The sequence below is a fragment of the Ruminococcus sp. Marseille-P6503 genome, assembly GCF_900604945.1.
Taxonomy (GTDB): Bacteria; Bacillota; Clostridia; order Oscillospirales; family Ruminococcaceae; genus FB2012.
Genome location: NZ_UWPB01000002.1, coordinates 173,014 through 288,356, shown reverse-complemented (window position 1 = coordinate 288,356; position 115,343 = coordinate 173,014). Strand labels below are relative to the sequence as shown.

At 45.1% G+C, this 115,343-nt stretch carries 100 protein-coding genes, 4 tRNA genes and 1 pseudogene (2 of these 105 only partly in view); 59 read left to right on the top strand and 46 right to left on the bottom strand.

What is annotated here, in order from left to right:
• The 4 genes from EIH25_RS07395 to EIH25_RS07380 form a co-directional block, all read left to right on the top strand.
• On the top strand, positions 1 to 568 hold the 3' portion of the coding sequence (locus tag EIH25_RS07395; protein WP_124100221.1) for a hypothetical protein. 125 nt of this gene lie to the left of the window's left edge; 568 of the gene's 693 nt are visible here — the last part of the coding sequence; its start codon lies off the left edge, out of view; the stop codon is at positions 566 to 568.
• Between the two features lies 1 nt (position 569).
• Entirely contained in the window at positions 570 to 1,283 is a 714-nt protein-coding gene (locus EIH25_RS07390; RefSeq protein ID WP_124100219.1) for a hypothetical protein, read from the top strand.
• A gap of 1 nt (position 1,284) precedes the next feature.
• The gene (locus EIH25_RS07385) at positions 1,285 to 1,995 is read left to right on the top strand and encodes a hypothetical protein (protein ID WP_124100217.1); all 711 of its coding nucleotides are present in this window, start codon (positions 1,285 to 1,287) and stop codon (positions 1,993 to 1,995) included.
• A gap of 116 nt (positions 1,996 to 2,111) precedes the next feature.
• Entirely contained in the window at positions 2,112 to 3,365 is a 1,254-nt protein-coding gene (locus EIH25_RS07380; protein ID WP_124100215.1) for a glutamate-5-semialdehyde dehydrogenase, read from the top strand.
• A gap of 302 nt (positions 3,366 to 3,667) precedes the next feature.
• Here the strand turns inward: EIH25_RS07380 and EIH25_RS07375 are convergent.
• From EIH25_RS07375 to EIH25_RS07345, 7 genes are all read right to left on the bottom strand, one after another.
• Positions 3,668 to 4,806, bottom strand: a protein-coding gene (locus tag EIH25_RS07375) for an IS3 family transposase (RefSeq protein ID WP_124100213.1) whose coding sequence is annotated in 2 segments (ribosomal slippage) — positions 3,668 to 4,554 and positions 4,554 to 4,806 — 1,140 coding nt in all. Because the reading frame shifts where the segments join, the coding sequence is not laid out codon by codon here.
• Positions 4,807 to 4,896: 90 nt separating this feature from the next.
• The gene (locus EIH25_RS07370; RefSeq protein WP_124100211.1) at positions 4,897 to 5,910 is read right to left on the bottom strand and encodes an aldo/keto reductase; all 1,014 of its coding nucleotides are present in this window, start codon (positions 5,908 to 5,910) and stop codon (positions 4,897 to 4,899) included.
• Positions 5,911 to 5,940: 30 nt separating this feature from the next.
• A complete protein-coding gene (locus tag EIH25_RS07365) occupies positions 5,941 to 6,795 on the bottom strand; it encodes an aldo/keto reductase (protein ID WP_124100209.1) in 855 nt (284 codons plus the stop codon).
• A gap of 17 nt (positions 6,796 to 6,812) precedes the next feature.
• Positions 6,813 to 7,919, bottom strand: coding sequence for an aldo/keto reductase (locus tag EIH25_RS07360; protein WP_124100207.1), 1,107 nt, complete (start codon positions 7,917 to 7,919; stop codon positions 6,813 to 6,815).
• 17 nt (positions 7,920 to 7,936) lie between these two features.
• Positions 7,937 to 8,902, bottom strand: a complete 966-nt coding sequence (locus EIH25_RS07355) for an aldo/keto reductase (RefSeq protein ID WP_124100205.1) — start codon at positions 8,900 to 8,902, stop codon at positions 7,937 to 7,939.
• An 11-nt stretch (positions 8,903 to 8,913) separates the two neighbouring features.
• Positions 8,914 to 9,435 (bottom strand): flavodoxin, encoded by a 522-nt coding sequence (locus EIH25_RS07350; protein WP_124100203.1) that lies wholly within the window; start codon positions 9,433 to 9,435, stop codon positions 8,914 to 8,916.
• Positions 9,436 to 9,474: 39 nt separating this feature from the next.
• Positions 9,475 to 9,912, bottom strand: coding sequence for a nuclear transport factor 2 family protein (locus EIH25_RS07345; RefSeq protein WP_164489190.1), 438 nt, complete (start codon positions 9,910 to 9,912; stop codon positions 9,475 to 9,477).
• 68 nt (positions 9,913 to 9,980) lie between these two features.
• Here EIH25_RS07345 and EIH25_RS07340 point away from each other — a divergent pair, with 68 nt between their 5' ends.
• The 4 genes from EIH25_RS07340 (at position 9,981) to EIH25_RS12605 (ending at position 12,637) form a co-directional block, all read left to right on the top strand.
• Entirely contained in the window at positions 9,981 to 10,925 is a 945-nt protein-coding gene (locus EIH25_RS07340) for a LysR family transcriptional regulator (RefSeq protein ID WP_124100199.1), read from the top strand.
• An 88-nt stretch (positions 10,926 to 11,013) separates the two neighbouring features.
• Positions 11,014 to 11,634, top strand: a complete 621-nt coding sequence (locus tag EIH25_RS07335) for a hypothetical protein (RefSeq protein WP_124100197.1) — start codon at positions 11,014 to 11,016, stop codon at positions 11,632 to 11,634.
• 147 nt (positions 11,635 to 11,781) lie between these two features.
• Positions 11,782 to 12,279 carry a hypothetical protein gene (locus EIH25_RS07330; protein ID WP_124100195.1) on the top strand — a complete coding sequence of 166 codons (498 nt, stop codon included), beginning with the start codon at positions 11,782 to 11,784 and terminating at the stop codon, positions 12,277 to 12,279.
• Positions 12,280 to 12,424: 145 nt separating this feature from the next.
• Positions 12,425 to 12,637, top strand: coding sequence for a hypothetical protein (locus EIH25_RS12605; RefSeq protein ID WP_243113111.1), 213 nt, complete (start codon positions 12,425 to 12,427; stop codon positions 12,635 to 12,637).
• Between the two features lie 718 nt (positions 12,638 to 13,355).
• On the opposite strand, the gene EIH25_RS07320 is transcribed toward EIH25_RS12605, so the two are convergent.
• Positions 13,356 to 13,432, bottom strand: a tRNA-Pro gene (locus EIH25_RS07320).
• 299 nt (positions 13,433 to 13,731) lie between these two features.
• Between EIH25_RS07320 and EIH25_RS07315 the strand changes: the two genes are divergently transcribed.
• The 7 genes from EIH25_RS07315 to EIH25_RS07285 all read left to right on the top strand — a co-directional run bounded on the left by EIH25_RS07315 (position 13,732) and on the right by EIH25_RS07285 (position 24,435).
• Entirely contained in the window at positions 13,732 to 14,763 is a 1,032-nt protein-coding gene (locus EIH25_RS07315) for a zinc ribbon domain-containing protein (protein WP_124100193.1), read from the top strand.
• A 284-nt stretch (positions 14,764 to 15,047) separates the two neighbouring features.
• The gene (typA, locus tag EIH25_RS07310) at positions 15,048 to 16,865 is read left to right on the top strand and encodes a translational GTPase TypA (protein ID WP_124100191.1); all 1,818 of its coding nucleotides are present in this window, start codon (positions 15,048 to 15,050) and stop codon (positions 16,863 to 16,865) included.
• A 269-nt stretch (positions 16,866 to 17,134) separates the two neighbouring features.
• The gene (gene secA, locus EIH25_RS07305) at positions 17,135 to 19,867 is read left to right on the top strand and encodes a preprotein translocase subunit SecA (protein WP_124100189.1); all 2,733 of its coding nucleotides are present in this window, start codon (positions 17,135 to 17,137) and stop codon (positions 19,865 to 19,867) included.
• Between the two features lie 146 nt (positions 19,868 to 20,013).
• On the top strand, positions 20,014 to 21,276 hold the full coding sequence (locus tag EIH25_RS07300; protein ID WP_124100187.1) for a DUF1015 domain-containing protein: 1,263 nt from the start codon (positions 20,014 to 20,016) through the stop codon (positions 21,274 to 21,276).
• 50 nt (positions 21,277 to 21,326) lie between these two features.
• A complete protein-coding gene (locus EIH25_RS07295; RefSeq protein ID WP_124100185.1) occupies positions 21,327 to 22,496 on the top strand; it encodes an AGE family epimerase/isomerase in 1,170 nt (389 codons plus the stop codon).
• Positions 22,496 to 23,209, top strand: coding sequence for a histidinol-phosphatase (locus EIH25_RS07290; RefSeq protein WP_124100183.1), 714 nt, complete (start codon positions 22,496 to 22,498; stop codon positions 23,207 to 23,209). The genes EIH25_RS07295 and EIH25_RS07290 overlap by 1 nt, the downstream gene beginning before the upstream one ends.
• Positions 23,210 to 23,280: 71 nt before the next feature.
• On the top strand, positions 23,281 to 24,435 hold the full coding sequence (locus EIH25_RS07285; RefSeq protein WP_124100181.1) for a glycoside hydrolase family 5 protein: 1,155 nt from the start codon (positions 23,281 to 23,283) through the stop codon (positions 24,433 to 24,435).
• Between the two features lie 124 nt (positions 24,436 to 24,559).
• Here the strand turns inward: EIH25_RS07285 and EIH25_RS07280 are convergent, their stop codons facing one another.
• Complete coding sequence (locus EIH25_RS07280; RefSeq protein WP_124101290.1) at positions 24,560 to 26,074, bottom strand: 4Fe-4S dicluster domain-containing protein; 1,515 nt, start codon at positions 26,072 to 26,074, stop codon at positions 24,560 to 24,562.
• 420 nt (positions 26,075 to 26,494) lie between these two features.
• Between EIH25_RS07280 and pth the strand changes: the two genes are divergently transcribed.
• Together pth and mfd are read left to right on the top strand one after the other, a co-directional pair.
• Positions 26,495 to 27,121 carry an aminoacyl-tRNA hydrolase gene (gene pth / locus EIH25_RS07275; protein ID WP_124100178.1) on the top strand — a complete coding sequence of 209 codons (627 nt, stop codon included), beginning with the start codon at positions 26,495 to 26,497 and terminating at the stop codon, positions 27,119 to 27,121.
• 27 nt (positions 27,122 to 27,148) lie between these two features.
• Positions 27,149 to 30,604: a transcription-repair coupling factor gene (mfd, locus tag EIH25_RS07270; protein WP_124100176.1), complete on the top strand. Its 3,456-nt coding sequence runs from the start codon at positions 27,149 to 27,151 to the stop codon at positions 30,602 to 30,604.
• A gap of 168 nt (positions 30,605 to 30,772) precedes the next feature.
• Here mfd and EIH25_RS07265 read toward each other — a convergent pair whose 3' ends face one another.
• A complete protein-coding gene (locus tag EIH25_RS07265) occupies positions 30,773 to 31,693 on the bottom strand; it encodes a SufD family Fe-S cluster assembly protein (protein WP_124100174.1) in 921 nt (306 codons plus the stop codon).
• Positions 31,694 to 32,428: an ATP-binding cassette domain-containing protein gene (locus EIH25_RS07260; RefSeq protein WP_124100172.1), complete on the bottom strand. Its 735-nt coding sequence runs from the start codon at positions 32,426 to 32,428 to the stop codon at positions 31,694 to 31,696. It lies immediately after the preceding gene.
• 538 nt (positions 32,429 to 32,966) lie between these two features.
• Between EIH25_RS07260 and EIH25_RS07255 the strand changes: the two genes are divergently transcribed.
• Positions 32,967 to 33,974 carry a glycoside hydrolase family 130 protein gene (locus EIH25_RS07255; protein ID WP_124100170.1) on the top strand — a complete coding sequence of 336 codons (1,008 nt, stop codon included), beginning with the start codon at positions 32,967 to 32,969 and terminating at the stop codon, positions 33,972 to 33,974.
• Positions 33,975 to 34,031: 57 nt separating this feature from the next.
• Here the strand turns inward: EIH25_RS07255 and EIH25_RS07250 are convergent, their stop codons facing one another.
• Entirely contained in the window at positions 34,032 to 35,522 is a 1,491-nt protein-coding gene (locus tag EIH25_RS07250; RefSeq protein WP_124100168.1) for an O-antigen ligase family protein, read from the bottom strand.
• 284 nt (positions 35,523 to 35,806) lie between these two features.
• Between EIH25_RS07250 and EIH25_RS07245 the strand changes: the two genes are divergently transcribed.
• On the top strand, positions 35,807 to 37,006 hold the full coding sequence (locus EIH25_RS07245) for an IS110 family transposase (protein WP_124100166.1): 1,200 nt from the start codon (positions 35,807 to 35,809) through the stop codon (positions 37,004 to 37,006).
• Between the two features lie 189 nt (positions 37,007 to 37,195).
• Here EIH25_RS07245 and rny read toward each other — a convergent pair whose 3' ends face one another.
• A complete protein-coding gene (rny, locus tag EIH25_RS07240) occupies positions 37,196 to 38,761 on the bottom strand; it encodes a ribonuclease Y (RefSeq protein ID WP_124100165.1) in 1,566 nt (521 codons plus the stop codon).
• Positions 38,762 to 39,436: 675 nt separating this feature from the next.
• On the opposite strand from rny, the gene EIH25_RS07235 reads away from it, so the two are divergent.
• The 9 genes from EIH25_RS07235 to EIH25_RS07195 all read left to right on the top strand — a co-directional run bounded on the left by EIH25_RS07235 (position 39,437) and on the right by EIH25_RS07195 (position 48,757).
• The gene (locus EIH25_RS07235) at positions 39,437 to 39,757 is read left to right on the top strand and encodes a hypothetical protein (protein WP_124100163.1); all 321 of its coding nucleotides are present in this window, start codon (positions 39,437 to 39,439) and stop codon (positions 39,755 to 39,757) included.
• 22 nt (positions 39,758 to 39,779) lie between these two features.
• Positions 39,780 to 41,111, top strand: coding sequence for a triacylglycerol lipase (locus tag EIH25_RS07230; RefSeq protein ID WP_124100161.1), 1,332 nt, complete (start codon positions 39,780 to 39,782; stop codon positions 41,109 to 41,111).
• A gap of 3 nt (positions 41,112 to 41,114) precedes the next feature.
• A complete protein-coding gene (locus EIH25_RS07225; protein ID WP_124100159.1) occupies positions 41,115 to 41,909 on the top strand; it encodes a class I SAM-dependent methyltransferase in 795 nt (264 codons plus the stop codon).
• Between the two features lie 44 nt (positions 41,910 to 41,953).
• Positions 41,954 to 43,900, top strand: coding sequence for a threonine--tRNA ligase (gene thrS / locus EIH25_RS07220; RefSeq protein ID WP_124100157.1), 1,947 nt, complete (start codon positions 41,954 to 41,956; stop codon positions 43,898 to 43,900).
• Between the two features lie 105 nt (positions 43,901 to 44,005).
• Positions 44,006 to 44,617 carry a zinc dependent phospholipase C family protein gene (locus EIH25_RS07215; RefSeq protein ID WP_124100155.1) on the top strand — a complete coding sequence of 204 codons (612 nt, stop codon included), beginning with the start codon at positions 44,006 to 44,008 and terminating at the stop codon, positions 44,615 to 44,617.
• A 183-nt stretch (positions 44,618 to 44,800) separates the two neighbouring features.
• Positions 44,801 to 45,154: a type II toxin-antitoxin system PemK/MazF family toxin gene (locus EIH25_RS07210; RefSeq protein WP_124100153.1), complete on the top strand. Its 354-nt coding sequence runs from the start codon at positions 44,801 to 44,803 to the stop codon at positions 45,152 to 45,154.
• Positions 45,155 to 45,365: 211 nt separating this feature from the next.
• On the top strand, positions 45,366 to 46,079 hold the full coding sequence (locus EIH25_RS07205) for an amino acid ABC transporter permease (RefSeq protein ID WP_124100151.1): 714 nt from the start codon (positions 45,366 to 45,368) through the stop codon (positions 46,077 to 46,079).
• Between the two features lie 21 nt (positions 46,080 to 46,100).
• On the top strand, positions 46,101 to 46,868 hold the full coding sequence (locus EIH25_RS07200; protein ID WP_124100149.1) for an amino acid ABC transporter ATP-binding protein: 768 nt from the start codon (positions 46,101 to 46,103) through the stop codon (positions 46,866 to 46,868).
• Between the two features lie 269 nt (positions 46,869 to 47,137).
• Positions 47,138 to 48,757, top strand: coding sequence for a potassium/proton antiporter (locus EIH25_RS07195; RefSeq protein WP_124100147.1), 1,620 nt, complete (start codon positions 47,138 to 47,140; stop codon positions 48,755 to 48,757).
• A gap of 110 nt (positions 48,758 to 48,867) precedes the next feature.
• Here the strand turns inward: EIH25_RS07195 and EIH25_RS07190 are convergent, their stop codons facing one another.
• Both EIH25_RS07190 and EIH25_RS07185 read right to left on the bottom strand, forming a co-directional pair.
• Positions 48,868 to 49,395 carry a GtrA family protein gene (locus tag EIH25_RS07190; RefSeq protein WP_124100145.1) on the bottom strand — a complete coding sequence of 176 codons (528 nt, stop codon included), beginning with the start codon at positions 49,393 to 49,395 and terminating at the stop codon, positions 48,868 to 48,870.
• 207 nt (positions 49,396 to 49,602) lie between these two features.
• Positions 49,603 to 51,579, bottom strand: coding sequence for an LPXTG cell wall anchor domain-containing protein (locus EIH25_RS07185; protein WP_124100143.1), 1,977 nt, complete (start codon positions 51,577 to 51,579; stop codon positions 49,603 to 49,605).
• 273 nt (positions 51,580 to 51,852) lie between these two features.
• Between EIH25_RS07185 and glmU the strand changes: the two genes are divergently transcribed.
• Positions 51,853 to 53,286, top strand: a complete 1,434-nt coding sequence (gene glmU / locus EIH25_RS07180; protein ID WP_124100141.1) for a bifunctional UDP-N-acetylglucosamine diphosphorylase/glucosamine-1-phosphate N-acetyltransferase GlmU — start codon at positions 51,853 to 51,855, stop codon at positions 53,284 to 53,286.
• A 142-nt stretch (positions 53,287 to 53,428) separates the two neighbouring features.
• Here glmU and EIH25_RS07175 read toward each other — a convergent pair whose 3' ends face one another.
• The gene (locus EIH25_RS07175; RefSeq protein WP_124100139.1) at positions 53,429 to 55,234 is read right to left on the bottom strand and encodes a phosphoenolpyruvate carboxykinase (GTP); all 1,806 of its coding nucleotides are present in this window, start codon (positions 55,232 to 55,234) and stop codon (positions 53,429 to 53,431) included.
• Between the two features lie 562 nt (positions 55,235 to 55,796).
• Here EIH25_RS07175 and EIH25_RS07170 point away from each other — a divergent pair.
• Positions 55,797 to 56,324, top strand: a complete 528-nt coding sequence (locus EIH25_RS07170; protein WP_124100137.1) for a TIGR04002 family protein — start codon at positions 55,797 to 55,799, stop codon at positions 56,322 to 56,324.
• 86 nt (positions 56,325 to 56,410) lie between these two features.
• Here EIH25_RS07170 and EIH25_RS07165 read toward each other — a convergent pair whose 3' ends face one another.
• Complete coding sequence (locus EIH25_RS07165; RefSeq protein ID WP_164489189.1) at positions 56,411 to 57,943, bottom strand: LCP family protein; 1,533 nt, start codon at positions 57,941 to 57,943, stop codon at positions 56,411 to 56,413.
• A 420-nt stretch (positions 57,944 to 58,363) separates the two neighbouring features.
• Here EIH25_RS07165 and purB point away from each other — a divergent pair, with 420 nt between their 5' ends.
• From purB to EIH25_RS07150, 3 genes are all read left to right on the top strand, one after another.
• Positions 58,364 to 59,800, top strand: coding sequence for an adenylosuccinate lyase (gene purB, locus EIH25_RS07160; RefSeq protein ID WP_124100134.1), 1,437 nt, complete (start codon positions 58,364 to 58,366; stop codon positions 59,798 to 59,800).
• Between the two features lie 49 nt (positions 59,801 to 59,849).
• Positions 59,850 to 61,163 carry a DUF4026 domain-containing protein gene (locus EIH25_RS07155; protein WP_124100132.1) on the top strand — a complete coding sequence of 438 codons (1,314 nt, stop codon included), beginning with the start codon at positions 59,850 to 59,852 and terminating at the stop codon, positions 61,161 to 61,163.
• A 125-nt stretch (positions 61,164 to 61,288) separates the two neighbouring features.
• Complete coding sequence (locus tag EIH25_RS07150; protein WP_124100130.1) at positions 61,289 to 62,560, top strand: aminotransferase class I/II-fold pyridoxal phosphate-dependent enzyme; 1,272 nt, start codon at positions 61,289 to 61,291, stop codon at positions 62,558 to 62,560.
• Positions 62,561 to 62,649: 89 nt separating this feature from the next.
• Here the strand turns inward: EIH25_RS07150 and EIH25_RS07145 are convergent, their stop codons facing one another.
• The 3 genes from EIH25_RS07145 to EIH25_RS07135 all read right to left on the bottom strand — a co-directional run bounded on the left by EIH25_RS07145 (position 62,650) and on the right by EIH25_RS07135 (position 65,831).
• Positions 62,650 to 64,314: a glycosyl hydrolase gene (locus tag EIH25_RS07145; protein ID WP_124100128.1), complete on the bottom strand. Its 1,665-nt coding sequence runs from the start codon at positions 64,312 to 64,314 to the stop codon at positions 62,650 to 62,652.
• 185 nt (positions 64,315 to 64,499) lie between these two features.
• The gene (locus EIH25_RS07140; protein WP_124100126.1) at positions 64,500 to 64,943 is read right to left on the bottom strand and encodes a hypothetical protein; all 444 of its coding nucleotides are present in this window, start codon (positions 64,941 to 64,943) and stop codon (positions 64,500 to 64,502) included.
• A 42-nt stretch (positions 64,944 to 64,985) separates the two neighbouring features.
• Positions 64,986 to 65,831, bottom strand: a complete 846-nt coding sequence (locus tag EIH25_RS07135; RefSeq protein WP_279254442.1) for a glycosyltransferase — start codon at positions 65,829 to 65,831, stop codon at positions 64,986 to 64,988.
• A 348-nt stretch (positions 65,832 to 66,179) separates the two neighbouring features.
• Here EIH25_RS07135 and EIH25_RS07130 point away from each other — a divergent pair, with 348 nt between their 5' ends.
• The 3 genes from EIH25_RS07130 to EIH25_RS07120 all read left to right on the top strand — a co-directional run bounded on the left by EIH25_RS07130 (position 66,180) and on the right by EIH25_RS07120 (position 68,831).
• Positions 66,180 to 67,589: a sugar transferase gene (locus EIH25_RS07130; RefSeq protein WP_124100122.1), complete on the top strand. Its 1,410-nt coding sequence runs from the start codon at positions 66,180 to 66,182 to the stop codon at positions 67,587 to 67,589.
• Positions 67,590 to 67,736: 147 nt separating this feature from the next.
• Positions 67,737 to 68,288: a GNAT family N-acetyltransferase gene (locus EIH25_RS07125; protein WP_124100120.1), complete on the top strand. Its 552-nt coding sequence runs from the start codon at positions 67,737 to 67,739 to the stop codon at positions 68,286 to 68,288.
• 120 nt (positions 68,289 to 68,408) lie between these two features.
• Positions 68,409 to 68,831, top strand: a complete 423-nt coding sequence (locus EIH25_RS07120; RefSeq protein WP_124100118.1) for a GNAT family N-acetyltransferase — start codon at positions 68,409 to 68,411, stop codon at positions 68,829 to 68,831.
• 208 nt (positions 68,832 to 69,039) lie between these two features.
• Here the strand turns inward: EIH25_RS07120 and EIH25_RS07115 are convergent, their stop codons facing one another.
• Both EIH25_RS07115 and EIH25_RS07110 read right to left on the bottom strand, forming a co-directional pair.
• A complete protein-coding gene (locus EIH25_RS07115) occupies positions 69,040 to 69,612 on the bottom strand; it encodes a hypothetical protein (RefSeq protein ID WP_124100116.1) in 573 nt (190 codons plus the stop codon).
• 368 nt (positions 69,613 to 69,980) lie between these two features.
• On the bottom strand, positions 69,981 to 70,220 hold the full coding sequence (locus tag EIH25_RS07110) for a hypothetical protein (protein ID WP_124100114.1): 240 nt from the start codon (positions 70,218 to 70,220) through the stop codon (positions 69,981 to 69,983).
• A gap of 167 nt (positions 70,221 to 70,387) precedes the next feature.
• Here EIH25_RS07110 and EIH25_RS12430 point away from each other — a divergent pair, with 167 nt between their 5' ends.
• Positions 70,388 to 70,537 (top strand): hypothetical protein, encoded by a 150-nt coding sequence (locus EIH25_RS12430; RefSeq protein WP_164489188.1) that lies wholly within the window; start codon positions 70,388 to 70,390, stop codon positions 70,535 to 70,537.
• Positions 70,538 to 70,580: 43 nt separating this feature from the next.
• Here EIH25_RS12430 and EIH25_RS07105 read toward each other — a convergent pair whose 3' ends face one another.
• Both EIH25_RS07105 and dinB read right to left on the bottom strand, forming a co-directional pair.
• Complete coding sequence (locus EIH25_RS07105; RefSeq protein ID WP_124100112.1) at positions 70,581 to 70,820, bottom strand: hypothetical protein; 240 nt, start codon at positions 70,818 to 70,820, stop codon at positions 70,581 to 70,583.
• A 61-nt stretch (positions 70,821 to 70,881) separates the two neighbouring features.
• Positions 70,882 to 72,123: a DNA polymerase IV gene (dinB, locus tag EIH25_RS07100; protein WP_124100110.1), complete on the bottom strand. Its 1,242-nt coding sequence runs from the start codon at positions 72,121 to 72,123 to the stop codon at positions 70,882 to 70,884.
• A gap of 250 nt (positions 72,124 to 72,373) precedes the next feature.
• Here dinB and EIH25_RS07095 point away from each other — a divergent pair, with 250 nt between their 5' ends.
• From EIH25_RS07095 to EIH25_RS07065, 7 genes are read left to right on the top strand one after another with little or no spacing between them, the layout of a single operon-like run.
• Positions 72,374 to 72,988, top strand: a complete 615-nt coding sequence (locus EIH25_RS07095) for a TetR/AcrR family transcriptional regulator (protein ID WP_124100108.1) — start codon at positions 72,374 to 72,376, stop codon at positions 72,986 to 72,988.
• Positions 72,979 to 73,830: an aldo/keto reductase gene (locus EIH25_RS07090; protein ID WP_124100106.1), complete on the top strand. Its 852-nt coding sequence runs from the start codon at positions 72,979 to 72,981 to the stop codon at positions 73,828 to 73,830. Before EIH25_RS07095 ends, EIH25_RS07090 begins: the two co-directional genes overlap by 10 nt.
• 18 nt (positions 73,831 to 73,848) lie before the next feature.
• Positions 73,849 to 74,322: a flavodoxin gene (locus tag EIH25_RS07085; protein WP_124100104.1), complete on the top strand. Its 474-nt coding sequence runs from the start codon at positions 73,849 to 73,851 to the stop codon at positions 74,320 to 74,322.
• Positions 74,322 to 74,855, top strand: a complete 534-nt coding sequence (locus EIH25_RS07080) for a flavodoxin family protein (RefSeq protein WP_124100102.1) — start codon at positions 74,322 to 74,324, stop codon at positions 74,853 to 74,855. Before EIH25_RS07085 ends, EIH25_RS07080 begins: the two co-directional genes overlap by 1 nt.
• Before the next feature lie 15 nt (positions 74,856 to 74,870).
• Complete coding sequence (locus tag EIH25_RS12600; protein WP_124100100.1) at positions 74,871 to 75,911, top strand: flavodoxin; 1,041 nt, start codon at positions 74,871 to 74,873, stop codon at positions 75,909 to 75,911.
• Positions 75,912 to 75,927: 16 nt separating this feature from the next.
• Positions 75,928 to 76,932, top strand: a complete 1,005-nt coding sequence (locus tag EIH25_RS07070; protein ID WP_124100099.1) for an aldo/keto reductase — start codon at positions 75,928 to 75,930, stop codon at positions 76,930 to 76,932.
• Between the two features lie 21 nt (positions 76,933 to 76,953).
• Positions 76,954 to 78,126 (top strand): iron-containing alcohol dehydrogenase, encoded by a 1,173-nt coding sequence (locus EIH25_RS07065; protein ID WP_124100098.1) that lies wholly within the window; start codon positions 76,954 to 76,956, stop codon positions 78,124 to 78,126.
• 83 nt (positions 78,127 to 78,209) lie between these two features.
• Here EIH25_RS07065 and EIH25_RS07060 read toward each other — a convergent pair whose 3' ends face one another.
• From EIH25_RS07060 to EIH25_RS07030, 7 genes are all read right to left on the bottom strand, one after another.
• Complete coding sequence (locus tag EIH25_RS07060; RefSeq protein WP_124100096.1) at positions 78,210 to 78,575, bottom strand: hypothetical protein; 366 nt, start codon at positions 78,573 to 78,575, stop codon at positions 78,210 to 78,212.
• Positions 78,576 to 78,591: 16 nt separating this feature from the next.
• Positions 78,592 to 79,533, bottom strand: a complete 942-nt coding sequence (locus EIH25_RS07055; RefSeq protein WP_124100094.1) for a hypothetical protein — start codon at positions 79,531 to 79,533, stop codon at positions 78,592 to 78,594.
• Positions 79,520 to 80,587, bottom strand: coding sequence for a HAMP domain-containing sensor histidine kinase (locus EIH25_RS07050; RefSeq protein WP_124100092.1), 1,068 nt, complete (start codon positions 80,585 to 80,587; stop codon positions 79,520 to 79,522). Before EIH25_RS07050 ends, EIH25_RS07055 begins: the two co-directional genes overlap by 14 nt.
• Positions 80,584 to 81,255, bottom strand: coding sequence for a response regulator transcription factor (locus EIH25_RS07045; RefSeq protein ID WP_124100090.1), 672 nt, complete (start codon positions 81,253 to 81,255; stop codon positions 80,584 to 80,586). The genes EIH25_RS07050 and EIH25_RS07045 overlap by 4 nt, the downstream gene beginning before the upstream one ends.
• Positions 81,256 to 81,379: 124 nt before the next feature.
• Positions 81,380 to 81,625 carry a hypothetical protein gene (locus tag EIH25_RS07040; RefSeq protein ID WP_124100088.1) on the bottom strand — a complete coding sequence of 82 codons (246 nt, stop codon included), beginning with the start codon at positions 81,623 to 81,625 and terminating at the stop codon, positions 81,380 to 81,382.
• A 125-nt stretch (positions 81,626 to 81,750) separates the two neighbouring features.
• Entirely contained in the window at positions 81,751 to 82,122 is a 372-nt protein-coding gene (locus EIH25_RS07035) for a hypothetical protein (protein ID WP_124100086.1), read from the bottom strand.
• Between the two features lie 263 nt (positions 82,123 to 82,385).
• Positions 82,386 to 82,706 (bottom strand): SCP2 sterol-binding domain-containing protein, encoded by a 321-nt coding sequence (locus EIH25_RS07030; RefSeq protein WP_124100084.1) that lies wholly within the window; start codon positions 82,704 to 82,706, stop codon positions 82,386 to 82,388.
• Positions 82,707 to 83,074: 368 nt separating this feature from the next.
• Here EIH25_RS07030 and EIH25_RS07025 point away from each other — a divergent pair, with 368 nt between their 5' ends.
• From EIH25_RS07025 to EIH25_RS07005, 5 genes are all read left to right on the top strand, one after another.
• The gene (locus EIH25_RS07025) at positions 83,075 to 83,866 is read left to right on the top strand and encodes a hypothetical protein (RefSeq protein ID WP_124100081.1); all 792 of its coding nucleotides are present in this window, start codon (positions 83,075 to 83,077) and stop codon (positions 83,864 to 83,866) included.
• 81 nt (positions 83,867 to 83,947) lie between these two features.
• Positions 83,948 to 84,712 (top strand): protein-ADP-ribose hydrolase, encoded by a 765-nt coding sequence (locus EIH25_RS07020; RefSeq protein WP_124101289.1) that lies wholly within the window; start codon positions 83,948 to 83,950, stop codon positions 84,710 to 84,712.
• Positions 84,663 to 85,565 (top strand): Sir2 silent information regulator family NAD-dependent deacetylase, encoded by a 903-nt coding sequence (locus EIH25_RS07015; RefSeq protein ID WP_124100079.1) that lies wholly within the window; start codon positions 84,663 to 84,665, stop codon positions 85,563 to 85,565. The genes EIH25_RS07020 and EIH25_RS07015 overlap by 50 nt, the downstream gene beginning before the upstream one ends.
• A gap of 324 nt (positions 85,566 to 85,889) precedes the next feature.
• Positions 85,890 to 87,128, top strand: coding sequence for an ammonium transporter (locus EIH25_RS07010; RefSeq protein ID WP_124100077.1), 1,239 nt, complete (start codon positions 85,890 to 85,892; stop codon positions 87,126 to 87,128).
• A gap of 31 nt (positions 87,129 to 87,159) precedes the next feature.
• Entirely contained in the window at positions 87,160 to 87,546 is a 387-nt protein-coding gene (locus EIH25_RS07005; RefSeq protein WP_124100075.1) for a P-II family nitrogen regulator, read from the top strand.
• A 251-nt stretch (positions 87,547 to 87,797) separates the two neighbouring features.
• On the opposite strand, the gene EIH25_RS07000 is transcribed toward EIH25_RS07005, so the two are convergent.
• From EIH25_RS07000 to EIH25_RS06990, 3 genes are read right to left on the bottom strand one after another with little or no spacing between them, the layout of a single operon-like run.
• Positions 87,798 to 88,895 (bottom strand): serine hydrolase, encoded by a 1,098-nt coding sequence (locus tag EIH25_RS07000; RefSeq protein ID WP_124100073.1) that lies wholly within the window; start codon positions 88,893 to 88,895, stop codon positions 87,798 to 87,800.
• Positions 88,896 to 88,911: 16 nt separating this feature from the next.
• A complete protein-coding gene (locus EIH25_RS06995) occupies positions 88,912 to 89,376 on the bottom strand; it encodes a CBS domain-containing protein (protein ID WP_124100071.1) in 465 nt (154 codons plus the stop codon).
• Positions 89,377 to 89,398: 22 nt separating this feature from the next.
• On the bottom strand, positions 89,399 to 90,301 hold the full coding sequence (locus EIH25_RS06990; RefSeq protein WP_124100069.1) for a hypothetical protein: 903 nt from the start codon (positions 90,299 to 90,301) through the stop codon (positions 89,399 to 89,401).
• 375 nt (positions 90,302 to 90,676) lie between these two features.
• Here EIH25_RS06990 and EIH25_RS06985 point away from each other — a divergent pair, with 375 nt between their 5' ends.
• The 8 genes from EIH25_RS06985 (at position 90,677) to EIH25_RS06950 (ending at position 96,322) form a co-directional block, all read left to right on the top strand.
• Positions 90,677 to 92,170 (top strand): L,D-transpeptidase family protein, encoded by a 1,494-nt coding sequence (locus EIH25_RS06985; RefSeq protein ID WP_164489187.1) that lies wholly within the window; start codon positions 90,677 to 90,679, stop codon positions 92,168 to 92,170.
• A 191-nt stretch (positions 92,171 to 92,361) separates the two neighbouring features.
• Entirely contained in the window at positions 92,362 to 93,096 is a 735-nt protein-coding gene (locus EIH25_RS06980) for a DUF4367 domain-containing protein (RefSeq protein WP_124100065.1), read from the top strand.
• Between the two features lie 98 nt (positions 93,097 to 93,194).
• A complete protein-coding gene (locus EIH25_RS06975; protein WP_124100063.1) occupies positions 93,195 to 93,614 on the top strand; it encodes a hypothetical protein in 420 nt (139 codons plus the stop codon).
• Positions 93,615 to 93,767: 153 nt separating this feature from the next.
• Positions 93,768 to 93,992 carry a hypothetical protein gene (locus EIH25_RS06970; RefSeq protein WP_124100061.1) on the top strand — a complete coding sequence of 75 codons (225 nt, stop codon included), beginning with the start codon at positions 93,768 to 93,770 and terminating at the stop codon, positions 93,990 to 93,992.
• 373 nt (positions 93,993 to 94,365) lie between these two features.
• Positions 94,366 to 95,697, top strand: coding sequence for an MATE family efflux transporter (locus EIH25_RS06965; protein ID WP_124100059.1), 1,332 nt, complete (start codon positions 94,366 to 94,368; stop codon positions 95,695 to 95,697).
• A gap of 321 nt (positions 95,698 to 96,018) precedes the next feature.
• Positions 96,019 to 96,094 (top strand) — tRNA-Thr (locus EIH25_RS06960).
• 12 nt (positions 96,095 to 96,106) lie between these two features.
• A tRNA-Tyr gene (locus EIH25_RS06955) sits at positions 96,107 to 96,190 on the top strand.
• 56 nt (positions 96,191 to 96,246) lie between these two features.
• Positions 96,247 to 96,322 (top strand) — tRNA-Ala (locus tag EIH25_RS06950).
• Between the two features lie 471 nt (positions 96,323 to 96,793).
• On the opposite strand, the gene EIH25_RS06945 is transcribed toward EIH25_RS06950, so the two are convergent.
• The 4 genes from EIH25_RS06945 to EIH25_RS06930 all read right to left on the bottom strand — a co-directional run bounded on the left by EIH25_RS06945 (position 96,794) and on the right by EIH25_RS06930 (position 102,222).
• Positions 96,794 to 97,594, bottom strand: a complete 801-nt coding sequence (locus EIH25_RS06945) for a ZIP family metal transporter (protein ID WP_124100057.1) — start codon at positions 97,592 to 97,594, stop codon at positions 96,794 to 96,796.
• A gap of 492 nt (positions 97,595 to 98,086) precedes the next feature.
• On the bottom strand, positions 98,087 to 98,950 hold the full coding sequence (gene metF / locus EIH25_RS06940) for a methylenetetrahydrofolate reductase [NAD(P)H] (protein WP_124100055.1): 864 nt from the start codon (positions 98,948 to 98,950) through the stop codon (positions 98,087 to 98,089).
• On the bottom strand, positions 98,937 to 101,213 hold the full coding sequence (gene metE / locus EIH25_RS06935; RefSeq protein ID WP_124100053.1) for a 5-methyltetrahydropteroyltriglutamate--homocysteine S-methyltransferase: 2,277 nt from the start codon (positions 101,211 to 101,213) through the stop codon (positions 98,937 to 98,939). Before metE ends, metF begins: the two co-directional genes overlap by 14 nt.
• Positions 101,214 to 101,325: 112 nt before the next feature.
• Entirely contained in the window at positions 101,326 to 102,222 is an 897-nt protein-coding gene (locus tag EIH25_RS06930) for a LysR family transcriptional regulator (protein WP_124100051.1), read from the bottom strand.
• A 281-nt stretch (positions 102,223 to 102,503) separates the two neighbouring features.
• Here EIH25_RS06930 and EIH25_RS06925 point away from each other — a divergent pair, with 281 nt between their 5' ends.
• On the top strand, positions 102,504 to 103,703 hold the full coding sequence (locus tag EIH25_RS06925; RefSeq protein WP_124100049.1) for an IS110 family transposase: 1,200 nt from the start codon (positions 102,504 to 102,506) through the stop codon (positions 103,701 to 103,703).
• Between the two features lie 1,149 nt (positions 103,704 to 104,852).
• Here the strand turns inward: EIH25_RS06925 and EIH25_RS06920 are convergent.
• The 5 genes from EIH25_RS06920 to EIH25_RS06900 all read right to left on the bottom strand — a co-directional run bounded on the left by EIH25_RS06920 (position 104,853) and on the right by EIH25_RS06900 (position 108,321).
• On the bottom strand, positions 104,853 to 105,605 hold the full coding sequence (locus tag EIH25_RS06920) for a hypothetical protein (RefSeq protein WP_124100047.1): 753 nt from the start codon (positions 105,603 to 105,605) through the stop codon (positions 104,853 to 104,855).
• Positions 105,602 to 106,249: an ABC transporter ATP-binding protein gene (locus EIH25_RS06915; RefSeq protein ID WP_124100045.1), complete on the bottom strand. Its 648-nt coding sequence runs from the start codon at positions 106,247 to 106,249 to the stop codon at positions 105,602 to 105,604. Before EIH25_RS06915 ends, EIH25_RS06920 begins: the two co-directional genes overlap by 4 nt.
• 2 nt (positions 106,250 to 106,251) lie before the next feature.
• Positions 106,252 to 106,980: a hypothetical protein gene (locus EIH25_RS06910; protein WP_124100043.1), complete on the bottom strand. Its 729-nt coding sequence runs from the start codon at positions 106,978 to 106,980 to the stop codon at positions 106,252 to 106,254.
• 28 nt (positions 106,981 to 107,008) lie between these two features.
• A complete protein-coding gene (locus EIH25_RS06905) occupies positions 107,009 to 107,872 on the bottom strand; it encodes a hypothetical protein (protein ID WP_124100041.1) in 864 nt (287 codons plus the stop codon).
• A 68-nt stretch (positions 107,873 to 107,940) separates the two neighbouring features.
• Positions 107,941 to 108,321 carry a hypothetical protein gene (locus EIH25_RS06900; RefSeq protein ID WP_124100038.1) on the bottom strand — a complete coding sequence of 127 codons (381 nt, stop codon included), beginning with the start codon at positions 108,319 to 108,321 and terminating at the stop codon, positions 107,941 to 107,943.
• 917 nt (positions 108,322 to 109,238) lie between these two features.
• Between EIH25_RS06900 and EIH25_RS12595 the strand changes: the two are divergent.
• Positions 109,239 to 109,307, top strand: a pseudogene (locus tag EIH25_RS12595) (transcriptional regulator); the annotation flags it as partial.
• Positions 109,308 to 109,657: 350 nt separating this feature from the next.
• Here EIH25_RS12595 and EIH25_RS06890 read toward each other — a convergent pair.
• The 3 genes in view from EIH25_RS06890 to EIH25_RS06880 are tightly spaced (at most 39 nt apart) and all read right to left on the bottom strand, a layout consistent with a single transcriptional unit that may run on beyond the window.
• Positions 109,658 to 112,231 carry a TrlF family AAA-like ATPase gene (locus EIH25_RS06890; protein WP_124100036.1) on the bottom strand — a complete coding sequence of 858 codons (2,574 nt, stop codon included), beginning with the start codon at positions 112,229 to 112,231 and terminating at the stop codon, positions 109,658 to 109,660.
• A 39-nt stretch (positions 112,232 to 112,270) separates the two neighbouring features.
• Positions 112,271 to 114,283 carry an AlwI family type II restriction endonuclease gene (locus tag EIH25_RS06885; RefSeq protein WP_124100034.1) on the bottom strand — a complete coding sequence of 671 codons (2,013 nt, stop codon included), beginning with the start codon at positions 114,281 to 114,283 and terminating at the stop codon, positions 112,271 to 112,273.
• Positions 114,284 to 114,297: 14 nt separating this feature from the next.
• Positions 114,298 to 115,343: the 3' portion of a Dam family site-specific DNA-(adenine-N6)-methyltransferase gene (locus EIH25_RS06880; RefSeq protein ID WP_124100032.1), read on the bottom strand. It continues 850 nt past the right edge of the window; the window shows 1,046 of its 1,896 coding nt (coding positions 851-1,896); the start codon falls outside the window, past its right edge; its stop codon occupies positions 114,298 to 114,300.

The following is a 115,343-nucleotide window of genomic DNA, read 5'->3' as shown; positions in this document are numbered from 1 at the left end:
TTCCGAATCGGTATCGGAAAGTACGGAAAGCGATACTCAGAGCAAAACTGAGGTTCAGTCGGAAATAAATGAGTACGACGGAACATTTAACGAGGAAGTTTTTGATAAGATCGTCAGTAACGTTGTTATAGGCGATAAAACTTTTTCATTTCCATGCTCACTGGAGGATTTGGGTGAGGGTTTTTCTTTTTGGGATGATCTCATGATGTATGAGGAAGAAACTGAACTTAGAAGCAGTGTTCTGCTATATGAAGGAGAATCTTTGGCTACGGTAACAATGCATTGTGCAGCAGACGATAATGATTATAGTGATAATGATATTATTTGTATAAGTTTTACTGCGAGTGATTTCAAAAGGCAGACAACAATAGATAACATTTCAATAGGCGGAATAACCTTTGATAGTACTGAAGAAGAAATACTTCAAATGTTTGGTGAACCAATAGATAAGTATGAAGATTCTGATGATTTTGAATTATATATTTATTCTATTGATAATAAGCGAATGACCCTTTCTTTTAATAGCGGGAACCTAAATATTATAGAGTTTAAATTGGGAGGAAAATAAAATGGGGAAATTTACGGGTAAAACAGGATCACATATTATTCTAATGCTTTTACTAACAGTCTTTCCGCTTAGTTTGACCTCCTGCAAAAATTCTGAAAACACATTATCGACCGATAATGATAAAAGCCGAAGTACACAAAGCAGTATTTCCGAATCGGTATCGGAAAGTACAAATAGCGATACTGAGAGCAAAACTGAGGTTCAGTCGGAAATAAATGAGTACGACGGAACTTTCAATGAAGAGGTTTTTGATAAGATCGTCAGTAATGTTGTTATAGGCGATAAAACTTTTTCATTTCCATGCTCGCTGGAGGATTTGGGTGAGGGTTTTTCTTTTTGGGATGAAAGCATGATATATGAGGAGGAAACCGAACTTAGAAGCTGTGGATTGTTATATGACGGTAAATTGCTGGCTACGGTCACAATGCATTGTGCAGCAGACGACAATGATTATAGTGATAATGATATTATTTGTATAAGCTTTACTGCGAGTGCTTTCAAAAGGCAGGATACGATTGATAATATTTCAATAGGCGGAATAACCTTTGAGAGTACAGAAGCAGAAATAAATCAAATGTTTGGTGAACCGACAGACAATCATGAAGATTCAAGTCACTTTAGCTCATATTTATATTTAATTGATAAAAAGCGGCTGACTCTTTCTTTTAATTATGGGCATCTAAATATTATAGATCTTAATTTTGGAGGAAAATAAAATGGGGAAATTTACGGGTAAAACAGGATCACATATTATTCTAATGCTTTTACTAACAGTCTTTCCGCTTAGTTTGACCTCCTGCAAAAATTCTGAAAACACATTATCGACCGATAATGATAAAAGCCGAAGTACACAAAGCAGTATTTCCGAATCGGTATCGGAAAGTACGGAAAGCGATACTCAGAGAAAAACTGAGGTTCAGTCGGAAATAAATGAGTACGACGGAACATTTAACGAGGATGTTTTTGATAAGATCGTCAGTAACGTTGTTATAGGCGATAAAACTTTTTCATTTCCATGCTCGCTGGAGGATTTGGGTGAGGGTTTTTCTTATCAAAACGAAACAATGATAGTTGATGAAGAATCTGAACTCAGAAGCTGTGTTCTGCTATATGAAGGAGAGTCTTTGGCTACGGTAACAATGCATTGTGCGGTAGATGATAAAGATTATAGTGATAATAAGATAGGTTCAATAGGGTTTACATTTTTGAATGACGATTTACCAAAAGGAATAAGCTTGTCAGTTGGCAGTATTGAAATCAATGACTACAAGGAAAAGGTTATCCAATATTTCGGAGAGCCAATTGAAAAAGTCAATATGAATAATAAAAAGATAGAATATAAATATGAAATATCAGATACGAAACATCTGGAATTTGTAATTAATTCCGAAGGTCTGATAAAAAGAATTAGTTTTACATATTTTTAGGAGGAAAATAAAATGTCAATTAATATTGATACCGGTTTTGAAATTATATTAAAATTAGATAAGGACATGATACATATCAAGTAAAAATCAAATCTACCCTGAAAGGAGTAATATATATGAACTATATTGAAGAGCTTGGCGTTAAGGCAAAAGCCTGCAAAGGCGAGCTTGCAAACGCCTCAACGGGACAGAAGAACGACGCGCTGCTTGAGATCGCGCATATTCTGAGAAGGTGTATGCCGAAGATCATCGAAGCAAATAAGCTTGATCTTGAGAACGCGGTGCGCCGCAATATGACCACGTCGCTTCAGGACAGGCTCAGGCTGGACGAAAAGCGTATCGAGGGAATAGCCTGCGCCTGTGAAAAGCTGACTGCTCTCGAAGACCCGATAGGCGAGATAATAAGCGGCTCGGTCCGTCCCAACGGAATGAGGATAACAAAGGTAAGAGTGCCTATGGGCGTTGTGGGGATCATTTACGAGGCAAGGCCCAACGTTACGGTAGACGCCGCGGCTTTGTGCCTTAAAAGCGGAAACGCGGTTATCCTCCGCGGCGGCAAGGAAGCGTTCAACTCAAACAAAATACTTTGCGACCTTATGCGTCAGGCGGTTCAGACTGCCGGTTTTTCACCCGACATTATTCAGCTTGTGGAGAACACCGACAGAGCTATAGCTACTCAGATGATGCAGGCGAACGGCTATATCGACGTACTGATACCGAGGGGCGGCGCTCAGCTTATAAAGGCGGTAGTGCAGAACGCTACTGTTCCGGTAATTGAAACGGGTACGGGCAACTGCCACGTTTACGTTGACTCAACGGCTTCAGTTGATATGGCGGTAGATATTGTGGACAACGGCAAGACCCAGCGTCCGTCGGTATGCAACGCGGTGGAAACCTGTCTTGTTCACCGTGACATCGCGGAGGATTTCCTGCCTAAGCTTAAGGCAAGGCTTGACGAGCACAATGTGGAAATACGGGGCTGCGAGCTGACGAGAATGATACTTGGAGCGGAAAACGTTACTCCTGCCGACGAGGACGACTATGCCACGGAGTTCGGCGACTATATACTTGCGGTCAGGGTCGTTGACGGACTTGCCGACGCTCTGGAGCATATCGCGAAATATTCGACGGGTCATTCGGAATGCGTAGTGACCGAAAGCCTGTACGTTGCCGAGGAATTTCAGAGCCGTGTAGATTCCGCCTGCGTATATGTAAACTGCTCCACGCGCTTTACCGACGGTGAGGAGTTCGGCTTGGGCGCGGAGGTAGGCATATCAACCCAGAAGCTTCACGCCAGAGGTCCAATGGGCTTAAAGGAGCTTACCACCACAAAATTCCTTATCAACGGCAGCGGTCAGATAAGGTCTTAGTCCTGACGCAGCGACAGCTGCTTTCGCTTTTTATGCTCTTATAAACAAGAACGGATCGCTTTGATTATACAAAACCGTAATTGAAGCTCTTTGCGCTTGGGCTGAACAAGCGGGGAAATAGAGAAACGGAGAAATCACAAAGGAACAGTACGACCAATAGCGTTACCACTATCCGAAACTTGACGCCGCGCAGGCTTGAACGAAAGTGTCTTCACGGAAACTCAGCGGCGCAATGATTAAAGCGTTTAAAGGATAAACTGAAATAATTTCTGAACCAATGTCAATAAAGTGGACAAGAAAAATCAGAAAAAATTGGATTCAGCTTGAATAGGAGTCAAGCCGTTATTATGAGAATGAGGTCTTACCGAATTGTAAAAACCGTTAATGTATTGAAAAAGAGCAAGGTTTAAATCCTCAAGAGAAGAATAAGCCTTACGGTTAACCTCTTCCTTTTTCAAGTATTTGAAAAAGCATTCCATAACAGCATTATCATAAGGATGCCCCTTTGCCGAAAAGGACTGAATCATGTTCAGATTGTCCAGATGTCTGCGAAATTCAGAGGATGTGAATTGGCTCCCTCTGTCCGTGTGGAATATTATACCTATGGATTTACCTCTTGCGGCAACAGCCGCATTAACGGTATCTATCGCAAGTTTAGTATCAATTTTATTTGATAATTTGTATGCAATCACCTTCCTTGAAAACAGATCGAGAATTACGCATAAGTAATAAGATCTTCCCGCTGCTCTTATGTATGTAAAGTCGCATACCCACGCCTTGTTCGGAGCAGATTGATTGAAATTTTGAGACAAAATATTTTTGCATTCTCCATCGGAACCCGATTTTGCTTTGTGCTTAAATGGCTTAACAGCGCTCATTTTAGGTAAGTTCATACTCTTCATCAGACGGTACGCTCTGCCGGCGCTGATGTTTATGCGATAATCACGCTGAAGACAAATTTTCATTTTTTCAGCGCCAAAACGCTTTTTAGTTCTTGTATAAAGCTCAAGAATACATTTGCGTATATGGCGGTTTTCCTTTTCGCGGCTGCTTTCATGATGATTTATGTATTTGTAGTAAGTACTTCGGTTTACACCGAGAACACGGCAAAGTGTTGTGATTTTGTGTTCACCGGAAAGCAGCTTAACGGCTTTTAATCTTTGTCTGAGTGAGGCGTGAATATCGCAATGGCTTTTTTTAATATCAGATTTTCCTCCTCAAGCTGTGCGTTTCGTTTCTGAAGCTCCTTGATTTGCTTGGAGGTAAGAATAGTGTTATCGTCCATTTTGACCTCTGAATACTTCTTTATCCAGTTGGCTAAGGCGCTGTGCGATATTCCGTATTCCTGACTTATCTGAGAATAGGTTTTCCCTGATTGATATAAATTTACGATTGTTTGCTTGAATTCCTCTGTGTACTTCGGTTTGCTTTTTCCTGACATTTTTTATTCCTCCTACTTGTCTTTTATTTTGATGTTTTTATTATATCTTACTTGTCCACTTTTTTAGTATATATCCAGTTCAGTTCATAATCAGTAGTCTGCAAATCTCTCGTTGCGGTCAAGTGCAGTTAAACGATCCATTTCTTCCTGACTTAACTCAAAATCGAAAACCGAAAGATTTTCAAGGATATGGTCGGGATTGCTGGAGCCCGGAATTGCAATATTTCCAGCCTGCAGGTGCCAGCGGAGAATAATCTGCGCCGAGGTTTTATCGTGGGCCTCTGCAATGGAGACAACCGTTTCATCGTTAAAGAGAATCTGTGTCTGTCCTCTGCCACCGAGAGGGAACCAGCTTTCCAGAACCGTACCATACTGCTCCAGGTGTTCTTTCATCTGGGTACTCTGGTGGTAAAGGTGCGTTTCATTCTGCAAAAGGGCGGGAGTAATGGTGGTCGCATTCACCAGCCGGTCAAAGTCCTCCGGTGTGTAATAGTTTGATAATCCAATGGAGCGCAGTTTCCCATCCTCCACCGCGCGTTCCATTGCCTGATAAGCCTCCACGTCATTTTCCGGCTGGGAGTGGTGTAAGATCATCAGGTCAATATAGTCAAGTCCCAGGCGTTCCAGGGAGGCGTCAATCGCCGCATCTGCATTGTCATAATCGGCTGTCCACATCTTCGTGGTTACAAAAATTTCTTCTCTGGTGCAGATCCCTTCGTCAATCGCCCTTTGGATGGCCCGTCCCACAGCTTCCTCGTTGCCGTAAATACGGGCGGTGTCGATCAGACGGCCTCCATAGAGAAGGGCATGGTAGACTGAGTTTTCACATTCGCTGTCCGAAAGTTGAAAAGTACCAAGACCGATGATCGGCATCTCATATCCGCTGTTGAGCAGCACAGTTCCGGTTTCCAGATTAAACTGTGCGGTTTCATTGTTCGATGGTTCCTGCATACTATCTTCTGCACTGGTATCCGGTGTAGAAGATAGTGACGTTTCCGGTTGGGAAGTTTGCTCCTGAGAAGACTGGTTGCCTTCAAGTGCGCTGCAAGCTGTAAAGGAAAGCAGCAGCGCAAGTGCTGTGACGATAACAGTTAGTTTTTTCATGTGAGCACCTCATTTCTTTATTTTTATCTGTTAGTCCGCAGGCACAAACTGCCCCAAATGTGCCTCCTGCTCGGCAAGGCTCATGTTGAAGAATCGGACCCCTTTATCCAGTACGCGAATAGAATCCATTTCTTCCTCAGTCAGCTCAAAATCAAAGATGTCAAAGTTATCCCGGATATGCTCAGGGTTGGTGGATTTCGGGAAAATGATATTTCCTTCCTGAATATGCCACCGCAGGATAATCTGGACGTTGGTTTTTCCGTACTTTTTCCCCAGCTCGGTGAACACCGGCTCGTTGATCAGATTTTTATCACCGTGACCGATGGGATACCAGCTCTCAATCATCGTTCCATAAGGAGCAATGCGCTCTTTCAGTTTTTCCTGCGCATAATAGGGATGGCACTCCACCTGCAAAACGGCGGGTTTGATGTTGGCCGCCTGACAAAGCTCTTCCAGGCGCTCCGATTCAAAGTTAGAGATGCCGATGGATTTTACCTTGCCTTCCGCCACCGCCTTCTCCATATCCTTCCAAGCGCCGAGATAATCTCTAAACTGTTGGTGCAGAAGGAGCAGGTCGATATACTCCGTATCCAGACGGGCGAGCATTTTGTCGATAGCTGCCATTATCTTGCCTTCGCCGTATTCACTGGGCCACAGCTTGGTGGTGATCCAGATTTCCTCCCGCGGGATGCCGCTTTCCTTTACTGCTGCGCCAACGCTGCGCTCATTCTGATAAGCGTGGGCGGTGTCGATATGCCGGTAGCCCAATTTCAGCGCATCCAGAACCGCCTTTTTAGTCGGTTCCCCGTCCGGTACCATATACACGCCCATTCCAAACTGGGGGATTTTGTTTCCGTCATTCAAAGTGATATAAGTCTGTTTCATCGTAATTTCTCCTTTTCTTAAAAATGTGTAATCGTATCATTGGCCTCTTTCAGCATGGCAATCACGTCCTGCCCATTCGCCGCAGGCAGGCACTTCCCGCACTGGTCGCAGTCTGCGGCTTTCCCGGCAGAGCCGAGGTAGGGTTCATAATAGATACAGGTGTTGGATAAGCCTGCCATCTTCTTGTGATCGTTCAGCATCTGTGCGATTTTTACAAGCCCAATCTTCTTCGGACAGAGGGTTTCCGCCTCCGCAAAATCCTCCGGGCTATAGGCCATATCCTGACGCATCGCTTTAGCTACCTTGTTCACAGCTTCGCTTTCCTGTTCAGAGAACGGCTGAAACTGTTCCATATAGGAAATGTTATCCTGCATCTGCTCCATGTTGGACATCCCCGACAGCATCATAAACACATGATCCAGGCTGGCCGCAAAACGAATGGCCCATGATGCCGGGGAGAGGTTCGGGTCACAGGTTTTCAGAATATCCTCCAATTCCCCCGGAAGGTTCGCCAGCGCACCGCCCTTGACTGGCTCCATCACAACCACCAGCTTGCCGTGTTTTTTGCAGACCTCATAGCAGTCCTTTGCCGCCACATAGGGAGATTCCCAATCAAAATAGTTGAGCTGAAGCTGAACGTATTCCAACTCCGGGTGATCGGTCAATATCTGATCCAGCAATTCCGGGGAATCGTGGTAGGAAAAACCGATATGCCGGGCGCGGCCTTCCTGCTTTAGCTGAACCAGTGCATCCACCAGTTTCAGGGATTCGATTCTTTTATACATCTCCCCGTTGACCGCATGAAGCCAGTAATAATCCACATAGTCCGTCCCCAGCCGGTCAAGCTGTTCCTCAAAAATACGGAAAAAATGCTGCTGGCTCTCGATGAGAAACACAGGAGCTTTTGTGGTGATTGTAAAGCTGCTTCGCGGATAGCGGTCTACCAATACCTGTTTTAAGACTTTTTCGCTCTCGCCTCCGTGGTAGACATAGGAAGTATCGAAGTAAGTAAAACCCCGCTCCAAAAACAAATCCACCATTTCCGTAAGGTGTTCTATATCAATCTTCGCACTGTCTCCGTTCATCATTGGCAGGCGTATTGCCCCAAAGCCTAATTTTTTCATTACTAACCTTCCTCCTTTTATCTGGTAAATCCCCGGTGTCCATAGACCCTGCACTGGTTCAGGGATTCTTCCAGAGATTCAAATTCTTCTGTTGTCAGTTCCACCTGTGCGGCGTTCAGATTTTCAACGATACGATCCTTGTTTTTTGATCCCGGAATGGGAACCACATTCGGGTATTTATGGAGCATCCACGCCAGGGAAATCTGCGCACTGGTCGCGTCTTTCTGCTTTGCATACCGCCCAAGCAAGTCAACAATGGGCTGATTGGCGGCAATATTCTGGCGGCTTAACTGGGGAACCCAGTTGCGCACATCGTCATTCCGCTCAAACTTTGTATCTGTCGTAATCTTTCCCGATAAAAGCCCACTGGCAATAGGGGAAAAAGGCACCACGCCGATGTTATGCTCCATGCAGTAGGGAATGACAGCCTGCTCCATATCCCGCTCTACCATAGAGTAGATGTTCTGAATAGCGGAGAGAGGAGTAACCTGCTGCGCCCGGTCGATCACATCCACCTGGGACAGCCCCCATCCCCGGATCAGTTCTTCCTCCACGAGCCGTCCCATCGTTTCGGCCACTTCTTCAATCCGAACGCCGCCCGACGTCCGGTGCAGATAGTAAATATCCGTATAGTCTGTCTGCAAACGGTCTAAAGAACCTTCCAGATGTCTGCGGACTGCGCCATAGACGGAGCCTTCTCGCCGCACCTCTGCACTGCTTAGAAATAGTTTCGTTCCAATGACTACGTTTCCCCGGACATCATGGAGAGCCTTGCCTACAATCCGCTCATTGTGACCGATACCGGAAAGGTTCGGGCTGTAAATTTCTGCGGTATCAAAGAAAGTACATCCATACGCATAGGCATTTTGGATTGCTTCGATGCTGTACTGCTCCGATGGCATTTTTCCATAGCCGTGGGAGAACGCCATACAGCCCATGCCGACTTCTGATACGGTGATTTCACCTAATTTTCTTGTTTTCATACGGTTTTCTCTCAAATCTGCTGATTTCGTTTCAACCAGCGTTCCAGCTCCGGCTTTGCCACCTTTACCTTGCTGCCCGTCACAGCCAGCCCCTTTCCCATCTTCGCATCGGGGCAGAGCTTACGAATATCCGCTTCGCTGTGTCCCATACCGCTGCCTTCGTGGGTACAAATGGGAAGGATGGTCTTGCCGGAAAAGTCGAAGTGTTCCAGAAATGTCCAGACGACCATCGGCATAGTCCCCCAATAATTCGGGTAGGCCAGATAGATGGTGTCATAGCCATCCAGACTGTCGGGGAAAGTTTTCAAAGCAGGGCGGGCATTGGATTGCAAATCCCGTTTTGCTTCCTCGATGCAGGTCATATGATCCTCTGAGTAAGGCGTGACCGGCTCAATCTCAAACACATCCGCGCCAGTCAGCTCTTTTAAGGTCTGCACAAGAATCTTGGTATTGCCAATTTCCACACGGCGCATACTGCCGCCAAAATAATTCTCTCCCGCGCGGGAGAAGAATACAATCAGTTTATTCCCCATAGTTGGTTCCTCCTATTCGTTTTTCATAGGTCATAATCTTCACACCTGTGCCGGACGGCTTTCTGAATAGATAAAGACAGTGCGGCGTTTTTTCAGATACCATTTCCCATCTAACTTGACATAGTGATCGTTGTAGCGCACATAGTTGGTGGTAACGGTCTCCATGTCGTTCGAGAGCGTAGCTTCACAGTAGGACACGCCCTGTGCCTCATCTCCTGTGTATGAGATCAATGTCTGCTGCCCGTTGATGTGATACACCCGCTTGGCAGGGCCCACTGTATTGCGAAAGGCTTCCACAATAGCTTTTCGGCCTTTGATTTCGTTGACTTCTCCATCGGTGCCCATCTGAAATTCCAGAACGCCGTCCTCCAAAAACAGCTTGCCTTGACCGTCCACATCCTTCACATTTGCCAGGTTAGCGAATACGTCTGTCAGTTCCCGGATTTCCACCCTGTCTTGTAATTCTTTCATTTCCATCTGCGGTTCCTCCTTGTTTTTTGTTATCTTAATTATAGCCTCGCTGCTCTTGATTCGGAAGTTCAGATATGTTATCATTATATAAAGTCAAAACTTATTGCGAGGCGATTTTCATGTATAATCATCAGTTGGACACGTTCCTAACGGTTGCCGACTTGGGGAGTTTTGGAAAGGCTGCGGAAGCCCTCTATATTTCGGCTCCTGCCGTCATTCAGCAGGTTAATATTTTGGAGAATCGGTGCGGATTTAAGCTGTTTACCCGTTCCAATCAGGGCGTAAAGCTCACTCCGGCGGGGAAATCTCTTTATGAAGACGCAAAGACCATCATTAAGCTATCAGAGGATTCCCTGAATAAGGCGAAGCGGTTGGCAGACACTTCTGAAACTACGGTGCGAATCGCCACCTCTTTGCTTTTCAAGTGCAGGCTTCTGCCGGATATATGGGCGGCGATTAGTGAAGAATACCCGGAATTGAAAATAGAAATCCTGCCGATGGCCGATCATCAGAGCCGAAGCGATTCCTTTTCGGAGCTGGGAACAAAATACGATTTATGGGAAGGAATCTACTGCACAAAGGGCTGGAAAGGAATTTGCCAGTTTTTAGAATTAAAGCAGACTCCCATTTGCTGTGCGGTTGCGAAAAATCACCGTCTGGCAAAGGCAGACAGACTTTCGCTGCCGGATTTGAACGGGGAATATATTGTGATGCCATTAGAAGGATTGTCGTATGAGCTTGACAGCCTGCGAAAAGAGATCAAAGAAAGCTATCCAACGGTTCAGTTCGTGGATTCCTCCTACTATGGCGTCGATACCTTTACGTTGTGCGAGGTAAATCCGTATGTTCTGATTACCCAGGAGGTTTATAAGGATATTCACCCAAATCTGGTTACAATTCCGCTGGATACGCCCTATACCATGCCATACGGATTGATTTATGAGAACGAGCAAACTCCTGCAACAAAAAAATTTATTGCGGCGGCAAAGAAAATCTCAAGAAATTCTGTTAAGGTATAAAAAAGCCTTGCTTTTCCACCCGTGGTGTGTAAGCTGTGACTCACACGAGGCACAAGCCCAAGCAGAAAAATGAAAGGTGGAAATGATAATGAAAACAGGAAAAATCACAGCGAAACTGAGAGATGCGGTGCCGGTTTGCCTTATGGTAAACGGAGAGGAAGTCAAACGGTATAAGAACATCGAGCTGCCGGATATGCTCAAAGAGGTAGAAATGACCGATTTCCATTTCAACGTACACATGGACGGGAAGATCACCTTTGAAATCCATTATGAAGAAGGTGTATTGCCGGAGGTATTCCCGGAGGCCCGCACCAGAGTAAGCCGGGCGGCAAAAACCGCCGCCAAGGCTGCCATGCAGCAGCCCGCAGAGGACGAAGCGGCAGAGGCCATAGAAGCATCAGCAGTGGATGAACCGGAAGATAACCAGCCGATAGACGAGCCTCAGGCAGAGAATCCCGGTGAACCTACCACCGAGGAAACCGAGGCGGAAGGCATCGAGGCCGCTTACAATGTAACCGGAATCCGCCGCAAGGAGCTGGTGGTGGCGGTGGGTGACTTCATTGGAGCAAAACCGGAATACCTGCGAGCGCCGACATACGCTTTTGCAGTAGGAAGCTATAACATCGACAAAGAAGGAACCTTGACCGGCCCGGAGAATCCGGCGCTGATTGAAAGCCTGAAAGAACAAGGCTTCGTAGCAGCAGAATAAAGCATGAAGGCCCCGTTTCGGCGGGGCTTTTCCGTCCTCAAATAAAAGAAAAAGATATGTTTTAAGGTTTTTGAGCTTGCTTTTTGACCGGTGGTGTGTAAGCTGTCACTCACAGAAATAAAACATATCTTTGAGGAGGCCCACACCATGGCGAATTATCAGATTGAGATTGAACGTAACAATGTAACCCTCGCACAATTTCTACGGTATGTCCGGCAGCAATGCGAGAAGAAAGGCATCTATATGGAAATAGATCGTGATACCTTTGAGAAGCCTTTAACCGAGAGCAGTTACAGCTATTCCGTAATCAATGGAGAAAAGAAATGCCACTCCGCAGAATATCAGACGCGGACTTATTTCCGGCGTAAGCTGGCGAGCTATCAGACCACACAGGGATTTACAAGATATTATTACACGGATGAGCTGGAAGAATATAAAAAGACCGAGCTTTGCCGCTATGACTGGACGGAGAATGGGGATGACGCGCCATGCCGGGCGGAAATCTGCCGAACCTTCGCCTATGACTACCAGACCTATATCCTCAACCATGACGGCTCTATGTTTAATGAAATCTGCGAGTTTACCTTTGACGACGAGAAACGGGGACATGGATATTATTACCAAGTCAACCGTGATAGTGAGTAAAGAAAGTAGCTCCGCTTCGGCGGGGCTTTTTCGTCCTCAATTAAAAGAAAAGATATGTTTTATGGTTTTTGAGCTTGCTTTTTGACCGGTGGTGTGTAAGCTGTCACTCACAGAAATAAAACATATCTTTGAGGAGGACGCAATCATGCTGCAAATATCTGAAATCGTAAAGAAAACCGAGGAAATGTTCGACCTGTTCAACGAGCATTTTTATGATAATGAATTGACTCGCCCGGCAATCACCGTATCCCCGGACGGAGGGCGTGGGGCTTACGGCTGGTGTAGTATCAATGAAATCTGGAACGCCAGCGGTGAGAAATACCGGGAAATCAATCTTTGCGCTGAGTATCTTGACTGACCTATTTTCGAGCTGGCCGCTACGCTCTTACATGAAATGGCGCACCTCTATAATCTGGTTCATGGCATCCAAGACGTAAGCAACAACGGCTATTACCACAACCTGAAATTCAAAGCCACCGCCGAGGCCCATGGGTTGCACATTGAGAAGCACGACAAATACGGATGGACGGTAACGACGTTGGCCCCGGAGGCGGAGGCATGGATTAGAGAAACCTTGGGCGAGGATAAAATCAACGCCAGCCGCTTACCGGTGGAAGGCACTACTAAAGGCGGGAGCAAAAAATCTAAGAATTGCAGTATCAAATATGTCTGCCCCTGCTGCGGCACCATCATCCGGGCAACACGGGAGGTCAATGTAATCTGCGGGGATTGCGGAGAGCCTTTCGAGCGGGCATAAAATAAAGAAAGCGGGAGCCGCAAAGGTTCCCGCTAAATTGTTCTATATGGGATATGAGGCGCTGGCTGGTGGCGGGCACTTTTTAGCGTTTACACATTTCCTTATTTGTATAGGCCGGAGGGGGGGTGCAAAAATGAGCTTCCAAGCGCCTACCAAGCTGCCATACCAAGGTTAGGCCCGCTGGTGAGCTGTGTTGCCAAACTCACAGAAAACAGAAAAAGCCCGGAAAGGCCCATACTATCAGGCTTTCCGGGCATAGATACAAAAACAGCCCTCCAAATCGGAAGGCTGTTTTTGTATTAAAGTTTGTCCCTTAATATGGTCGGGGCGACAGGACTTGAACCTGCGGCATCTTGGTCCCAAACCAAGCACTCTACCAAACTGAGTTACGCCCCGTTCCTGACTAAAGCTATTTTGATTTTTTCAAATCATTAAACCTCTGCGATAAGACAGCTTTATAATTATATACTTTTTTTAATAAAAAGTCAAGTCTGAAATTGACTTTCTGCATTTTGCACAAATTAATATTGTATTAAGGCGGATTTGTATCGCCTAATGACGGCTTGTCTCCGATATAAGGTGAAAAATAAAAATGTTTGGTGAAAATTAAATGATATCCATTGCTTTTTTTCAGATTATATGCTATTATTATTGATAATTAATGTATTTACAGATGAAAGAAAGGATTGTTTGTCATGAAAACAAAAAAATGTCCTCATTGTCATGCGGAGATTTCTGAGGAAGCTATTCTCTGCAAATACTGTCATTCTCTTTTGATTGACGACGATACTGAAAACTCGGGTGCGGGCGTCGCTGACGCTGATCAGGAAAGCACCATAGTTTTTAACAAGCAGCAGCTTCAGCAGGACGACGACAGAACAAGAATTTTTTCTGCGGCTCAGGTGAACGATCAGTTAGGCGGCGGCACGTCTGCCGCGGGCGGACAGAACGTTATCTATGACGGATATGATCAGGACGAGCCGGAAGATTATTACGATGAGGAATATGAGGAAGAATATGAGGACGAGGACGAATACAGCGATTACGACGGAGAGATAGACCCTAGGAAGAAAACCCTAATGATCGCCGCCGTTATTGCGGTCGGCATACTTATTATAGTTATAGTGGCTGTTATCGTAGGCTATAAGATATTCGGCTTCTCCGGAAAGGACGATTCCTCAACGGATCTTGACGATATTGTTGTCAACGCAAATTCCTCTCAGAGCCAGAACGACGTTCAGGACGATAATCCGTCAATACAGCAGTCAGAAAGTCAGTCGGCCGTTGAACCGTCGTCTGAGGCGCAGCCGGCAGATCCTTCCGGCGACGCTTCAAATACCGGGGACGATTCGGACAATGCGGTATCTTCAGACGAGGATTCGTCTGTATCCGATTCTTCGGTAGCCGATTTTTCAAGCGCTTCTGATGATACCTCTTCCGTTTCAGATACCTCCTCCGCTGGTGACTCCTCCGCCGATGACAGTTCTTACGATATTTCCTCCGGAGCTTCTTCGCAAGCCGATACGTCGTCTGCCGCGGTCCCAACGGACGACGGCTCTATAATCGCGGCTATCACGCCTCAGATAAGCGGAACCATAGCGTCCTATGAATTCAGACAGGCCGACGCGAATTACAGGTACTACTATGTATATACCGAGGACAACCACGGCTACAGCATTGCCTTTAATATACATACAGGCGACGCGGTAATAGATATGAACTATTAAATCGACGCTTTTGAGCTTATATTCCCGCAGAATGCATATGTTTTTGCATTCTGCGGATTTTTGTCGTTATAATTCACAAAATGCGGAGCCGGTTTGAAATAAAATTATATTTGCATTAAATCGTCTGATGTGGTATAATATATGTTTGGAAATATGTAAACTCAATTTTTAAATCTGTCCTGACATACGCTTCCTGAGCAATTTCAGCAAACTGCGTTAAGGACAGATTATGGGCTGCCTTACAGCAAGCCGGAAAGCGCGGACAGCTCAGAGGGAGGATTTTTATGATAAGAGAAGATTTAAGAAACGTTGCGATCATTGCCCATGTCGATCACGGAAAAACTACTCTGGTTGATGAAATGCTCAAGCAGAGCGGAACCTTCAGGGATAATCAGACGGTTGACGAGAGAGTTATGGACTCTAACGATATTGAGAGGGAAAGAGGAATAACGATACTCGCCAAAAATACGTCTATTCGTTATAAGGACGTTAAGATCAACGTTATAGATACGCCCGGCCACGCCGATTTTGGAGGCGAGGTAGAGCGTGTGCTTAAAATGGTAAACGGAGTAATCCTGCTGGTGGACGCCGCTGAAGGACCTATGCCTCAGACCAGATTTGTTCTTCAGAAGGCTCTGGAGCTGGGTCATAAAATAATTGTGGTCATAAACAAGATAGACCGGCCCGACGCAAGGCTCAACGAGGTGGGCGATGAGGTGCTGGAGCTGCTTATGGATCTTGACGCCAGCGACGAGCAGCTTGACAGTCCTATTCTCTACTGCTCCGGACGCGACGGAACCGCCTCCTATCATCCCAATGAGCAGGGAGAAAATCTTATTCCTCTGCTTGACGAGATCCTCAGCTATATTCCCGCGCCGGAGGTTGAAATTGACGGCTCTATGCAGTATCTTGTTTCCGCGATCGACTACAACGACTATGTCGGACGTATCGCTGTAGGCCGTATCGAGCGTGGCGTTATGAGAGTAAATCAGGAGGTAAGCGTAGGCGACTTTCATCAGTCCAAAAAGGAATACAGGGGAAAGGTCGTTACGATGTATCAGATAGAGGGGCTTAACCGCGTACCCTGCGACGAGGCAAAGGCAGGAGACATCGTCTGTATAAGCGGAATTGAAAATATCACCATAGGAGATACGATTTGCGAATTCGGAAAATTTGAGGCGCTTCCCTTTGTAAAGATATCCGAGCCTACCGTTGAAATGACCTTCTCGGTAAACGATTCTCCCTTTGCCGGAAGAGAAGGCAAGTTTGTCACCTCGCGTCAGCTGAGGGACAGGCTTTTTAAGGAGCTTCTTAAGGACGTTTCCCTGAGGGTTTCCGAAACGGATTCCACCGACAGCTTCAAGGTAGCCGGAAGAGGAGAAATGCACCTGTCCATACTGATCGAGAATATGCGCCGCGAGGGCTACGAGCTTTCGGTTTCTACTCCTCATGTTTTATTTAAGGAGATAGACGGAAAGCTTAACGAGCCTATGGAAAGGCTTGTTATTGATGTGCCTGAAAACTGCGTCGGCTCTGTAATGGAAAAGCTTGGCTCAAGGAAAGGCGAGCTTACCCAGATGACTCCGGTGGGAAGCCGTATGAGAATTGAATTCCTTATCCCCGCGAGAGGTCTTTTCGGCTACAGAAGCGAATTTCTGACCGATACGAAGGGCGAAGGAATAATGAGCTCGGTGTTCCACAGCTATCAGCCCTATAAGGGAGATATTCCGAGAAGAAGCACCGGCTCGCTTGTCGCCTTTGAAACCGGCGAAGCGGTGACCTACGGACTTTATAACGCTCAGGAAAGAGGAGAGCTTTTTATTTCCGCCGGAACTCCGGTATACGAGGGAATGATCGTAGGAGCGTCGCCCAAGGCTGAGGATCTGGTAGTAAACGTATGCAAGAAAAAGCATCTTACCAATACCAGAGCCAGCGGAAGCGACGACGCTTTAAGGCTTATACCTCCCAGAAATCTCAGCCTGGAGGATTCGCTGGAATTTCTTGCGGACGACGAGCTGCTGGAAGTAACTCCGAAAAATATCCGTATCAGAAAAAGAACCCTCAGCAACAGTCTGAGGGCAAAGGAAAGAGCGAAAATGTAATCATGGCTTATCGGAGGACGAGCCGGAGGAAACCCAATGCCTCCGGCTCGCTTTTATTGGGGTATGTCCGGTTTATAGAATTTGTAAATTTCCCGTTTAAATGTGATCAAAACCAATTGACAAATCCTTTGTTATTTGATATAATATAAAATGTATTTTTGTATCCAGCCAAGGGCAGAAGCGTAACGCTTTACTGACGTGATATATTTGGGAACAAATTTCATATATATTTTTGCAGGACTGAAATTTTAAAAGGTGGAATGGAAGAAATGGGTTTAATTGAAGCAATATTCGGCAATTACTCTAAAAAAGAGCTGAAGAGAATAGAGCCTATAAAGAATAAGGTTCTTGAGCTTGAAGAAAAGTATCAGGCTATGTCTGATCATGAGCTGAGGGAGCAGACTCAGATCATGAAGGATAAGATCGCGGACGGACTGAGCTCGCTTGACGACGTTTTGCCGGACGCTCTCGCGGTGTGCCGTGAGGCGGCTTACAGGGTGCTGGGCAAAAAGCCGTTCCCTGTTCAGATAGTCGGCGCTATTATTCTTCACCAGGGCAGAATCGCCGAAATGAAAACAGGTGAAGGTAAAACTCTCGTAGCCTGTCTAGCGGCTTATGCAAACTCCCTTAACGGCCGCGGCGTTCACGTTGTTACGGTCAACGATTATTTGGCTAAGTTCCAGTCGGAGGAAATGGGAAAGGTCTTCAGATTTCTCGGACAGTCCATCGGCGTAGTGCTTTCGGGTATGGACAAGGAAGAAAAGCGCAAAGCATACAACGCGGATATTACATACGGAACAAACAACGAGTTCGGCTTTGACTATCTCCGCGACAACATGGTAATTTATAAAAAGGATAAGGTTCAGAGGGAGCACGCCTTTGCTATCGTGGACGAGGTGGACTCGATACTTATTGACGAGGCGAGAACTCCGCTTATTATATCCGGACAGGGTGACAAATCCACAGAGCTTTATACTCTTGCCGACCGCTTCGCCAAGACGCTCAAGCCCGTAACGGTAGTTGAAATGGACGACAAGGCGGATAACGACGCTCTCGACGGCGATTATATCATCGACGAAAAGGCAAGGACCGCCACTCTTACAAAGTCGGGCGTTAAGAAAGCGGAAAAGGCGTTTAACGTCATAAATCTTATGGACGCGGACAACATGACGCTGCTGCACCATATTAATCAGGCTATCAAGGCAAACGGTACTATGCGCAAGGATATCGACTATGTTGTCAAGGACGGAGAGGTTCTTATCGTAGACGAATTTACCGGGCGTATCATGATAGGACGCCGCTTCAACGACGGTCTGCATCAGGCTATCGAGGCAAAAGAGGGCGTAAAGGTAATGAGAGAGTCAAAGACTATCGCTACGATTACCTATCAGAACTATTTCCGTCTTTACTCCAAGCTTTCCGGTATGACCGGTACAGCTATTACCGAGGAGGACGAGTTCAGGGAGATCTATAAGCTGGACGTTATCGAGGTTCCTACAAACAAGCCTGTTATAAGAGTGGATCATCCCGACGTTGTTTATAAGACCGAAAAGGGAAAATTCAACGCCGTTATCGAGCAGATAATCGAATGTAATAAAAAGGGTCAGCCTGTGCTTGTAGGTACGGTTTCAATTGAAAAATCGGAATATCTGTCAAGGCTGCTGAAAAACAAGGGTATCAAGCACGAGGTCCTCAATGCGAAGTACCACGATAAGGAAGCTAAGATAGTGGCCCAGGCGGGTAAATACGGTGCCGTTACGATCGCTACCAACATGGCGGGAAGAGGAACCGATATCCTGCTGGGAGGAAACGCCGAATATCTTGCTACCGAGCAGCTTTATAAGCTGGATTATCCGGAAGAGGTAGTTGTGGAGGCGACTGGCTTCGCTGAAAGCGAGGACGAGCAGGTGCTTGAAGCAAGAGCAAAGTATAAGGAGCTTTACGCCAAATATTCCGACGAGGTTGCCGAAAAGGCTGAAAAGGTAAAGGAAGCCGGAGGTCTGTTCATTATCGGTACCGAAAGGCATGAGTCAAGACGTATCGACAATCAGCTCAGAGGACGTTCAGGACGTCAGGGAGATCCGGGAGAAAGCCTGTTTTTCCTGTCGCTTGAGGACGACCTTATGAGATTGTTCGGCGGCGACAGAATAAATTCCATGATGGAGGCTCTCAAGGTAGACGAGAATACTCCTATCCAGTCGAAAATGCTTGCCAGCGTTATCGAATCGTCGCAGAAGAAGATCGAGGGCAGAAACTTCAACATCAGAAAGAACGTTCTTAACTATGACGACGTAATGAACACACAGCGTGAGATCATTTACGGTCAGCGCCAGAAGGTGCTTGACGGCGAGGATATTCACGAGTATATCATCGGCATGATAAAGGAATATATAGATTCCACCGTAAATATGTATCTGCTTGACGACGAGGTTCACGACAACTGGAATCTCGAGGGACTGAGAGATCATCTTATGGGTCTGTTTACCGTTGACAGCGATTTCAGATACGACGCCGCTCAGCTTGACGAGATAACCAAAAAGGACATCTCCGAAATGCTCAGCGACCGCGCGGATAAGATATACGCGCGCCGTGAGGAGGATCTCGGCAAGGAGCTGCTGAGAGAGATCGAGAGAGTTGTTCTGCTTAAGGTGGTAGACACCAAGTGGATGGCTCATATCGACGATATGGAGGAGCTGAAGCGTGGTATCGGTCTGCGGTCTTACGGTCAGAAGAATCCTGTTGTTGAGTACCGTATGGAAGGCTTCGATATGTTCGACGCTATGATCGACGCTATCCGTGAGGATACCGTAAGAATGCTGTTTACCATTCAGGTCAGAAAAGCGGCGCCCGCTCCGAAAAGAGAACAGGTTCTGAACGAGGGACCTCAGCATTTCAATATGCAGAGGAAGTCAAGCAAGGTCGGTCCTAACGACCCGTGTCCCTGCGGAAGCGGCAAGAAATACAAGAAGTGCTGCGGAGCAGGTCAGAATACAAACGAATAAATAAGCTTCTGTCTTTACAGGGTACGCGTGCAGCTTTTATGCCGTACGCGCAGCAAGGACGGGAGATATTGGCAGGACGGCATTTGACCGTCCTGTTTTGGGATATAAGCAGCGAAAACGTTATCGAAAAAAGGAGCCTTACATATATGTCAACCGCGTTTAAAAAAGCAGATATTTTACTTCCGAAGAATACCGATATGTCAAAATGGGCGGTAGTAGCCTGCGACCAATACACCTCTCAGCCGGAATACTGGCTTGAAACGGAGAAGCTTGCCGCCGGTTCAAAATCCGCTCTCAATCTGATACTCCCGGAGGTTTATCTGGAAAGTCCCGACGTTGACAGGCGCATAGAAAAAATACATAATAATATGACCGGGTATCTTGAAACGGATACCTTTGAAGAATTTAAAAATTCTCTTATCTATATAGAGCGCACCCAGTCCGACGGAAAGGTAAGGGCGGGAATCGTCGGAGCTATCGACCTTGAAGAATACGACTATCGGAAGGGCTCGCGCTCTCAGGTAAGAGCGACGGAGGCTACGGTGATAGAGCGTATACCGCCGCGAGTAAAGGTGCGCGAGGGCGCGCGGATAGAGCTTCCTCACATTATGCTGCTGATAGACGACGCGGAAAAAGCGGTGATAGAGCCGTTGGCGGAAAAAACGGCAGGCATGAAAAAGCTTTATGACTTTACGCTTATGCAGAAGGGCGGAAGTATCAAGGGCTGGCTTATTGACGATAAAACCGCGGACAGTGTGCTTGCCGCGCTTGAAAAGCTTGCCGACCTTGATACGTTCAACAAAAAATACGGGGTCAGCGAGGATTCGTCTCTCGTTTACGCAATGGGCGACGGAAATCACTCTCTTGCTTCCGCCAAGGAGTTTTATGAGAGGCTGAAGGCTCAGAACCCCGATAAGGATATGTCCCGCAGCCCTGCAAGATACGCGCTTGCCGAAATAGTCGATCTTCACTCTCCCGCGCTGGAATTTGAGGCTATCCACAGGATCGTGACCGGCGTTGACGCGCAAAAGCTTGAGGAAAGGATAACCGAAGAGCTTGAGCTCAGCAGCGACAGGAGCGGTCAGAAAATAACGATAGTAAAAAACGGCGTTCATACAGAGAAGTATGTGCATAAGCCCCTTTCCAAGCTTGCGGTCGGAAGCCTTCAGACAGTGTTGGACAGACTGCTGCCCGAAACGGGAGGAAAGATCGATTATATTCACGGCGCCGACGTTGTAGACAGGCTTTCGATGAAAGAAGATACGATCGGCTTTATACTGCCGGATATGGCGAAATCAGAGCTTTTTCCTACGGTGGTCTGCGACGGGGCGCTGCCCAGAAAAACCTTTTCAATGGGTCACGCCGAGGATAAAAGATTTTATATTGAAGCAAGAAGGATAGCAGAATAGGCAAACCGGAGTAATATTTCTTAAAATAATAAGAATAAAGGAGTCAGAATATGATTATTTCAGAAGTAAGAAAAGAGCTTACGGAACATATTATTCCGTTCTGGGCAAATTTGAAGGACGAGGAAAACGGCGGCTTTTACGGCTATATGGGCTATGATCTGAGCCTTGACAAAAAAGCCGACAAGGGAGTTATTCTCCACTCGAGGATACTTTGGTTCTTTTCAAGCTGCTATATCGTTCTGAAGGACGAAAAATGCAGAGAGCTTGCGGACCATGCGTTTGAATACATTAAAGATCATTGTATAGACTATGACAACGGCGGCGTCTATTGGATGACAGGCTGTAAGGGCGAGCCGTCTGATACGATGAAGCATACCTATAATATTGCTTTTGCCGTTTACGCTTTGTCTGCCTATTACAATGCCGTCGGCGACAGATTTGCTCTCTGTCTTGCCTATAAGCTGTTTGACGATATTGAAACCAATACTCTTGACGATTACGGCTACAGAGAGGCGTTCACTACAGGCTGGAAGCTGATCCCCAACGACGCTCTTTCAGAAAACGGACTGATGGCTGACAAGACGATGAATACTGTTCTTCACCTTATAGAAGCCTATACCGAGCTTTACAAGGCTGACGGAAACGAAAAAGTAGGCGAAAGACTGCGTTTTCTGCTTTCACAGGTGTCGGAAAAGATCTTTGATCCTGATACCGGCGCATTGAAGGTGTTTTTCAACGAAAAGCTGGAGGTAATAGGAGATATACATTCCTACGGTCATGACATTGAAGCTTCCTGGCTTATTGATCTGGCGTGCGATACTCTTGGGGACGGGGAGCTGAAAGTGCAGTTTGCCGAAATGGATCTGAAAATTTCAAATAATATTCTGAATATAGCGATGGAGGGCGGAGCGCTCAACAACGAGCGCGAAAACGATAAGATCGACAGGAAGCGCGTATGGTGGGTTCAAGCCGAGTCTGTGGTCGGCTTTATAAACGCCTATCAGCACAGCGGCAACGAAGCTTTTCTTGAAGCTGCAAAGTCGGTCTGGGAATACATAAAGTCTGACATTATTGACAAACGTGAAGGCGGCGAATGGTACTCCGAGGTCTCCTTTGATCATAAGCCCCACGACTTTAAGGAAATCGTAGGTCCGTGGAAATGTCCTTATCACAACGGAAGGATGTGCCTTGAGGTAATTAAGAGAGGCGTTGATTTCTGATGAAAAAGCATTTGTGCGAGGCTCATCTGCACACCAGCGAAGGGAGCGCCTGCGCTTCTGTAAGCGGCGCGGAGCAGGCTGAGCGCTACAGGGCTCTCGGATATGATACGATTTTTGTGACGGATCATTTTTTCAACGGCAACAGCGCGGTTGACCGTTCCCTGCCTTGGGAGGAAAGGATAAACGCTTATTGCAGAGGCTTTGAAAACGCGCAGGCAAGAGGAAAAGAGATAGGACTTACTGTTCTTTTCGGAATTGAATACACCTATGGTAGCGCTGATTTTCTTACCTACGGAGTTGACAAGCGGTGGCTTGTTTCGCACCCCGAGCTTGAGGATAACGACTTTTTCAGATACGCCGCGCTTGTTCATGAGGCGGGAGGCTTTCTTGTACACGCTCATCCGTTCAGGCGTGCCGGATATCTGCGTGAAATAAGGCTTATCCCCGATTATACCGACGCTGTAGAGATAATAAATACTCACAACAAGGACGGGCTTTCCAATGAAAGAGCGAAATGGTACGCGCGGCAGTTTGATTTTTGCGTTACCGGCGGAACGGATAATCATGATGTTCCTGCCGGAGAATTCTGCGCCGTATGCACTGAAAAGAAAATTACGACCGTAAGCGATTATATCAGCGCGGTAAAAAACAGAAAGCTTACCCTTGAAACGATTCAGTTTGAAAGCGAAATGCAGACAGCAGAACATATCTGACAGAAGCTTTGCAATGGTGAAAACAGGGGGATTCCCCTTGATTATAAATAAAAGTTTGAAAGGAAAATTTTATGAAGCTGAAAAAAACACTCGCGATGATTATCGGCGCGGCAATCGCTGTTTCCTCCTTTGCCGCCTGCTCCGATAAGGACGGTGAAAAGGAGTCCGGAAGCGGTACATCACAGACGGAGGAAACACCCGAAGAGATCCGTGATATAACCTCATGGGATCTGGTAAAGGAAATGAAGACCGGCTGGAATCTAGGAAACACAATGGACGCCACGGGAGGAAGCGGAGTTGACGCAGAAACCTCATGGGGAAACAAGGAAACCTCAAAGGAAATGATAGACCTGCTTAAATCCAGCGGCTTTAACGTGCTCAGAGTGCCTGTTTCCTGGGGAACGCATATGGACGACCAGTACAACGTTGACGAGGCGTGGATGGCGAGAGTAAAGGAGATAGTGGATTACGGCATTGACAACGATATGTTTGTGATCCTCAACACTCATCATGAGGAATGGTATTTCCCTACTGCCGAAAACAAGGACGAGGACATCAAGCAGCTTACGGCTCTGTGGACGCAGATCGCGGAAGAATTCAAAAATTACGACGAGCATCTTATCTTTGAAGGACTTAACGAGCCCAGACTGAGAAATACGCCTTCCGAGTGGACGGGCGGAGACGATTCCTCAAGAGCTATAGTAAACGAGTATGCCAAGGCGTTTTATGACACTGTAAGAAACAGCGGAGGAAACAATGCAAAGCGTCATCTGATGATTACCGGCTATGCGGCCTCCTCAAACAGGAGCTGCCTTGAAGCTATCGACCTTTCTGATTTTGACGATAAGGTAATCGTTTCAGTTCACGCATACCTGCCCTATTCTTTTGCTCTTGACACCAAGGGAACCGACGTTTTTGACCCTGCAACGGACGCTTCCTCAATCGACACGCTGTTTGCCGATCTGAACGATCTGTTCCTCAGCAAGAATATTCCCGTTATAGTGGGAGAATACGGCTGCGTTAATAAGTACAATCCGGAGGAAAGAATCGAGTGCGTTGAATATTATCTCAATGCCGCTAAGCAGGCGGGAGTTCCGTGTATCTGGTGGGATAACGGAGCGATCGTAGGAAACGGTGAAAACTTCGGGCTTATGGACAGAAGCCTTCCGCCGGCATGGAAATTCCAGGAGATAGTCGACGCTATAATGTCTGTTTACTCCGAATAGGCTGTTATTTAAATTAAAAAAGACTGCTGTACCATTCATTAAGTACAGCAGTCTTTCTGTTTTATAATCTTGTGCCGATGAAAAGCTATGCTCACATCGGGCTTTGCTCCGAATTAAAATCAGCTCAGGGTCTTTTGAAGCCCAGGGTAATCTCATAATCCGAGTCAAGAGAATTCTGCTTTTCAGCGTCCTTGACATATTTATTGACCAAGGCGGTTGACTTTTCAACAGCCTGAAGCGTTCCGGCTCCTGCCACGCAGCCTCCGGGACAGCCCATTCCTTCAAGCAGATAGCCGTCGTATTTTCCGGCTTTGGCAAGCTGAAGCAGTTTTCTGCATTCTCTCAGCCCCTGCGCCGAGGCGACCTTTATTTCGCGTTCCGGATCAAGGCGTTTGATAACGTCCGCCACAGCTTTGGCAACTCCGCCGCTTACGGCAAAGCCTCTGCCGTCGCCGGTGCCTTTGTCAAGCGGAACAGCTTCGTCGTCCGTTATGTCTTCAAATTTAACGTCCTTTGCCTCAAACATACCCATAAGCTCTTCAAAGGTAAGAACGAAGTCAACGTCCGAGCGCACCGAACGTCTGCTTGCCTCCAGCTTTTTAGCGGCGCACGGTCCGATAAAAGCAATGCAGGCGTCGGGGTTTTCCTTTTTGACCATTCTTGCGGTAAGCACCATCGGCGTCATAGCCATTGATATGTACGGCGCAAGATCGGGGAAAAGCTTTTTAGCCATTACCGACCATGAAGGACAGCAGGAGGTCGCCATAAACGGCTGATGCTCAGGCACCTCGCGCATAAAGTCCTTGGCCTCTTCAATAGCGCACAGGTCCGCGCCGATAGCTACCTCAACTACGCTGTCAAAGCCCAGCTTCTTCATTGCGGCGGTAAGCTTTTCAGGGGAAGCCTTGGGACCGAACTGTCCCACGAACGCGGGAGCTACGAGCGCGATGACCCTTTTACCGGATTTCATTGCGTGAATAAGCTGGAATATCTGACCCTTGTCAACGATCGCTCCGAACGGACAGTTTACAAGGCACATTCCGCAGGAAACGCATTTATCGTAATCAATTTTTGCCTTTCCGTTCTCGTCCGAGCCTATAGCGTCCATTCCGCAGGCTCTGGCGCAGGGACGTTCCATTTTGTTGATTGCGTTATAAGGACAAACGCTCTGACATCTGCCGCATTTAATACATTTTGACTGATCAATGACCGATTTGCCGTGAACTATCTCGATAGCTCCCTTGGGACAAACCTCCTTGCAGGGGTGAGCAAGACAGCCCTGACAGCAGTCGGTTACATGATAATGGGTTTCCGGGCAGGCGTTGCAGGCAAAGTTGATTATGTTTACCAGCGGCGGATCGTAATATTTTTCCGCAATGGCGGATTCCTCAATACCGTCGGCAACCGACTCGTGCTCATCTATAGGACGAAGCGGCAGACCGATCGCAAGACGCAGTCTTTCCTCAACGATTGCTCTTTCCAGAAAAATAGATTCTCGGTAAACCGCTACCTTTCCCGGTACGATCTTATAAGGCAGATTATCTATTCTGCTGTAGTCGCCGCCTTCATACGCAAGCCTGGCGACTTCGGTAAAAACCTTTCTTCTGATATCCGTAACGGAAGAATATATACCTCTCATTTTCATTAAGAGTATTTCTCCTTTCCTTCTCAATAAAACTGTGATTTTAACATATCCTCATGTTTTTATTGTACCTTTTCGTTAAAGTTTTGTCAAGGCTTATATACGTTTTTTCATAGGGTATTCTCATTTAAATTATTGGAGAAATACAAGCCATATAAAGGAGATATTTAATAAAATGTAAAAATTTTAAATGAGGCCGCCGCCCGATGTATATATTTACATTTTCCAGTATTGATTATATAGTTTCAGACAGCTTTCAATTGTTAGCGTAAGGCTGAAAAAATTATTTGTCCGTAAAGTGAATTTGACAAACCGGATTTGCCGTGCTATAATAAAATCTGTAAAACCGAATAAAATAATAATACCCCCGCCCGATAAAGGACGGGGTTATTGTGCGTTAGTCAGGAGATTACAGCTATGAGCATATGGGACGTTTTTGACAGGCTTTCCGCTGGGAAAAAACAGACGGGAACGAAGCCTGAATTTATTATTGCAGGTCTGGGCAATCCGGGAATAAAATACGAAAATACGCGTCATAACGCAGGCTTTATGGCGGTGGACGCAATGGAGGAAAAATACGGCTTTAAGACCGATACCTTTAAGTATAAGGCAAAGACCGCTGTTTGCAGCATAGGCGGAAAAAGCTGTCTTATAATGAAGCCGGAAACGTTTATGAACCTCAGCGGAGAGTCGGTTTCTCAGGCAATGAGCTTTTATAAAATACCGCTTGAAAACGTGCTGGTCATATTTGACGATATTTCCCTTGAGCCGGGTCACATGAGAATACGCCGTAAAGGCTCGGCCGGCGGACATAACGGAATAAAAAGTATTATTGAGCTTTGCGGAGGAGAGGACTTTCCGCGGATAAAGATCGGCGTCGGAAAAAAGCCGCGTCCCGATTACGATCTCGCCGACTGGGTTCTGGGGAAATTCACTGAAGACGACCGAAAAAAAATCGGCGAGGTATGCAAAAACGTCTGCTCCGCCGCCGAGCTGATAGTCAAGGGCGGAATCTCGGAAGCGATGAATTTATACAACAGATAATTTACGTTTTCACCGAAAGGATACGGCATGAACATTTTTTATCAGATGTGCGACAGGCTTCCGTTTTACGGAGAGCTGACGAAGGCGCTCGACAGAAATTTTACTCCCTGTGCAGTCACGGGAGTTTCAAATATTCATAAGGCTCAGCTTGCCGCCGCTCTTTCGCGCGGCAGAAAGGTGCTGGTGATATGCGACGACGAGGCGTCCTGCACCAGACTTGTTCAGGACGTGAACGAGCTGTCATGCGGGGAAGCTGCCTGCGTTTTTCCTGCCAAGGATTTTAACTTTGCCTACATGGAGGGCGTTTCAAGAGAATACGAGCACAAGCGGATTGAGGCGCTTTCCAAGATACAAAGTGGAGCCTGCCGCATAATTGCCGCTTCCGCCGAAGCCGCTATGCAGGGAACTATACCGCCGGACGCGCTGAATGAATACTCGTTTTCGCTGAAATCCGGCTCGGAGGTTGATCTTACTCAGCTTGTTTCAAAGCTGATCTCGGCGGGCTACAGCAAAACAGAACAGGTAGAGGGGCAGGCGCAGTTTGCAGTAAGAGGGTCTATTGTGGATATTTTCCCCGTTCAGGAAAAGCAGCCTGTCAGGGCGGAGCTGTGGGGAGATGAGATCGACGTTCTTTCATATTTTGATACAGAAAGCCAGCGCAGAACTGATCCGATAGATGAGATCACAGTATTTCCCGCTCTTGAAATCATCTTTCCCAGCAGCGAGGATTTTGCTGAGAAGCTTGAAAGGCTTTCCGCGTCGGCGAGAGGAAAAAACACGGATAAGATAAGGTCGCATATTGCCAGAGATACCGAGCTTGTCAGAAGCGGGATCACCCTTACAAATCTGGACAAATATTATAGTCTGGCATATGAAAGCGCCGCTACGGTATTTGATTATTTTAAGGACGGCATTTGCTTTGTCAGCGAGTATGCAAACTGCGCCGAAAAGGCGAAGGCTGTTCTTATTCAGCTTCAGGAGGATATTAAGCTGCTTTACGAGGAAGGTATTCTTTTCAGACGGCTTGAGGGCTTCTTTATAGATTTTGCGCAGGTTCAGTCGAAGATCCAGTCTGTGCCGTGTATTTTTGCCGACACCTTTATGCGTTCAAACAACGATGTGAAATTCCGAAAGCTTATCAACTCTGACTGCCGCCAGACAGGCGTCTGGGGAGGAAATATATCCAATCTGGCGGAGGAGCTTAGAAGCTTCTGCGAACAGGACTACTGCACCGTCGTGCTTGCCGGCAGCGAAAAAACGGCGCCTATAATCGTCAGCGACCTGAATGAACAGGGTATTCCCGCTGAAATTCTCACCGAAAACAGCGAGATAGCGCCAAAGACCGTTTATGTAAGGACCGGCAGTCTTTCCGGAGGCTTTGATTATCCGGACATAAAATGCGCCGCCATTACCCAGATCAAAGCGATGACCGCGAAAAGAAAGAAAACCAGGAATAAAAAAGGCGAGGAAATAAAAAGCCTTTCCGACATTGCTCCCGGCGATCTGGTGGTTCATTCAATGTACGGCATAGGAAAATTTGCAGGGATACGGAGTCTTGAAACCAACGGGATCACAAAGGATTATATTACTATAAAATACGCCGGAACCGACGTGCTTTATGTCCCCGTCACCCAGCTTGATCTCGTATCAAGATATATCGGACCCCGTGACGACAGCGGCGTAAAGCTTAACAAGCTTAATTCTTCCGAATGGAAAAGAACCCGCTCCAGAGTAAAAACGGCGGTAAAGGATATGGCGGAGGAGCTTACCAGGCTTTACGCTCAGAGGCAGACGGCGGAGGGCTTTGCTTTTTCTGAGGATAACGACTGGCAGCGTGATTTCGAGGAACGCTTTGATTATCAGGAAACCGACGACCAGCTGAAAAGCATACAGGAAATTAAAGAGGATATGCAGAAATCCGTACCGATGGACAGACTTCTCTGCGGAGACGTAGGCTTCGGAAAAACGGAGGTGGCGCTGAGAGCGGCGTTTAAATGTATGCTCGATTCTAAGCAGGCGGCGATTCTGGTGCCGACTACGGTTCTGGCGTGGCAGCATTATCAGACGGCGGTCAAGCGCTTTGAGCATTTTCCGATCAAGGTAGAGCTGCTTTCGCGCTTCCGGAGCCCCAAGCAACAGCAGCAGATAATCAGAGAGCTTAAAAGAGGCACTATAGATCTCATAATCGGAACGCACAGACTTGTTCAGAAGGACGTTGAGTTTAAGGACCTGGGGCTTGCCATTATTGACGAGGAGCAGCGCTTCGGCGTTGCCCACAAGGAAAAATTCAAGGAAACCTTCAAGGGCGTCGATGTCCTTACCCTTTCGGCTACGCCTATACCCAGAACTCTCAATATGGCTATGAGCGGAATAAGAGATATGTCGGTTATAGAAGAGCCGCCGCAGGACAGACAGCCGATACAGACATATGTGATCGAGCACAACGACGGCGTTATAGTTCAGGCTATTCAGAAGGAGCTAAGGCGCGGGGGACAGGTTTATTATATCCACAATCGGATCGATACGATACAGAGAACGGCTTCCAGACTTCAGCAGCTTCTTCCCGACGCCCGTATAGGCTGCGCTCACGGACAGATTTCAGAGTCCGAGCTTTCTGAGATATGGCGTCAGCTTATAGACAGGGAAATAGATATTCTGGTGTGCACAACCCTTATAGAAACAGGCGTGGACGTGCCGAACGTAAATACCCTTATTATAGAGGACGCCGATAGGCTGGGGCTTTCACAGCTTTATCAGCTGAGGGGGCGCGTCGGACGATCAAGCAGAAGGGCGTTTGCCTATTTCACCTTCCGCCGCGGAAAGGTGCTTACCGATGTGGCTGAAAAAAGGCTCAGCGCAATAAAGGAATTTACGCAGTTCGGTTCGGGCTTTCATATTGCTCTGAGGGATCTTGAAATAAGGGGAGCCGGCTCTATTCTCAGCGGAAGGCAGCACGGGCATATGGAGGCTGTAGGCTACGATATGTATCTCCGTCTGCTTAACGAAGCGATAGCCGAGCAGAAAGGTGAAGCTCCGCCCCGTTCGCCGGAGGACTGCCTTGTTGATATTTCGGTAGACGCCTACATCCCCGAAAAATACATCGAAAGCCTGCCGCTGAGGATAGACGCATACCGCAAGATAGCGTCGATTGTAACGGAGGAGGACAGCAGAGATGTTATCGACGAGCTTATAGACAGGTTCGGAGAGCCTCCGAAATCGGTGCTGGGACTTATAAATATATCTCTTACCAGGAATACAGCCTCCCGTCTGAAAATAACGGAGATTTCCCAGAGAGGCGAAAATGTGCTGTTCTTTATACAGCGCCCGGAGGTTTCACAGATACAGGCTCTTTCAGCGTTTTACAAAAACCGCATAAGGTTTGCGGACGGCGGAAAGCCTTATTTTTCAGTAAGACTTGACAAAAAGCAGAAAACTCCTGAGCTTATGACCGAGGTCATAGGCATTATGGACAAAGCGGAATAACAAAAACCGGAACGGGCGGCAGAATGAAAAACGCCGCGCGTTCCGATTTTTTAGATATAAAAATAGGCTTACGTCGTTTTGAACCTCAGGCTTCAGGTAGCTGAAAATCAATCAGGGCGGCACAGCCTTAATTCCGTGCCGCCCTGAATTTTCAGGATATATCTCCGGCTATCCTCGCAGAAAGCCCTCGATTATTTTTTCTTCCGCCTGCTGCTCGGTAAGTCCGAGAGTTTGCAGCTTTATTATCTGCTCGCCGGCTATTTTTCCTATCGCCGCTTCATGAATAAGTGAAGCGTCTATATTTCCGGCGAAAAGCTCCGGCGCGGCGTTTACTCTGCCATTTTCGGCAAGAATAGCGTCACATTCGGAGTGACCTGTACAGCGGCAGTTTCCGCTTATTTTTGAATGATATTCCTGATACGAATTTCCTCTGGCAACGGAGCGTGAAACGATATCCACGCCGGAATCGTCCCCCTCAAGCTCAACATGGAAATCGGTAGAGGCGGTTTCGTTTCCGTCGGTAAGCAGACGTTCGCGTATAACAAGCTTCGCTCCCTTGCCGAGTCTGGCGGTCGTTTTTCTAATGGTACTGTCAACACCGCGCAGCTGTATAGTATCCATTTCCAGATACGAATCCTCATCCTGCACTACGTCGGTAACCGGATCTATTCTTTTCAGTCCGGCGCCGCTGCCTGTGCCGATATGTTTTTCCTTGTAAAGAACACGGGAGCCTTTACCGAGAACGAATCTGTGTATTCCGTTGTGACGGGCGTCGTGTCCGTCGTCGGTGTGTACGCCGCAGCCAGCAACAATAGTTACGTCGGCTCCCTCGCCTACGTAAAAGTCGTTGTAAACAAGATCGTCAATATCCCCGTGGGTCACGCAGGCGGGAATATATACGGTTTCTCCTTTTGTTCCGGGCTTTATGCGTATAATTAGCCCCGGGGCGTCAGGCTTTGAATCAATTTGTATATTTTCAGAGGACTGCCTTCCGGCGCAGGCTCCGTTTTCGCGGATATTATACGCGCCTTGGAATTTTCCGCTCCAGTCGGAAACTATGCCCAGCAGCTCTTCGGTCGTCTTATCCACTTATATACCCTCCTCAGTATTTTTTCCCAGGGGACAGCGAACCGCTTTTTCTTCGGAAAACAGCGTGGGAAGTATTTCGCTTTTTTCGCCTACCGTTCTTACATGACCGTCGGCAATTACCGCAATATAGTCGGAAATTTCAAGAATACGCTCCTGATGGGAAATGATAAGCAGCGATTTGTTTTCGGTGATTTTCAGCTTTTCAAAAGCGTCTATCAGGCTGGAAAAGCTCCATAGGTCTATGCCTGCCTCCGGCTCGTCAAAAACTAACACCTTGGCGTCCTTTTTGGCAAGAACGGAAGCGATCTCTATTCTTTTTGCTTCGCCGCCTGAAAGGCTTGCGTCCACTACTCTGTCGATATATTCCCTAGCGCAAAGCCCTACCTTTCCCAGATAGTCGCAGAGCTCGGCTTCTTCAAGACTTCGCCTGGCGGCAAGCTCCAGCAGATCTTTCACTGTAAGTCCTTTAAAGCGCACGGGCTGCTGAAACGCGTAGCCGATTCCGCTCAGGGAACGCTTTGTCATATCCCAGTCGGTGATATCCTCGCCGTCGAGAAGTATTCTTCCTGAATCAGGCTTCTCAAGTCCGGCGATAAGCTTTGCCAGCGAGGTTTTTCCGCCTCCGTTAGGGCCGGTTATTACCGTAAGCTTACCTGACGGTATTTCAAGGCTGACGTTTTCAAGGATTTTTTCTCCGCCCGAAAGACTCCAGCTTATATTTTTCAATTCAAGCATTAACGCTAACCTCCTGCTGATAAGCGCCTTCAGGCACAAATCAGATGTTTTTTACATATCCTTTCCTTACTGCTTCAACGGATTCAAATCGAATCGCGAGAAGCAATGCTTTATGCCATAATTTATTATACCCCTGCCGTCAGCCTTTGTCAATAGATAAAGTATACAAAACAAGTGGCTTTTAGCGGGCGTAAAAAATCTGGCGATGCTTGCAAGGCTCGATAGTATTAGTATATCAAGATAAATACAAAAATATGAAACAAAAAAACTTATGCAGTTTAATATCGCAACATTGCATAAAAAGTTAATTGTAAAAAAAATATGAACTTCAAAAAGTATACGTTTACATTTAATTTTTAAACGTTTTCAATAAAAATTGGGACTTGCAAAAAATAAAAAAATATGCTTTAATATATAAGGCGGTCGGACGGATAAACGCGCGCCGATAAAAAGATATTTCTTAAAGAAGATAAAAAGTGTTCTTGAGTAATTTCTTGAAAATCAAAAATTTTATTTTTATGAAAGGCGGAATTTAATCATGAACGTAAAAATTATCAACGGTCAGTCAATTCCCAATATGCCCTGGCAGGACAAGCCGGCGGACTGCAAGGACGTTATCTGGAGATATTCAGAGAATCCGGTAATTCCAAGGAATCTTATCAAATGCTCAAACTCGATTTTCAACAGCGCCGTAGTTACCTTTGAGGGCAAATTCGCAGGCGTTTTCCGCTGCGACGACAAGGAAAGAAATATGGAGCTTCACGCAGGCTTCTCCGACGACGGCATTAACTGGAAGATAAACGAGGAAAGAATCGTTTTCGAGCAGGCTGATAAATCTACCGAAGAGGTCAACCAGTGGGGCTACGGTTATGACCCCAGAGTATGCTGGATCGAGGACAGATATTGGGTGACCTGGTGCAACGCTTACGGCTGGAAGCCTACTATCGGCGTCGGCTATACGTTTGATTTCAAGACCTTCTACCAGTGCGAAAACGCTTTTCTTCCTTTCAACAGAAACGGCGTCCTCTTCCCTAGAAAGATCAACGATAAGTATGTAATGTTCTCCCGTCCTTCCGATTCAGGCCACACTCCTTTCGGAGATATGTACATATCGCAGTCGCCTGATATGAAGTATTGGGGCGAGCACCGTCATGTTATGGGACCTCTGAGAGGCTGGGAGGCAAAGAAGATCGGAGCGGGACCGATTCCTATCGAAACATCTGAAGGCTGGCTGGTGTTCTATCACGGCGTGCTTGAAAGCTGCAACGGCTTTGTTTACAGTTTCTCCGCCTGCATTCTCGACATTGACGAGCCCTGGAAGGTTAAGTACCGCTGCGCTGAGTACCTTATCAGCCCGCAGGAGATCTATGAGTGCGTAGGCGACGTTCCTAACGTAACGTTCCCGTGCGCGACTCTCTGCGATAAGGATACCGGAAGAATCGCTATTTACTACGGCTGTGCTGATACGGTTGTCGGACTTGCCTTCACTACTGTTGACGACGTTGTTGACTACGTTAAGTCACATTCTTCAATGAGCGATTTCTGATTTATCCGCTTAATAAAAAATTATCCCGATACGGTGACGTATCGGGATTTTTTGCGCTTATTTTTTCTTGGTTTCCGTTCCTTTTGCCGTATAGCTCCAGATAAGACCGACGCATATCCAGAAAAACGGCGTGCTTGAAACAGAGCTGATGTTGAAGAACGCCTGTATTATATAAGCGATAACGGCGCTTGCCGCGGCGGCGGCTGCCCAGCAGTTTTTATCTCCGATAAAGTCCGCTGTCGCTTTAAAGGCTTTTTTCAGAGTGATGAGCAGTATGACGATATAGCTTATAAGACAGGGGATTCCGCGCTGGGCGGCAATATCTATGTATTCGTTATATGAGCGGTCTATGACTGCTCCGAGCTTAAACATAGAACCCCAGTTGTCAGGACCTGTTCCCGTTATCGGATGGTTCTGAACGATATACATTCCGTCGTCCCACAGATATGAGTAGATCCATTCAGAGGTATCGTCTCTTTTTCCGGAGGATATGGAAAGCCTGTCGTAGCAGTCGGTGAAGATGATTTGTTCGTCCTTGAAATCGCTTATTCCCGTACCGAACATGATCCCAAAGGCGAGAGCGGCTGTTATTATTCCGCAGAGCGACGGCAGAACGGAGGGCTTATCCCCGTTTTTGACCTTTCTGATAACGGCGATCACAGCCGCTGTAACTGCGGCTGCTGAAATTCCAATGACCGCGGGCAGAACTCTGGTAAACGCGGAGCATACCGCCATAACTGCCGATGCCGCAAGATACAGTATGCGCCTTAGCGCGGACTTATCAAAGGCAATACCGCAGACCGCCGCGGCAAAGGAAACGGTCAGCAGCGCGGCAAGGGCAAACGGAGTAACGGCAAGACCTGTGGCTATATAGCCTTCCGTATGTATCAGATCGTCTATGATGATTTCTCCGTCCCCCGCGATAGTTCCGAAGTCCTTGAAAAGATACTGGAAATAATTCGGTATCTTATCCCCCGTTGCCGGAATACTTTGCAGTATGCCTATAATTCCGTTTACAGCGCCTATTCCCACAAGGAAGTCGGCTATTCTTATTTTCCAGTTTTCCGCGGTAACGGTCATTGCCATGGCAAAAAATCCGAGGTATCCCAGAATGGACAAAAGCCCCTCGGCTCTGTCAAGATAACCGTAAAAGGCGTACATAATGCTGTCGGCGCACAGCGTTGAAATTACACTGATAATTATAAGTCCGGCAAACCACAGCAGAGCCTTATTTTTTTTTACGATTATCTGCTCCTTCATATGTCCTACAAGAAAAACCAGAAATCCTATAAGCCCCGCCGCTATAAAAAGAGTGGAAACAAGAAAAACCAGCTTCTCGCTCAGGTAATGGGTGACCTCAAAGCCGGTTTCCGTGCTGACGTAATCAACAGCGTCCTTCGTCAGGTAGTACGGAAGAGCGGCAAGGGCGACCACAAGCATTGCAATTATGCAGTAAACGCCGCAGAGCTTTTTTGCTCCCTGATCGGTCATATTCAATATAAAATCGGATTTTTCCGTTGTTCCGAATAAATGCTTTTTTTCTCCCAAAGCAGATCCTTCCTCGTATAATAAATTTAAGGGTAATTTAAAGAGAACCCCTATGAAACCTCTTGTTTATCACACAGAAATGTGAGATAATAAATCTGTACAGTCAGAGGGCGCTGTTCGCTTCCTTGAAGCAAGGCTTCCTTTGAAAGAGTAGCGCCTCTGCTTTACGGACAGATGCGAATGAGCTGGATAGCATTTAAGTGCTGAATATCTAACGAGGTTGTATTTCCGTAAAATACAGAGGATAACCTTTGCTGTAACAAAATTTTACGAGGTGTATCACAATGTTTTATTGCGGAATTGACATCGCTAAATACAAGCACGAGGCTTCCGTCATCGACATAAACGGCAAAACTCTGCTTGACAGCATCCCCTTCGCCAACGACAAGCAAGGCTGCGGAAAAATCCTTGCTGTTTTTGAAAAATTTGAAATTGCTCCTGACGATGTTATCATCGGAATGGAAGCAACTGGTCACTACTGGCTTTCCGTATATGCTTTTTTCCTTGAGCTTGGATATACTGTCAAGGTTATCAACCCTATTCAGTCCGAAGCTTTCAGAAAAATGTATATTCGTCAGACCAAGAACGACTCTAAGGATTCATATATCATCGCTCAGATTATGCGTTTCGGAGAATATTCCGCAACCTCGCTTTCTGAGGAAAATATCATTGCATTAAGACAGCTTTCACGCTATCGTCTTGCACTTGTGGACGCCTGCGGCGACTGCAAAAGACGTGTAATTGCATTGCTTGACCAAGTATTCCCCGAGTATGACCAGCTGTTTACAGATACATTCGGAAGCTCATCAACCGAGTTGCTTCTGAACTGCCCAACACCTGAAGATATGCTTGCAATTTCCACAAGAAAGCTTACCAATATTTTGAACAAAGCAAGTCACGGTAAATTTGGCAAAGAGAAGGCTGAAGAACTCAAAGCTGCTGCTAAAAACACCTTTGGTATCGCCTTTGCAAAAGACGCTTTTTCTTTTCAGATCAAGCAGCTTATGCAGCAGGTTGTTTTCCTTGAAAATCAGCTTTCTGAGCTTGAAGAACAGATTTCAAATCTTCTTCACGAAACCAATCAATACATAACCACTATCACCGGTATCGGTGATGTTCTTGGTGCAATCATCGTCAGTGAGATCGGCGATATCAACCGCTTTGAACGTCCTAATCAGCTTGTTGCCTTTGCAGGACTTGACGTTACCGTTAAACAATCGGGAGAGTTTTCAGGAACTAAAAACAAAATCTCCAAGCGTGGTTCACCTTATCTGCGCAGAGCTATCTGGCTTGCCGCACAGCGTGCCGCTTTCTGCGACCCCGTTTTATCTGAATATTATCAATCTCTCAGAGCCAGAGGCAAGCACCATCTCACTGCTGTCGGAGGTGTTGCTCGCAAGCTTTGTAATATTATTTTTGTTATTCTCAAAGAGAACAGACCTTATTTGCCAACCCCTACGAAAAATCCTAAAAATTTATCTTGATTTTTTCATTTTGGGTATTGACTTTTTATAGCTGGTCTTTCAAATTAAAAATCGGCGGACAATATTGCTTTGTCCGCCGACTCAAGACAGCCGACCATAGCGCTGTCCTCAGAACTTGTTTTTGCAGAATATTGAGAGCCTTTATCCTGAAAGCTGATTCAGAATAAATTAAAAAATCGGCTCTATAGATTATTTAGCGTATTCAACCGCTCTGCTTTCACGGATAAGATTAACCTTTATCTGTCCGGGATAATCCATCTCATCTTCAATACGCTTAGCGATCTCTCTTGCAACAAGAACCATTTTCTCGTCGTTTATCTTTTCCGGCTTGATCATGATTCTTACCTCTCGTCCCGCCTGCATAGCGTAGGACTTTTCAACGCCGTCGTAAGAAGTGCAGATTTCCTCAAGCTTCTGCAAACGCTTGATATAGTTTTCGTAGTTTTCGCTTCTGGCGCCGGGTCTTGCCGCAGAGATAGCGTCGGCAGCCTGAACGAGAGCCGCGACTACCGTATGAGTTTCAACGTCGCCGTGATGAGCCTCGATAGCATGAATAACGTCGGCGTTTTCCTTGTACTTCTTGCAGACGTCAACGCCTATCTGAACGTGAGAGCCTTCGATCTCATAGCTTAAGGCCTTGCCTATATCGTGAAGCAAGCCTGCGCGTCTTGCCAGATTTGCGTCTACTCCCAGCTCGGACGCCATCATTCCCGCAAGGTGCGACACCTCGATAGAATGGTCAAGCACGTTCTGCCTGTAGCTTGTCCTGAATCTCAGACGTCCGATCAGTTTGACAAGCTCGTGATTAAGATTGTGAACGTTGCATTCGAGAACCGCGCGCTCGCCCTCCTGCTTGATTTTGTACTCAACCTCGCGTCTTGCCTTGTCAACCATTTCCTCAATACGCGTAGGGTGGATTCTTCCGTCCTGAATAAGCTTTTCAAGCGCTATCCTCGCGACCTCTCGTCTAACCTGGTCGAAGCATGAAAGGGTAATAGCCTCAGGCGTATCGTCAATGATAAGGTCTACTCCGGTAAGAGTTTCAATGGTTCTGATATTTCTTCCCTCGCGTCCGATGATCCTGCCCTTCATTTCGTCGTTAGGCAGCGCCACGACGGAAACTGCGGTTTCGGAAACCTGATCCGCCGCGCATCTTGCGATAGCGAGTGAAATATACTGTCTTGCCTTGGCTTCGCAGTCGTCCTTAATCTGAGCCTCAAAATTTGAAACCTTGACCGCCTTTTCGTGAACAAGCTCGTTTTCAAGATTGCTCAGCAGATATTCCTTAGCCTGCTCCTTGGTGAATTCAGAGATTTTTTCAAGCATATCAAGCTGGGAATTTTTGATCCTTTCAGCCTCCGCCATCTTTTCCTCGGCGGATTTCAGCTTGCCCTGAAGTGTTTCTTCCTTTTTTTCAAGATTGTCAAGCTTACGGTCGATAGTTTCTTCCTTCTGATTGATCCTGCGTTCCTGTCTGGAAACCTCGATACGGCGTTCCTTCAGCTCTTTTTCAGTTTCCTGTCTGGACTTATGTATTTCGTCCTTTGCTTCGACAAGAGCTTCTTTTTTCAAGGTTTCCGCGGTCTTTTTGGCGTCTTCTACTATTCTTTCGGCTTCCTTTTCAGCAGAACCCATTGCAGCTTCTGCAGTTCTCTGCCTGTATCTGATACCCTGCTTAAAGCTTATAAATCCGCTTACAGCCGCGCCGACAGCAAGAGCAACCACAATCAGCAAAACTGCGATTTCTATACTCATGTATAGCTTTCCTCCTCCTCGATTATTTTGGCTGTGCATAAAAAGGCTTTACAGAAAAAACGTCCGTCTGTAAGCGTTTTTTTACGCACCTCCAATCAATATAAAATTGTAAAGTTACAGATCAGCATATTAATTATATAACAAATGTCGAAAACGTTTTGATTTAAAGCTGCCGCAGGCGCAGGCCTCCGCACAGTAAAATCCATCAGTATTCTCACCATATATAAAAACATAATGCATAATATTATTGTATAATAAATTCACCCAATTGTCAAGGTATTTTTTAGACAATTATACAAAAAAGGAGACTGTTTTATAAAAAACTCTTGACAAACGTATCAAACGGTGATAGAATATTATTCATTGAATAGCATATAAATATTGAAAGCTGTGATAAGGAAGCTTTAATATCGTAACAGCGGCCGTCCAGAGAGCGCTGCCGTCGGCTGAAAGCAGCGCAGGCTGTGTGATGTTAGAGATACCGCCTTTGAGCGCGCCTAATAAGCGACGGACAGTTCCCGTTAAAGAACTTACGCTTGCCGTTTTGCGCCGAGCGGACAAAGGTGCGGTTTATATCCGCATGAATAAGGGTGGAACCACGATAGATTTTGTCGTCCCGTAAAAAGTGCTTTTGTGCTTTTTGCGGGATTTTTTATTTGTTCAGAAGGAGTGCATATGAGAAAAATACTGGGTACGCTTTGCTATCTTGCCGTACTGGCGGCGGACGCAGCCGCGGCGTATTGTTCATATCTTGCTTATAAGGAAAAAATCTCGTATTATCAGGGATTTATTACGTTTATACCTTTATTTATAGTAAGTTACTGGTTCAATACTTTTTTTACGCAGCTTTTTTCCGGAACCGATAAAAGCGGAAAGCCGTATATAAACAAAACCCTGAAGCGTCTGCTGTCGGATTTTGTCACGCTTGTGAGCATAGCTCTGCTTGGGATATGGGCATATATTTTTATATCAAGATCGCTGTATAAATCGTTTTAGTTTCTGATTGGGGGAGATAGAAATGGAAGCGTTAATGACTGTATTTCAGTCGTTGCTTATGATCGCGGCGGTAAATTCTGCCGCTGTGCTGAGGCTGCTCAATGCCGGAACTGCGGTCACTGTAATATATTGTATCGCCGCCGCGTTATGGTATATAAAATTCAGCACTGCGCCGACTCTAAAAAAACAGCCTGCGAAACGCATAAAAGCGCTTAGAAACAGCGTAAGGCTGCTGGAGGTCTTTCTTGTATCGGCAACCGCAAGTATCGCTTTTCTGGTCTGGCTGATATGCTTTTCGGATATGAGCGTTTCTGAAATAATATTAAATACGGTTATCGCCGCCGCGGCTGAATTTATTCTGTTCTGGAACGGAACGATAAGGCTTTATCTCACGTCGGTTCAGCTGGGTATAAAGTGGCGTGTTATAGGCGCTGTCTGCGGAATGATACCTGTGCTTAATATCGCGGTACTTGTTAAGACTATCAGGATAGCTTCTGCTGAATGTCGTTTTGAACGGGAAAAGCTGGAGCTTGACAGCATTAGGGCGGAAAGCGCCTTATGCAGAACCAAATATCCTCTGCTGCTTGTACACGGAGTTTTCTTTAGGGATTTCAGGTTTTTTAACTACTGGGGAAGAATACCCGCCGCCTTGAAGAGAAACGGGGCGGAGATATATTACGGGAATCAGCAGTCGGCGGCTTCCGTTGAAAACAGCGCGAGGGAGCTTGCCGGGCGTATAGAGAGTATCGTAAAGGAGACCGGCTGCGGCAAGGTAAATATAATCGCTCATTCAAAGGGCGGACTTGACGCCCGCTATGCGCTGAGCCATCTTGGCGCGGATAAATATACGGCTAGTCTTACTACCGTAAATACGCCCCACAGAGGCTGTCAGTTTGCGGATTATATTTTAGGCAAGGTTTCAGCTTCCTTCTGCCAGTCGGTTGCTGACAAATACAACTCGGCTATGAAATTGGCTGGAGATGAGAACCCGGATTTTATTGCGGCGGTTACGGATCTTACGGCATCACGTTGCTCGGAGTTTAATGAAAAATGCCCCGACGCCGACGGGGTATACTATCAGAGTATAGGCTCAAAATCTGAAAACGCCAGAGGAGGGAAGTTTCCTCTTAATCTCTCCTATCATCTGGTAAAGTATTTTGACGGCGATAACGACGGACTGGTTTCGGTGGATTCAATGAAGTGGGGAGAAAGCTTCACAATGCTTGCTCCTAAAGGAAAAAGAGGCGTTACCCACGGCGACGTCATAGATCTTAACAGGGAAAATATCAAGGGCTTCGATGTCAGGGAGTTTTACGTCGGAGTAGTGAAGGATTTAAAGGATAAGGGGCTTTAGCCGATGATAACAAACGATTTGATAGACGGAGGAAAGGCGTTCGATTGGGGGCGGACTTCGGAGGATTACGCAAAATACCGCGACGTTTATCCTCAGGAGCTTTACGATAAAATATTGTCGCGGGGACTTTGCGCAAAGGGGCAGAAAGTCCTCGACCTAGGAACCGGAACGGGAGTTATTCCCAGAAATATGTATAAATACGGAGCAAAGTTTACAGCGGTTGATATTTCCGAAAATCAGATCAGGTATGCGAAGCGTCTTGCCGCGGAAAATAATATGCATATAGATTTTTTGGTTTCTCCGTCAGAGGAAATCAGCTTTCCTGAAAACAGCTTTGACGTTATAACGGCGTTTACCTGCTTTTTCTATTTTGACCATGAAAAGCTTATCCCGAAGCTTAAGAAAATGCTTAAGCCTGAAGGAAGGCTGTTGGTAGGATATATGTCATGGCTGCCGTTTGAGGACGAGATAGCCGGTAAAAGCGAAAAGCTGATTTTAAAATACAATCCCTGCTGGACAGGAGCGGGAGAAACAAGACGTCCTGCTTTTATCCCTCAGCTTTACTCAGAAGGCTTTGAAAAGGTATGCGAGGAAATAACAGATTTGGATATTCTCTTTACGAGAGAAAGCTGGAACGGAAGAATAAAGGCGTGCCGCGGAGTAGGAGCGTCGCTTTCGGAAGCTGAGATACGCTCTTTTGAAAAGGAACACCTTGAAATGCTGGGCAATTATCCTGAAAGCTTTAAGATAAAGCATTACGCGGCTTTGACCTTGCTAAGGCCGAAGGATAAACCATAATAAAAAGCAATACGGTAAATAATAATTTTAATGGAGGAATAATAATGATTAAGCTGAAACTGAAAGACGGTTCGGTCCGTGAAATTCCGCAGGCCGCTCCCGCAAGCGAAATTATCAAGGATATCGGCATGGGACTTTACAAGGCTGCCTGCTGTGTAAAGCTTGACGGTCAGGTCTGCGACATGAGAACCGTCGTTGACCGCGACTGTGAGTTTGAGGTCATGACCTTCGATTCAAAGGCAGGAAAGGAAACCTTCTGGCATACGGCTTCCCACCTTATGGCTCAGGCGGTCAAGAATCTGTATCCCGAGGCCAAGCTCGCCAGAGGACCGGCTACCGAAACGGGATTTTACTATGATTTTGAGGTCGCCAAGCCCTTTGCTCCCGCCGATCTGGTAAAGATTCAGGCTGAAATGAAAAAGCTTGCCAAGGAGGGCTATGCTTTGGAGCGCTTTGAGCTGCCTGTTGACGAGGCGCTGAAGCTTATGGAGGAAAAAAATGAAGCTTACAAGGTCGAGCTTATCCATAAGCATGATGACAAGGGCGAAAAGCTGTCGTTTTATAAGCAGGGCGATTTTGTTGATCTTTGCGCGGGTCCGCACCTTATGAGCGTTGCGCCTATAAAGGCGGTGAAGCTGCTTTCATGTACGGGAGCGTACTGGGGCAAGGCAGAGGACGGCAGACAGCTTTCCCGTATTTACGGAACGGCGTTTCCCAAGGCTTCTCTGCTTGAAGAGTTCTTGAAACAGCAGGAGGAAGCCAAGCTGCGCGATCACAACAAAATAGGACGAGAGCTTGAATATTTCACGACGGTGGACTATATCGGTCAGGGACTGCCCATTCTTCTGCCCAAGGGAGCGAGGGTTATCCAGCTTCTGCAAAGATGGGTCGAGGATACCGAGCAGGCTCACGGCTGCCTGCTGACTAAAACGCCGTATTTTGCAAAGCGCGATCTTTACAAGATTTCCGGTCACTGGGATCACTATCTTGACGGAATGTTCATAATGGGCGATCCCCACGACGAGGAAAAGGAGTGCTTTGCGCTTCGTCCTATGACCTGTCCGTTCCAGTATCAGGTGTTCCTTAACAGACAGCGCTCTTACCGTGATCTGCCAATGAGATTGGTTGAGACCTCCACGCTTTTCAGAAACGAGGACAGCGGAGAAATGCACGGTCTTATCAGGGTGCGTCAGTTTACCATTTCGGAGGGGCATTATATCCTCCGTCCCGACCAGCTGGAGGAGGAGTTCAAGGGCTGTCTTGAGCTTGCGAAGTATATGCTCGATACCGTAGGTCTGCTTGAGAACTGCACTTTCAGGTTCTCCCAGTGGGATCCCGCTAATCCCAACAATAAGTATGAAGGTACGGCGGAGCAGTGGAATCACGCTCAGGACGCAATGAAAAGGATCCTGGACGATATAGGTCTTGACTATGAGATCGGCATAGACGAAGCGGCGTTTTACGGACCTAAGCTGGATATCCAGTATAAAAACGTCTTTGGCAAGGAGGATACGATAGTAACGCTTCAGATAGATATGCTGCTTGCTGAAAAGTTCGGTATGTATTACGTTGACAAAGACGGTCAGAAAAAGCTGCCTTATATCATTCACAGGACATCTCTGGGCTGCTATGAGAGAACGCTGGCGTATATGCTGGAGCATTTCGCGGGAGTTCTTCCTCTCTGGCTTGCTCCCGAGCAGGCAAGGATAATGCCTATCGGAGAAGAGCATATTGAATACGCTCAGAAGCTTGCCGATAAAATGACCGCAATGGGTATGAGAGTTACGGTTGACAGGCGCAGTGAAAATATAGGGCCGAAGATAAAAGCCGCGCGTCTGGAGCGTATTCCGTATATGGTAATCATAGGCGATAAAGAGGTCGAAAGCGGAACCGTTTCGGTTCGTTCCAGAAAGGAAGGAGAGCTTGGAGCAATGCCGTGCGGCAATCTGCTGGACAAGCTGATGACCGAAATTTCAACAAAGTCTAAATGATATAACCTAGCGCCGATGTTAAGCGAGCTCACATCGGGCTTTGCTCAGAATTAAATTTCGGGAACTGCACCGCGGTTCCCGATTTCTTGTAAAGGAGGAACAGCTATGCCGTCTGTCTGTGTTCATCTGATGACCGCCTGTATATTGAAGGACAGGCTTGACATAATTAGCGAAAGCGATTTTTATCTCGGCTCGATAGCTCCCGACGCCGTTAATCTTAACGGCTTTGCCGAGGAAAGGGTGCGCTATGCCGCTCATCTGAGGAGCAAGGATTACGGCGCGTGGAAGAAAAATATAGCGGATTATTACAAAAGCGCAGCGAATCGCCGCGGTGATTTCCTCAAAGGCTTTTTTCTGCATCTGTATACAGATATAGCGTGGGATGAAATTATACAGCCGGGATTATTTGACTATCTTAAAGCGTCGGGATATTCCGACAGTGAGCTTAACAGTCAGAAGTGGAAGGAGCTTAGCAGATTTGATTCTCAGCTGCGCTCCGACGCGAGGTATAAGCAGATAATAAAAAAGCTTCCGGAGGCGCAATGCAGGGCGGTTTCTTCGGTAAGCGCGGCTCAGCTTGATAATTTCCGCGCGCTGACGGTGAAAGCAAAGGAAAGCGATAAGCAAAGCGAAGCCCCGCGTTATCTCAGCTTTAAGGCGATAGCGGATACAGCCGAGCTTGCTTATGGATATATCAAGGATCTGTACGGTTCATAAACGGGTAAGTAACTGTTCTGAGCAAAACCGCATAATATAGAAAAAGGTGAAAGCCGTTCTCCCCTGATTGCAGGATATAAGCTGCAATAAAATTTTGCTGGAAATGATTAAAAGCAGAAAACAGGGCAAAAATAATACCGAGGGGTAAAAGCCCTGAAAATATTAAGGAACGGAGTGTTTAAGGTGACAGTTCACAGGGGTGAAATTTATTATGCCGATCTCAGTCCGGTGGTAGGCTCTGAGCAGGGCGGCTTAAGACCGGTGCTTATAGTACAGAACGACGTCGGCAATAAGCACTCGCCGACCGTTATAGCCGCGGCGATAACGAGCCAGCGCGAAAAAGCAAAGCTTCCGACACATATAGAGGTAGGCGGCGGACAATGCGGTCTTGCCAAGGATTCAATCGTTCTGCTTGAACAGATTCGTACATTGGACAAAAAACGTCTGAAGGAGCGCATGGGCGAACTTGACCCCAATTCTATGACTGCGGTTGATTCCGCGCTTTCTATTTCATTCGGACTTAATGATATGAGATAATACGATCCTCCGCTGCCGCATGGCTGCGGAGGATTTTTATTCGGGAATCATCTATGTCATCGTTGTATAATTGTAAAGCCTTTAGACTGAAAACAAAGGCGGTGGGTATACCGCATTTCAGTTTACCGCGCTGACATGGCATCACAGTTGTTGACTAAATCGGGGGTATGTTGTATAATATAAGAGAATATTGATTTTGGTGGTGCTTTTTGTGAGCTTTGAAGATGTGCTTAATGTCGGCAAGATCCTGCTGGAATATCTGCCCAATACTCTGAAGCTGTTTTTCTGGACGCTGGCGCTTTCGATCCCTGTGGGAGTTATAGTTACATGGCTGAAAAAATGCAGGTTCAAGCCGGTTTCGTGGCTTACCAATCTGTATATACTCATAATGAGGGGAACTCCTCTTATGCTGCAGATAATAGCCGTTTATTACGCGATCCCTATGCTTACCGCCTCGGCGAGAAAATCGGGAACCTCCAACTGGTTTTATGATATGCTCAACAAGGTGAATATCAGGGACGAAAATTATATGTTTACAGCTCTTGTGGTGGCGTTTGTGCTCAATTACGCCGCTTATTTTGCCGAGATATTCAGAGGCGGAATTGAGGCTATTCCCAAGGGTCAGTATGAAGCCGCGTCAATGCTGGGAATGAATAAATTCCAGACCTTTTTCAGAATAATACTGCCTCAGGTCGTTAAAAGAGTTATTCCCGCCGCGTCCAACGAGGTTATAGTTCTGGTAAAGGACACTTCTCTTGCCAATGTCATAGCCTTTGCGGAAATAACTCTTAAATCAAAGCAGATGATGAATACCTACAGCTCGGTCGTTCCGCTTTTTGTGGCGGGTCTTTTCTATTTCGTGCTGAACGCGGCGGTTACAGTTGCGTTTGCATTTATAGAAAAGAAATTCAATTACTACAAGTAAGAAAGGGAAAGGACAGAGGATATGGCTATTTTAGAGGTAAAAAACCTTTCCAAAAATTTCGGAAGCCTTAACGTGCTGAAGGATATTTCCTTTAACGTTGAGCAGGGACAGGTCGTCGCGGTCATAGGACCCTCCGGCTCGGGCAAATCCACGCTTCTGAGATGTATAAACCAGCTTGAAAGAGCGGACGGAGGCGAGATAAACGTCTGCTCGACGAATATGCTGAGAACGGAGAAGGGCAAAGCGGTATACGCCCCTTCAAAAACTCTGAGGGAAATACGTCTGAAAATAGGACTTGTTTTTCAGAATTTCAATCTGTTTCCCCATATGTCGGTAATGCAGAATATAATAGAGGCTCCTGTTCATGTTCTGAAAAAATCCAAAAGCGAGGCGGTTTCCCAGGCGGAGGAGCTGTTAAAGAAAATGGGGCTTTCAGATAAGGCAAAGGCTTATCCCTGCGAGCTTTCCGGCGGACAGCAGCAGAGGGTTTCGATAGCCAGAGCGCTTGCGTTAAAGCCTGAGGTTCTTTTTTTCGACGAGCCGACGTCGGCGCTCGACCCGGAGCTGACAGGGGAAATACTTAAAGTAATAAAAGAGCTTGCTCAGGAAAAGATGACCATGGTTATCGTAACTCATGAAATGGCGTTTGCGAGGGACGTGGCAGATCATGTTATTTTTATGGACGGCGGCTATATCGTAGAAGAGGGAGAGCCTGAGGAGCTGTTCGGAAACACACAGAACGAACGCACAAAGCAGTTCCTGCAAAGATTCAATAACAACAGTCTGTAGCGGCAGAAAAGCTGACGTCGGAAGCAGAGCTGTTCGGGGCGGTGAAAACCGTCCTTTTTTATTGCACCGAAGTATTTTTATAAGGGAGAACACATGAATCATCAAAAAATAATATCCTTTGTCAGCACAAATTTGACATATATCATTATAAAAATTGTGCGGCAATACGGATATGCGGTTGAAAACGACCTGAAAAAATGTTATAATATAAGAGCAGTACACAATATATTGTTGTGCGGCTGCGCAAATATACCATAAGGAGGACAAATATGGCGCTATCTCTCACTATCGGTGCGGTCATAGTCATATGCTGCATTGTATTCAACAAAATTTCCAACAAAATAGGCGTACCTATGCTGTTTGCATTCATTCTTCTGGGTATGCTTTTCGGTTCTGACGGTATATTCAAAATAGAGTTTGAAAATTTTGAATTTGCAGAACAGATCTGTTCCGTAGCTTTGATATTTATCATATTTTACGGAGGCTTCGGAACGAAATGGGCGACTGCGAAAAAGGTAGCGGCAAAAAGTCTGGTGCTTTCCTCCGCCGGAACGTTGCTGACCGCGCTGCTTACCGGACTGTTCTGCCATTTTGTTCTCAGATTTTCACTGGCGGAGGGAATGCTTATCGGAGCGGTGCTCAGTTCCACCGACGCGGCTTCGGTATTCAATATACTCAGGTCCAAAAATCTTAACCTGAAATACGGAACCGCTTCCATACTTGAGCTTGAAAGCGGAAGCAACGACCCGTGGGCGTATATGCTGACGGTAATAATACTGTCGGTCATGAGCGGAGGAGTGTCGGGCTGGAGGACGGCTTATATGCTTTTTGCTCAGGTAGTATACGGTATTGGCTTAGGAGCGATTATTGCGCTTGGAGCGGTCTGGGCGCTGAAGCATGTCGAATTTGACGCAGACGGCTTTGACACTATTTTTATCGTTGCGGTCGCCGTGTTCTCATACGCTCTTCCATCGCTGGTGGGAGGAAACGGGTATCTGAGCTGTTATCTGGTGGGAATAGTTCTGGGAAACAGCAAGATCAAAAGCAAAAAGGTTCAGGTACATTTTTTCGACGGACTTACGGGGCTTATGCAGATACTGCTGTTTTTCCTGCTGGGACTTTTGTCGTTCCCGTCTCAGATACCAAAAATAATAATTCCTGCCTTGCTCATTGCCGTAACCTTGACGTTTGTTGTAAGACCGCTGACGGTAAGCCTTTTAATGCTTCCTTTCAAAGCTAAGCTCAACCAAATCGCGGTCGTTTCCTGGGCGGGACTGAGAGGCGCTACGTCTATAGTATTTGCTATTCTGGCAATCGTTTCCGACGCCTACACCAAAAGCGACGTTTTCCATATCGTTTTCTGCGTGGTTCTGCTGAGTATAGGAATACAAGGCACATTGCTTCCGAAGGTTTCTGAAAAACTGAATATGATAGACAACGATGACAGCGTAATGAAAACCTTCACTGATTATTCAAATGAAACGGAGATTCAGTTTATACGCCTTAATATCAAGAAAAACCATCCGTGGATAAACCTTAAGGTCAAGGATATAAATCTGCCTCCGGAAACCTTATTGGTTATGGTTTACCGCGGCGGCAGAACGGTTATCCCGCGCGGAGGAACTATCGTTCTCGAGGGCGACGTCCTTGTTCTCAGCGCGGTCGGCTATGAGCCTAAAAGGTCGGGTCAGCAGGTGCTGCTTTCCGAGGAAGAGATAACGGAAGACAGCGAGTGGCAGGGCAGGACTATTGCTGAGGCGATTCCCAGAAACGTTCTTGTAGTTATGATAAAGCGCAATGAAAAAACCGTTATCCCCAACGGAAACACCAAAATCAAACCTGGCGACGTGCTGGTTCTGCACACTTCCGACAAGGAGCTTCTGGGGTAGGAAGCGCTTGAAATTTATGCTTTGCAGGAGATATTAAAAAGACAGCGGAAAAGTACCGCCGTAAAACGGCGGGCTTTTCCGCTGTCGCTGCTCTTATAAGCAGGTCTTGTTCAGCTTGTTTTTTTAAATACCAGCAGCTTGCTGATAATGTAATTTAAAACAAGCACCACTATTGACGCGATTATTTTCATTATATTATCGTTTATGCTGAGAGCCTGTACGCCTACGTTCATCATTACCGTTTCAACGACAAGAGTAAAACCCCTTCCGCCGTAAAAAATCAGGGCTTCTTTGATAACGGTCTTTTTTCCGTGCGCGGTAGATTCAAAAACCCATACCCTTGCCGTTATATACGAAAATGTAACGGCGCATATCCATGAAATGATATTGCTTACAGTAACAGCGGTGTCCACCGGCACTCCGAAAAGCGAAATGTCCGGCAGCTTTATAAGCGCCGCGGCAATGAAAAATGATACAAAGCTTATGACCGTAGTCCAGGCTCCGAAGAACAGATAAAGGAGTATTTCCTTGTTTTTTTTGTACATTGGCTGAAATTTTTTTAATAAGCCTATGTTCATTATTCTGTCAAATATGTCCGGCTTTTTTTTAATTCCGTTTGTTTTTGCAGTCTGTTCCATTGTTTCCTCCCAGTAATAATTGCTATGCGGAGCTAAGCTCCATAACAATTATACATTATAATCATATTTATTTCAAGCTTCGCTTTGAAATAAAGGCGGTTAATTATATCTGATACCGAAAACAGGCGGCGGTCAGTCTGCTGAAACGATAAAAGGCGGCTCCGTTTTAAGGAAGCCGCCGCAATCGTAAGAATAAGCTGCTATTTATTATGTTCTGCGTTTCTTGACAAAGACTACAGTTCCTGCTGTGCCTGCAAGCAGCAGAGAGAGCCATAAGCCCATGCCGCTTTCAGCTCCGGTATTAGGAAGATCCGTATCTTTTGCACTGTCGCCGGAAGCAGCGGATGAAGCCTTACTTTGGTCAGCAGAGGATTCATCGCCGGAATCATACGAAGTATCGCTTTCCTCTGGAGCAGACGAAGCTTCGCTTTCGTCATGAGCTGATGAATTTTCGTTTTCAGCTTCAGAAGACGAGTCGTCATCAGTGTCAGCTGCGTCCGTATAAACTAATGCATAGGTAGAGAAAAGGTCTGTAGAGAAGGAAATGGTTCCGTCGTCGTTCATTACGGTTTCCAGCGCTTCCTGCTGTCCGTCATGAACACGGATAACGGTAAATACGCGGCCGTCTGCTTTCAATTCATCGGGAATAGCCAGAACAAAGGTGATCGGCTCGGAAAGCTGAGTGATTTCTCCTATTGCTTCGTTACCCGCCAGCAAAAGCACCTTAAGGTCCAGATACTGCGCAATAACTGTGTTTCCGGTCATTGCCTCAACAAACGATTCGATTCCGGACTTGTCCGTATCAGGCACGCTGCTGTCGTCAGCTATAACAGTTGCTTCTACCTTGACTGAAATTGCCTTACCCTCTTTTACCGCTTCTGCCAGAGCCTGCTGAACTTCGGCAGTTATTGCGTCGGTAGACTGTCCGTCCAATACGGCGGAAACGAGCTTTTCAGTTTCCGAGGACAGAATCGCTGAAGCTTCTGAATCTAAGCCTGCCGTTACATTTTCAACCGGCGTTTCAGGGTCAATAACAGGAGGAAGCTCAGGCTCTTCTATAACAGCCACCCAGTTTGTAGTAACATAATCGGCGTCGGAGTCAATAACGGAAAAATCTCCCTTCTGGCTCGGAGAGGACGCCAAATTCAGCGCTATCGGAGCATTTTCAACCAGATCCTCAATGCACCATACATTGGCGGAATACTTATCTTTAAATACCTGAATGTCATCTGAACGGTACTGGAAGCCGGAGATAATATCCTTATATACGACATCCTTAGCAATGTTTATTTCAATGCTGTTGGCAAAGCCGTAGTCCACATATCCGAAGCTCCAGCCGTCCCAGTTATTGCTGCCTGCCGGAGTTTCCTCATAGGGGTAATAGGAGCCCGCATAAATTTCGCCGACTTCTCCGCCTAAGATGTTGTAAGTCATCTTGTTAAGAATCGTGCAGCGCAGGATCGAACCTGCCAGTGTGGTCGTTCCGCTGTACATGGTGAAATCGGCATTGCTGATAACGCCGTTGGTTCCCCAGATCACTTCGCCCAGCTGTGCAGTGCTGTCCTGTCCGAGAGTTACATTTACGTTTTCAGCATATGCATAGGAAGTAACGCCGCGGAAGGAATTGATCTGTGCGCCGTCAATGGTGACCTGAAGGTCGGTTATCTTATAATTCTTATAGGATTTTCCGTTCTGCTCCTTGCGTACGTCTGCTCCGAAAGCGGAATTCCGGTTATCAATTCCGTACAATTCGTTGATGCTTCCGCCGTTAATATCCAGCGTAACCAGATCGATAATACTGTAATCGCAGTTCTTTTCATTCGTTGTCTTGTTACCGCCGACAATATAATGAACTGTGCCGCCGTTCATAGTGACGGAGGTGCTGGCAAGATGGATATTGGAAGCTGTGGTATCAGAACCTCCGTATACGGTATCGTTCGAATCAATTTCCTGTGAGCCGCCGTCCCATGTAATGGTTGCGGTTTTTCCATCGGTTGCCGCTTCGGTTATAGTAATAGGCGTTCCGTTTGCAAAGAATTCGTTTTTTTCAGCCCTGTATTCCGGAGCGGAAGCGCTGTCAACAGCGTCAGAGCCGGAGTTTTCCGCAGCAAATACGGCTGTCGGCATTACTGCTGTTACCATAACGGCTGCAAGCAAGGCGGAAAGACATTTTTTCTTTTTCATATTCAATCACCTCATATAATAAATATTCAAACAACATACACATTTTTTCGTCAGCCGGCTGACTTGCTTGACGTCATCCGACTTTTTATTCAGAAATATGTACTAATTTTATTATATCACTTGCATTACAGCCTGTCAACAAAATTTACATAAATTTTATACTTTAAATTCTCTTTTTTCGTTCAGCGTCATACTTGACGGGGAAGGATAAATATACTATAATATATAACTGTGATATAAAGCGGAGAAATCTGCGGAAGGACTGATTTTTTTATGTCAAACAACGCCGTTATCCTGGCGGGAGGTCAGGGTAAGAGAATGAAAACCAACAAGCCCAAGGCGCTTTGCAACGTCATCGGGGAGCCGATGCTTGAATGGGTTCTTACTGCCTGCGAAAACGCCGGACTGGACGAAATATGCGTAGTAAAAGGCTATGAAAGCGCTCAGATAGACGAGTTTCTTGCCGCGCGGGCTTCAAAGGCTGAGATAACCTCTGTCATGCAGGCTGAAAGACTGGGAACAGGTCACGCGGTCATGCAGGCAAAGGAGTTTCTTGAAGCTAACAGCGACGGAAATACGCTGGTTCTGTGCGGAGACGCCCCGTTTATAGACGCGGATACTATCAACGGCGCTCTGGAGCTTCATAAAAGCAGGGATTGCGGCGTTACCGTCGTTACTTCAAGAGTTGAGGATCCGTCGGGCTACGGCAGGATAATAAGGAACGAAAACGGCATAAGCGGCATCGTAGAGCATAAGGACTGCAATCCTATGCAGCTTGCAATAACCGAAGTGAACAGCGGCTGCTATTGGTTCAAGACTGCTGATCTGCTTGAGGTTTTGTTTGAGATAAAGCCGGAAAACGCGCAGGGAGAATATTATCTTACCGACTGCATAGAGCTTATCATATCAAAGGGCAAGACTGCCGACGCTTACATTTCCGGCAATCCCAACGTTGCGCTGGGAGCAAACGACCGAAGAGGACTGCTTATGCTAAACGATATAGCCCGCAGCGAGATCATCGGAAAATGGCTGGACGAGGGCATTGAATTCTGCTGTACGGACGGAGTTTCTATAGGAAACAGCGTTAAGATAGGGCAGGGCACGGTTATCCACTCGGGAGTAATACTCAGAGGAAATACCTCCATAGGGGAAAACTGCGTTATAGGAAACAACTGTATTATCGAAAATACGCAGGTCGGAAACGGAGTCGAGCTCAATAACGTTCAGGCGTATGAATCGGTCATAGAGGACGATGTAAAGATCGGACCCTATGTCCAGCTCAGACCTAATTCACATATAAAGAAAGGCGCCAAGATAGGCGATTTCGTGGAAATAAAAAATTCTACCATAGGAGAATATACGGCGGTGGCTCATCTTACATATATCGGAGATTCTGACGTAGGAGCAAACGTTAATTTCGGCTGCGGCGTCGTTACGGTAAATTATAACGGGGATAAGAAATTCCGCACGGTTATTGAGGATAACGCGTTCATAGGCTGCAACACAAATCTTGTGGCTCCTGTCAGAATAGGCAGGGGGGCGTATACGGCGGCAGGCTCAACCATTACCCGCGACGTTCCGGCAGACGCTTTGGCGATTGAGCGTACAAAGGCGGAGATAAAAGAGGGCTATGCGGCGAGAAAGCTTAAAAACCGTACCGAAAAGTTTGAAAAGCAGGTCAGAAACAGCGATAATAACGAAGGCTGAACGCGGCGGATTGCTTAAATAAAAACAACTGAAAAAATTGAGTCCTCCTTTTAAGAGCGTTTAAAAGGAGGACTTTTTATACAGCAGCAAGGGCGAACCCGAAAAGGTTCGCCCTTGTTTGTAAGCTTATTGACCGATATTACTACTTATTAAGTCTTGCCTCAAGCTCGTCAAGCTCTTTGTAGAGAACATCAGGGATTCTGCCGCCCTTAGCGGCAATATCGTCATTGTAGTATCTTCTCATCTCCGCGATTTCTTCAACCCAAAGGTCCTTATCAACCGCAAGCAGCTCCTGCATTCTTTCAGGAGTGATCTCATCCTCAATACCTGTTACATTGATATCCTCAGCCTTAGGAACATAGCCGATAGCCGTTTCAACAGCGTCGACAGTTCCCTCGCATCTCTTGATGATCCAGTCGAGAACTCTCATGTTGTCGCCGAAGCCGGGCCACATGAAGTTGCCCTCGTCGTCCTTCTTGAACCAGTTTACGTTGAAGATCTTAGGAGCCTTGTCGCCCAGCTTTTCTCCCATCTCGATCCAGTGAGCCCAGTAGTCGCCTACGTTGTAGCCGATGAAAGGCTTCATGGCCATCGGGTCATGACGGAGAACGCCTACCGCGCCTGTAGCTGCCGCTGTAGTTTCAGAGGAAACCGCCGAGCCCATATAGGTTCCGTGGTTCCAGTCGAATGCCTGATATACCAGCGGAGTAGTCTTGGCGCGTCTGCCGCCGAAGATGATAGCGGAGATCGGAACACCCTGCGGATTATTGAATTCAGAGGAGATGCAGGGGCAGTTCTCAGCGGGAGCGGTAAATCTTGAGTTAGGATGAGCAAGCTTGTTGCCGGCAGCAGCATACTCGGGTCCGTTTACCTTTTCGCCCTTCCACTCTGTAGCGTTTACAGGAGGATTCTTGTCAAGACCCTCCCACCATGGAGTCATATTGTCGTTGTTGAGAGCGACGTTTGTAAAGATCGTATTCTTTTTAGTTGAAGCAAGCGCGTTGTAGTTGGACTTGGCGTTTGTTCCCGGAGCAACTCCGAAGAAGCCGTTCTCTGGGTTGATAGCGTAAAGCCTGCCGTCCTCGCCCTGCTTGAGCCATGCGATGTCGTCGCCTACAGTCCAAACCTTATAGCCCTGCTCAGTATAGCATACGGGAGGAATAAGCATTGCAAGATTCGTCTTTCCGCAGGCGGACGGGAAAGCGGCTGTAATGTACTTAACCTCGCCGTCAGGCTTTTCAACGCCGAGGATAAGCATATGCTCAGCCATCCAGCCCTCGTTCTTGCCCTGGAATGAAGCGATTCTGAGAGCGAAGCACTTTTTGCCGAGCAGAACGTTTCCGCCGTAAGCGGAGTTGATGGACCAGATAGTGTTGTCCTCTGGGAAGTGAACGATATATCTGTTTTCAGGATCAACCTGAGCCTTTGAATGAAGTCCTCTTACGAAATCGTCAGAGGTATCTCCGAGGTTCTCAAAGGCCTTGGCTCCCATTCTTGTCATGATATCCATGTTAAGTACAACATAGATCGAGTCGGTAAGCTCAACGCCTACCTTTGCAAGAGGCGAACCGATAGGACCCATTGAATAGGGGATTACATACATTGTTCTGCCCTTCATAACGCCGTCATACATAGGAGTAAGCTTAGCGTACATTTCCTTAGGATCGCACCAGTTGTTTGTCGGACCTGCGTCGTCCTTGTTCCTGGAGCAGATAAAGGTTCTGTCCTCAACACGTGCGACATCGTTAGGAAGCGTTCTATGATACAGACATCCCGGATATTCGTCCTGATTCATCACAAGCATTTCACCTGTGGAAACAGCCTCTTCGCGGAGAGCCTGAAGCTGCTCGTCAGAGCCGTCTATCCATACTACGTTGTCAGGCTTTGTAAGAGCAATCATTTCATCAACCCAAGCGTTAACGTTAGGGTTTTTAGTTAGACTTGCCATAATTTTTAACTCCTTTCAAAATAAATACTCGCTTAAACGGAAGCTGATTAAAAAAAATCAAAATTCCCATAGATACCATTATACCCTATAACATTTTTTTTGTCAACAGCAGATTTGTTAAATTTTTAACGCTGTTTTGCAGGAAAACTTACATAAAAATGCAGTAAATTTCTTGGGGATTGCATAAAAACGCGCAAAATACGTGGAATATGAATATATACGAATTAAATCCTGCAAAAAATGCATGGGCAATTTACTTTTAAAGATACTGTTCAGAGTGGTTTTGAGGCAGACTGAAACAATTTTCTACTCTTTGCACAATTCAGAGCAGAATAATATGATTTGTTTGTGCAATTTGGCTTCGGCAGTCCGTATCAGGTTTTTCAGGAAGTATTTATATTGTTATTGTGCACATTGCAAGCGGCTTTTATTATTAACGCGCCGATAAAAATGCACAAATGTCCGGCTTCGGCTTTAAATTTCAACGGATTTGCAAATCCCGTCTGCCGGCGTTATCATGATATTGCAATCAAAATAAAATCTGCGGAAAGAGGTCTTGCATATGACATCCAACATTAAATCTCAGGGAAAGCTTCGGCTTATTACTTTAACGGGCCTGCTAGCGGCGATCATTTATATTGTGACGGCCTTTGTTCATATCCCTACAGGTCTGGGCTATACTCATCCGGGGGACGGGATAATCTATCTCGCGGCGAGTATTCTTCCGGCGCCTTATGCCGTTGCCGCTTCTGCGATCGGAGGAGCGCTGGCGGACGGATTATCCGGATTTGTGATCTGGATGCCGGCAACGATCGTGATAAAGGCGGTCACCGCCCTGTTTTTTTCCGCGAAAACCGATAAAATTATATGCGCAAGAAATATCCTCGCGGTAATACCGTCGCTTATACTGTGCGTTGCAGGCTACAGCCTTTACGAGGGAATCGTTATGGCGCAGAATATATCCTTTGCCGCCATAGCCGCCGCTTTCGGGCAGACTCCGTTTTATTGTCTGCAGGTTGCTTTAAGCACAGCGGTTTATATACTTCTTGGCGCTGCGCTTGATAAAATAAATATCAGGCGTATGGTTTAAAGCTGATAATCGGAGTGAGTGATAAACGCAAATACAACGGGACGAACGCCGAAGCATTCGTCCCGTTATTGATATTTGAATACGCTTTAATAGCTTATCCAGTTTCCGTATTCGTCGTAATAGCCGCTGTTCTGGCTTACCCAGTTGCCATAGGCGTCATAATAGCCGTTTTCGCTTCCGTTGTTGTTTCCGTACTGGTCGTAGCCGTTTTCATCTTCGTCAGGATCGGCAGAGGCGGCGACCGCGGAATCTCCGTAAACCGTTTGCTGGAGCAGCTGCATATTGGAGTCAAAATCTATGCTCAGCACAGACATTCCGTTTATATATTCGTTGGTAAAGGTGCCGTCTGCGGGAATCCTCAGCTCCTGTATATCGTAATTCATATAGTCGAACGCGTTCAGCAGCAGGGACGCTATTTCGCCGGACTCAAGGTCTGTGGTAACGTCGGGAAGAACGCTGTTAAGCAGCTTGTCAAGCTTTACAAGGCTGAGCTTCTTGGATTTGTTTATCATTTCGGCAATTACCTTGCGCTGACGTTCGGTACGCTCAAAATCGGCGTTTCCGACATATCTTAAGCGGGCGTATGCCAGCGACTGGTTTCCGTTGAGCAGCAGATCTTCTCCGCCCTCGTAAAGGTAATCCGTACCCTTTTCGTTATTAAGGTATTTATTCTGCTCCGCCATCGGCTCCTGCATTCCTATCGCTTCGGCGTCCGAAACAGTAAGATTAAGCCCTCCTACGGTATCTACTATGTCAATGAAGGAATAGAAATTAACTACCACATACCTGTCGATGGTGACTCCGAAATACTGTTCCAGAGTATTTTCAAGGCTTTGCGCTCCGCCGTGGTGATAGGCGGCGTTAAGACGGTTGGAATATCCCGCGTCGGGAAGGTAAAGGTAAATGTCCCTCATGAACGAGGTCATAGTGATAGTTTCAAGCTTTGAATTTATGGAAATAAGCATCATTACGTCGGTATTTCCGCGGCTTTTCTGCTCTGTATCCCTTATATCCTCGCCTATGAGCAGGATGTTATACACATCGCTGTCGCTCATAAGCGCCGAAGCGCTTTTTTCAAGCTGGCTTTTAAGATTTTCCTCCTCCGTCTGCTCGTCTATGGTGTCCGCTTTCGTCGGGTCCACATCGCTGTAAACGGGCTTATCGGTATTTATTCCTCCGTTGTCCCTGTTAAGCAGGGAAACATAGCCCTCAAAAACGCCCCAGACTATCAGAGCCAGAATACACAGCAGAAGGAAAACAAAGCCCAGTATAACTCCGGTTTTTTTCTTTGCAGACCAGCTTCTGAAGCCTTTCCTTGAGCTTCTTTTTTTTCTGTCTGCGTCAGGCTTTTTTTTCTTTGCCAAAGAATGTTCGGATGAAACTGAGGAACTGCTGTGAGCCCTGGATTCGTTTATGGGAGCGGAGCAGGCGGCCGCTTTTTTCAGGCTGTCGTTCGGTTTGCCCGCGCCGGTATTTTTACGGGTCTGATTCAGATCGTTACGGCGTTGTTTTTTCTTGATAGCCATTACTGTTGAAATAAGCTCTTCAAGCTCCCCGTCGGAAGCGGTTTTATTTTCGGAATTTATATCGTTATTGGACGTTCTGTTGTTTTCTGACATAACAAGCCTCATTTCCGGTATTTTACTGACAGCCGGTAAAAAGCCGGCTCCGCGGGCGGATTTTTCCGCTTATGAAACGGCTGCCAGAGTTAAAATTCCACTGCAAATAATTATTACTCAGAGTTTAATAAAGATTACAATTCGATTACACAGTATTTCCTTATAATTATATACTAAAATATCTTAAAATACAACACGCAAATATGACGAAAATCTTACATATTTTCATACGAATTTTATAATTATAAATAAAAAACGCCCGGTTTTTCACCGTTTTATCATAAATCTGATGAATATACGGCCTTGAATCTGCATATTGCATATTTCTATTTTACCCAGAGATTTGACGATTAGCCGTTGCAATCCCGACGGGTATATGTTATAATTAAATATATATTTCGTGAAAGAGGTTGATCGTTTATGACAAACAGCTATGAAAGTCCTTTCTGCACCAGATACGCCAGCAAGGAAATGCAGTATATCTTTTCTGCGGACAAGAAATTCACAACCTGGAGAAAGCTCTGGGTCGCTTTGGCAAGAGCTGAAATGAAGCTTGGACTGCCCGTAACGCAGGAGCAGGTGGACGAGCTTGAAGCCAACGTTGAAAATATAGATTACGCCGTTGCCGCCGAAAGGGAAAAGCTTGTGCGCCACGACGTTATGTCCCATGTTTACGCTTATGGACAGGTTTGCCCCAAGGCGGCGGGAATTATCCATCTGGGAGCGACGTCCTGCTATGTAGGCGACAATACGGATGTGATAATCATGCGGGACGCTCTTCTGGTAATAAAAAGAAAGCTTGTAAAGGTGATCGATCAGCTTGCCGTATTTGCGGATAAATATAAATCGCTTCCCTGCCTTGCTTATACTCATCTTCAGCCGGCGCAGCTTACGACGGTGGGAAAAAGGGCGACGCTCTGGTGCAACGAGCTGCTTATGGATCTTGAGGATCTGGATTTCAGGCTTTCAAGGCTTAAGCTTTTAGGCTCAAAGGGAACGACCGGAACTCAGGCTTCATTTATGGAGCTTTTCGAGGGCGACAGCGAAAAGGTGAAAAAGCTGGAGCAGATGATTGCCGATGAAATGGGCTTCAAAGAATCGGTTCCCGTTTCGGGACAGACCTATTCCAGGAAAATGGATTATCAGGTATGCTCGGTTCTTGCGGGCATAGCTCAGTCCGCAAGCAAGTTTTCCAACGATATCCGTATCCTTCAGTCCTTCAAGGAGATAGAGGAGCCGTTTGAAAAAAATCAGATAGGCTCGTCGGCGATGGCATACAAGAGAAATCCTATGCGCGACGAAAGAATAACCTCTCTGGCAAGATACGTTATGTGCGATGTGCTTAATCCTGCCTTCACCGCGGGAACACAGTGGTTTGAGAGAACCCTTGACGATTCCGCCAACAAGAGAATTTCGGTTGCTGAGGCGTTCCTCGGAGTTGACGCTATTCTCAATATCATGCTTAACGTTACCGATTCGGAAAACGGTCTGGTGGTCTACGACAAGATGATCACACGCAGGGTAATGGCGGAGCTTCCGTTTATGGCTACGGAAAATATCATGATGGACGCGGTAAAGAAAGGCGGAAACCGTCAGGAGCTGCACGAGCGTATCCGCGAGTATTCCATGCAGGCGGGAAAACGGGTTAAGCAGGAGGGGCTTGATAACAATCTGTGCGAGCTTATCCTTGCAGATCCGATGTTTATGATAACTAAGGAAGAAATGGACGCGATCATGAAGCCGGAGAATTTTATCGGCAGATGTCCGCAGCAGGTGGAGGAGTTTATTGAAAACTGCGTCAAGCCTGTAGTGGAGGCCAACGGCGTTTCGGACGATGTGGCTGAGATCAACGTATGACGCTGCCGGCGCTTTGTTTGAACAAAAATGACAGGGGGAGAAAAATGCAATGAGTTTATTTGACAGATTCAAGAAAAGCGGTAAGCAGGAAATACCGCTAAAATCGGGAACGATAGCCAAAGAGCCGTCGTATATTATGCTTATACCCAAGGACGGGAAGCTTCCCGATGATATATCGCCGCTTATGGATAAATTGCTTGCGCTGACTTTTATAAAGGTCATCTCAAAAAAGCTTACCGATAACGGAGGCTTTGAGCTGGCGCTTGAATATAAGGGAGCGGAATTTAAATTCGGAGCGTATATCACAGATTTCAGTCTGCCGGAGCTTTTCAGGATAGGACACGACTTTACCGATGAGGAAATACGGGCGATGGAAACGGCAAAGCTTGGTCTTGAAAGCTATATGGTATTTTCCGGAGATAACTGCGAGTCGTTTCACTTGCAGATAAAGCTTCTGTGCGCAATGATAGGAAATCCCGCGGGAATAGTGGATGTCAGCGGCGAAAGAATACTTTCCGGCAGATGGGCAAGGCTTGCGGCTCAGTCTGAGATTCCTCCGTCGCCGGAATACCTGTACGTTGTTCATGCGGTAAGCGGCGATTCAGACGACGTATGGATGCACACCCACGGACTCAACCGCTGCGGAGGGATAGAGCTTGAGATACTCCATTCCGATAAGGAGTATTATAACGATCAGGCGTGCGTTATAAATACTCTGGCTTCAAGCATTGTTTCGAAGGGTGAGTTTATTGACGAGTATGAGCCGATCTATATCATGCGTCTGTCGGAAGATACCGAGATAGTGGCGACCTGGATAAGCTGGGAACGGGCTGTCGCTATGTATCCTAAGGATATTCTCGGCGGCGCGAAGGACAGAACAGAGGATCACAATGAAAATACCGGCGCGGTATATCTTTACACAAGCGAAGCCGACAGCCGAAGCCGCAGGCTTTCACCTATCGGTATATATAACAGTCAGCTGAGAGAAAACCCGATCCTTATGATAACGACTCAGGAAACCGAGCGAATGTGCCGGCTGGCAACTGAAAGGCTTGAATATATGACGAAGCTTTTTGAAAGCAGGGAGAATTTCAATGATTTCGCGGTTATCGTCAAGGTAGGCCTAGAGGTTGACGAGGAATATAAGGACGGAGATATGAAAGAGCATATCTGGTTCGATATTAAGGATATTGATGCCAAGGCAGGAAGATTTACGGCTGAGCTTACTCAGGAGCCGTATTATGTCAAGGCTATGAAGCCCGGAGATATAAGAGAATGCCGCTTTGACGAGATAACCGACTGGGTAGTTTTTGCCGACGGAGAAAGAATAACTCCTGACAGCGTTTATAAGCTTATAACATGAACGGATGTACCCGCCTATTAGGCGGCGGTCATCTGCGTTCTTCAGTCGGGGATTCAATCTCAGACTGAAGCCCTAAGGGGCTTTGCCCCTCGTTCATAGTTGAATAACGAAAGGACATGATAGAAATGAAAATTGAAACACAGCTGCTCCATGAGGGCTATACGCCGAAAAACGGTGAGCCGAGGGTGGTGCCTATAGTGCAGAGCACTACATATGTTTACGATTCCACCGACGATGTTGCCGCGGTATTTGACGACCCTACCAAAAGCCTGATCTACTCAAGGTTTGAAAACCCGACGACCGACGCGGTTGAAAAGAAAATAGCCGCGCTTGAGGGCGGCGCCGCGGCAATGTGCACCTCTTCGGGACAGGCTGCCACCCTCTGCTCAATACTTAATATCTGTCAGGCGGGCGACAGCTTTGTGGCTTCTTCCTCAATTTACGGAGGAACAGTAAATCTTTTTGCCGTAACTCTGGCGAAAATGGGAATAGAGTGCATTTTTGTAGACGTTGACGCTTCAGAGGAAGAGCTTATGGCTGCGTTCAAGCCCAATACAAAGGCTATGTTCGGAGAAACAATAGCCAATCCCGCTCTTACCGTACTGGATATAGAAAAGTGGGCAAAGGTCGCTCATGCAAACGGAGTGCCGCTGATCATAGACAACACCTTTGCTACCCCTTACCTCTGCCGCCCATTAGAATGGGGAGCGGACATAGTAATGCATTCCACTTCAAAATACCTTGACGGTCACGCCGTTCAGGTCGGAGGAGTTATAGTAGACAGCGGAAAATTTGACTGGAGCAACGGAAAATTCCCCTGCATGACCGAGCCGGACGAAAGCTATCACGGCATCGTCTATACCGAAAAATATCCTTTCGCTCCGTACATCGTAAAGGCGAGAATGCAGCTGATGAGAGATCTGGGCTGCTATCCTGCGGCGAACTCGTCGTTCCTGCTTAATCTGGGAATTGAAACGCTTGCCGTAAGAATGGACCGCTACTGCGAAAACGCTGTAAAGGCGGCGAAGTTTATTCAGTCTACAGGAATGGCGGAATCGGTTTCCTATCCCGGACTCGAGGGAGATAAGTATTACAGCCTTGCTCAGAAGTATCTTCCCAAGGGCGCAAGCGGCGTAATTTCCTTCTCTATCAAAGGAGGACGCGGCGCTGCCGTCAGGTTTATGGACAGCCTGAAGCTTGCTTCAAACGAGGTTCATGTTGCAGATATCCGTACCTGCGTGCTTCATCCTGCTTCGGCTACTCACCGTCAGCTTACAGACGAGCAGCTTGCCGCGGCGGGAATAGACGGAGGACTTATCAGATTTTCAGTAGGCCTTGAAAATATAGACGATATTATTGACGACCTCAGACAGGCTTTTGCGGCTATTGACAGCTGATGAGCCGTATCGAATTTAAAGCATAAATGATACCCCCTCCGCCGTAGGCGGAGGGGGTATCTGTTTTACAAGCATTCTGTTTTTAACGGTTACTGACCGCCGTTTTCCGCAAGGAACTTTTCAGTATCCAACGGATAATTTTTCAGATCCGGCAGCTCGTCAAGCGTAAGGACTCTTTCGCTGTTGTAAATCTTATCCCAGAGCTCCAGAGAGGTGTATTCGCCTGAAAGCTGCATATCCTTCAGGGTAAACTCTCCGTTCCAGGTTGAGAACCATGCCCAGCGCGAACCGTCGTTAAAGGCGGCGTCCGGATCGAACAGCGAACCGTTTTCGGTCATTGCGATGATCTTATTGGTATCGGTAACTGTTTTCATAAGATCGTAGGTATCCTTTTGAGAAGAGCTGTCCTGAGGATCGGGATAAAGGTCGTAGCCGATTATATCAACATATTCGTCGCCGGGATAGTATGTGGGATCCTGTCCGTTCCACACCCAGATAAGATTGTTGATGTTATGAACGTTTGTAAGCCTGTCATACATAAGCTTCCACAGCTCTATGTAAGCGTCTGCTCCGGAGGAACCCCACCAGAACCAGGGGTTTTTCCACTTGGGATCTCCGCCGCCCTCGTGCAGAGGTCTCCACAGGATAGGAACGTGGTTGTCGTCAAGCTCCATCAGTATTTCCGCAATAGCGTCGATGTCCCTGATCAGATAATCGTAGCCGTCTGGGTCCGAGCCGTCAAGCGCGGCGGCAAGATTGAAGTTGGTGTACTCTGAATAGAAGCCCTGCCACCAGGCTCCGCCGTTATAATTCAGATACGGCTCGGGAGCGTTCCAGTGCCAGCACATTGATACTATTCCGCCCTTGTTGTTCCACCAGTCTATAGCCTGAAGCGGAACCATATTTCCGCCGCCTGAACCGTTTGCTACGCGGCTGGGAGAGGATTCCATCAGGTCAAGTCCGAGAATAGCGGGGGTTTTGCCTGTGTTCTTTAATATTTCCTTGAATTCACGGCTGTCCGCGCCCTGATTGTCCGAGGAATACTGTCCGGAAATAGTATATTTTCCGTAAACGTCAGTCAGGAAGTTGTAAAGACGCCTTGTTTCCTCAGTAGCGTTGGGGTTGCAGAGCGTATTGCTTACCTCGTACTGTGAAAGATCAAGATCCTGCGCGGGAGTAATAACAAACCTGTCGATATAGCACAAACCGTCGGACGCCTTGAAGCCGATCTTATGCGTTCCTTCGGGAATAAGGACGTTTGCAGCCACATTTTCTCCGAACTGATCCGTATTTGTTTTAAATGAAGTAAGCGACGCGCCGTCTACGGTAATAAGATTGGAAACGCTTTCTTTATCAGACGCGGATATGATAGTTATATCATAGCTTCCGCCGCCTTCAAATTCAATCTCAAACTCAACGCAGTCGCCTTCGGCGGCAATGGAAACAAAGCCGTCGCCGCTGTAATCGCCGACAAAATTCTGGTTGAGAACCGACGCGCTGCCCGAAAGCTCGCCTGTTTCCGCTTCCGCTTCATATTTAAAGTCCGCGGGAGCGTCGTTCTCGTTCTGGACGTCTGACAAATCAAGATCTCCCAGAGTTTCCACTACGGGAGCGGTTGTGATTACTTTTCTTGTAGTTGTCGTTTCGCCCTTCGATTCAGCGCCGGACGAATCGTCCTTTGAACAGCCCGCCATTACCGCGGTAAGCGCCATTGCCGTGATAAAAGACACAGCTCTTTTTGCATATGGATACATTTTACGCTTTCTCCTTATAGTTTAACTGTATTGATATTTGCAGCTGTTCCGACCTGCTGCTGAGATACATTTTATACTCACTTTACAACATTGTCAATAGCTTTTATCGGGTTTTACAATCAGTTCAAAACTGGAAACGTTTTCGATTTCAGCTTAAACGATTGAGTAAAATTGTGAGCCGTCAATTACTTATTACAGTCCATCATAACGTCATAAAATGATATTATACTGTCTTCTTTGCCGTTTACCAATCTTTTATACACCTTATCGTTCGGTGTAATAAAGCTGCCGTTTTCATCGGCTAATAAAGGTATGTTTGAAGAGCCGTCTTTTGCCCATTTATAACCTTTTTCAGCAAGTCCGTTTTTCAACATTACCTCTCCTAAATATGAGCCGAAAATAACTGCCATACTCCATATTTGATTTTCCGTTGGATTGCTTTTGGAAATATCGTTTGAATAATAATCCAGTATTTCTTCCAAATCGTTTATGCTTTTCTTTGAATAGTTGAAATGTTTTTTAAAGCTTTTTGCATAGCTTACGGCGGTATTACTGTTTTTTACGGCATTATTTTCAACCTCATTATTTGCTTTCTGCTCTCTTTTTTTAAATCTGTAAAACAACCCCATATTGAACGCCTCCGCTGATTATTAAAAAATTCCGTTTTACGGCTATTTTCTCAGTATTTTTTTATACGCGAATCTGGTAAATCCTGAAGGCATAATAAACAGCCCCAGCTGTATCGCGCACGGTATTAACATATCCGTAAACGATGAAAATCCGGCTTTATGAATAATTCGTCTGACTTTTATAAAATCCTTTGTATATTTCCAGCTTCCGCGTTTTTTAAAATTCTCATCGGATATCCTGTATCTTACCAAAGGCTCGGGTATATTCTGTCCTACGGCTCCGCTCTGAAGCAGTCTGACGATAAATTCATAGTCCTCGCAGGATCTTATATCCGAATAACCGCCGATACTTTCGGCTGCTGACTTTCGGAAAGCGACAGTCTGACGGTTGAAAGGATTGCGGCGTCTGGCGTATTTTAATATCTGCTCCTGTTTTACGGGCATTTTCTTTATGCTGACCGTTTCTCCCGTTTCGCCGTTGAATTCTTCGATAAAGGTTCCGACTATATCCAGCTCGGGGTGCGTCGCAAGCAGAATTATCTGCTTGGCGCAGCGGTCGGGCAGTGAAATATCGTCCGAGTCCATTTTTACTATTATAGGACAGCGGCAGGCTTTGATCCCGGCGTTATTAGCCATTCCCGCGCCTACGTTTTCATCTATCCTTATGATCTTTATTATATCCTTGAATTCGCTCTCAAAGGATTTAGCGATAATATTAAGCTCGCAGGTCAGCTTTCCGTCGCAAACAAGCACAAGCTCGTCAGGCGGATAGGTCTGCATCAGCATACTTTCCAGACTCTCGTTGAGATTTGCGGGAAGCTCCTTATCATATACCGTCATAAGAACGCTGTACGGCGGAAGCCGGTATTTTTTTCTTACGGTTCTGATATATATCCCCCCTTTTGTTTGGGCTGAAAGATATCTATACTTAATTAATAAGTATATCATATGTTCATAATTTTGTCAATTGTTTTTTGCTGCATTTTGAGACTGTTTATAATGGTACACTCAACATATTGAACTTGAAAATATTGTTATAAATATATGCTATTATTTGTTAAATTTTTTGTGCATGGATACAATATACTGTTTTAGTTGTTAATTAATTGTAATTAACAAACGGCACTTGATTCTCCGGCAAATCTATGTTATACTGTATATCGACAAAGATAGTATAAAAAATATCCGCTGACAATGGATATTTTACGGCTGAAACGAAAGGAGAGCGAAACGACAGTGAAAAACAAAGAGCAGTTTAAAAGAATACTGATTTTTCTTTCCGGCTTGGTTATTGTGGCGGCATTTTCAAAAGCGTTCGCTCATGTTTGGTATGAGTATTACAACAGCAAAATGCTCGACCCCTTCTGGAGAAGAGGAAATATACTGTTGATTCTGATATACGCTTTGGTGTATGTGCTTGTGACAAGAAGCGTAAGCGGATTTAAGGTATCATATCTGAAGACCGGAGCATTATTCGGTTCGCAGATCCTCGGTATTATGGTAACAAACGTTATAACCTATGTTCAGATAAGCCTTATCGGACGCGGCCGTCTGGAGATTGTGCCTATGCTGATGCTTACGGCGGCTGAACTGGTTTTTGCCTTTGTGTGGAGCTTTTGCTTCAACAAGCTGTTTACAAAGCTATATCCGCCGAGAAAAATGATCATAGTTTACGGAAATGCAAACGCCAGGGACCTTGTTCAGAAAATGAGCAACCGTCAGGATAAATATCTGATCTGTTCGTCGGTAAGCTGCGACGAGGACATTGAAGTGATAAAGGAACAGATATTGAAATACGAGGCGGTCATTATTTCGGACGTGCCCAGCGAGCTGAGAAACAAGCTTTTGAAATTCACGCTTGAACGGTCGATAAGAACTTACATAAATCCCAAGCTTTCAGATATAATCATCAGAGGAGCAGAGGAATTTCATCTTTTTGATACGCCGCTGCTGCTTAGCAGAAACGACGGTCTTACATTTGAGCAGGCTTTTGCAAAACGTTTTATAGACCTGCTGCTGGCGGTTATCGCTTTTGTAATAGCGTCGCCTTTTATGCTGATAACGGCTCTTGCGATCAAGCTTTACGACCGGGGTCCGGTGCTTTATTCACAAGAAAGGCTTACTATAAAAGGAAAGGTGTTCAAGGTATACAAATTCCGCAGCATGATCGTAGACGCTGAAAAGGACGGAGTAGCAAGACTTGCGGGAAAGCAGGACGACCGTATCACCCCTGTCGGAAAGATAATAAGAAAAATACGCTTTGACGAGCTGCCGCAGCTTTTCAATATCCTCAAGGGAGATATGTCGTTTGTAGGACCTCGTCCGGAGCGTCCGGAGCTTGCGGAAAAATACGAGGAAACAATGCCGGAATTTCGTTACAGACTTAAAGTAAAGGCAGGACTTACAGGCTACGCGCAGGTAATGGGAAAATACAATACAACGCCGTATGATAAGCTTAAGCTCGATCTTATGTATATCGAACAGCAGTCCATGCTGCTCGATCTCAAGCTGATACTTATGACGATAAAGACCTGCTTTGTTCCCGAAGCGACGGAAGGCGTTTCAAATTCGAAAATGCTGGAAACCCGCCGTCAGGAGCATCCTCACCGCGCGAAGGAGGAGCTTGATAAAATTTTAAAGCCTTAGTCTGCTGAGCGGCAGAAAGGTTTACAGGCTGTCAGCTTCCGAAACAGCAGCGGACAGCCTGATTATCAGGAGAGGTTTTGATATATCGCCGCCGGCTGTGCCTGAAACTTTTACCGGCGGCTTATATAATGGGCAGGAGATAAAAAAATGAGCGTTGAATTGAAAAAAGCGGACAAAAAAACGTCCGATTACCGTAAGATAAAGAAGCTTTATAAAAAAGCTTTTCCGGCGGAGGAGAGGGCGCCGTTTTTCCTTTTGTCTGCAAAGGCAAAGAAGGAGCGCGTTGACTTCTGGGGGCTGTACGACGGCGACAAGTGGGTCGGTCTGATGTATGTGGTAAACTACGCGGACTTGTCCTATGTTTTTTATTTCGCCGTTTCCGAATCGGAAAGAGGCAGGGGATACGGAAGCGAGGCTCTGAAAGCGGCGAAGGCTGAATATAAGGGGCGTAAGCTGTTCCTTGCCATCGAGCAGCTGGATCCTGACGCGGAAAATTACGGCGAACGGGTCAGGCGCAAGCAGTTTTACCAAAGAAACGGTTTTGAGGAGCTTGGTCAGAAGCTAAGGGAAGCAAGCGTGATTTACGAGCTGCTTGGCATAGGCGGAGCGGTAGGAGCGGAAGAATACGACTTCATGATGAAGGAGTATCTCGGGAGGATACTCAGCAGGCTTGCGGTAATGAAAATTATAGACGAATAGGCTGTTTGGCAGATTTTAAGTTGTTATGAAAAATCTCCGGTTCGGTGCGAGCCGGAGATTTTGCTGATAAAAAAGCTGTTTATCCCCAGTAAGCAGGGACAATGCAAAGGAGAAAGAACGATGATCAGAGAATTTCAGAGATCAGATACCGAGCAGGTCATGAAGATATGGCTGAACGGTAATCGTGAAGCGCACCCTTTTGTTTCCGAAAAGTATTGGCTGGATAATTTTGACGCGGTCCAGGAGCAGCTTCTGCAGGCGGAGGTTTACGTCTGTGAAACAGCCGGGGTAATACAGGGGTTTATAGGTATTACTGACGGATATATAGCGGGGTTATTTGTAGATAGAGAATACCGTTCCTGCGGAATAGGCAGTCAGCTTTTAGAGTATGCAAAGCAGATATACGGTACGCTCTCGTTAAGCGTATATCAGAAAAACAAGAGGGCGGCCGCGTTTTATTTCAGGGAAGGTTTTTCGGTACTGTCAGAGCAGCCTGATGAGATTACGGGAGAAATGGAATACACTATGATCTGGAAAGCATAACAGGCGATACGCGTTGAATCTGAAATGATACCGTCAAGGTCCGGCTGATTTTTCTCTGTATACTGTGTGAATTCGGCAAAACAGGCGTCCGTTTTTTGCCGGCAAACGAGTCTTTCGTTTTTTTTCTGTTCAGCTTTATCAATTACCGCTGGTTCCTTTTTTAAAGACCGTTCACTGTCAATACGGGAACAGCACTGCTGACATACGCTTACGTTCCGTTATTTCTTTTTCTCCGATAAGCCCGATACATCATCACGCTGTAGGTCAGCGCGCCCAGAACGCCGGATATTATATCTCCCATAGTATTTGAATTTCCTCCCTGCATAGCCGCGTTTAAAATCCTGTCGGCAGTAAACTCATATATTTCCCAGAAGCCGGCGCAGGCCGCCGAAAAGAAAAATGAGAACATAAGCTTAACGGCGTTGTCATGGATCAGAAGGCGTTTTTCAAAAACGTAATTAATTATGATCATTCCTGCCTCCGCGAGAAGGATACCGCTCAGGTAATGCACAAGCTTGTCGTAAAAACTGACGTATCTGTATAAATTTATTACCGAGCCGAGCGAAGCCGAAAAAAAGTGAAATATCATTGCAAGGATATAGAAGCGCCTTGGAAATTTCCACGCTGCAAGACTGATAACAGCGACGGAAACATACGAACCGATAACTTTCATAGAGGTTGTTTTTATCGGAGTAAGCAATGCGATAGCTGTGCATATGACGGTTACTCCGAGAGCTATTGCCGAATCAACGATTTTGGCTTTTGTATCTTCAGTTTTCATAGCGATCTCCTTAGCCGATATATTTTAGAATGGATTATATCATATATTTATAGATAATACAACCCTTATATGTAAGAGCCTTGGCAAAATACGGACATTTAAATCAGGTTTGTTTTTACTTGACGCTGTCCGCGGCAGTTATGTGGCTTTGAGGATACACTCGGCATAGAGCCGCTCCGAGACGGCAGCGCCGAAAGAAAAAATCACTGCATAATAATTTTCAAATACAAGCAGCAATTATTCAAGCGGGGATTTTTTCATCATTGCTGTTCCGCGCTGAGAGTAAACGGTTCCGAATCTGTTAATGAATAATAGAAAAAATAAGGATACAGTACCTTACTATCGCTGTATCCTTAAATTTATTCAAATTATCTTTTCCCCTCAACAAACCATCTCGGATCCTCATAATACAAATAGGACTGTCGACTTGAAATGCGGCAGGTATACCTCATTCCGATACCTCCCGCTTTAAGACTGGCGGCTCTGCGTTTGTCAAGGATTCTGTCTATCTCATAAACCGTACCGTCCTCCCATGTTACGGAAAGCGGAGTTATGTTTCCCTCTGTATCAAACTTTGCCGTTACCTCAACATAAACCTTTCTTGCCATATCATCACCGTAATTAGTATTACTTTTTGCCGAATGGATATACTAAATAAAACGGCGATGTGCTTCAGTCTGTATTTGAGAAAAAACGCGGGGGTAACGCGCCGGAGGAATGTATCGCCGGCGAACGATAAATCGCCAATATTAAAATAAAACAGGGAGGTGTTTTAATGGCAAAGGATTCGCAGCTTGACCCGAAGGAAGTCAGAAGTCGCAAGGCTAAGGGCGGTCATACAATGGCTGAAAGCGCTCCTGACGGAGAGGGCAGAAACAATAAAAAGCAGTCGGGAAACCGTCATAAATGCGGTAATGATAAATAAGAAGCAGGAGCGCCTTGCACGCTCCTGCTTCTTATTTATGCGGTCACTTCCACTGCGATAACACGGATTTATCGGCGGCAACCTTATTTATAACCTCGTCGGCAGAGCGGACATTATCAAAGGTTCCTCTTGAAATCTCGTTTATCACGCACTGAAGCAGCTTCTCATAATAGGCTTCCGCTGTAATTTCAGTCGTTGTTTGGTGAAAATGCTGCTGACTTTCAGCAGAGGCTATGCCTGCATATTTTTCTTTTACCTGTTGGATCAGTTCATCGCGGTTCATAATCAAACTCCTAACAAAATTAATTTCACATTTAGTTTTCCCGAAACGCTTTGCTGTATACTTAGTTAAAATAACTCATCGGATGAATAATATGCTCGCCCTTAGGGTCAAGCTCTGACAGCTTTCTGTCGGTCAGCATTATTCCCCTTTGCACCGAGAAGTGTCCGAACCTGTTTCTCAGCCCGTCCACAGCCGATTCTAATTCCTCCTGCTTTTCAAGCCTTCTCGCTTCCGGCAGCAGGGACAGCTGCATAAAGTCTACAGGCTCCAGATCGCACGCCCTGACGCTAAGACTGCGGACAGGCTTTCCGTTGGCGTGCTTTTTGAAAAGAGCGAAGGCAAGCTCAAAAATAGACTTAGCCGTTCTGTTGGGTATCTCAAGCTTTCCCTGCCGCTCTGTCCATTCAAGCTCGTTGTCTCTTATTCCGAGCTGAACGGTGCGGCAGATAAATCCGTATTCCCTGAGCCTTGCAGATACGCTTTCGCATAAAACTGTCAGTGTGATCCTTATATCTTCGTCGGAGATCAGATCTCTGGGAGCGGTCGTGCTGTTGCCAACAGTCTTGATAAGCGATTTAGCTCCGATATTGGAAACCGGAGAGGTGTCCAGTCCGTTTGCAAACTGCCACAGAACGATCCCCATTTTGCCCAGCCAGAATTTAAGGCTTTCAGGGTTGGAGTTTGCAAGGTCGCCGATAGTAAATATTCCCCTGCGTTTAAGCTTGTTATGGGTCGCCCTGCCTACATAAAGAAGCTCTTTCACAGGCAAAGGCCAGACTACCTCCTTAAAGCGATCGCTTTCAATAACGGTAGTAGCGTCCGGCTTTTTCAGGTCTGAGCCGAGCTTGGCAAAGATTTTATTGAAGGAAACGCCCACAGAAACCGAAACGCCAAGCTCTGATTTTACTCGTTTTCGTATCTTGTCCGCAATTTCCTTTCCCGAACCGAAAAGCCTTGTGCTGCCTGTAACGTCAAGCCAGCATTCGTCAAGACCGTAAGGCTCTACCTGATCGGTATATTCTGAATATATCTCGCGGACAAGCCTTGAATGCTTCATATAAAGATCATAATGAGGAGGAACAAAAACTATGCCGGGACATTTCTGCTCCGCCATCCACTTGGGATCGCCTGTCCTGACGTCGCGGTTTTTGGCTTCATAGTTTTTGGCAAGAACTATTCCGTGACGGGCTTCGGGGTCGCCGAGAACGGCAAGAGGTTTTCCGCGGTATTCGGGATGATAAAGACATTCGACGGAAGCATAGAAATTATTAAGGTCTGAATGAAGAATGATTCTTTCGTTCAAAATATCGCCTCCTGTTACAAACGTGTGTTCTGTATTTATTATAGCACATTTGTTTGCATTTGTACAGAGGTATTTTATTCAAAATTAATTTTAATCAAATGATAATTTTTATTCTGACAGCTTTTTTGTTATAATATACAAATTACATAGCGGAAAATTGTGCTTTTCTATAAAAAATAATTTAATTTGAAATCGGTCATTGACTTTATTCAATGACTGTAGTACAATAAAAGCAACAGAGGTGATAGAAATGGGAAAAAGGCAGGAGGCTGCCGTTGAAACACGCAGTAAAATTATTGCGGCGGTGAAAAAACTGCTGCGGGAAAAAAGCGCCGACAGCATAAATATCGAGGATATCACAACTGCGGCGGGAGTTGCGAAAGGCAGCTTCTATACCTATTTCAAGCGCAAGGAGGACGTGATTTGCGTCATTGCACTGGAGGAATACGCTGTTATCGGAGAGGAGATACTCAGCTCCGACGAGGGCGTTTACGACAGGCTTTGCAGTTATCTTATGCAGTCGGTAAAGCTGATTGACCAAAACACCTTGCAGATTGCTCAGAACTGGATCAAGAGCGCGGTCGCTCCCCTGAAAGGTGAAAGCTGCGGCGAATATAAGTATAGCTTTGATTTGTGTCATATCACCAAAATACTTGAAGGCGGCGTTGAATCGGGCGAGCTGAAAGAGGACGCTCCGGTGGGGAAGCTTGCGCAGCTGATAATGAACTGCTATTACGGAGCGGTAGCGGGCTGGTGCATTACCGGAGGCGGAGAGGATCTGATCCGCGCTATGAAAAACTTCTGTGAAACCGGGCTCAGGATTGTTATCAATAATTATCTGAAAGGAGAATGTTTATGGAAATGATCAAGCTGAACGACGGAGTGGAAATTCCCGCGATAGGGTTCGGCGTGTATATGATCCCAAATGACGGCAGCGCCTATAAGGCGGTGAGAGAGGCTCTTGACGCCGGTTACCGTCACATTGATACGGCTGCCGCTTATTTCAACGAGGAGGAGGTCGGAAAGGCTGTAAGGGACAGCGGTATACCTCGCGAAGAAATTTTTGTGACAAGCAAGCTGTGGCTTTCCCATTACGGCTATGAGCGCGGGAAAGTCGGTATAGAGAGTTCTCTGAAAAAGCTGGGTCTTGACTATATAGACCTTTACCTTATTCATCAGCCCTACGGGGACGTCCCCGGCGCCTGGAAAGCTATGGAGGAGGCTAAGGCGGAGGGCAGGATCCGTTCGATCGGCGTAAGCAATATGACGCCTAAGATCTGGAACAGCTTTGTTCCGCAGTTTGCGACAAAGCCGTCGGTCAATCAGATTGAATTCAATCCTTTCACACAGCAGAAGGAGATCCGCAGACTTATGGCGGAATACGACGTCAAAGCGGAGGCCTGGTATCCTATGGGGCACGGAAACGCTGAGCTTCTGAACAATCCTGTAATCGCAAGGCTTGCTGAAAAATACGGCAAGAATGCAGGACAGATCTGTATTCGTTTCGAGGTTCAGGAGGGTGTGATCGCCTTGCCCAAGTCTGCAAATCCCGAAAGAATCAGGACTAATGCGGACGTGTTCGATTTTGAACTTACAGAGGAAGAAATGGAGGAGCTTTACGCTCTTGACACTGGAAAGAGCTCACATGATCCCGATGCGGAGGGAGTCGGAGAAATGCTTTTGAACGCGTTTGTTGTTGAAGATTAATCAACGGAGGTTGTAATTATGAGTAAGAGATTAGTAGCGTTTTTCAGCGCAGGCGGAGTTACTGCAAAGCTGGCGGAAAGACTGGCAAAGGCAGCCGGCGCGGATATTTTTGAGATCAGGCCGGAGCAGCCTTATACCAGGGAGGACCTTGACTGGACGAACAGGAACAGCCGGTCAAGCGTTGAAATGGCAGACAAATCATTTCGTCCCGCCGTTGCAGGTACGGTTGAAAATATGGAGCAATACGATGTAATTTATGTAGGTTTTCCGATATGGTGGTATGTTGCTCCTACGATAATAAACACTTTTCTGGAGCAGTATGATCTAGCCGGAAAAACCGTTGTTCCCTTTGCAACGTCAGGCGGCAGCGGAATGGGCAGGACAAACGCGGAGCTTGCTGTATCCTGTAAAGGAGCAAGGCTTGCCGAGGGAAAGCGTTTCGGCGCTGACGCAAGCGAATCGGAACTGAAGAAATGGTCGGAGGGATTTTAATGAAAATAGTTATGATCTTAGGAAGTCCGCACAAAAAAGGCTCGTCCAATATGCTTGCGGAACAGTTTCGCAAAGGCGCGGAGGAAAAAGGACATACGGTTGAAATTCTTGACGCGGCTCATATGAATATGCACCCTTGCTTTGGCTGCGGACATTGCGGAATGGACGGAGAGTGTATTCATAAGGACGACAATACGGTTATTCGCGACGCGGTGCTTTCTGCGGATATGGCTGTTTTTGTGACGCCTATCTACTACTTCGGAATGTCCGCTCAGCTGAAAATGGTGATTGACCGCTTTTACAGCTACAACGGGAAGCTTTCCGCCAAGGGACTGAAAACGGCGCTGATTACGGCGGCTTGGGATTCAAATGCCGATGTTATGCCTTATACGGCGGAGCATTACAGGAAGCTGTGCCGTTATATGAATTTCGAGGACTGTGGTATGATCCTTGGCACAGGCTGCGGAACGCCTTCCATGACTGCGAATTCAGAGCACATGAAAGAAGCCTACGAGCTTGGAAAATCAATATAACGGGAGTGAGGTTTAATGAAAAGGTTTTTGGCGGTCTGTATGACTTTGATTTTACCGTTTTATCTGTTCGGCTGCGGCAATCAAACTGAAAGCAGCTCGGTTTCCGATTTTACGTCAAAAGCCGCGGAACAGTCCTCAGTCGGATCAAAGACGGGAAATGAAGCGGATTCAGCAGAAACCGGCGCTGATTCTGAATCGGAAACGGGTTCTGACGAAACGAAAATACTTGTTGCGTATTTTTCAGCCACGGGAACTACCCGTACAGTAGCGGAGGAAATTGCAGAGACGTCGGGCGGCGATTTGTTTGAAATCGTTCCTGCCGAGCCCTATTCCGATGAGGATCTGGACTACGGCAACGACAGCTGCCGCGCTAACCGCGAACAGAATGACGATAATGCCCGTCCCGCGATTTCAAATGCTGTGGAGAATATTGAGGATTATGACGTTGTGTTTATCGGACATCCGATATGGTGGGGAAAAGAGCCGAAAATTATTGACACTTTCCTTGAAAGCTACGATTTTTCAGGCAAAACCATGATTGACTTCTGCACGTCAGGCGGCAGCGGTATCGGACAGAGCGAAAGCAGCCTTAAAGAGATATGTCCCGATTCAGAGTGGCTTGAGGGCAGGAGACTCGGGGACAGCTCTGAGGTTGCAGAGTGGCTCGAAAGTCTTGAGCTGAATACTGAAAAGCGGGAGGAAAGCGTTATGTATATTACCGTAAACGGCAGAAAGCTGACCGCCGACCTTGCGGACAATTCAAGCGCGGAGGCGTTAAAGGAGCTGCTGAAGGATGATCCGCTGACTATTGATATGAGCGATTACAGCAATTTTGAAAAGGTGGGCGGGCTTGGAGCCGAGCTGCCCAGAAACGACGAGCAGATTACTACCGAGGCAGGCGATTTGATTTTGTATCAGGGAAATCAGTTTGTGATTTATTATGATACTAATTCGTGGGATTTCACCCGTCTGGGAAAAATCAGAGATATATCGCAGGAGGAGCTTAAGGAGCTTTTAGGCGGCGGCGACGTGACGGTCACGCTTTCGCTGGAATAAGTCAGAGGGAGAAATTATGCAGTATACAAAACTCGGAAATACGGATATTGAAGTTTCAAAGCTTTGTCTTGGCTGTATGAGCTTCGGCAAGGCGGGAACTATGCATGACTGGACGTTAAATGAGGAGGAAAGCGAGGCTGTAATAAAACACGCTCTCGAGCTTGGAATAAATTTTTTTGATACGGCAAACGGCTATTCCTCCGGAACAAGCGAGGAATACCTTGGCAGGGCGCTTAAAAGAAACGTGCAGAGGGACAAGGCGGTCATCGCCTCAAAGGTATATTTTAACGAGGGAAGGCTGTCCCGAAAGGCGATCCTTCGGGAAATTGACGGCACTCTGAAACGTCTTGGCACGGACTATCTCGACCTTTACATTATTCACCGTTTTGATTATGAAACTCCTGTCGAGGAAACGATGGAGGCGCTGGACAGTCTGGTGAAATCAGGAAAGGTCCGCGCGCTGGGAGCTTCCGCAATGTACGGCTATCAATTCCATAATATGCAGCTTGTTGCAAGGGACAACGGCTGGACGCGGTTTTCGGCGATGGAAAACCACTACAACCTGCTTTACAGGGAGGACGAAAGAGAGCTGATACCGATTTGCAGGCAGATGAACGTTTCTCTTATGCCGTACAGTCCGCTGGCGGGAGGCCATCTTGCAAGAGAGCAGTGGCAGTCCGATTCCCTGAGGGGAAGGACGGACCGTGTGGCAAAGGGCAAATATGACCGCATGGAACAGCAGGATATTTTAATCGTAAAGCGTGTTAAGGAGCTTGCGGAAAAATACGGCTGTAAAATGTCGCAGATCGCCGTTGCCTGGGAATGGAAGAAAGGCGTTGCCTCGCCGATTATCGGCGCTACAAAGGCAAATTATCTTGATGACGCGGCAGGCGCGCTCAGCGTTGAGCTGACCGATGAGGATACGGCGTATTTGGAGGAGCTTTATGTGCCTCATCCGATCGTGGGAGCAATTGATAAGAATCCTGAGCAGGGGGTTATTCTGCTTGATGAAAAGAAATAATTGAACACGGAGGTATTTAAAATGAACGACTTTATTTTTCACAATCCCGACAAGGTTTACTTCGGCAGAGATATTATGAAGCATCTTCCTGAGGAGCTTCTGAAATTCGGCAAAAAGGCGCTGATGGTTTACGGCGGCGGATCGATCAAGAAGAACGGTCTGTATGATACCGTAAAAAAGCTTTGTTCCGATAACGGAATTACTTTGTTTGAGCTTTCCGGCGTTGAGCCTAATCCACGCCACACAACGGCAAATAAAGGCGCGGAAATCTGCAAAAAAGAAGGCATTGACGTTGTGCTTGCAGTGGGCGGAGGCTCGACGATCGACTGTGCAAAGGGCGTAGCCGCGGCGGCCGTTACCGATTCGGGAAATGTCTGGGATTTGGTCAGCGCCGGTACCTGGGTGACTGAGGCTCTGCCGGTCGTGGCGATCCTTACAAATGCGGCGACAGGCTCTGAAATGGACGTCTGGGCGGTAATCTCCAATATGGAAACCAATGAGAAAATCGGGCTCGGCGGCTCGGCTCTGATTCCACGCGCTGCCTTTGAAAATCCCGAATACAGCTTTACCCTGCCGAAATATCAGACTGCCTGCGGCGCCTTTGACATATTCAACCACGTTCTGGACAACTACTATTTTGCCGGAGACGCCACCTTTGATCTTGTTCTGGAAATGCAGGAAGCCGTTATGCGCGCTGTCGTAAAGTGGGTTCCCGTTGCAATGGCAGAGCCGGAAAACTACGAAGCGAGGGCAAATCTGATGTGGGCTTCCTCAATGGCTCTGAACACGATCCTTGACGCCGGAACGGTTCACGGCTGCGCCTGCCACGCTATGGAGCATGAGCTGTCCGCGTACTATGATATTACACACGGTCACGGTCTGGCAATTCTCACTCCACGCTGGCTGGAATATATTCTGGACGAATCGACCGCTCCCGCGATATCCCGCTTCGGCGTAAAGGTATTCGGACTTGAGGAAAAGGATAACGCGGAGGAGGGCGCAAAGGCGGCAATCCAGGCGGCCTATGATTTCTGCTTCAATACTCTCGGACTTAAATCCACCCTCACCGAGCTTGGGATCGACAAAACGCATTTCAGGGCAATGGCTGAGCACGCCTGCATGGGCGGCGTAATTACCGGGCCTAAAAATCTTACTCCCGACGATGTGGAGAAGATTTACGAGATGTGCCTGTAAATTCTGCTGATATACGAAATAAAACGCCGGATCCAATACCAGGTCCGGCGTTTTTTGTACTGTAGGTCTTTTTAGGCTCCGCTTCAGCTGCCCTTGGAAATCTCTTCTGTCAGCCGCAGGATTTCCGGCGCGAGCTTCTCCCGCCGTTTCCTGGTTATTCTGCTGTAAATCGGATAAGCCGAAGCGAGTACCGCCATTCCGGCGATTCCGGTAATTACTCCGGGAATAAACGCGGCCCACTCAAGGCACAGGCACATTCCGAAGCCCATTATAAGAGTGCCGGCTATTCCGACGATAATTGAAATTAAGGTTCCGGGACGTGCCGCGCTTTCGTCAAGGCGGCGCAGCTTTTCCATTTTGGTTTCCTCGCGGGGAAGATATTTCCTGCGTATATTTTCAAGCTCCTCCTGCTGTTTTGCAGAATAGGTGTATTCAAATTTTTCAGACATAGCTTTCTCCTTTATATTACTTTTGCAAAGCGTTTATATCCGTCTCCTTAAGCTTTTTATTCGATACGGCTATTATAAAAACCGCTATGCCCAGGACCGATGCGCAGACGATACCGCCGGTGACGGTATTCATCAGCCTGCGATAGCTTTCTCCTCCTCCGAACGAAGAAAACATTGCGGTCTGGAGGGCAAACATCGACATCAGCGCGCCCGCAAGGCTCAGCAGCTTTGCCGCTGAAAGGATAGGATTGTTTATCTTCGCGAATTTCACAACATTTACTATTGCGTTGATCAGGCAGTAAAACGCGTATATGGCGGAGATGTAGATAACATATCCTTCGTATTCATAGCCTCTGTTCCGCCAGATCATCTGAACGGTCATTCCCGTCATTGCTATGTTCAGCGCCAGCATCATTACTCCGCACAGCCGCGCGCTTTTATACTCGTGGATCCTTCGCTGTACCGTTTGCTCCTTTTTGTCCGTAATGCGGACGTTTCTCAGCAGAACAAACCGGATCGCGCTCAGCATGACGTAATAAACGCCTATCGCCCACAGCCATGCCGAACGGAAAACTGCCCCCGTTGCGCATTTGAAAACAGCATAGAGTATGTTGATTGCCAGTCCTATATAAAGAGACGTTTTTGCGCGGAATTCCCTGCTTTCAAGATACATCGACGTATATCTGTATCGCTTCATGAGTTTGCGGAAGGAAGCCAGCGCCTTTATCCGGTCGCTGCGTACAAGCTCTTTGCACCGCCTTTTAGCTCTCGGAAAATTAACGCACAGCACAGTCAGAGCGTATGCGGAAAGCACATAGGATATATATGAGACCGGATTTTTACTGTCAATGAACGTCAACGAAAGAAACACTGCGGGAAACCCTGTCAGAGCGCATAGAATAATGATCCGGGCAGGAGGGAAAAGTATTTTATCAATGATCTTTTTAAGCCTTTTCACTTTCGCCGCACCTCAGCTTTACAGTAAATACGCTTCCTTTGCCCAGCTCGCTCTGCACGGAAATTTCTCCGCCGGTAATGTCCGCGGCGCGCTTTACCAGCGCCAGCCCCAGACCGTTTCCTTTGGAAGAATGTGAAGTGTCGCCCTGATAAAATTTCTCGAAGATATGCTTTCCTGTTTCAGCCGACATTCCGCAGCCTGTGTCGGTTACGGAAACGACGGCATATCCGTTGTCTTTTTTCAGACTGACGAAGATACTTCCGTTTTCGTCCGTAAATTTGACTGCGTTTGAAAACAAATTATTCCATACAAGGCTGAGAAGCTCGCTGTCTGCACTGATAATAACGTTCTCGTCTATGTCGGTGTCAATTTTCAGCTTCTTTCGCTCCCAATCCTCTTCAAAGCCAAGCAGACATTCGCAAAGCTGTTCTCCCAGATCGTAAGGCTTTCTAACGGGATAGATCTGCTGGTTTTCAAGCTTGCTGAGCTTCAGAATATTTGTTATCAGACCGGACAGCCTGCGTGAAGCGTCGGTTACGGCTTTTGCATATTCTATCCGTTCCGCTTCAGACAATCCGGGGCTTTGCAGCAGAGCGCCGTAATTGCTGATAGCCGAAAGCGGAGTTTTCAGCTCGTGAGAAACGTTGGCGGTAAAATCCGTCCGCAGCGTTTCAACGCCGCTCAGCTCTGCGGTCATCTTGTTTATTCTGTCTATTATGATATTGAATTTATTAGAGTCTGTCGCTTCCCGTATGTTCGCGATCTGAACACTGAAATCGCCTTCCATGATTCTGTCCAGACTTCTGATTATTCTTCTGACAGGACGTTCGACCGTTAATTCCCTGCGTATCATATCAAACAGCCAGAAAATAAAGGTCAGAAATATTATGTTAAGAAAAGTGCGCTTTGCGTTTTTTTCCAGCGCAGCTTGCTCAATATCCATTGCGTTGAGGAATATGAGGAAGGAACAGGTTACTACAAAAGCGATTAATACGAAATAAACGACGAATCTCAGCAAAGCGAATCCTAATTTTGAAAATCGGCTTCCGTTCATTTCAGCACCGCCTTATACCCTAGTCCGTGAACGGTGACTATTTCAAAATCCTCGCAGTCCGCAAATTTTTCGCGGAGCTTTCTCATATAGACGTCAACCGTTCTCGGACCGCTGTCGGTTTCAGCGTCCCAGAACTCGTTCATAAGCTGCGAACGGGTAAAGGTCTTTTTCGGATAGGAAAGCAGCTTGTACAGCAGGTTGAATTCTCTCACTGTCAGCGGGATCTCCTCGCCGTTCAGCTCCGCGGAAAGCTCCTCCGCGTCAAGTATCAGCGACCCTGCCGTAAGTCTTTTTGAATTAGCGATTTTCGCTCTCCTAAGCAGCGCCCCGATTTTCAGAAGCAGCTCGTCCAGATCGACAGGCTTGACCATGTAGTCGTCGATACCTATTCGGTAGCCGCGCTGCTTTGAATTAAAATCGTCCCTTGCGGTCATAAAGAGAATGGGTATGTCCTGATTAAGGGAGCGCACCGTTTCGGCAAATTCAAAGCCGTCGGTCACGGGCATCATAATATCAGATATAATAAGGTCAAATACGTTGCCGTACATTTCATTATAAGCGTCATTGGCGTTAAGACAGCCGACCGCCTCATAGCCGCTGCGGCTGAGGAATGAGCAAACGGTTTTATTCAGATCCCTGTCGTCCTCAACAATCAGAATTTTAAACATAATCAGCCTCCGATTTCTGAATCTGACTAATCATAACACACTGATGTTAAAATCTTGTTAAAATACTGACGTTCACGGAAATTTTACATACAAGCCTGCACAGCAGCTTATGCAGGCTTGTCTTTTATTTTTTTAGTGCGCGGATCCTTTCCTCTGCCGCCGCTTTCCTTGCGTTCGCCTCGGCTATTTGCTTATCACGCCTTGCCTGTTCGGCCGCCTTGTGCGCGGAGGGGCTGCTCATCGCCTTAGCCTCCAGAAAATCAGCCTTTGATTCAGCCTTTGCTGCGGCAAAGCTTGCTTTGTCCGCTTCGCGCTGGGCCTTTGCGCCCTCCGCCATATCCTTGAATGCGTTTTTAAAAAATTCAATCATCTTAGTTTCCTCCTATTTTTCATAATTACAGGTCTTTTTTCTGCCGAAATATACGATTGACGCCGCGGCTATTCCCAGCGCCGCACAAATCGCGATCAGAATTCCTCTCATTTTACAGCCTCCTTTTATTTTATGCCTTTTATCATAGGGATAAGTCCGAGCAGGAGAGCAATACCGGCAATACCGACGATAATACCCGGGAGCAGAATTCCTTCCCATACCATGGTCATACACATTCCCAAACCGAATACAATTGTTGAAATTACGCCGTAAACCACGATCCCGACTGTTCGTCTGCTGATTTTGACTGGCGAAGCGTTGGTCATTTTTCTGCGGACGAATACTGCCGCCAGCAAAACCGCCGCTCCTATTATGCCGCATACAACTCCTGATGTAAACGCTTCCCATTCGGGCAGCAGAGCCATGCACATTCCCAATGCGAAAATCAATCCTCCGACTGCTGACATGACAAGCGTTACAAAATTCTCCTTTTTCATAAATAACCGCCTCCGGCTGAAGTTTATTTCAGATAATTTTCTCATCTGCTGTATATATCTTAATTCTCCGCTGTTTGAGAAATGTTTGCGCGATGTTAGAAAAATATTAAAATGCGCAAAGAATAATACCGTAAGAAATATTAAAAGCCGGCGCGCTGCAATTATAAGCAGAGCGTCGGCTTCGTAGGTGTATACGAACATAATTTGCGGAATTTTGTCCGGCAGAGCAAAAAAGAACTGCTTTGAAAGCAGCTCTTGAACGATTATTTTTTTATCAGCTTTGAAAACTCCAGAGCCTTGCCGATATCTCCGTCAACCTTTAGCTTGCCAAGGGTAAACGCCGCTATGGGGTCAAGCCTGCCGTCTATAAGCTTGTTGAAGTTGTTCATAGTCATTGTTATTGAACAGCTTCTGTCATTGTATTCATACGGTTCAACGCTGATTTTATGATCCTTGACCTCTATGTAGAAAACGCCGGGATCCGCGTCCTTTATGTTTACCTGCACAGCAAGGAAATCGCAGCCTGAAACGTCAATGCCTTCCGCCATTTTTCTAAGCTTGGTCAAAAGCTCCTGCAATGTCATGTCAATGCACCTCTCCTTCGGTTATGAGTCAATTGTACATTATTTTTATATAAAAGTCAATATGGCAGGCAAAGGTATTTGCGGTCTGTTTCTCATAACAAAAGGATCGACACTTTTCGTTTTCAGGATTCCGTGCGTTTTTATGCCGATTATGTACGGCTGAGACGTTCATTGATTGTTTACAATTTGATTTTGTATAAAACAGCGCGTAATTGCGCAATAGTTACCTGTCAGAAACTATGCCACAAAAAAGTGCCTGCTTTACAAGCCTTGAGCGGTGTGCTATCATATAATCAAGGTAAGAGATACAGCGCTGGAATCTCCCGAAAGAAGCAAACAAACCACATAATTTTCAGGAGGGATTCTTTATGAACAAGAATACATTTACGGCAGTTAAGCTCGGAAAGGGCGAAATTAAGGTTTACGATTTCGGCGGCGTTAGGCTTCATGCTTATAAGACCAACGATTTTATTGACAATGAGGTTTTCATTGTTGAAAAAGACGGCAAAGCGGTTGTGATAGAATCGCCGTGCTTCTTTGACAACATCGGTGAGCTTACGGATTATCTTAAGGATTTTGAGGTAGAGGGAATACTCGTTGCCTATCACGGCGCGGGAGGAGAATTTCTTCCCGACGTTCCTAAATACGCTACGCGGAATGCGGCTGACTATTCTGAAAACGGCGGCGGAAAGGCGTTGATAGACAGCTTTGCAGGCGCGTTCGGAGATATTTTTGATAAGTCAGTTCACAGAATCACAAATATTATCGGAGAGGGAAAAATCACCGTCGGCGGCATTGATTTCGTCATTAAGCAGACAGGCGAGGCGTTTGACGTTGAAATTCCTGAAATCAACGCGGTCTATACTCATATGCTGGGTCATGACTGTCACTCCATCGTAGCGGGAGCTGACCATGCGGACGCTGTAATTGCTCAGCTTAAGGATTACATTGCAAAGGGCTATGACCTGATTCTTACCTCTCACTATACTCCCGAGGATCTGAAGGACGCTCAGACAAAGATCCGCTACCTTGAAAATCTGAAAGCAATTGCCTCAAAGTGCGGCAATGCAGATGAATTCAAGACCGAGGTACAGAAGCAGTATCCGAATTACAGCGGAGAAAATTACCTTGACATGACCGCGGGCTTTTTCTTTGCGTAATCAAAACCCAGGGACTGTCCTTCCGGGCGGTCCCTGCTTGTGTTTTACGCTAAGAGCGGAGCTTTTAGAAAGGATGATAATATGGCGGAGAGAGTATCGGAATATCTTATTAAATATCTTCTTGCAGAACGTCAGGATATTTCTGTAACAGTCGTTCCCGAAAATGAAGAGGAACGTTTCAGACTTTACCGAAGTCTTGTTAATATACGTCCGGCAGCTGAGGCTGATAAGGAATATGTAAAAGCCGAGGAGAAATATCTGAAAGCTTTGACAGCTAAAAAAGGAATTACCGATAAAAGAGATCTTACCCCGGTGGAAAAGAATATTTATCTTTGGAAAGGAGATATAACGACTCTCAGATGCGACGCCATAGTAAATGCCGCAAATTCAGCAATGACAGGCTGCTGGCGTCCTTGTCACAGCTGTATAGACAATTGTATACACACCTTTGCAGGGATAGGACTTCGCTATGAATGTCAACAGATAATGAACCGACAGGGGCATGAGGAACCTACAGGAAAAGCAAAAATAACAGGCGCATATAATCTTCCCTGTAAATATGTTATCCACACTGTGGGACCTGTTGTAAACGGCAGGCTTACAGAAGAGCATTGCAGACTTCTTGAAAGCTCTTATACCTCCTGTCTTGAACTGGCTTTGGAAAAAGGAATAAAAAACATGGCCTTTTGCTGTATATCAACGGGAGTGTTCGGTTTTCCTGCCGATAAAGCCGCAGAGATTGCTGTAAGGACAGTAAGGAGGTTTATTAAGTCAAATGATACAGAGGTGATATTCAATGTTTTTACACAAAAGGACTACAGTATCTACAGCAGACTGCTCCGCTGAAACAGGCCGTTTGAAAAAGGAGCTTGAAGCTGCCGGCGCGGTCGTGATAGGTGCGGGTGCGGGGCTGTCCGCCTCGGCAGGCTTCACATACAGCGGAGAGCGTTTTGAAAAGTATTTCGCGGATTTTATTGAGAAGTACGGCTTCAGAGATATGTATTCAGGCGGATTCTATCCCTTTGAAACGCCGGAGGAGCATTGGGCGTACTGGTCAAGATATGTTTTTATCAACCGATATGCGGACGCTGATAACGGAACCTACAAAAGGCTTTTTGAGCTTGTGAAGGATAAGGACTATTTTGTGCTTACGACAAACGTCGATCATCAGTTTCAGAAAGCGGGCTTTGACAAACACAGATTATTCTACATGCAGGGCGATTATGGTCTTTTTCAATGCAGCAGACCATGTCATAATAAAACTTATGATAATGAAACAGTTATCCGAACAATGCTTGAACGGCAGGCGGATATGAAAATACCGGCAGAGCTTATTCCGCGCTGTCCTGTCTGCGGAAAGCCGATGACAATGAATTTAAGAGCTGACGATGCTTTTGTTCAGGACGAAGGCTGGTATCGGGCAAGTGAACGATATGAAGCTTTTATCCGCAGGCACAAGGGACAGAGGATACTTTTCCTGGAGCTTGGAGTAGGAATGAACACCCCTGTCATTATAAAGTATCCCTTCTGGCAGATGACCGCAGATAATGCGAATGCGGTCTATGCCTGCATAAACCTGGAAGCGGCATATTGTCCTCGGGAAATACAGCGTCAGGCAATTTGCGTCGGCGGGGATATAAAGACGGTGCTGGAGCGTATATACGACAGTCTCCTTTCTGACAGGGAAGCGAATTTCTGAGCTTTAATGCTGTGTTCTTATAAGGGTAACGCCATTTTGCACAAATATATTGGCAGAATTTAATGTCAAATTGTAATAATATCTGAAATCAGCCGGAAGCAATGGTTTTAAGATTGACAAAACCTTATTCGTCATATATAATATATTATGTTGATATTATTAAATCCGGATGAAATATTAAACGTGTTGAAAATTTTATATTATGAACAGCGAGGTTCACTTGTTGCTTACTGCTCGGTTACGGGCGGCAGAAGCATGGTGAGCCTTTTTATTTTGCCTTTTTCGGCAAATCACTGTAATTTATAGGCTTAGGAGGAATTTGACATGAATGCTGACATAGGATTTGTACTTATCTGTGCGGCGTTGGTATTTTTTATGACGCCGGGACTGGCGTGCTTTTACGGAGGCCTTGTGCGGAAGAAAAACACCGTGAACACCATGATGACGTCGATTTTCATTATCGGTACAGGTATCGTCATGTGGGTGCTTTTCGGTTATTCGCTTGCCTTTGCGCCTACCGAAAACGGCATTATCGGAAACTTCAGCTGGCTTGGGCTTGAAGGCGTTTCGCTTGAAGAGGGCTATACCGAAGGCGCGGCTATACCCAATATGGTATTCAGCTGCTTCCAGATGATGTTTGCGGTTATAACGCCGGCTCTTATTACCGGAGCGGTTGCCGGCAGAATGAAATTCAAATCGCTGTTTGTGTTTATCATTCTCTGGTCGGTAGTTGTTTATTATCCTTTGGCGCATATGGTATGGGCTCAGAAGGGTATCCTCGGACTTGAGGGAATCGGCGCGCTTGACTTTGCGGGCGGCGACGTTGTTCATATCAGCTCGGGCGTTTCAGCTCTTGTGCTTTGTATTCTGCTGGGAAAGCGTAAGGACTACGATCACGCGGCTTACCGTATTCACAATATCCCGACCGTTATGATCGGAGCTTCTCTGCTTATGTTCGGCTGGTTCGGCTTCAATGCGGGCTCGGCGCTGGCGGCAAACGGCCAGGCGGCTCATGCGTTTATGACTACTGCGGCTTCTGCGGCTGCGGCGCTTCTTTCATGGATGCTCTGCGATGTTATAAAGAACGGAAAGCCTACTCTCATCGGCGCCTGCACAGGTATTGTTGCGGGACTGGTAGGAATCACCCCCGGAGCCGGCTTTGTTCCGATATGGGCAGCTGTAATAATCGGTCTTACCACAAGCCCGGTATGCTTTATCATGATTTCCTACGGCAAGAAGAAATTCGGTTTTGACGACGCTCTTGACGCTTTCAGCTGCCACGGAACAGGCGGAATCTGGGGCGGACTGCTTACAGGAATCTTTGCAAAGGAAGCGATCGGCGGCTATGACGGAGCGATTTACGGCGATTGGGCGCAGTTCGGCGCGCAGGCGGCCGGAATTGCTATCACAATAGTTATCGCGGTTGTCGGAACGCTTATCTGCTACGGCATTACAAGGCTTGTAACAGGCAGTATCAGAGTTGACGCAAAGGATGAAATGCTAGGTCTTGACATTACGCAGCACGGAGAATCGGCTTATCCTTCGTTCAACGGACTTGAATAACTTATTGAAAACAGGATTGGGGTGCGATCATATGGCTAATAAGGAAAATTCCTCGACTCTTATTAAAATCGAGGCTATCGTGAGAGAAGAAGCGTATCAGGACGTTAAGAACGCGCTTTCGGAAATCGGCGTAAACGGTATCACCGTTTATCAGGTTGTGGGCTGCGGCGTTCAGAGAGGAATGTCCGAATATGTAAGAGGACAGAAGATCGACGTGCAGGTGCTTCCTAAAATCAAGTTTGAAATTGTCGTTTCCTCTGAGGAGTGGGAAGAAAAGACTATTGAAACTATAAAAAAAGCGGCTTATACCGGAAACCCCGGAGACGGAAAGATTTTCAGCTACTATATACGCAGGGCGGTTAAGATCAGAACCGGCGAAACGGGCTACGACGCCGTTCAGTCGACTGCCGACGAATAGCTTATCCGGCTTGGGAAAGCTGTACTCAATAAAAACGGTGAAGCGTTAGTCCGCGCTTCACCGTTTTTTATACGTGCCTCCGTATTCCTGCGGCGGCTCAGGTTCTTTTTCAGCTTCTCCTGCGAAAGCTTTGTTGTTATTAAATGTCTGAAAAAACGGCGCTGCATAAAACGTATTTACGTTCTGCGGCGCCGTTCGACCGGTGCAATTGTGTAATTGTATTTGAAGCTTTATTATGGATTACAGCTTGATTACTCGTCCGAGGACGCTGATTCTGACGAATCTGAAGGAGCTCCGCTGTCGTCCTCAGAGGGCAGGTATTTTTCATAGATCGCTATATTGTCCTCTACCGCTTTCCATTCGTCCTCTGATTTAACGGTAACGCAGACGTAATTTACGCCGTCCTTTTCAGCTATGCTTACGAGAGAGTAGCCGGATTCGTCGGTAAAGCCGGTCTTTCCTCCCAGGAGATCTCCGCCGCCCTCAATGTAGTACCCGTTAAAGCGGCTTGCTACAATGCTGGTAAGCTTTATTCCGTCCTCATGCTGCTTTGTCTTGGCGGTTGTATATTCCGTAGCGGTAAGTATTTTCATACATTCGTCGTTATGCATGGCGTATTCCATGATAACCGCAATGTCCTGACAGGTTGAGTAGTGATTTTTGTTATGAAGTCCGCTGGCGTTTTCAAAATGAGTGCCGGTCAGCCCCAGTTCCTTGGCCTTGTCGTTCATCATTTCGACAAATTTGTCCTCGGAGCCTGCAATAGCGTTGGCAAGCCCTGCGGTTCCGTCGGCGCCGCTTACCAGAATAGCCGAGTAAAGAAGATCCTCATATGTAACGCTTTCTCCTGCTTCAAAGCCCGCGCGGGAAGCGTTTTCTTCTATAAGCGGATCGATATCGTCAGAGGTGAATTTGTATTTCGCGTCAAAATCGTCGATATTTTCAACTGCGACGATAAGAGTCATGACCTTTGTGAGAGAAGCCGGATAGATCTTTTTTTCATAATTTTTTCCGGCGAGAATGGTATTGCTGTCCGCGTCGATTAGAATACCGTATTTTGTTGTAAGCTCCTTAATTGAGATATCCTCATAGTCTAACGCCTGCTTAGGGTAGCTCATAAGCGTTTCCGGCTCCGTTTTTTCCGGCGCCGGTTCGGGATCAGCCTGCGAATCCGGCTGAGATTCCTCCTGAGAGGATTCGTCGGCAATTGCCGGAACGGCTTTGGCTTCGTTTATGGAGCCTCTGCCGGTAACTACCATAATCGCGGAGCCGATCGCGACTATCATAATAATTATCATTACCGCGACAACGGCGGCGCCGCCTTTTTCATTTTTTTTCAGTCTGAGCATTTCAACATCTCTCCTCTTACGTTTTATTTTCAGCAAATGACTGATATTCCTCTTCCTTTTTGCCGTATTCCGGATCGCCGTCCTTGATGGTATTGTAGCAGTACTGAAGAATATCCCGTCTTGTGACTATTCCTATAAAAACCTTCCGGTCGTCTATTACCGGTACGAAGTTCTGATTCATTGATAAAAGAATGAGGTCCTCTATCGTTGAGTAAATATAAACGGGATTGTTCTTTACGCGCTTTGTGATTTCCTTTACGCTGTAATTCTCCAGCTCCTTAATATCGGAAAGGCTGTTTTCCAGCATAAAGTAGAGAAAATCGCCTTCCGCAAGCGTTTTGACGTATTCTCCCTTTTTGTTGATCACAGGTATGGCGGTGAATCCGTGGTGGCGCATTTTTTCAATCGCCTGTCTTACGGTCGCGTCGTCGTAGATATAATCAATGACCGCCTTGGGCTTTAGAAGCTTTAAAATATTCATATATTCCGTCCTGATGTTCTGATCACATATGTCCGCCGCCGTAGGTGTATACCAGCTTGAACAGCGTGTCGTAGTCGATGGTCTTGAACTGATCCGTGGTTATGTTCATCTCATACATATCGTCGGTCGTGATACCCAGGCTTCCGCACAGCCCCTGACAGAAGCCGAGCCGCTGATCCTCGCTCATGGAATTGAAATCAACCAGAGAATCCGTAAAATCAGTATTGAATACGGATTCGTCGATATTATTGTCAAGACGGTTTATCGTTCTGGTTTCAACGATGTCGTCCTGCCCCTCGACGGTGTAGGTGGTGGTGTATTTGATAAGCTCTCCGGTTACCTTGTCAAAATAGAAATCCATTACGGTTATATAGGTATCTCCGATATAGGTGTATTCTTCAACGGCATAGCCGCTCTGGGAAGAATCCTCATGAGTGCTGGTGCTGTCAAGATTGAGCCGTATTACTTCTTCAATAACGTTAAGCTCCGGCTCGCTGTCGGTTTCGCGGTACATTCCGCAGACGTAATCAAAATCGTATGATCTGCCGCCGAGGGTAATAGCGCCGTGGCTTCCCATGCTTTCCTGCTGAAGCTGGTAAACGTCGCCGTCTCTTACAACTCTGGTAATGCTGACCTCGCCGTCGAAGGCAGTGCTGGTTACGGTGCATTGCAGCGTATAGCTGCCCTGCTCGTATATATCGGCAACTCCCGACAGATATTCGCCGATATGCGATTCCTCCGGCTGAGAGCTTTCATTTTCAGAGGAGCTTTGAGGATCGGAGGCTTCACTCTGTATCCGCTCAGCCGCGGAGGACGCGTTTGAAGCCGTATTCTCAGAGCTGCTTTCCGAGCCGGAGCAGCCGTAAAACGAAAGACATAGCCCCAGAGCGCAGGCGCAGGCAAGTGATTTTTTTGCTGTTTTCATGTATATTCGTGCCTTTCCGGACCGTGCGGTGGCAGCAGTCCTTTTTATAGCATAATAAACCTTAGTTTACACTCTTTTATTATACACCAGCAAGCGCATACTGTCAAGCAGGAAAAAGCTGTATAATGCACCGTTTCTGTTGGTGTGACGGCAGGCAATTATCTTTCTGCGGTCCGTTGCACAGCCTTTATGTGAACGAACGGTCTGGCTCTTATTGCCTTATTTTTAAATTTGGATTTTCCGGTTGCAAAACGGCTGTGCTTATGATATAATTTAGAAATAGCAACGCATGGTCCGGGGCGGATTTTTCTATTCTGCAAAAGAGACTGAAAGGTCTGCCGCAGACCGGAAAATATGTGCGAAAGGATAATGAAGATGACAGCGAAAACAGCGGCTAAGCCGCGTACCAATAAGGTTACCGGCGGAAAAAAGAAACGGAAAAAGAAAAAATCAGCCGCGCCTGTTTTTATACTTGGAGGAATCGTTCTCGTAATGACGTTTGGCGCTGCGGGGGCTTATTTTATAGGACGCGCGAAATATGACGGAAGATTTCCGGTAAATACCTACATAAACGGAGTGGACGTAAGCGGAAAAACTCTGTCCGAAACGGAAAAGCTGTTTGAAAGGACGGACGCGCCCAAAACTCTCAGCATTGTGAAGCAGGACGGCGATACGGTTCAGATAGAGCTTGAAAGCTTCGGGTATTCTGTGGATACCAGGCGGCAGCTTGAAAAAATATATTCGGAAACAGACAGTAATCTTTGGTTCAAAGGACTTATAGACAAAGCCGAGTACAGCTTTGAAGAATCTGTATCCTATGATAAGGATAAGCTTAGAAAGCTTTTGAGCGGGGCGGACTGGGGAAGTCAGGAAAACAAAAATGCCGAGATCGAGCTTACCGGCAGCGGATATGTCGTCCGGGAAGCGGTTCAGGGCGATAAAATGGATTATCAGAAGCTTGAGGATTACATATTGAGCGAGACTGATAAAAATCAGTTTACGATAAACGCCGCGGATTCGGGCTGCTATATCGCTCCTGAAATAACCGCCGCCGACCTTGAGGACGAGTGTGAAAGGCTGAATAAGGTCTTTAATATCAAGATAACCTATGATTTCGACTATACTACCGAAACTCTTACCGGAAAAAAGCTTATGAATATGGTCGAGGTGGACGACGACGGCAATATAACCGCGGACGCGGACAAGGCTATGAAATATGTGGAGCAGCTTGCCGAAAAATACGATACCTATAATACCGAAAGAAAATTTCACGCTACCATTCAGGGGGATATAACCGTTCCCACGAGCAGCGACGCCAAGTACGGCTGGTGGATAGACCAGCAGAAAACCTGCGACGCCTTGGTTGATATGCTTGAAGAGGGAGAAAGCGTTGAAAGCGTGGATCCGGTCTATTATGAAACGGGCGGCTATGTTTTTACCGGCGTTGAGTCAGCCCGCTCAAAAAAGGACGACATAGGCGATACCTATATCGAAATAGACCTTACAAACCAGCAGTTCTGGTATTATGAAAAGGGAAAGCTGAAAAAGGAATGTTATATAGTTTCGGGTCAGACCACCTCGGAGGCGAGAACTACGCTGCCTGGAGTTTATAAGGTCTGGAGTAAGGCGACAAATTACCGCATGAAGGATTCCAATGCCGACGGAGAGGAATGGGACACTACCTGCGCTTACTGGACCAGAGTGGCTATTGTCGGGATAGGGCTTCACGATTCCCAGTGGAGGTATTATTTCGGCGGCGATATTTATAAGTACAACGGCTCTCACGGCTGTATAAATATGCCCCTTGAGTACGCGAAATTTGTGCATGACGAGGTCGCTATGGGCACTCCCGTAGTTATGTATTACTAAGAAAACCGCGCGGCTGCGGTGCGTATCTGTTATGAATTTATCCGCCGTTTATATACGGCGGATTTTGTTTACAAAAACTTAACAAGAAAATTTTGCACTTTTTGTCGTTTTTGAGTGTTTATTATTATAGAGGGGCTGATTATTTCTGCACCAGTGCAGCTTCCCTGATAAAACTGCAAAGGAGGATCGGTATGATACGCAGAAGATCATACAAGGCTGTCCGCAAGGGCGTTATAATAGAGGATATAAAAGACTATAAGAATACTATAGAGCTGTATCATGATTATTCTGAAGATTTCTGCTTTAAAATAACGCGTATTTACAATATTGAGTTTACGACCGCCGATATTGCTCCTGTTCCTCCGAGAAGGTTCTCTTTTAAAAGACTGGGCAGATACGCGGCAATAGCCGTTATCGCCGCCGTTGTAGCGGTAAACGGAATGATCCCGATGATGGCGGACGCCCCCAAGGAACCGAATCTTACTTTCGGAATGAAAACAAGACCCGTTGCCAACGGAATGCTGGAGGTAAAGTTTCTGGAAGGAGAGATAGAAGGTATCCAGACCCTGCCGGTAGCTTTTAATTATCAAAGTCCTACATATATTCCCGAGGGATATGATCTAATTGAAGAAATCCGGGATGATACGGTTAATTACATGGTTTACGAAAATGATCAGGACGAACGTCTCATTTATTCACAGAATAATTTGTGGGGTCTTCAGAATATAAACAGAGAAAATGCTTATGTAAGAGAGGTAAGAATCAGAGGCTGCGAAGGAATCGCGTCTTCAAGATTGGGAAGCGGATCGACAATTATTGTCTGGAGCGACGGAAATTACAGGTATGATGTTTCGTGCGATTCCAACAAAATTGACCTGTTTAAAGTCGCGAATTCTGTGAGAAGTGACAAAAATAAAAATTTTTGAAAAAAACATTGCACTTTTTGACGGTTTCGGTTGTTAATAATTATAGAGGGGGTTAAACAAGCCTCTTCAGGAAAATTAAGTTTCGGGAGGTATGGAGCGTGAAGACATTCAGAAAATTGACGTCAGTTATGTCGGCTGCGGTTCTCGTTTTTGTGCTGGCGGTATTTTCCGTATCCGCGGAGGATGGGATAATGCCCTGTTCCGATTATACCTATAATAATCTTTCTATCTGCGAGGCTTACGGAGCAAGCTCTGTTAAGTATGGATTCAAGTTGCAGGGAGAGACTATGGTAGGAGAGATCGTGTATACTTGTCAGCTTCAGATCAAGGACGGCGGATGGCAGGATGTGCCGGGCAAGTCGTTTTCTGATTCTGCCAAAAGAAATGTATATGATACAAGAGTTGCTTCGGCAACAATAGGAGAGAAATACCGCTGTAAAACGCATTATAAGGTTTACAGCACGACCGGAGCGCTGCTGGAGGATATAACTCTTTACGGCGCCGCAATGACAAGATAATTCTATATTTTATAATATATAATTATACCAGCAAACTGCTTTCAGCAGGCTGCAGCGTCACTAGTTACCCGTCGGCGCGGAATCCCCTTTTTTGTGTACCACGCCAATTTACAACAAAAAATTTCTGGCTACGTGCCGGCGGAGGTGATGAGAATGTGTCAAAACATTCATGTTGCAGTATTGCCTATTACCGAGTCTGACAGACGGGTGCCATGCTACAAAAGGATAAGCCAGCTTTTTGATTCGTATGGCGCCAAGGTAATAGATTTCGATGTAAGCGGAAAAAAGTGCAAAGTGATTATAGAAATATCAGATGAAAATCTTACCGAGTTTATTTACCATGAATGTATATCACAAAAATGCGAGCTGCTTATATAACTGTTTGAAGGTAGTTTTGTAAAAAGCGTTCGGTTTAACCGCCGGGCGCTTTTAATTTTTGCCGAAAAGCGGAAATACCGCGGCATATCTTCATAAAAACCGATAATTTTTCGGTATAATAGATTTGACAGAAAAATATGTCTGTGGTATAATAATTAAAATAATAGTTTTGCTTGCCGCCGGGTAAGCTGTAAAGCATTGATTTTCGTATCGTTAGGCCGTTGCAGATACGAAGTCAGTGCTTTTTCTATTGATCAGCCCGCTAAGGAAGTGCATATGTTCAGAGAGCGGGAGAAAATATATGACAGCAGCAGGGTCTGCGGGAATAATATAACGGCAGAATATTGAAATCTGCGTTTTTTGGAGGTTTTTTATGATCAAATCAAGATGTTTGCGGGATTTTGCCAGATACTCGTCATTAAACGTATTGGGAATGATCGGACTGTCTTGCTATATACTGGCGGATACTTTCTTTGTTTCAAAGGGGCTTGGCGCAAACGGACTGACAGCGCTTAATCTTGCGATACCGGTCTACAGCTTTATTCATGGCAGCGGGCTTATGATCGGTATGGGAGGCGGAATCAAATATTCCGTACAGCAGAGCCAAAATGAGCATAAATCCGCCGACCGGACCTTTACCAACGCGGTATATCTTACCGCTGCTTTTGCGGCTTTTTTTGTGCTGCTGGGAATATTCTTTTCCTCGGTAATTACATCGGCGTTAGGAGCCGACGAAAGCGTATTTGCAATGACAAAAACCTATTTGCAGGTTATCCTGCTGTTTTCGCCTGCCTTTCTCATGAACAATGTGCTGCTGTGCTTTGTACGCAACGACGGCGCTCCGCAGCTGGCAATGGCGGCAATGCTCATCGGAAGCCTGGCCAACATAGTGCTTGACTGGGTATTTATTTTTCCCTGTCAGATGGGGATTTTCGGAGCGGTTTTAGCTACCGGCACCGCTCCGGTTATAAGTATGCTGATTTTGTCGTCACATTTTATCCGCGGAGAAAATCGGTTCCATTTTACGAAGTGCAGACCGTCGGGAAAGCTGTACGCCGGAATCTTTGCCGGAGGGATCCCTTCGCTGGTAACGGAGGTTTCCGCCGGCGCGGTTATGATAGTGTTCAACTCAATTATATTGAGGCTTGAGGGAAATGTCGGGGTTGCCGCCTACGGAGTGATAGCGAATCTGTCGCTGGTTATCATTGCTGTATACACTGGAATAGCGCAGGGTATCCAGCCTATTATCAGCCGAAGCTACGGAATGAGGAACGCTGCGGATATTAATGCCGTACTGCGGTATGCGCTGACTTCTATGCTGATATTTTCCGCTGTTATTTACGCGTCGGTGTTTTTCGGCGCTTCGCAGATAACAAACATTTTTAACAGCGAACGCAGCGCGGTGCTGCAGAATATTGCTGAAGAAGGCTTGCGCCTGTACTTCACAGCCTGTCCGTTTGCCGGCTTCAACATTATTATTTCCGTATATTTCACCGCCTCCGAAAGACCTCTGCCGGCAAACATAATTTCGCTGCTGCGCGGTTTCTTTGTGATTATTCCAATGGCTTTTCTCCTGTCGCAGCTTGGAAAAATACGCGGAGTTTGGTGCGCTTTTCCGGCAACGGAATTATTGACGGCTGTAATAGGGCTTGTTTTTTTGATTTTTATCACAAAAAAACGCGGGGCAATAGCAAAAGAGCAATAATATTACTAAAGCGATGATTTTTCCGCGCTTCAGCTCAGATTACAGCATGAAAGCAAAGCTTGGGCGTAAAAGTGATTTTATAGATAATTTGGGCTGATTTGCGCAAAATCAAGTTAATTATGCATAATATAATAGATGTAAATATTTATTTGATTGTATACTTTGACAAAAAATGTACTTTGGACTTGACATTTCAGGAAAACAGGTGTATAATAAATAAGCTGTCCGGTTATTGAAAAAAATTAATCGTATCAGATAAAAAGGTATTGACAAGCTTCTGCAAATGTGTTATACTTATTTATGTTGCGGCAGGCGGAATAAGCTGGTGTAGCTCAGTTGGTAGAGCAGCTGATTTGTAATCAGCAGGTCGGGGGTTCGAGTCCGTCCACCAGCTCCATAAATTGATTTTGGGAGAGTTCCCGAGTGGCCAAAGGGGGCAGACTGTAAATCTGTTGCATTTGCTTCGATGGTTCGAATCCATCCTCTCCCACCAAAATTTAAACGGCATTCACCCTGTGAATGCTTTTTTACTACATCAATCTAATATTCGGGGCATTAGCGCAGCTGGGAGCGCATCACACTGGCAGTGTGGGGGTCAGGGGTTCGAATCCCCTATGCTCCACCAAAAGCCTCGTAAACGTTGAGTTTACGAGGCTTTTAATTTTATATGGAAACGACTGCGGCATATGTACTTGACTATTGCACAATAAACCGCTGCCTTTCTACCAACTAAAAAATCAGTAAAATATAGTTTAACAACCTGCAATAGCTTTTTGGCGGGTCGGCGCAAACCCGGAGCGCTGATATTCGTGTTTGTAGCCTGCACACATTCCGTCATACCCGTCAAATATCACAGCTATATCAAGCCGATTTAATACAACTCCGCCTACCATAAAAGGAACCGCTGCAGCAGCTTTATTAGCCTAAAAAGATATGAAAACTCAAAAAGACAAGGTCCTCAAAAGGCGAAATCAACAGCTAAAAAACACAACTCAGGCGCTTAGCAAGGTCCTGCCAGAGGATAAAAATATTAGATCGACAGTAAGCTGCGGAGAGTTATCCAAAAAACAATTGGCATTGGAAATTAAAGATTATCCTATCCCAACGCAACATCCAATACCATCATAAGTGCGAAACCAACTGCAGTACCAATTGTCCCGATGTTACTATGTTCACCTGCCTGCGACGCGGGGATAAGCTCTTCAATTACCACATAAATCATTGCTCCTGCCGCGAAAGAGAGTAAATAAGGTAAGAACGGCACTGTCAGTGACGTCAGAAGTATGGTAAGAAGAGCTCCGACCGGCTCTACCGCGCCTGACAGCACGCCATATAAAAACGCTTTGCTTTTTTTTACACCCGCTCCATTTAAAGGCGTGGAAATAACAGCGCCTTCAGGGAAATTTTGCAGTGCGATACCGCATGAAAGCGCCATTGCACCCATAAGGGTAATATCCGCATTTCCGCTTAAGCCTGCAGCATAAGTCACCCCGACCGCCATGCCTTCAGGAATATTATGTATCGTTACCGCCAACAGCATCATGGTAGTTTTGGAAAGTCCTCTTTTAGCGCCCTCCGGCTTGTCGCTGTTAAAGTGGAGATGCGGCACAAGGCTGTCTATTCCAAACAGAAAAAATATGCCGAGCATGAATCCAGTAAGCGCCGGCATCCATGGTACATCACTTTGTTTTTCTGCCATTTCTATGGACGGAATTAAAAGAGACCATACAGAAGCCGCTATCATGACTCCTGCCGCAAATCCAAGCAGCAGCTTCTCTATTTTCAAACTGACTTGTTCTTTTATGAAAAAAACCGTTGCGGAGCCGATAATAGTTCCTAAAAAAGGAATGATTAATATCATGCTTTGTATCAATGTTACCACCTCATAATAAATCATTTTTTAAACCTGCACCAGCATGATCAGAATTTATAATTATACCAGTACTTAACATCATCATCATACTATCAGCAGGTTTCCAGCACTAAAAAGATGGAGTTTATTATGTTGAAAAATAGTTGTACTGTCATCTGCCATCTATATATTGTTTCTTCTGCTTATAGTTATCATTAACTGACTATAATAAATTATAGTATAATTCATATAACGATTAATGCAGTTTTTATGACTATTCTATAAATGCCAATGCCATTTAATAGCATAAGCAATCTCTGTGTCGTTTATGGTCGTCAAAAATGAATAAATCTAAAGCGCCTGTAAACCGGAAGTAAGGCTACTGATAAAATTAAGCTGTGAGAAAATAGTCCTCACAGCTTATTCATCATCTGTATTTTAAATTACTTGCAAAGGCACAAAAAGTACAGCTCCCCTTCGGTTATTGATCACGATAACGAAGCTTTAAGGATATATAAGATTTCAAATAATACGTTTTTATACCTTCAGCATACTGTAAACCGCCTCATAAATTTTCCTTGCAGCATAAGGCTTGTTCATTGTGTAGAGATGTATTCCGTCAACACCGTGTGCAATGAGGTCAACAATCTGATTGATTGCATAGGCAATTCCCGCGTCCCGCAATGCTTCGGGATTGTTTTCGTATTTGTCAATAATACGTCTGAACTTCTCCGGCAGCTGAACACCGCACATTTTCGTCATACGTTCAATCTGCTTTTTATTGGTTACCGGCATGATTCCCGCTTCTGTAGGCAGGTCGATACCTGCAAGAGCAGCGCGTTCCTGAAATCTGTAGAAAAAGTCATTGTCCAAAAACAGCTGTGTTACAAGCTGAGAAGCGCCTGCATCTGCTTTCCTTTTCAGGTTTTCAATGTCCTCAACAATGCATTTACTTTCAATATGTCCCTCCGGATAACAAGCCGCAATGATATTGAAATGGTACTTTTCACGAATAAAGCGTATCAGCTCATCGGCGTGTGTAAATCTTCCGTTCGGCGTAACTTCGGCAGTAATATCGCCTCTTAGTGCGAGTATGTTTTCAATTCCCTCAGCCTCAAGCTGATTGAGAATACCTACCGCGTCTTCCTCGGAAAGATTGATACAGGGCAGATGCGCTATGCTTTCAATTCCGTATTTATGCTTTATATCAGAGGCTATCCGTACCGTTTTGCTGCAATTGTTTCCTCCGCCCGCACCGTATGTAACGCTGATAAAATCAGGATTCAGACCGCTCAGACCGTCAAGCGTTTCATAGATGACTTTTTCATCGGCTGTTGGCTTGGGCGGAAAAATTTCAAAGGACAGGACAGTCTTTTTCCCAAACAGTTCAGAGGTTTTCATTGCGCACCTCCAAAGCGGCGTTTACAAGATTTTCAAGACTTGGGACGGTTTCCGCGTTGCCTCTTGTTTTCAGACCGCAGTCGGGGTTCACCCACAGCTTTTCGGCAGGAATTCTGTCAAGCATTTTTCTGATTGCTGTTTTGATTTCCTCCTTTGACGGAACACGGGGAGAATGAATATCATAAACACCCGGACCGACTTCCGTACGAAAATGATTCTTTTTCAGAGCATCAAGAATAGTCAAATCGCTGCGGCTTGCCTCAAATGTAATAACATCGGCCTCCATATTATAAATATCCTGAATAATATCGGCAAATTCGCTGTAGCACATATGCGTATGAATCTGCGTTTCAGGTTTTACGCCGCTGTGCACCAGACGGAACGCGGGGATAGCCCAATCAAGATAATCCTTTTTCCAGTCGGATTTTCTCAGCGGAAGCTTTTCACGCAGCGCCGCCTCGTCAACCTGAATAATGCTTATGCCGTTAGCTTCAAGGTCAAGGACTTCCTTACGAATCGCGAGAGCGATCTGATACGCGCTTTCTTTAAGAGAAATGTCCTCTCTCGGGAACGACCAGTTCAGAATTGTAACAGGTCCTGTAAGCATTCCTTTCATCGGCTTTTCCGTAAGGCTCTGCGCGTATACCGACCATTTTACAGTCATTGGCTTTGCTCTCGAAACGTCGCCCCATACAATCGGCGGTTTCACACAGCGAGTGCCGTAGGACTGCACCCATGCTTTTTCTGTGAATACATATCCGTCAAGGTATTCGCCGAAATATTCCACCATATCGTTTCTTTCAAACTCACCGTGAACGAGAACGTCAAGACCGAGTTTCTCCTGCAAGGCAACACATTCAGCAATTTGTTTCTTATTAAAATCCTCGTATTGTTCTGCGGAGATTTCTCCCTTTCTGAAAGCGGCTCTGTTTGCTCTGACTTCCGCTGTCTGAGGGAAAGAACCGATTGTTGTGGTCGGAAACAGGGGGAGCTTGAGTCTTGCTTTCTGAATTTTTTCACGTTCTGCAAATTCGGGAAGTCTTATAAAATCAGCGTCTGTCAGCTGAGCGGTTTCTTCCTGAACAGCCGGATTCACACCGCCCCTTCTTGGCGCGGAAAAAAGTTGTCTGTTACGGATATATTTTTCATTTTCAATTGGATTTTCAGAAGAGAAAATTTCTTTCAGCTCTGCAAGCTCTGTAAGCTTTTCCTCCGCAAACGCAAAATAGGAAAGAGTTTCACTACTGAGTTTTGTTTCATTCTTTGTTGTGTATGGAACATGAAGAAGTGAACAGGAAGTATTCAGCACGATTTCTCCACAGGATTTTTTCAATTCCGATAAAACACTCAGCGTATTACAGTAGTTGTTTCTCCAGATATTTTTACCGTTTACAAGACCTGCAAAGAGAATTTTATCTTGTGGAAAACCGTTTTCCTTAATCAGATTTAACGACTGTTTTCCCTCTATAAAATCAAGAGCGATACCGTCAAAATCAAGCTTGCAGATGTTTTGATAGCAGTCACGGACATCTCCGAAATAGGTTTGCAAAAGAAGTTTTACGCTGCCCTTTGATTTGAGAATTTCCGTATAAAGCTGTTTAAAAATATCAATATCATCAGCAGTCATATCCATAACAAGACATGGCTCGTCAATCTGAATCCACTCTGCACCAAGGCTATCAAATTTATTCAGAATTTCAGTATAAGCCTTTGCAGTATCCGAAACGAAGTCCGCGGCGGTCTTTTTTCCTGTATAACGAGCAAGCTTCAGGAATGTATAAGCGCCTATAATAACAGGCTTGGTTTTTACGCCTGCGGTCTGAGCTTCCTGATAAAGCGTGAACGGCTTATCGTCTGCAAGACGGATTTCTGTATTGTCGTCTATTTCCGTCACCATGTAGTGATAATTTGTATTGAACCACTTTTTCATTGCAAGCGCTTTAACATCGCCATTTTCGCCCTGATAGCCTCGTGCGGCAGCAAAATATGTATCAAGATGTGAAAGTCCGAGACTTGTATATCTTTTCGGAACAGCATTCAGCAGAAAAGCGGTATCGAGTATTCCGTCATAGAAAGAGAAATCATTGGACGGAATAAAATCCAGTCCGCTTTCTTTCTGAGCTTTAAGATTTTCCAAACGAAGCGCTTTTGCAGTTTTCTGCAATTTTGTTTCCGTAATCTCCTTACGGAAGTACTTTTCACTTGCGAATTTCAGTTCTCTCAGAGAACCTACTCTCGGATAGCCGACGATTGAAGTTTTCATATTTAAATGTCCTTTCAAAGCAGTTTTTGTACATTTTTATTTTACTGCGGAAAGGCGTGTTTGTAAAATACTTATTTATCTAAGCTTAGTATAGCTTTTAACTATATCAAGCTTAAATATGGTTTTTCAGAGCGTCCATATAAGCTGTGCCAAGGCGGCTGAGAGTCATATTTTTTCTTGTAACCGTACCTACTCTGATACATTCGTCAATGTCAAGCGGACGTGCAATAATGTTTTCTCCATTCAGCTCGTGGCTGATGATTCCGGTGCTTATAGTATAGCCGTCAAGTCCTACCGCAAGGTTGAAAAGGGTTGCCCTGTCACGAACCTTTATTGTCATTTCACGAGGAACGGAGCTTAAAATCTCCTCCGAAAAGTAGAATGAATTATAATCACCTTGTTCAAAGCAAAGATAGGGATAATCCGCCAAGTCCGATAATGTAACAATTTCCTTTTGTGCAAGAGGATGTCGATAGCTGATAAAAACGTGGGGAGTGGCTGTAAAAAGCTCTTCAAACGCAAGACCGTTTTCGGCTATGATTTTGCTGATGATATTCTCATTTTCTCTTGAAAGATAAAGTATGCCCACTTCACTTTTCAAACGGGAAACATCCTGTATGATTTCGTATGTCTGAGTTTCACGAAGCGTAAAATCATAGCTTTGACTTCCGAAGGTTTTTATAACGTCCACAAAGGCATTGACCGCAAAGGAATAATGCTGCGCTGAAACGGAAAAAATCTGCTTGCGCGACTTTCCGTCAATGTATTTTTCTTCAATCAGTCCTACCTGCTGCAATACCTGTCGGGCATAACCGAGAAATTCTTCTCCCTCGTTAGTCGCTATGATTCCGTTGTTTGTACGGTGAAAAATTGTGATGCGAAGTTCTTTTTCCAAATCTCTTATAGCATTCGTCAGGCTTGGCTGAGCGATAAACAGCGATTGTGCGGCCTCGCTCATAGTACCTTTTTCCGCCGCTGTTACGGCATATTTTAACTGCTGGATTGTCATTTTCAGTTCCTCGTATAATAAATTTAAGGGTAATTTAAAGAGAACCCCTATGAAACCTCTTGTTTATCACACAGAAATGTGAGATAATAAATCTGTACAGTCAGAGGGCGCTGTTCGCTTCCTTGAAGCAAGGCTTCCTTTGAAAGAGTAGCGCCTCTGCTTTACGGACAGATGCGAATGAGCTGGATAGCATTTAAGTGCTGAATATCTAACGAGGTTGTATTTCCGTAAAATACAGAGGATAACCTTTGCTGTAACAAAATTTTACGAGGTGTATCACAATGTTTTATTGCGGAATTGACATCGCTAAATACAAGCACGAGGCTTCCGTCATCGACATAAACGGCAAAACTCTGCTTGACAGCATCCCCTTCGCCAACGACAAGCAAGGCTGTGGGAAAATCCTTGCTGTTTTTGAAAAATTTGAAATTGCTCCTGACGATGTTATCATCGGAATGGAAGCAACTGGTCACTACTGGCTTTCCGTATATGCTTTTTTCCTTGAGCTTGGATATACTGTCAAGGTTATCAACCCTATTCAGTCCGAAGCTTTCAGAAAAATGTATATTCGTCAGACCAAGAACGACTCTAAGGATTCATATATCATCGCTCAGATTATGCGTTTCGGAGACTATTCAGCATCCTCGCTTTCTGAGGAAAATATCACTGCATTAAGACAGCTTTCACGCTATCGTCTTGCACTTGTGGACGCCTGCGGCGACTGCAAAAGACGTGTAATTGCATTGCTTGACCAAGTATTCCCCGAGTATGACAAGCTGTTTTCAGATACATTCGGAAGCTCATCAACCGAGTTGCTTCTGAACTGCCCAACACCTGAAGATATGCTTGCAATTTCCACAAGAAAGCTTACCAACATTTTGAACAAAGCAAGTCACGGTAAATTTGGCAAAGAGAAGGCTGAAGAACTCAAAGCTGCTGCTAAAAACACCTTTGGTATCGCCTTTGCAAAAGACGCTTTTTCTTTTCAGATCAAGCAGCTTATGCAGCAGGTTGTTTTCCTTGAAAATCAGCTTTCTGAGCTTGAAGAACAGATTTCAAATCTTCTTCACGAAACCAATCAATACATAACCACTATCACCGGTATCGGTGATGTTCTTGGTGCAATCATCGTCAGTGAGATCGGCGATATCAACCGCTTTGAACGTCCTAATCAGCTTGTTGCCTTTGCAGGACTTGACGTTACCGTTAAACAATCGGGAGAGTTTTCAGGAACTAAAAACAAAATCTCCAAGCGTGGTTCACCTTATCTGCGCAGAGCTATCTGGCTTGCCGCACAGCGTGCCGCTTTCTGCGACCCCGTTTTATCTGAATATTATCAATCTCTCAGAGCCAGAGGCAAGCACCATCTCACTGCTGTCGGAGGTGTTGCTCGCAAGCTTTGTAATATTATTTTTGTTATTCTCAAAGAGAACAGACCTTATTTGCCAACCCCTACGAAAAATCCTAAAAATTTATCTTGATTTTTTCATTTTGGGTATTGACTTTTTATAGCTGGTCTTTCAATTTAAATTATATTAATATTTTATATTATATTCAGCACAAAGTCAAGGGAAAAACTAAACGCTATCAAACATACTGGAATCCAGTATAACCAAAAAGAATTCTCTGGGCGGTTATAGTACTGATAAATCAGGTCAACATTTATACTGTACAAGTTACTTTAATTAAAAATAGGGCGTGTTAATATGAAAAAAGATATTAGTGTCTATATCAATTATAATAATTATTATACTAATACTAACTATTGGCTTCCTTTATCTTAAAGATGAGTTAATATCAACAAATTCAAAAGATATAGAATTCAGTGACAATGATTTTAATAGAGTGCTTGTACACGATTTTAAGAGTGGACACTCCGTAAAATCATCTTTAAAAATCACCAAGACGTCGGTTGCTGATTCGTCTGATTATAATATTGCGGTTACATTCAATAATTATCAAAATAGTGAAGCATACAAAATAAACAACCTTGAAATTAATATTAAGCCTAATGCCGATGTAACTCTGAAAAGTGCCTATCACGATGACGGTGTAAGCTCTAAAAATATGTTTGAATTTTCAAATAATACATTTACAGTAACTTCAAAGTCTGATTCTTTATATGTCAATTTAATAGTATCCAATTATTATAGTAATAGTATTAAATCTAAACTATGACATTATTGGTTGCGGTATTCACTCAATTAACAAATATAAACTTTCTCTGACTGTATGCGGAATGTATATATTTTGTAAGTAAACAGATGACCATCGATCAATACGATTGAACGTCTTAAAACACCTATAGATTTATCAAGTAAATCTCGTGTTATTGTTTTTTCTTTCCTGCATGCTTTAACGGTATTTATCAAGTTAGTATTATAATGTTTTTAATTGAGAATGTCAAGACAATTTTATAAGTAATAACTAACTTCTATATCAAACGCTTAAAAATGTTGTATACTTTTAGTGATTTTTACATACAGTTTTTCTCTCTTGTCTGTCAAATTAAATTGATTAGTCCGGCAATATCTCTGCTGTTATATGTGCTGTAATATTTAAGTAATCAGATAGTTATACGATACTTTCCCGATCTCTTCTGCATTTCAGACCAATTACGCATATGGTAGTCATCTTCGTATATCATAGTAATTCAGTACATCTTTTTTCAGCCTATAATAATCATCAACAACAGCTTTACTATTTGTAAAAATTTCATTGCTGCAGTAATCTGAAAACGAATTTGTTTCCATAACTTTCGTTTCTGTCTGAGACAAATCAAACCATGTATACTGATGTTTGTCCGCACAGATCATAGTATAATTGCCGAAATCAATTGACTGGGCAAAAATCAGATAAGTGTGCCCGGGCTTCATAACGTTCAAACCGCCAAAATCAAACATAAATTGCCGCCTGTTTTCCTCCGGCGTAACTTCTTTATTTAAAAATGCGCTATGATAAATTCTTTTGTTAAATTCTTCAGGCGTTTCAAAATAAAATCCGCCGGAACACAACATTTGCATAGTTTGACCGATCAATTCTTCATCGCCGTCAATAACATCGTCAATTACAATTTCCTGCTGAAAACTTTTATCATACAAATAATAACTGTCCTTTGCGGTCGCTATAATAATCTGTTTATCAAAAAAGAGATTTTTTGAATTTGAATACATACTATCAAAAAAATCAATATAATCTTCAACTGACTGATTTAAAACTGCGTCTTCTTCAGAAATAATATATGCGCCGGAATTTATTTTAACTACTTCCTCATAGTTTTTTTCTCCGATAAAACCTGCATCGCTTTGTTTGCTCGTTACTACTCCGCAAATACAGCAAGCAATCAAAATCATTGCTGCCTGAATTGAAATAAACAGCCTCAAAATAATTCCTCCTCAATAAAACACTTGCCCTCACAAATAAAATATTTCTCGTCGCAAAGCTGAGAAATATCCTCTTTATTGTGGCTTGCAATTACAATTATTGCATTGCGCTGTACTGCCTTTTCGCATAAATCGTATATTAGCTTAACCGCGTTTTCGTCTAAAGCGTTAGTTGGCTCGTCCAGAAGAATAACGTCGGGATTTTCCATAAACGCTTGGGCAAGAACTAGCTTCTGGCGCATACCCAAAGAATATTTTCTCACCTTGCGTTTGTCATCAGGATCAAGTCCAACAGCTTCCATTGTAGACTTTATTTGTTTATCGTCAATTATCTTACGAATATCTGCCAGCATTTTAAGATTTTTAAATCCGCTGAATTCAGGATACAGCCCGATATTTTCAATTACAAGACTTAGTCTGGGAATTAAGTCGATATCCTTATACAATTCTTTGCCATTATATAATATTCTCCCTTCAGACTGTTTCATCAGGCCTGCAATGCTTCTGATCAGCATGGTTTTTCCTGAACCATTTCTGCCGACCAAACCGTAAATTTTTCCTCCATGCAATTCAATGTTTATATTGTCGAGAATAATATTACCCTTTATTCTTTTTGTAAGTCCTTCAATTGTGATTTTGTTCATTCTTATATCTCCTTGTTACTTAATCCAATATCCATTTTTCTTACCGATATATATCCCAGTGATAAAAAAAGTATAATGCTTGTTATCTGAACAAAAAATCTTATTGTATCAAAACCGCCACCAAAAGCGCGTATGTATGACGAGAATGGATTGACAGACATCAGTACAGCATTACTAAATCGGGTAATATATCCTGCTCCCAAAAGACAAAAAATTATTCCTATTCCTGCCGAGTACCCAATGCCGCTTCCGAATAAAATAACTAAAGTATTTATTATTATCGCCCCAACTATACCAATTTGAGCAACAGATATACATATAGTAACCGCCGATACAATATTTTGAGTTGTTATTAGATTTGACGAAAAACCGAAGCTGATACAATATTTCGTAAGTGTGAAAATTACAGAATAAATTGCAGCGCAAACTGTTAAACTCAAGCAATGACTTATGTACCATTTAATACGGTTTTTTTGTCTGGTGAAAATGTAAACGCCGCCAATCATTAAATCATGGTAAAAATGAGTTCCGTAAAAAACAGAAAACAAAACAGGTACAATGCAGCCAACGCAAAAGCCCTGTAAAAATACTTCGTCCGCATTTTTTGAGCCAAGTATAGATTGCATAATGTTACAAAAAAATTGATTGGTATTTGTTACTTCAAAAATTTCAGCGGCAGAGAAAATAAGAACTATCGGAAAAGATAATAATGCAAAATATATTTTTTTCATTGGAAATACCTCAACATTTTATTCTTATCTAATCAAATTGATTCCGCTTGATCTTACAATATATAAGCGCAACGGAAACAGCCAGCATAAGCGCACAGAAAGCAACGACAATAAAATAATTTTTGCCCATCAATGAGTTGACTGTAAAGTAATTCATTATATTAAGGTTAACAAAATTATGATTATAAGACAAAACGGCTCCATTGCTTTGCTGAAGTCCAAGAAACACAATAATTTCCATAGGAAGAGCCGACAGTATAGCAAACCTTTCTATCCCAAGAGAAATTGAATAAGATAGAACGCCGCATAAACCAATAAATAAACTTAATGCAACTGCGAACAAGACTGTATACATAATAGGGTGTTCAAAAAATAATTTTGCAAAAGTAATCGTATATGGATAATTTGTTTGTTCAGATAGCAGCTTAGGAGAAATTTGTGTCAACGCAGAAAAATAAGTATTCCAGCCGTCATATTTTGTACTTTGAAAAAAAATATTGTTTAAAGTTATATTAGTTAGCAGCGGTAACAAAGTTACCGTAAAGCTACCTGCAAATGAACACAACGCTTGAGAGATATAATATTTACTTATACCAAATCGTGAAAAATACAAAGGCGAAGAATGTAAACTCCGATTGGAAGTATGTATCGTTGAAAACGGAAGAACTGCAATAACCGGCATAAAAATAATTATTAAAGGCAGCAGTTCGTTTGATTGGTTAAATATGTATGCAAAGGAACTATCAATTCCAGATGTTCGGTCAATATTATGATATTTCAAAACATTATAGACAGTAGACGCAACGCTTATAAACATCATTGCAGTAAATGCCACCTTAAAGTTAAATCTGTTTATCATCAATTTAAATTGCCAATTAAACGCTTGTGTCATTTTATTCCTCCATTTACGAAATATCAATTGCTCCGAGCACATAATGGGTACTCGGAGCAATCGTTTTATTAGGCATGGTCATAATTTCCGGAAATTTTTGCTTTAGAAGTTGTGTCCGTGCATTGAGCGTCAAGAAAATAGGTTTTTGAAGCTGAATTCAGAGGTGCAAAATAAAAAGTTCCAGTCGTTCCTTTTTTCGTCTCAGAATAACCCGCAGACCAAAGCTCATAATTGATTTTACCTTTTGTAATAAAGTAATCCGTAAATTTACAAGATGTTACCTTAAGCGTCATCGTTTGAATACTTACTTTCTTATTCATTAATGTTTTTGAACCTGTACCCGAAACTACAACATCACTAAAATTTGTAGCTTGACAAACACCTGCCGCAATGATCATCGTCATAACTGCCGTAGCGAAAATGGCCGATATTTTTTTCAACTTAGTCATATTAACTATCCTTTCTAATTAAAACGTAAATTATTTGCAACCTAAAGTTGATCTATAAAGTATTTAATAGATATTTATATCATATTAACGCAACACATTGGTTTTACCTCCTGTATTTAATATAAATATAATATCATAAGTTTTAATAAAATACAATATCTTTTGGCAAACTTTGTTATTTATAATCAAATCAAGTATATTATCTTTGTACAATATAAACAAACGCAAAACTGTTTTCTGTAAAATATATAAAAAATCTAGCCTGTTTTCAGATCGGATTTACTTTTGTTGCACATATTATTAAGAGGAGGAAATTCTGCACAAAATAGTATTGCAGCGCTTAAGAGGTTATCGCAAAGTTTGCAGCTTTACGAAATGCATCTAAGTTTATCTTGTGAAAATCAATAAACTGCAAGTTACTGTGCAAATGTTGTTTGGGAAAATTCTTTTGCGGTATCGCCGTTATATGCAAACAGCTTTATTTTTTATCTTCATTATGATAGGATCAAATCATCAAATAAAATTGATACTAAACTTGCGATAGATACCGTTAATGCGGCTGTTGCCGCAAGAGGCAAATCCATAGGTATAATATTCCACACGGACAAAGGGAGCCAATTCACATCCTCTGAATTTCGCAGACATCTGGACAATCTGAACATGATTCAGTCTTTTTCGGCAAAGGGGCATCCTTATGATAATGCTGTTATGGAATGCTTTTTCAAATACTTGAAAAAGGAAGAGGTTAATCGTAAGACTTATTCTTCTTTTGAGGATTTAAACCTCGCTGTTTTTCAATACATTAACGGTTTTTACAATTCGGTAAGACCTCATTCTCATAATAACGGAATGACTCCTATTCAAGCTGAATCCAATTTTTTCTGATTTTTCTTGTCCACTTTATTGACATTGGTTCAGAGTATGACGAATGGCGTTATACATATCCGAAGCTCGATACCACACAAACTTGGGCGAAAGTACCGTAGCAGGAATTCAGCGATGCAATGGTCGAAGAATTCAAGGATAAACTCAAAAATATGTAATTGGGCAAAACAAAAAGAGCTAACAGACACAGAAATCTGTTAGCTCTTTATTTATGAATAATTTTCAGATGTTGTCAAAATGTTGTCACGAGGACATTTTGCCTTTTAAAACCCCAGTATTTATGCGGGTTTGCGACGTTTTGACTACTATTCCCACTCGCTCCCCGTTATTTAATCCTAAACAGATTTGCTTATGGGATTTGGCTCGAATTATTTGCATTGCTTTCATTATTCAGATAGTAGAGGCTATCTGATTTTTTGTTGCCAAAACGTTGCCACGATGGGAGAAGAAATTAGTGCCAAGAAGTGTAGATAAGTTGTCTCTTGTCAAACGCTTCTTTACCACCTTCCATAATGTCAACAATATGCTGGTGCGTAGAACTCAAGTCAATGTTACCTTGAGCAACATCAATTTTGGTTTCCTGGAATTCAACAACCAACACTCTTTCGGAATCACCAAGAACAGGAATATTGGCATTGTGCGTGGCGAATATGAACTGCATATGCGGCTTTTTCTGTGCAATTGCCGTAATAACCTCGTCATAGATTACTTTGTTATCAAGATCATCTTCCGGTTGATCAATAAAGATGACATCATTATCGTCCTGTGTCAATATGAACAGTATAAGAGCCGAAGCTCGTTGACCAATAGAGTGTTGTCGCAACAATTTTCCGTGATAATAAATATCAACTTTGTTTTCAACTTGCCTACTCAACAAATCTTCGTATTGAGAGCAAAGTTTTTCTTCCAATTTTACATATTCGCCGGGTGTAACAATACTTTTTAACTTTGCCCCATCGAAAATAATCCAATCTTCTATGATGGCAGCGTAGTCGGTGAACGCCTCGCAAATAGCTTGATATTTATTCTCTGTGATTCCGGTTCCTTTGAAATCGGTTTTCATTTGAGATTTGAAACTTTCGCGATCTCCTTTGAATGTGATTTCAATTCGTAATTCCGTTTGATTTTGATTTATGCGTTCTGTTTCAGCCTTATAGGCATTATAAGTCGCTAACAGAGCATCATTACGCTCTCTTGTTGCCTTGGTGAAAGATGCTTCTATTTTGGCTTTGGAAGAAGCTTCTTCGCTTAATTGCTTTAGTTTTTCTTTGGTTTTTTGCAACTCAGCGGTCATCCTAACAAAACTATCAACATCCAGAGTGTCGTCTTTGATCTCCCTTTTAATTTCCGCAAATTCATCTGCCAAACTTTCAGTTCGTTCTTTCAGACGAGATATGATGTCTTCCATAACACTACGTTGCGTATCAATTTCTGTAATGCAAAAACCGATTTGTGTGAGCTGAGCGTCTATTAGCGACAATACTGCGGATACATCTTCAAATATGTCTTTATTAAAGTCACTACTATATCCCTCCAAAGCGTTTGATGCAACAGAGTTCTTTGAAAACGCATTACGAATATCACGCAAAATGGCGTCTATTCTAAGCTTTACCGCATCAAGTTTTGTGGTATCGGTAGCGTATCCACTTTGCTTTTTTAGTTTGTCCGCTACACCTTTTTCTTCAAAAATCGAGAGCTTATGCTCAAGTTCGGTTTGTAGGGCTGTAACTTCGGTCATTTGCTGCGGAATTTTGCTCACATCCAGCAAACGTTCTACTGTTCTGACCAATTCATTCACACAGCTATCCAAATTAGAGGGCTGACCAATTCTGCCACTAATCAATTTTTCCAACAGACCGTTTTCGTGATCCGCACTACTGGACAGATCTTTTTGACCGAAATATTGAACTCCATCGAACAAGCTAAGAGGATTTATGTTTAAGTCATTACCATTCTCATCAAGAACATTTATCCGTTCTCCAAATATTCGGCTGACAGAATATCGTTTGTCGTGTTTATCTACTACATTTAATGTTGCTTTTCCGCCGGAACCAAAAACATTTTTAACAAGAGATTCCTTATATTCTTTGTCCATTTGAGCTGTGAGCCCCAAAACATATCGGACAGCTTCTAAAACAGAGGATTTTCCGCTACCTCTTATGCCAATAAGTGTGTTCAGCTCACGGGAGAACGTTATTGTTTGTCCGTCGAATTTCCCACCTTGGAATGATATTGATTCTATAAATCCGTGCTTACTATCTGGGACATTTTCGCAAACTCTATCTTTGTAATCTTGTAAGGCAAATTTAATTGCAGCATATGAATATTCACCGATTTTCAAATATGTGCATTTATCTCCCTTGCCTATATCCATAATAGATTTTGGATCAGAACCCTCAACACAAGCAGGCAAATAACCGCAGCACCGCTCAAATTGAGCGAGATTATCACGTGTTCTTGATTTTTGCAAGCCAAGAACACGATTTCTAAAAGGAGCAAATCCTGCCAAAGATTCGAGCAATCCGCCTTTACATTCACTAAACAGACCGCTATTCTGATCTACGTGAGCGAATATTATAAAATAATCTCGTCCGTAAGCGTCTAATTGCTCAAATACATTTTTAAGATCATACACGCTTTTTGTATTGCGATTTTCAGGATTAGGGATAGTGGCGAATGCTGCAGTTAAAAAAGTTTGAATATGATTATTACCATCTTCAAACCATTCATCCGGATTAAACACAATTAGCGTGTGAATTCCGTTTGCTCCTTCTTTGACGGTTAATTCCACTCCTGGAAGGATAAATATATCTCGCTTTTTTGCAGCCTTACGGATAGCCTTATATTCTTCATAGTCAAACTTGTTATGGTTTGTAATTACGCCGACATTTATGTTGGATTCTTCCAGTGCAGAAACGTAGTCGTTTATAAAAGAGTTTTGTTCGCCAGAATAAACAAATTCTTTGTCTTTACACGTATGCAAATGAAAATCAGAACGAACATATTGCAAACCCGTCTCAAACATACTATCACCCCACTTCCTATAATTTTAGCACTTAATCAATTATTCGACTACCAAACAGCCGTCCTCAAATGTCGCTGGGTAAGTAAGCGGCATCATATAGTTTTTGAACACAACGATATACGCAAATACGGTTCCTTCTCCGAAACGATCATGCAACAACGTTTTTCCATCTGCACAGAAACTTACTTCGTCGGGCAAAGAGCGTAAATACGGCAACTCGACCGTTTTTGCAGGACATTCTGGGAAGCTCGCTTCAATAGCAACAACTTGTCCCTCGCCAAAGGTTACGTGCCGAACAATGGCACCAGCGGGTACGAGAGGAGCTTCATCTGTCTTTCGCACAACGATTCCGCTTACGATTTCAGCCGCCTTTTCGGAAACAGTAATATCAATATACTGCTTCCAAGCAGGAGCTTCCAGTATATCTCTCCTGGACTCACATTTCACGATCAAATCACGGAGTTTTTCGGGATTTGCCTTATTAGCTTCAAACATTGCTACAAAATACTTTTGGAACTGTGCCAAGGTCAGAGGTACAATATCAAGTCGCTGTTTCACGTCGCCTTTTGCGTACCAAACGCCGTGTCTGAAGGTCTCGGCGGTGTTAGTGTCAATACGAACCGCAATGAACATACCGTACACCGGCTTGTCATACTTCAAAACAGCATCCGATACGTGTCGTCTTACAGGTTCTCCTTCCATCGCTTCTTGACGAGAAGATGTAGACATTGTAACTTCCGTTAAAATGGTGAAGTCATTGAACTCGCAGTACAAATCTCCCTTGCCACCACCGGCAGCAGATACAGGCATAAAGTCGGAGTCCAGCTTGAAACCACGAACTTCATACGGCTTGTTTACCATATGATCAATCGCTAATGCAGCACGCCATAATGTCCATTCGAGATATGCAGGAGTTTCATCTTTAGGCACTTCAATGGCGTTATCCTCGTCATAAACCAGTTTTCCGCCGCCTTTGATCAGAAGCGTCATATAGTCTCGGATTTCTTCCCACTGATTGCACTGATCGCTGGCATATTGGATTTCGTCCGTCTGTGCAAGGATGTTTTCCAGCCTCTGTCTTGCAATATTGATCTCGGCAGGGGTGTTCAAAGGCAAATCGGAAATATCAAACAGAATATGACGTTCTTTCATCTGCTTGACCAGATCATCTAACAAAGACTTTGCTACATTTACATTATCGGTAGGCAGAGGAGCTCCATTACACAGCAACTTATACTGTTCCATAAGCGGCTCTGCACTTGCGGTAGCTTTTGCGAGTTTCTCTGCCAACACATGCTTGGTCGGGACAATAATGAGTCCTCTACCTTTACGCTGAAGCACGCCCGAAATGCGGAGGTAGCGCATATTCATATCGCTGTAATCTAAGAAATTGTCGGCTTTTTTATCGTAATTCTTGCCTCTTTCAGCGATTTCCTTTTTGTCAAAGGGACGTTTTGCAGGTGCCGCAGCTCTACGTTCTCTCAAATCGAGAATGTTATTAACCACGGTATTCAGATCATAGCTCGGATTGGTGGTATGTCCCCATAGAGCAAATTCAATTCTGCTGAGCTCGGAAGAGCCTGTTCTTTTCTCCAATTCAAGCATAATCGCCAAGAGCCATCTCAAAGGAGAAAAATACTGTTCGCCATCGGGCATCGGAAACTGTTCCACGCTCATTGCACGAAGGTAACATTCCTGCATCGCAGGGTATGTATCAGCTTTCAAGAACGATCTTCCAAAGGGCGTAATATCGTCAAGAACGCCCAGATCTTCTTGATTACCATCCTTCTTTTGTACCTGCGGATAGATTAAGCCGTTTTTAGCAAACATCAATCGCCATTTGCGAGCATGGCTACCGGAAGTATCCTTTCCTTCCTCGTTCTGAATAATGCCTTTTTCGTCAAGCAAATTCATAAAGCCGAGCTCATTTTCACGCCCGTGAAGGTGTCCGACAAACGCTGAGTTTGCGAACACAGAAAATCCTTCTTGAATACGGTTGGGGTTACGCAGACCGGTATTACCTACCAGCCATATTTTAATTTGTTCGCTCATAACGCAACCTCCAATCAATACCCAACAAACAGATACTCTTGAACGGAGTTCCGATGGGTCTTTGCTTCACTTTGATTTCCGAAAGAATATTTATAATCAATCGGGACAACTTCGACGTGTTCTTTATATTTCGCCATAATTGCAACCATTTCATCCTGTATAGGCTGGCTATTAGAAGAATAGGAGACTACCAAAATGCTGTGTGAAAACTTCTTGAAAAGTTTATCAAACGCATCTGCAGCACCTTTTCGGGTTGAAAATGGTGTGGGATAAGATTTGAATTTCTTGGTTTGCGTGTGTTCTTGGATTTCTACGCCTTTCCAATCACGGGCAAGCCCTTCAATAAAATGATATCTACGAACATACTCATTATCGGACAACGGAGAGTAATACGGAGGGTCGATATAAACCAAATCTGCATTTTCAACTCTCAAATCCATAGCATCGCCGTGTTTGGAGAGGTTTGTTTTGCCGTTATCGAACACCGCTTTGTTTACAGCTTCAACTGCTTCTAAGAACTGCTGCGACAAGGATTTTTTCAAATCCTGGCGACCATCGTCATACCGGTGTCCCGTATATGTGAAAATGCCACGAGGACGCTTTTTTGTGCAGGCTCTTATGAGGGCAGTCATAGCAATCGCTTGCTTATACTGATCTCGCATTGCCCAAATATTCGTGCGAAGCGTATCAATCAAATCATTTTCCTCGTCTGTGTAATACAGCCCCTTAAAGGTGTTGGCTACAAAATGATCAGATTCTTTATGTTCAACGAGGAGATTCTTTGCTTCATCAAGCGGTAAAACAACATTGTTGTTTTCTACCATTGCCTTGGTAAAGGTTGCGGACATAGCCATGTAGTCATTACTAATGACAGATTTTCCTTGTGCCTTTAGCATATATCCGACCACACCAGAACCGGAGAACAGATCAACGACAGTATTTACATTGAATTGAGAAACCACAGACCATATTTCTGAGAGCAGCTTACTCTTAGACCCCATAAAGCGAGTGGGGGGATAAGAAGAAACTTGAGCAGGCAACGGTTCGGGAACCAATTTCA

Coding starts and splice junctions, on each gene's coding strand:
- EIH25_RS06990 (WP_124100069.1), bottom strand. CDS start 90,301: ATGAAAACAGCAAAAAAATCACTTGCCTGCGCCTGCGCTCTGGGGCTA.
- EIH25_RS07225 (WP_124100159.1), top strand. CDS start 41,115: ATGATAACAAACGATTTGATAGACGGAGGAAAGGCGTTCGATTGGGGG.
- EIH25_RS07340 (WP_124100199.1), top strand. CDS start 9,981: ATGTTATCATTATATAAAGTCAAAACTTATTGCGAGGCGATTTTCATG.
- EIH25_RS06995 (WP_124100071.1), bottom strand. CDS start 89,376: ATGAATATTTTAAAGCTTCTAAAGCCCAAGGCGGTCATTGATTATATC.
- metF (WP_124100055.1), bottom strand. CDS start 98,950: ATGAAAACCTCTGAACTGTTTGGGAAAAAGACTGTCCTGTCCTTTGAA.
- typA (WP_124100191.1), top strand. CDS start 15,048: ATGATAAGAGAAGATTTAAGAAACGTTGCGATCATTGCCCATGTCGAT.
- EIH25_RS07000 (WP_124100073.1), bottom strand. CDS start 88,895: ATGCTCAGACTGAAAAAAAATGAAAAAGGCGGCGCCGCCGTTGTCGCG.
- EIH25_RS07120 (WP_124100118.1), top strand. CDS start 68,409: ATGATCAGAGAATTTCAGAGATCAGATACCGAGCAGGTCATGAAGATA.
- EIH25_RS07350 (WP_124100203.1), bottom strand. CDS start 9,435: ATGGGGAATAAACTGATTGTATTCTTCTCCCGCGCGGGAGAGAATTAT.
- EIH25_RS06910 (WP_124100043.1), bottom strand. CDS start 106,980: ATGAAAAAAATATATTTTGCATTATTATCTTTTCCGATAGTTCTTATT.
- EIH25_RS07380 (WP_124100215.1), top strand. CDS start 2,112: ATGAACTATATTGAAGAGCTTGGCGTTAAGGCAAAAGCCTGCAAAGGC.
- EIH25_RS07025 (WP_124100081.1), top strand. CDS start 83,075: ATGAACAAGAATACATTTACGGCAGTTAAGCTCGGAAAGGGCGAAATT.
- EIH25_RS07300 (WP_124100187.1), top strand. CDS start 20,014: ATGTCAACCGCGTTTAAAAAAGCAGATATTTTACTTCCGAAGAATACC.
- EIH25_RS07095 (WP_124100108.1), top strand. CDS start 72,374: ATGGGAAAAAGGCAGGAGGCTGCCGTTGAAACACGCAGTAAAATTATT.
- mfd (WP_124100176.1), top strand. CDS start 27,149: ATGAACATTTTTTATCAGATGTGCGACAGGCTTCCGTTTTACGGAGAG.
- EIH25_RS12605 (WP_243113111.1), top strand. CDS start 12,425: ATGCTGCAAATATCTGAAATCGTAAAGAAAACCGAGGAAATGTTCGAC.
- EIH25_RS07015 (WP_124100079.1), top strand. CDS start 84,663: ATGTTTTTACACAAAAGGACTACAGTATCTACAGCAGACTGCTCCGCT.
- EIH25_RS07140 (WP_124100126.1), bottom strand. CDS start 64,943: ATGGGGTTGTTTTACAGATTTAAAAAAAGAGAGCAGAAAGCAAATAAT.
- EIH25_RS07155 (WP_124100132.1), top strand. CDS start 59,850: ATGAGTTTATTTGACAGATTCAAGAAAAGCGGTAAGCAGGAAATACCG.
- EIH25_RS07295 (WP_124100185.1), top strand. CDS start 21,327: ATGATTATTTCAGAAGTAAGAAAAGAGCTTACGGAACATATTATTCCG.
- EIH25_RS12430 (WP_164489188.1), top strand. CDS start 70,388: ATGGCAAAGGATTCGCAGCTTGACCCGAAGGAAGTCAGAAGTCGCAAG.
- EIH25_RS07360 (WP_124100207.1), bottom strand. CDS start 7,919: ATGAAAAAATTAGGCTTTGGGGCAATACGCCTGCCAATGATGAACGGA.
- EIH25_RS07175 (WP_124100139.1), bottom strand. CDS start 55,234: ATGGCAAGTCTAACTAAAAACCCTAACGTTAACGCTTGGGTTGATGAA.
- EIH25_RS07115 (WP_124100116.1), bottom strand. CDS start 69,612: ATGAAAACTGAAGATACAAAAGCCAAAATCGTTGATTCGGCAATAGCT.
- EIH25_RS07070 (WP_124100099.1), top strand. CDS start 75,928: ATGCAGTATACAAAACTCGGAAATACGGATATTGAAGTTTCAAAGCTT.
- EIH25_RS12600 (WP_124100100.1), top strand. CDS start 74,871: ATGAAAAGGTTTTTGGCGGTCTGTATGACTTTGATTTTACCGTTTTAT.
- EIH25_RS07335 (WP_124100197.1), top strand. CDS start 11,014: ATGAAAACAGGAAAAATCACAGCGAAACTGAGAGATGCGGTGCCGGTT.
- EIH25_RS06930 (WP_124100051.1), bottom strand. CDS start 102,222: ATGACAATCCAGCAGTTAAAATATGCCGTAACAGCGGCGGAAAAAGGT.
- EIH25_RS07235 (WP_124100163.1), top strand. CDS start 39,437: ATGAGAAAAATACTGGGTACGCTTTGCTATCTTGCCGTACTGGCGGCG.
- EIH25_RS07045 (WP_124100090.1), bottom strand. CDS start 81,255: ATGTTTAAAATTCTGATTGTTGAGGACGACAGGGATCTGAATAAAACC.
- pth (WP_124100178.1), top strand. CDS start 26,495: ATGAGCATATGGGACGTTTTTGACAGGCTTTCCGCTGGGAAAAAACAG.
- EIH25_RS07090 (WP_124100106.1), top strand. CDS start 72,979: ATGGAAATGATCAAGCTGAACGACGGAGTGGAAATTCCCGCGATAGGG.
- EIH25_RS07280 (WP_124101290.1), bottom strand. CDS start 26,074: ATGAGAGGTATATATTCTTCCGTTACGGATATCAGAAGAAAGGTTTTT.
- EIH25_RS07345 (WP_164489190.1), bottom strand. CDS start 9,912: ATGGAAATGAAAGAATTACAAGACAGGGTGGAAATCCGGGAACTGACA.
- EIH25_RS07110 (WP_124100114.1), bottom strand. CDS start 70,220: ATGGCAAGAAAGGTTTATGTTGAGGTAACGGCAAAGTTTGATACAGAG.
- EIH25_RS07030 (WP_124100084.1), bottom strand. CDS start 82,706: ATGACATTGCAGGAGCTTTTGACCAAGCTTAGAAAAATGGCGGAAGGC.
- EIH25_RS06970 (WP_124100061.1), top strand. CDS start 93,768: ATGTGTCAAAACATTCATGTTGCAGTATTGCCTATTACCGAGTCTGAC.
- EIH25_RS07150 (WP_124100130.1), top strand. CDS start 61,289: ATGAAAATTGAAACACAGCTGCTCCATGAGGGCTATACGCCGAAAAAC.
- EIH25_RS06915 (WP_124100045.1), bottom strand. CDS start 106,249: ATGAACAAAATCACAATTGAAGGACTTACAAAAAGAATAAAGGGTAAT.
- EIH25_RS07020 (WP_124101289.1), top strand. CDS start 83,948: ATGGCGGAGAGAGTATCGGAATATCTTATTAAATATCTTCTTGCAGAA.
- EIH25_RS06905 (WP_124100041.1), bottom strand. CDS start 107,872: ATGACACAAGCGTTTAATTGGCAATTTAAATTGATGATAAACAGATTT.
- EIH25_RS06965 (WP_124100059.1), top strand. CDS start 94,366: ATGATCAAATCAAGATGTTTGCGGGATTTTGCCAGATACTCGTCATTA.
- rny (WP_124100165.1), bottom strand. CDS start 38,761: ATGAGTATAGAAATCGCAGTTTTGCTGATTGTGGTTGCTCTTGCTGTC.
- EIH25_RS07125 (WP_124100120.1), top strand. CDS start 67,737: ATGAGCGTTGAATTGAAAAAAGCGGACAAAAAAACGTCCGATTACCGT.
- EIH25_RS07065 (WP_124100098.1), top strand. CDS start 76,954: ATGAACGACTTTATTTTTCACAATCCCGACAAGGTTTACTTCGGCAGA.
- glmU (WP_124100141.1), top strand. CDS start 51,853: ATGTCAAACAACGCCGTTATCCTGGCGGGAGGTCAGGGTAAGAGAATG.
- EIH25_RS06885 (WP_124100034.1), bottom strand. CDS start 114,283: ATGAGCGAACAAATTAAAATATGGCTGGTAGGTAATACCGGTCTGCGT.
- EIH25_RS07085 (WP_124100104.1), top strand. CDS start 73,849: ATGAGTAAGAGATTAGTAGCGTTTTTCAGCGCAGGCGGAGTTACTGCA.
- EIH25_RS07245 (WP_124100166.1), top strand. CDS start 35,807: ATGTTTTATTGCGGAATTGACATCGCTAAATACAAGCACGAGGCTTCC.
- metE (WP_124100053.1), bottom strand. CDS start 101,213: ATGAAAACTTCAATCGTCGGCTATCCGAGAGTAGGTTCTCTGAGAGAA.
- EIH25_RS06980 (WP_124100065.1), top strand. CDS start 92,362: ATGATACGCAGAAGATCATACAAGGCTGTCCGCAAGGGCGTTATAATA.
- EIH25_RS06925 (WP_124100049.1), top strand. CDS start 102,504: ATGTTTTATTGCGGAATTGACATCGCTAAATACAAGCACGAGGCTTCC.
- EIH25_RS07230 (WP_124100161.1), top strand. CDS start 39,780: ATGGAAGCGTTAATGACTGTATTTCAGTCGTTGCTTATGATCGCGGCG.
- EIH25_RS07365 (WP_124100209.1), bottom strand. CDS start 6,795: ATGAAACAGACTTATATCACTTTGAATGACGGAAACAAAATCCCCCAG.
- EIH25_RS06945 (WP_124100057.1), bottom strand. CDS start 97,594: ATGATTTATTATGAGGTGGTAACATTGATACAAAGCATGATATTAATC.
- EIH25_RS07200 (WP_124100149.1), top strand. CDS start 46,101: ATGGCTATTTTAGAGGTAAAAAACCTTTCCAAAAATTTCGGAAGCCTT.
- EIH25_RS07010 (WP_124100077.1), top strand. CDS start 85,890: ATGAATGCTGACATAGGATTTGTACTTATCTGTGCGGCGTTGGTATTT.
- EIH25_RS07255 (WP_124100170.1), top strand. CDS start 32,967: ATGAACGTAAAAATTATCAACGGTCAGTCAATTCCCAATATGCCCTGG.
- EIH25_RS07040 (WP_124100088.1), bottom strand. CDS start 81,625: ATGATTGAATTTTTTAAAAACGCATTCAAGGATATGGCGGAGGGCGCA.
- EIH25_RS07060 (WP_124100096.1), bottom strand. CDS start 78,575: ATGTCTGAAAAATTTGAATACACCTATTCTGCAAAACAGCAGGAGGAG.
- EIH25_RS07105 (WP_124100112.1), bottom strand. CDS start 70,820: ATGAACCGCGATGAACTGATCCAACAGGTAAAAGAAAAATATGCAGGC.
- EIH25_RS07355 (WP_124100205.1), bottom strand. CDS start 8,902: ATGAAAACAAGAAAATTAGGTGAAATCACCGTATCAGAAGTCGGCATG.
- EIH25_RS07370 (WP_124100211.1), bottom strand. CDS start 5,910: ATGAAAAAACTAACTGTTATCGTCACAGCACTTGCGCTGCTGCTTTCC.
- EIH25_RS07385 (WP_124100217.1), top strand. CDS start 1,285: ATGGGGAAATTTACGGGTAAAACAGGATCACATATTATTCTAATGCTT.
- EIH25_RS06985 (WP_164489187.1), top strand. CDS start 90,677: ATGACAGCGAAAACAGCGGCTAAGCCGCGTACCAATAAGGTTACCGGC.
- EIH25_RS07195 (WP_124100147.1), top strand. CDS start 47,138: ATGGCGCTATCTCTCACTATCGGTGCGGTCATAGTCATATGCTGCATT.
- EIH25_RS07080 (WP_124100102.1), top strand. CDS start 74,322: ATGAAAATAGTTATGATCTTAGGAAGTCCGCACAAAAAAGGCTCGTCC.
- EIH25_RS07035 (WP_124100086.1), bottom strand. CDS start 82,122: ATGAAAAAGGAGAATTTTGTAACGCTTGTCATGTCAGCAGTCGGAGGA.
- EIH25_RS07005 (WP_124100075.1), top strand. CDS start 87,160: ATGGCTAATAAGGAAAATTCCTCGACTCTTATTAAAATCGAGGCTATC.
- EIH25_RS07260 (WP_124100172.1), bottom strand. CDS start 32,428: ATGCTTGAATTGAAAAATATAAGCTGGAGTCTTTCGGGCGGAGAAAAA.
- EIH25_RS07215 (WP_124100155.1), top strand. CDS start 44,006: ATGCCGTCTGTCTGTGTTCATCTGATGACCGCCTGTATATTGAAGGAC.
- EIH25_RS07050 (WP_124100092.1), bottom strand. CDS start 80,587: ATGAACGGAAGCCGATTTTCAAAATTAGGATTCGCTTTGCTGAGATTC.
- EIH25_RS06900 (WP_124100038.1), bottom strand. CDS start 108,321: ATGACTAAGTTGAAAAAAATATCGGCCATTTTCGCTACGGCAGTTATG.
- EIH25_RS07315 (WP_124100193.1), top strand. CDS start 13,732: ATGAAAACAAAAAAATGTCCTCATTGTCATGCGGAGATTTCTGAGGAA.
- EIH25_RS07185 (WP_124100143.1), bottom strand. CDS start 51,579: ATGAAAAAGAAAAAATGTCTTTCCGCCTTGCTTGCAGCCGTTATGGTA.
- EIH25_RS07165 (WP_164489189.1), bottom strand. CDS start 57,943: ATGTCAGAAAACAACAGAACGTCCAATAACGATATAAATTCCGAAAAT.
- purB (WP_124100134.1), top strand. CDS start 58,364: ATGACAAACAGCTATGAAAGTCCTTTCTGCACCAGATACGCCAGCAAG.
- EIH25_RS07390 (WP_124100219.1), top strand. CDS start 570: ATGGGGAAATTTACGGGTAAAACAGGATCACATATTATTCTAATGCTT.
- EIH25_RS07285 (WP_124100181.1), top strand. CDS start 23,281: ATGAAGCTGAAAAAAACACTCGCGATGATTATCGGCGCGGCAATCGCT.
- thrS (WP_124100157.1), top strand. CDS start 41,954: ATGATTAAGCTGAAACTGAAAGACGGTTCGGTCCGTGAAATTCCGCAG.
- EIH25_RS07330 (WP_124100195.1), top strand. CDS start 11,782: ATGGCGAATTATCAGATTGAGATTGAACGTAACAATGTAACCCTCGCA.
- EIH25_RS07290 (WP_124100183.1), top strand. CDS start 22,496: ATGAAAAAGCATTTGTGCGAGGCTCATCTGCACACCAGCGAAGGGAGC.
- EIH25_RS07145 (WP_124100128.1), bottom strand. CDS start 64,314: ATGTATCCATATGCAAAAAGAGCTGTGTCTTTTATCACGGCAATGGCG.
- EIH25_RS06890 (WP_124100036.1), bottom strand. CDS start 112,231: ATGTTTGAGACGGGTTTGCAATATGTTCGTTCTGATTTTCATTTGCAT.
- secA (WP_124100189.1), top strand. CDS start 17,135: ATGGGTTTAATTGAAGCAATATTCGGCAATTACTCTAAAAAAGAGCTG.
- EIH25_RS07190 (WP_124100145.1), bottom strand. CDS start 49,395: ATGGAACAGACTGCAAAAACAAACGGAATTAAAAAAAAGCCGGACATA.
- EIH25_RS07170 (WP_124100137.1), top strand. CDS start 55,797: ATGACATCCAACATTAAATCTCAGGGAAAGCTTCGGCTTATTACTTTA.